The sequence below is a fragment of the Actimicrobium sp. CCI2.3 genome, assembly GCF_035019065.1.
Classification (GTDB): domain Bacteria; phylum Pseudomonadota; class Gammaproteobacteria; order Burkholderiales; family Burkholderiaceae_D; genus Actimicrobium.
The window spans coordinates 1-112,646 of record NZ_JASJWR010000010.1 but is presented as its reverse complement, the minus strand read 5'-3'; the positions used below and the strand labels follow the sequence as shown (position 1 = coordinate 112,646).

Sequence of the window (112,646 nt, the reverse complement as noted above, 5' to 3'; positions counted from 1 at the left end):
ATCGCTCGTCGGCAGCGTCAGATGTGTATAAGAGACAGGACATAGACGGGGGCGGGAGCATAAGTGTACGGTGCCCCTACGCTCACCGACCAGTTGATGCTTGAGCGGTCATTCGCTCTTGCAACGGCGCTTGCGCCCAGCAGAGTAAGGGTGATGCCGAGCCCGACCAGTAACCGGCTAACGGATTTGTTCATCAGAATTCTCCTTCAGTGTTGATCGCTCAATTTAACTTCAGCCCCCTCGAACCTGTCTTGCCGTTTTTTGAAACAAACTGTTCTGGGCAATGCCTTCGTTGGTAATGCAACGTGTCCGGGTGTTTTTCCGACGTTGCGCTGGTGGTCTCCGTCCGACAAGTGGTGATTCGGGTTGATTCGAACAACACAACACGTTACCCTGTCGGATTGCGCGCAGATTTCCATGCGCGACGCCATACCAACCTCAAGGAAAGTACCGTGTCCTTCAAGACGCCAAGACAAATGCTGCTCGGTTGCGTCATGGCGATTCTTGCGTCGGGTGTCATGGCCCGGCAAACGCCGGAGCAGGAGAGCATCGCTGCAAGTGCGCTGCCACCTGAAGCCCGAACGACGCTCGTGCTGATCAAGCGCGGCGGACCATTCCCCCATACAAAAGACGGTTCTGTCTTTGGCAACTATGAACAACAACTGCCACGGAAAAAACGCGGGTACTACCATGAATACACAGTACCAACACCCGGTGCGCGCGACCGCGGTGCTCGCCGGATTGTCGTTGGCGGTCAACCTCCGCAAGGCGCTGACTACTTTTATACTGCCGACCATTACACGTCGTTCCGACGTATCAAAGAAGAGCAGTAACTACGCACCACACAATGATTATTCGAATTGAGGGAGAAATGAGTTTGCTTAAAACCGTGCCGCCAAATGCGGTGCAGTCCATCCGTGCGTTCCGGGTGGTCGAATTGCAGGAAGAAGCTGCGCGCCTTGGACAGCATTTTCTCTACGCACACTGCGCTGATGCGATCACCAAGCAGCAAGTGCTGATATGTATTGCCGAGTCATTTTATTTTCCGCGGCACTTCGGAAAGAATTTTGATGCCCTGGCGGACTGCCTGACAGATCTGACGTACAAGGCTGGCCCGCAGCCAGGTTTCCTCGTCGTCCTTGAACAATTACCCAACACACCGAAATTCGACAAGGAAGCAAGGGAAACGCTGCTCGATGTGTTTCGTGATGCGGCGGATTTCTGGGCTGAGAAGAAAGTATCTTTCCGGGTTTTTTATTCGTTTCAATAGATTTCACAGCCTGTCCCGACCAGCCCTCGACCCACTTCCGGATTGGCCCTGCAAGCAGTCTTGAATGCCGGGTCCTTACGGTACAATGCGCGCCATGAGAAATATCGTGATCCTGATTTCCGGCCGTGGCAGTAACATGCAGGCCATAGTCAATGCCGCGCAGAAGGAACAATGGCCATGCCGAATCGCGGCAGTAATCAGTAGTCGTGCTGATGCGGACGGATTGGTCTATGCGGCAAGTTTGCAGATTCCCGTGGTCGTCATTCCAAGCAAGGACTATTCGTCACGCGAGAGTTTCGATGCGGCGCTGTTAGCCGCGATTGATCTCCATGCACCGGACCTGGTTGTGCTGGCGGGCTTCATGCGCATTCTTACTCCCTCGTTTGTCGATCACTATCAGGGAAGGATGATCAATATCCATCCCTCCTTGTTGCCGAGTTTTCCCGGACTGGCAACCCACCGTCAGGCACTGGCGGCGGGGGTGAAAGTGCACGGTGCGACAGTTCACTTCGTCACCGCCGACCTGGATCATGGTCCGATCATCGCGCAGGCCATGGTCGATGTGCAGCAAGACGATACCGAACAGTCGCTGTCCGAACGCGTGCTGGAAAAAGAACATCTGCTTTATCCGCAAGTCGTACGCTGGTTTGTCGACGGACGCTTGAGTCTGCGCGATGGCCAGGTTCTGCTGGCGACCGAATTAACTGGCACCGCCTAATTTTTGAGAGAAATTCCATGAGATTGCCTCCCGCAATTGTTACCAGCACCGAAGAAATCCTGCGCGATATCCTGCGCTTTACTGGCCCGGCCGACGGCACACTATCGCGTTTTTTTCGTGAACATCCGAAGCTCGGCTCGCGCGAGCGTGGTGCCATCGCCGAAGGTATCTACGGCGTCTTGCGTAACAAATCGGTCTACACCAGTTTTTCCGAATCCGGCAATGGTCCGACGATGCGACGCATGACCTTGCTAGGTCTGGCCGGTGCAGTGGGTGCCGACTCGCTGGGTGGATTGAGTGAGGAGGAGACCGCCTGGCTTGAGCACACGATGCAAATCGACAGAACGCTATTGCCTCCCTTGATGCGTTCAAACTTGCCGCAATGGCTGTTCGATAAACTGGTGGCGCGTGAAGGCGAGGAGGGTGCGCTGGCGCTGGCGGCAGCACTCAACGAACCAGCTCCGCTGGACTTGCGCGTCAACGTGATCAAGGCATCGCGCGAAGAAGTCATGACGGCACTTGCAGAGGCCCCAATTCTCGCGGAAGTCACGCCGTTTTCGCCCGTCGGCCTGCGCGTGCTGAAAAAACCTGCCTTGCAGAATTTGCCGTTATTCAGGGATGGTCTGATCGAAGTGCAGGATGAAGGTAGCCAACTGCTGGCACAAATCGTCGGTGCCAAGCGTGGTGAGATGGTTGTCGACTTTTGTGCTGGTGCCGGTGGAAAAACGCTCGCTCTGGGTGCCGCGATGCGTAATACCGGTCGCTTGTATGCATTCGATATTTCCGAGAAGCGTCTGGCCAAGCTCAAGCCACGACTGGCCCGTAGCGGCTTGTCCAATGTGCATCCGGTCCTGATTGCTCATGAAAATGATGCCAAGATCAAGCGACTTGCTGGCAAGATTGATCGCGTCCTTGTCGATGCACCTTGTAGCGGACTCGGTACGCTACGTCGCAATCCGGATGTCAAATGGCGTCAGACACTGGTCGGTGTCGCCGAACTCAATGTCAAGCAAATATCGATCCTTGCTGGCGCAGCCCGCATGGTCAAGACGGGCGGTCGGCTGGTGTACGCTACGTGCAGTTTGCTGGATGAAGAAAACGAAGCTATCGTTACTGCATTCCTGGCTGCGCACGCCGATTTCGTTCTGGTACCCATGAAAAGTGTGCTGGCCGAACAACGAGTGGAACTGGAAATGCAGGACTATCTGAAGCTGACACCGAGCCAGCACCAGACCGATGGTTTTTTTGCTGCGGTATTCGAGCGTATAAAAACAGTCTGACCGGAGGCGCGCGAGCGCACTGCCCATGCCATTTAATTTTGTTTTCGATTTGTTAAGTGACCTATGGTCCGATTTGCGAGAGCCTGGCGTGCTCTGGCAAATGGGTGCCATCGCCGGTTGCTTGTTGCTCGGATGGTCGCTGGCACGTCTGATCCGTTCTGCTTTCCTTCGCCGATCGCAAGATGACGGGATATTGCGGATCGGGCTGGAAAGCTTTTCTCGCGTGCTGGCACCAACGATTAGCCTTTGTCTGGTCTTGTTGGCGCGTCCTATCCTGGCTCAAACTCAGCACATCAATATATTGCGTGTCGCCATTCCGCTATTGGCGTCGTTCGTTCTTGTGCGACTGAGTTTCTATGTGTTGCGTCGCGCCTTTTCTCGTGGCCGACAGGTCAGTGCCAGTGTCGTGTCGATCGAGAAGTTGGTTGCTGCCTGCGTCTGGATCGGCTTCGCGCTCTACATTACCGGTTTGTGGCCCGATCTGATCGATCTGCTGGAAAAAACGGTGCTGCCGTTAGGTCGCTACAAAGTATCGCTATTGACGATCCTGCAGGCAGTCGCCTCTGTGATGGGAACCTTAATGGTCGCATTATGGGCCGGGGCAGCACTTGAGCAGCGCTTGATGCGACTCGACTCGGTGCATTCTTCGATCCGGGCGGTGATGGCGCGTATGGCGCGCGCTGTCCTGATCTTGATCGCCGTGTTGGTCAGTCTTTCTCTGGTCGGAATCGATCTGACTGTCCTGTCGGTTTTTGGTGGTGCGCTCGGTGTAGGAATTGGGCTGGGTTTGCAAAAAATTGTCGGGAGTTACATATCGGGATTTGTCATATTGCTTGAGCGCAGCATGGCGATCGGCGATATGGTTACAGTCGATAAGTATTACGGTCAGGTTACCCGGATCAATACGCGTTACACGGTATTGCGCGGACTTGATGGTGTTGAATCAGTGATTCCTAACGAGTTGTTTGTATCCGGGCCGATGCAAAACTTTTCATTGTCGGACCGCTTGTTGCGCTTGAGCACCAAGGTGACCGTCACCTACGATACCGATATCGAGAAACTGTTGCCGATGCTAGACGCCGCCGCTGCGACCGTGCCCCGGGTCTCGAAAGAATCGCCGCCGAGCGCGGTGCTGCGATTCTTTGGTCCAGATGGATTGGAGATTGAACTTGGGTTCATGATTGTTGATCCCGAAAATGGTACCTTCGGCGTCACATCCGAAGTCAATTTGGCGGTCTGGAAAGTGCTGAAATCCAATAACATCCGTATCCCGTATAGCCAGCGAGAGATTCGCATACTCAATGAGCCGATGCCGGTAGTCGGAGTGCCGCCGATAGCGAAAGATCTTGCTCCGTCAACTTCGGGTGACACCGAGTAAAGCGGGTACAATTCACATCCAAATTACTACAAGCAGATGCGCTGGCCCAGCGCAATCAGCAAAAATTTTCTAACCGTGGAGTAGTGCTATTTTGAACACTGTCTTTAACGCAGTTCTCGACTTCCTGTCTAATGGCTTGACCGGTGCGAGTGTCTGGCAAGTCGTCATTTATTCGCTGATCGTTACGCATATTACGATTGCTGGCGTCACGATTTACCTTCACCGCCATCAGGCGCATCGTGCGTTGGAATTACATGCCATCCCGAGCCATTTTTTCCGTTTCTGGTTGTGGTTAACGACGGGTATGGTCACCAAGGAATGGGCCGCAGTGCATCGCAAGCATCACGCCAAATGCGAAACCGTCGACGATCCACACAGCCCGGTCACGCGTGGCATCAAGGCTGTCCTGCTAACCGGTTCTGAAATGTATCGCACCGAATCCAAGAACATGGAGACCATCGACAAGTATGGTCACGGTACTCCGGATGACTGGATTGAAAAGAATCTCTACACGCGGTTCAGCTGGCAGGGTGTCGGCCTCATGTTAATTGTTAATGTGATGCTGTTCGGTGTGCTTGGGTTGACGGTATGGGCGGTCCAGATGATCTGGATTCCGATCACTGCTGCAGGCATCATTAACGGCATCGGCCATTACTGGGGCTATCGTAACTACGACAGTACAGATGCATCACGGAATATTTTCCCGATTGGTATTCTGATCGGTGGCGAAGAGCTCCATAACAACCACCACACGTTCGGCACTTCTGCGAAGCTGTCATCGAAGTGGTACGAATTCGATATCGGTTGGATGTATATCCGGATGATGGAAATTGTTGGGTTGGCAAAGGTCAAGAAAATTGCACCTCAGCCGAAATTTGACCGGATGAAGCTTGTCGCTGATTTCGATACATTGCAATCTGTGATCTCGAACCGCTACGACGTGATGTCGAAATATGCCAAGTCTTTACGGTCGACCTGGCATGCTGAGCAAGAGCAACTGCGCGGCAAAGCGAACCTGGAATCGGGATTTCTGAAGTCGTCGAAACGATTGTTGCATCGTGAGCCAGCAAAGCTGGAGGCTCCCCAGCAACAGCAGTTGCGAGAGCTTTTTTTACACAGCAAGCCATTGCAGACAATGCATGAGATGCGTATCGAGCTGAGTGCTATCTGGGAGCGTTCGCACAGCAGCCGTGATCAGTTGCTGCTGCAATTGCAGGATTGGTGCACACGTGCTGAAGCATCTGGCATCAGGGCTTTGCAGGAATTTTCGCTTCGGCTGCGCAGTTACGCCTGATTTCCGGTTTGGCTGGTATTCTCGGCGCAAAATAAAAAAAGGTCCTTTTAAAGGGGCCTTTTTTTGCATTCATCCAACTTGTTTTCCGTGAGTACAACAATAACAGGCAAAAAAAAGCCGCTCGCAAGTGCGACCGGCTTTGATGTTCGATGGATCGAACTGCGATCAATTACTTGATCTTTGTTTCTTTGTATTCAACGTGCTTGCGTACTTTCGGATCGAATTTCATGATCGACATTTTTTCCGGGGTTGTACGCTTGTTCTTTGTAGTCGTGTAGAAGTGACCCGTGCCTGCAGTCGATTCCAGTTTGATTTTGTCGCGGCCAGATTTAGCCATGATGGTTCCTTTATTCTGCTAGTTAGACTTTTTCGCCGCGGGCGCGCATGTCTACCAGAACGGCATCAATGCCGAGCTTGTCGATGGTACGCAAACCAGCGTTGGACAGCCGCAGGGAAACCCAACGGTTCTCGGACTCAACGAAAATGCGACGACGTTGCAGGTTAGGCAAAAATCGGCGTTTCGTTTTGTTATTTGCATGGGAAACATTATTACCGACCATCGGCTTTTTCCCGGTGACTTGGCAAACTCGTGCCATATCTCACTCCTTAATAGTTTCCGAAATTGGAAAAAAAGTGAGTATAACCAAATAAATGAGGTTATTCAACGACTTGCGAAAAACAATTGTGTCTTATGTCAATTTTAAATTTAACAATGTGGTGAGTGTCGCTAAACAGCGCGATGCTTCTCATACTGCGCCGTGTTCAGCGAAAGAATATACCTCGTTCCCGGCGACGATGAAGTGATCGAGTACCTTCACGTCGATCATCGCAAGTGCGCTCTTGAGTGTTTGCGTCAGGGCATGATCAGACTGGCTGGGTACCGCTATTCCGGAGGGATGGTTGTGCGCCAGAAGCAGCGCAGCAGCATTGTGACGCAGTGCTGCCTTGATGACTTCGCGAGGATAGACACTGGCGTGAGTTAGCGTGCCTCGGAACAATTCTTCGGTTGCAATCAGTCGATTGCCAACATCAACGAACAATACGGTGAATGATTCGTAGCATTTATGGGCGAGTAATAATTGCAAATAGTGTTTCACCATTTGAGGGGAGGACAAAGTCATTCCTTTTTGTAATTGTTCTGCAAGAGCACGTTTTGCCAGCTCCATGACTGCCTGCAGTTGAGCAAACTTGGCCGGTCCCAGGCCATGCAGTGCCGAAAATTGATCCACGCTGGCCTGGAAAAGACCATTGAGCGAACCAAAGTGGGCAACCATGTCACGTGCGAGATCCACTGCACTTTTACCTGCGACGCCAATACGAAGGAAGACCGCAAGCAACTCCGCGTCTGACAGCATTGCAGCGCCATGCACGATGAGTCGTTCGCGCGGGCGTTGATCTTCGGGCCAGTCTGAAATTGCCATAGCGGGCGATGCAGTGTGCGCAGGGTTAAATGAATAACATTACGCGATCATTTGACGGGTGCGGCAGGGTCTTGTGTCATCGTGGCTTAAAATAGGGACTCATTTGTCATTCGGGAATATTTGATGTCGCTTATCCAACAGCCGGTTGTCACGGACGGCGCTTACCTTACCCTGCACTACCGTCTTGCCACACCAGATGGCACCGAAATCGTTACAACGTTCAATGGCAATCCTGCCACGCTGCAGTTGGGGTGCGGTCAGCTCGCACCGTTTCTTGAGCAGCGTTTGCTGGGCTTGCCGGAGGGTGCCAACGAAACGTTTCAACTCTTGCCCGACGAAGCTTTTGGCCCGCGTAATCCTGCGCTCGTCCAGCGCGTGTCACGCGCCACGTTGGCTGAAAACTCACAGTTCGGGGAGCAGTATGCGATCGGAGATGTGGTCGAATTCAATGCGCCAGGCGGTGGGCGGTTCGCCGGCGTGCTGCGCGAATTGAACGGTGAAGATACCGTCTTTGATTTCAATCACCCGTTAGCAGGGCAATCGTTGAAATTTGAAGTCAGAATTATTGGTATCTTGTAAGTTAAACCGCTCTCGGCGTGGTTTATTTCATATAGGTTTTTAAGGGCATCAAGATGATGAGTAACAAGGAAATTTTGCTGGCGCAGCCACGTGGATTTTGTGCCGGAGTGGACCGCGCCATTGAAATCGTCGAACGGGCGTTGATTCAGTTTGGCGCACCGATCTACGTGCGGCATGAAATTGTCCATAACGCTTATGTCGTTGATGACCTGCGCACGAAGGGTGCTATTTTTATCGAGGAACTGGCGGATGTGCCGACCGGGCAAACCGTCGTGTTTTCTGCGCATGGGGTCTCGAAGGCAGTGAAAGCCGAAGCGGAAGAGCGTGGCTTGCGTATTTTCGATGCAACCTGCCCGCTGGTGACGAAGGTCCATGTTGAAGTCGAAAAAATGCGTCGCGATGGTCGCGAGATCATCATGATCGGACATGACGGTCATCCGGAGGTTGAGGGAACAATGGGGCAGTCGGAGCAGGGCATGTACCTGGTCGAGACCACTGATGATGTGGCACTCCTTCAAGTCGCTCGTCCGGACATGCTTGCTTACGTCTCCCAAACTACTTTATCCGTTGACGATACGGCAGACATCATCGCAGCGCTCAAGCAGCGCTTTCCCGGTATCGCCGAGCCGAAAAAAGGGGATATCTGCTACGCCACGACTAACCGGCAGGAAGCTGTCAAGTTCATGGCGCCACAGGTCGAGGTGGTGATCGTGGTGGGAAGTCCGAACAGCTCCAATTCAAACCGTTTGCGCGAAGTCGCCCAGAAAAAAGGCGTGCCTTCGTTCATGGTCGACAACGCCGAACAAATCGATCCGGCCTGGCTTGAGGGCAAGCAGCGCATTGGAGTTACCGCTGGCGCGTCCGCTCCGGAAGTGCTCGTTCAGGCAGTCATCGACCGATTGAAAACCTTTGGTGCACGAAGCGTACGTGTACTCGACGGCGCGCAAGAACATGTGACGTTCCCACTCCCCAAAGGATTGATCGCGGAATTACCGTCCCAGAACTAAATTCAGCCCGTTGTTTGATTTTCCATGGATAGTTTTTCAGCTTCATCGTTATCATCGGTCACGCAGATTTTATTATTTATATTAAATTGATAGGTCGGTGGTGAGAGATTTTTTTGGTCACGGAAGTCAAATAATCTGACGCGACAACGAACACGCTATAGAATCCGGCGCTTGCCTCGAGCGGACCGCTCCGGATTTTGCATTAGCAGCTAACTTTGTTGCATGTACTTTGCTAAATGTACTGCGGCATTTGCTTGAGGTATGGTCTTATCAGGTCCTGTTGCTGAGCGCAGGCACAGGCGGCACCCAGGCAATCGAAACGGGTGCCGCTTTGTTATCCACGCGGATTTCGACTAGTCGAGGTCAAGCGATTCCAGTTTGTTTGTGAAACCGGTAGAAACCGGGTTTTTTGAGAAAGAAACACACCATCATGGACACTTTCATCCAGCAAATTATCAACGGCTTGGTGCTCGGCAGCATGTATGCGTTGATTGCCCTTGGTTACACGATGGTCTATGGCGTACTTAACCTGATTAACTTTGCGCACGGTGACGTGTTGATGATCGGAGCGATGGCAGGCTTGACGATCCTCAAGATCGTGCAAGTCGTTGCACCCGATTTACCAGGTGTCGTGAAGATAATTATTGCCATTTGCGGTGCGATTCCAATCTGCATTGCAGTAAATTTACTGATCGAGCGAGTCGCTTATCGCCGGTTGCGTAACGCGCCACGCCTGGCTCCGCTGATTACCGCCATTGGCGTCTCCATCCTGTTGCAGACGTTCGCAATGATGATCTGGGGCCGTAGTCCGATCGCTTTCCCGCAAGTGATTTCCGCAGATTCCTATCACATCATGGGCGCGCTGATTTCACCGACGCAAGTGATGTTGCTGGTGCTGGCCGGGATATCGATGTTTGGTCTTGTCTTGCTTGTTGAAAAAACCAAGATGGGAAGGGCGATGCGCGCTACCGCAGAAAATCCCCGCGTTGCCGGACTGATGGGGGTCGATTCCAACGCGGTGATCGTCTTGACCTTTGCGATTGGTGCTGCGCTCGCTGCTGTCGCTGGCGTGATGTGGGGAGCAACGTATGCGTCGGCTCAGTTTGCGATGGGCTTCGTGCCAGGATTGAAGGCCTTTTCGGCAGCAGTGCTGGGAGGGATCGGCAACATTTACGGCGCGATGCTGGGTGGCATCCTGCTCGGGCTGATCGAAAGCCTCGGGGCCGGCTACATTGGCGACCTGACAGGCGGTTTCCTCGGTAGTCACTATCAGGACATTTTTGCGTTCGTGGTACTGATCATCGTGCTGACCTTGCGACCGTCCGGCATCATGGGCGAGCGTGTGGCTGACCGCGCGTAAAGGGGATATTCATGGCCAATTATTTCGATACCAAGACCAACCCGCTCAAGGCATATGTCGGGATGGGCATCATCGCCCTCATCGTTCTTGTGTTTCCGTTTATTGCTCAGAATTACGGCAATTCATGGGTGCGCATCATGGACTTCGCGCTGCTCTACATCATGCTGGCGTTGGGACTCAACATCGTCGTCGGTTTTGCCGGCTTGCTCGATCTCGGTTACATCGCATTCTATGCGCTGGGTGCCTATCTGACGGCGTTGCTGGCGTCACCACAGTTTGCCGTCGTGCTGGAGTCGTTTGTCAACCAGTACCCGGCGATTGGCAATGCGCTGGTGTCGTTGTTCGGACCTGAGATACGCGAGCAGGGCATTCACTTGTCGATCTGGTTTATCGTCCCGCTGAGCGCCTTGTTTGCAGGGGTGTTCGGTGCGCTGCTCGGTGCTCCGACACTGAAATTACGTGGCGATTATCTGGCGATCGTGACACTCGGTTTCGGCGAAATCATCCGAATCTTCATGAATAACCTCAACGGTCCGGTCAATATCACCAATGGTCCGCAAGGTATCAACATGATCGATCCGATCAGGATCTTTGGCGTGTCATTGGCTGGTGAGCCTGGCAGCAGGGCGAATCTGATCTTCGGTAATTTTTCGATGCCTTCAGTCAATGCCTACTACTATTTTTTCCTGGCGCTATGCATCGGCATTATTTTCGTCTCGGTTCGCTTGCAGGATTCCCGCCTGGGTCGCGCGTGGGTCGCGATTCGCGAAGATGAAATCGCGGCCAAGGCGATGGGGATCAATACCCGGAATGTCAAATTACTGGCGTTCGCCATGGGAGCCTCATTTGGTGGCGTGGCGGGTTCGATGTTTGCCTCGTTTCAGGGTTTTGTCTCGCCGGAATCGTTTTCGCTGACGGAATCCATCGCCGTGCTAGCCATGGTGGTGCTGGGCGGGATGGGGCATATTCCAGGTGTCATTCTGGGTGGCATTATCCTCGCTGCGCTTCCTGAAGTATTGCGGCATACGGTGGAGCCAATCCAGATGGCGATTTTCGGCAAGGTCTGGGTCGATGCCGAAGTGCTGCGCCAGTTGCTGTACGGTCTGGCCATGGTTGTCATCATGCTCAGTCGTCCGGCCGGACTGTGGCCAGCTCCGAAGCACGAAGACCGGCCTGATGGCGACATCGACAAGCCCGAAAAAGCAACCGGCATAGTGGCAGCCTGAGGATCAACATGAGCGAACAAATCATTCTAAATATTGCCGGCGTGACCAAGCGTTTCGGCGGATTGCAAGCCTTGTCGGGCGTCAACATGAAGATTACGAAAGGCCAGATTTATGGCCTGATAGGTCCGAACGGTGCCGGCAAGACAACCTTCTTTAATGTCATTACGGGCTTGTACCAGGCGGACACAGGTAGCTTTGAATTGGCCGGAAAGCCCTATTCCCCGTCGGCACCGCATGAAGTTGCCAAGGCGGGTATTGCACGTACTTTTCAGAATATCCGGTTGTTTGGTGAAATGACCGCAATGGAAAATGTCATGGTAGGGCGGCATGTCCGCACTCATCAGGGTGTATTCGGTGCGGTGTTTCGGTTCAAGGCAGCACGCGATGAAGAAGCCAATATCCGCAAACGTGCGCTGGAATTACTCGACTTCGTTGGTATCGCGAAGTTTGCCGATCGTACGGCACGGCATTTATCGTATGGTGACCAGCGCCGGCTGGAAATTGCGCGCGCACTGGCAACCGACCCGCAACTGCTGGCGCTCGATGAGCCTGCAGCCGGTATGAATGCCACCGAAAAACTGGCGCTGCGGGAGTTGCTGGTCAAAATCAAAGCCGAAGGAAAAACCATTCTGCTGATCGAACACGACGTGAAACTGGTGATGGGTTTGTGCGACCGCATCACCGTGCTGGATTATGGCAAGCCGATCGCCGAAGGGGTGCCAGCCGATGTCCAGAAAAATCCGGCCGTCATTGAAGCCTATCTCGGAGGGTCCCATTAATGGTTGCCAATGAAAGCAGTTCAACCATGCGCGAGAATGTACTGAGGATCAGTGGCCTGAAAGTCGCTTACGGCGGTATCCAGGCCGTCAAGGGCATCGACCTTGAAGTCAACAAGGGTGAGTTAATTACATTAATTGGTGCCAATGGTGCCGGTAAGACTACGACCCTCAAGGCCATCACCGGTACCTTGCCCAACTGTCGCGTTGAAGGTCATATCGAGTACGCGGGTGAGGCGATCAAGGGTGTCGGTTCTTTTGACCTGGTCAAGAAAAACCTCGCCATGGTACCGGAGGGGCGCGGTGTGTTTACCCGCATGTCGATCCACGAAAATCTGTTGATGGGTGCTTATACCCGCAACGACAAGGCCGGTATCAGTGCTGATATCGACAAGTGGTTTTCGGTGTTCCCGCGATTGAAGGAGCGCGCTTCGCAAATGGCGGGCACCTTGTCCGGCGGCGAGCAACAGATGCTGGCGATGGCGCGTGCATTGATGTCGCATCCCAAGCTGCTATTGCTCGATGAGCCATCGATGGGTTTGTCGCCCATCATGGTGGAGAAAATTTTTGAGGTAGTACGCACGGTCTCTGCCGAGGGTGTAACGATCCTGCTGGTGGAGCAGAATGCCAAGCTGGCATTGCAGGCGGCTCATCGTGGTTATGTGATGGATTCCGGATTGATCACAATGACCGGGACCGCTGCCGACATGCTTGATGATCCGCGTGTGAAGGAAGCCTATCTCGGCGAGGGATGAGATAGGTTGACCACGCGCACAGCGCCATGCCCGCGACTGCCGGCATGGCTTTTTTATTCTGACTCAAGGAACACTCATGACATTCGTATTTCTTCCGCCTGCGCAAGCCTCGGTTCCTGTTGCCGGTTCGACCGAGCTATTTCCGGTTCACCGCATTTATTGCGTCGGACGCAACTACGCCGAGCACGCCATTGAAATGGGCGACACCGGTCGTGAGGCACCTTTCTTTTTCATGAAGCCGGCCGATGCCGTGTTGCCAGTAGCGGAAGGCAATGTTGGCGTCATGCCGTACCCTCCGATGACGCAGGATTTGCAGCATGAAATCGAACTGGTGGTTGCAATCGGCCGTGGCGGAAAGGAGATTGCTGTCGAAGACGCGGTCGCGCACATCTGGGGTTATGCCATTGGACTCGATATGACACGGCGTGACTTGCAGGGTGCTGCCAAGAAGCTCGGTCGCCCATGGTGTACCGGGAAAGGATTTGACCATTCGGCACCGATCGGGCCATTGCATCGCAATGTGCCGACCGGGACGATCAGTCTTCATGTCAACGGCATGCCGGTCCAGGCTAGTGTCCTTGGCAACATGATCTGGAGCGTTGCGGAAACGATTGCGCAGTTATCCACGCTCTTTGAACTGCAGGCCGGGGATCTGATTTTTACAGGTACCCCCGCTGGAGTCGCTGCGGTCGTGCCAGGTGACCTGCTCGAGGGCCGCATTGAAGGACTTGGCAGTCTGCAGGTCAGGATCGATCAGTAACGGTAGACGCGGCCATTTTCGACGCGGACACGATTGCCAACGCGCAGGTCATTGACGTTGTCCAGCGTGATGGCTTCATATTGACCGCTGTCGAGGCGGACATTGACTTGATAGACTTCGCGGCCGGCTGAACGGTTCTGCTCGACCTGATTGCCAACGACGGCACCGCCAACCACGCCCGCTGCGGTGGCGACGGCACGACCCGTACCGCCACCAACCTGATTGCCTAAAAGTCCACCGACGAGCCCGCCAACGACAGCGCCGGCACCAATACCGCTGGAGTTAGCCGCGCGCGACACCTGGATCGAGTCGATCACGCCGTATTGGGTGTTGTTACCTTGCTGGTTGTTATAGCCTTGCGACGATGGCTGGGAATAATTTTGCGAGTTGTACGGTTGCTGATACGGCGCGGCGCAACCAGCGAGCATGCTTGAAGCAAAAAGGACTGTGGCGGCCAGGGCAATAGTGTTTTTCATGATTTCTCCAGTGAATTGAGTAGTGTATTTGACCGGCTGGTATGAGGCCGTACGGTAGCGCACATTAGCAATGCTGCCGATCAATGCGCTCACGACGCGTGTCAATTAACGCACGGCAGAACTAGTGGAATGACGCAGAAAATGTAAGAGAGTGTTGGCTTTTCGATTACTTTGCCAGTGATCGACAAATAAGTGATGGTGCCCCCGACACGGATCGAACGTGTGACCTATCCCTTCATCCCGCTATGGCTTTCGCCACCGGCTGTGCCGTTTGCAGTCTGGACTATGCCTTCTCCATGGTGCCATGTTGCAGCACGACAGGAGGGAGCCGTCTAGTCTCTACACCTTCCCGATCGACATCGGGCTTGGCTCGGCGTTGCCAACAGCATGACCTGTCAGGGTTCACCGAATTTGACTCCATTCATGCGGGACCTTTCGGAACCCGATGCCCAAATCAATAGGAGGGGATCGCTCTATCCACTGAGCTACGGGGGCAGTGCAACCGCATTTTCGCATACTCCGGTCCGGTTATTTCATCTCGTTTCGTATCGGCACCTGGCGCAATGCAGCAAAAACCCACCGCGACATGGCAACATGTTGCCGGGAGTCGGTACAATGCGCACTTCCCATCGATTTATCGGCAGTGCGCCAGGCGTACGCGCCCCTTCACTTCAGGCATCCCAGCTACTTATGGCAGTCATCTCACTTTCCAATGCACAACTCGCATTCGGCCACGTTCCCTTGCTCGACCGTGCAGAATTTTCCCTTGAAACCACTGAGCGGGTCGGTTTGATCGGCCGCAACGGCACGGGCAAATCGTCTCTGTTGAAAGTGCTGGCAGGACAATCGAAACTGGATGACGGTCTGCTGGTCATGCAGCAAGGCGTGAAAATTACCTATGTCGACCAGGAACCCCACTTTGACCGGGATATTTCGGTGTTTGATGCGGTGGCGTCCGGCATGGGCGAGATGCAGGCGCTGCTCAAAGAATACGACGTGCTGACGGGGCAGTTTGGTGGTGACGATGACGAAGCGTTGATGGAGCGGATGCATGAAATCCAGCTCAAGCTGGATGCGGCCGACGCGTGGAATCTGAATAACAAGGTCGAGACCACACTGGACCGCCTCAATCTGGATGCCACGTCGTTGATGGGGACGCTATCAGGCGGTATGCAAAAACGCGTGGCACTGGCTTGCGCGCTGGTCAGTTCGCCTGATGTTCTGCTGCTCGATGAGCCAACCAACCATCTGGACTTCACGTCCATTCTTTGGCTTGAAGGCTTGCTGCGCGACTACAAGGGCAGCGTCTTGTTTATTACTCATGACCGGAGCTTTCTGGACAACGTCGCCACCCGCATCATCGAACTTGATCGAGGCCGTTTGCTGTCCTTTCCGGGCAATTTCACTGCCTATCAGTTACGCAAGGCGGAGCAGATCGAAATCGAAGAAGTCGAGAACGCCAAGTTTGATAAATTCCTGGCGCAGGAAGAAGTCTGGATCCGTAAGGGTGTGCAGGCACGCCGGACCCGGGATGAAGGGCGTGTGCGGCGTCTCGAAGCCCTGCGCACGACGCGCAGCGTTCGTCGTGACCAGCAAGGCCAGGTGCGACTCGATGTGTCCGCTGGCGAGCGATCAGGGAAAATCGTTGCCGAACTCGACGGCATCAACAAGAGTTACGGCAACAAGGTCATCGTGCGTGATTTCAGCGCGACATTATTGCGCGGCGACAAGGTCGGTTTGATCGGGCTTAATGGTGCCGGCAAGACGACCTTGCTGAAGATGATTCTGGGTCAAGAAGAACCGGATTCCGGTGTAATCCGGCAGGGTACGAAATTGCAGGTCGCCTATTTCGACCAGATGCGCGCCCAGCTCAATGAGGACGACAGTCTTGCCGATACGATTGCTCCTGGTAGCGACTGGGTCGAGATCAACGGTCAGCGCAAGCATGTGATGACTTATCTCAATGATTTCCTGTTTGCTCCGGAGCGCGCCAGGTCCCCGGTCAAGTCCTTGTCTGGCGGTGAACGCAATCGCTTGCTGCTGGCGCGTCTGTTCGCCAAGCCGGCCAACGTGCTGGTGCTCGATGAACCGACCAACGATCTGGATATCGACACGCTGGAGTTGCTCGAAGAGCTGCTTGAGGAGTACACGGGCACGGTCTTCCTCGTGAGCCATGACCGCACCTTCCTCGATAACGTTGTCACGCAAGTGATCGTCGCTGAAGGCGATGGCATGTGGCGCGAGTACATTGGCGGCTACACCGACTGGGAGCGCGTGCGTCGCGTACCGTTGACGTCGCCGGTAGTCAAGGTGGCAAAAGGGGATGTGAAGCCGGCATCCGAGCCGGTTGCCGCTGCACCCAAGCAGAAAAAACTGAGCTACAAGGAACAGCGTGAACTCGATGCCTTGCCTGCGCTGATTGCCGGTATCGAAGCCGAACAGAAAACCATCTCGGCCAAACTCGCGGACCCGGATGTCTACAAGCAAAAGCCGGAAGAGTTGCAGCGTCTGAATCAGCGCTTTGCCAAGCTCGATGGTGAACTGCTGGAGGCGCTGGAAAAATGGGAACAGATCGAGGCACGCGGCCAGAGCTGATGCCTGGCGAGTAACTCAGTTGATGCGACGGATTGCCGCCTTGAGCGATGGCAACCGCTCCCGTAGCACGTCAGCATCAACCGCATCGGGGCGTGCAGCCAGGTAGGCCTCGATATCCTCAAGCGCCGGGTTCGGACAATCCAGATGCGCGTACGCCAGCCCGCGATCCCGTCGCTCGGCGACATCGCCTGGCAACAGGATGAGCAAGCGCTGCTGAACATCCAGTAGTGATTGCCAGCGATCATATTCAAAAAAGAGTGATTTCAGGTTGCGCAGCATGCGTATCAGGATGTCGCGTGCCGAGGCCGGTTCCAGATAGGTCGCCAAGGGTTTCCCTGCCTGCCGAATGTGTTCGGCAAAAGGTGCCAGGCGTTCTTCCAGTTCTTCACGGGAGAGGCTGCTCCCATTGACCGGATCGAGGATGATTTCACCTGCCTGTGTCGACAGCTTCATCAGGAAGTGGCCAGGAAAGGAAATGCCACGGACGTCCAGTCCGATTTGCTGGGCAATTTCTATATAAATCATTGCCAGAGAAATCGGGATGCCGCGCCGGGTTCGTGTTACCCGATGCAAATAGCTGTTGTCTGGATCGTAATAGTTATTGATGTTGCCGCCGAAGCCCAGCTCACCATAAAAATAGTGGTTCAGCAAACGTAGTTTCTGGAGTGGAGCGGTGTCGGTCGGTATGCGCTTGTGCAATTTCGCTGCCATCCGGTCGACTTCCGCTTGCGCCCCGCCGAGGTCGAATTGCGGATCGCTATCTTGTGCGAGCGTGAGTCCGGCTTCAAACAACGGAATGCTCGTGTCTTGTTGCACAAGGGCGGCGAAATAGTCCAGTGGAGTGATCATGCTGCCGTTCGCTTGAAGTCTGCGGGTCTGAAGCCCATTGCAACCAGTGCACCGAAATAGGTGACGGCACAGACCAAGAGTACCAGCAACAGCATGCCGATGCGTTGCACAGGATGTGCCTGCAGCGCGATCCAGTCAGACTTGCCAGCAACCCATAGCGCGATGCCGCCCATCAGAAACAGAGCTCCCGTCAGTTTGACGAGGAACATACCCCATCCCTTCCTGGCAACGTAGATGCCGCGTCGACGCAAGCCGAGGTACAGAAAGATCGCGTTAATACAGGCACCCAGTCCGATCGATAGTGCCAGACCCGCTAACGCCAGATAAGGCACGAAAATCAGGTTCATCAACTGGGTGGCAATCAGGACGCCGATAGCGATCTTGACCGGGGTGCGGATATCCTGTTTGGCATAAAAGCCCGGTGCCAATATCTTCACGACGATCAATCCGATTAGTCCGACACCATAGGCAATCAGCGCCTGGCCAGTCATCGACACCGCGCGGGCATCGAATTTTCCATAATGAAATAGCGTTGCCGTGAGGGGTTCCGACAAGGTGGCCAGTCCGACAGCCGCCGGCAGGGCCAGCAGGAAAGTCAGTCGCAGGCCCCAGTCCAGTAACGCCGAATATTCGACCGGGTCGCCATTGGCGTGGGCCTTCGACAGGCTTGGTAGCAAGACGGTGCCTAATGCGACGCCCAGTAGCGCAGTCGGAAACTCCATCAGGCGGTCGGCAAATGACAGCCAGGACACACTGCCCAGTTCAAGATGCGACGCGATATTGGTATTGATGACCAGACTGATTTGCGCGACGGATACGGCAAAGGTCGCTGGCCCCATCTGTTTCAACACGCGCCGCACGCCCGGATCTGCCAGCGCAAAACGCGGATTGAGCTTGATGTGCGGCAGCATTCCTATTCGCAGCAAGGCGGGTATCTGGATGGCCAGTTGTAATAACCCACCAAAAAATACCGCAAAGCCCAATGCGTAGATCGGTTGTGCAAGCAGTGGTGCAACCAGCAGTGAGGTAACGATGAAAGACAGATTCAGCAGGACGGGTGTGAAGGCCGGTATGCGAAACTCGCCCCAGGTATTGAGAATGCCGCCAGCCAGCGCGACCAGCGACATGAAGCCGATGTAGGGAAACATGATGCGGGTCATGACTACCGTGGTGTCGAATACGGCCTGGTCGGCCGCCAAGCCGCTGGCCATCAAGTACACGATCACGGGTGCGCCGATAATTCCGGCAAGGCAGGTCAGTAACAAGGCCCAGGTCAGGATGGTGGCAACATGATCAGCGAGTAATTTGCTGGCGGCATCACCACGCTGGTTGCGGTATTCGGCAAGGATGGGCACAAATGCCTGGGCAAATGCGCCTTCGGCAAACAAGCGGCGTAGCAGGTTAGGAATCCGGAAGGCAACAAAAAAAGCATCGGTGGCACCGGAAGCGCCGAATGCACGGGTAATGAGGACGTCGCGTATCAGACCGGTGATGCGGGATAGCATTGTCATGCCGAATATCGTGGCGAGCGTTTTATGCAGGTTCATGGGGCGCGATTATAGCTGTTCGACTCTGCTTGCCAGTGCTTGCATGCCAATGGTTACAAGGGCGTCTGCCTGGTTCCTCCAGTTAGTTTGCCCTTTCGGATAAAAGCCGATATACTCTGGGGCTTCACAGAATTCTGTCTAACTCCAGCGTCATTGATGACGCACCCTGACCTCGATTTAGGAAATATCACTCATGGCAAATACCGCACAAGCACGCAAGCGTGCACGTCAAGCAGTCAAGCAAAACGCACATAATTCGAGCCAGCGCTCGGCATTGCGTACGGCGATCAAAGCTATCCGCAAGGCGATTCAAGGCGGCGACAAAGCGGTAGCAACCCAAGTGTTCCAGTCATCGATTTCCATCATCGATCGCATCGCTGACAAGAAAATCATTCACAAGAACAAAGCAGCACGTCACAAGAGCCGTATGGCCGCAGCATTGAAGGCATTGGCCGCCTGATTTAAATTTTTTGGTAAGCCGCTACGCAGCTTGCCATACAAAAAAACCCGCATGGATTGCACCATGCGGGTTTTTTTACGCATGCTGTTTATCTTGTTTTCGGTAATCCGTCGATGACCATGCCTGCCTTGATGTTCTTGTGCTTGAACCATCCGGCATTCATTTCCAGCGCATAACTCGCCGGCTTGAGGCCGCAATGTGATTCGGTGGTTTGTGGCTTCATCTCTTCGATATTGATGATCTTGCCGTCATCGTCGATGAACGCGACGGACAGCGGCAGCAGCGTGTTCTTCATCCACATACAGACTCCTGCCGGCGCGCCAAACAAGAACACCATTCCTTCGTTAGGCCCCATCTTTTCGCGAAACATCAGGCCTTGTTCGCGTTCGGCTTCGCTTGCTGCGACTTCTGCCTTGATTAAATGGATGCCGGCTGAGAGGGAGGCCACCTTGAATTTAACGGGTTGTTGCGCGTTGGCATGCGAGGTGAGCAAGAGCGCTCCGGAGAGGGCGAGCACGCGTAGGGGGTAGAAGGAATAGGTCATCGTTATGTTTAGTACTCGCCTAAAAAGTTGGGCTGCAGTTGAAAAGCGTTCGGCCATAAAAAAAGGCAGGATAACCTGCCTTCTGGTCCGAGCTTAACAGCAAATTACTTGGCTGCTGGCGCTGCTGGTGCAGCTGCATCATCTTTTTTCATTTCTTTTTTAGCTTTTTTAGCTTTCTTTTCTTTTTTGACTGCTGGTGCTGCATCAGGTGTTGTAGCGGCAGCTGGTGCCGTAGTAGCGGCTGGTGTAGCTGGTGCCATTGGTGCAGCAGTATGACTAGCAGCGAAAGCGGAAACAGCGAACAGACCAGCAACCAATGCAGCGATTAGGTTTTTCATTTTGTAATCCTTAGAATTGATACGATTGATAAGCGGAGATTCACATGAATCGCTAGCAATAACGGCATACCGGCTAGTGCGTTGACAGCGTTTTCAAAATAAAAACGAAAACACGTGAAATTATTTTACCGTGGTGACGACTATTCAAGCCAGCCGCCATTGACCGTGTACCCATCATGAGCGCTGTTTTGTTCTTTAGCGCGACGCGACAGTTGGCGCGCTATCATGCAGCGCAGTCTTTCCTTTTCTTGCCATTTACCGTGGAAACTCGATGCCTTTAAGATTGATGTTGTTCCTTGCTTGCCTGTCCTGGTTGCCGCTAGTCCAGTCGGCACCGCGGATGCCCGCTTCTGATGATGCTGTGCTGGAACGCTTGCCATTTCGGCCGAACGATCCGATCGCTCGCGAGATGTCCGATTTGCGAAAGACACTCCAGCGTACTCCGCGCGACGAGGGCGCAGCACTGAAACTGGCGCAGCGTTACTACGGATTGGTGGCCGAGGAAGGTGATCCACGTTATATCGGCTATGCACAGGCAGCGCTGGCACCGTGGTGGACGATGCCAGAACCGCCGGTCGATATCCAGGTCATGCGTGCTAGCCTCGCGCAGTTCAATCACGACTTCAGTGGTGCCATCAAGGATCTCGATAGCGTGATCGCCCGGTATCCCGTGCATGCCCAGGCGCGGGCGCTGCGTGCCATCATTCATTTGGTGCAAGCCCGCTATGCGCTGGCGCGATCCGATTGCCAGGCATTGCACGGATTGACTGACGAAGTGATTGCGACCGGCTGTCTCGCGATGGTCGACGGGCTGACCGGCAAGGCCCAGCCTGCTTACAATACCTTGCTGGAGACTTTGGATCGGCATCCCGAAGCAAGTCCGGTCCAGCGCTTGTGGGTACTTTTGCGACTGGCGGAAAGCTCGCAACGTCTTGGCAAGGTCAAGATCGCTGAACAGCATTTCAAAGAAGCTATCGCACTCGGCATTCCTGATACGTTCCTGCTTGCCGAGTATGCGGATCTACTGATGGATCAGAAACGCGCGGCCGAGGTTGTTGCCCTGCTCAAGGACCGCACTCGCTCGGATGTGCTGTTGTTGCGGCTGGTGTTTGCCGAGCACATGTTGAAGTCACCGAACGCCGCCGCATTGCAATCCACACTTGCCGCACGCTATGCGGCGGCTCAATTACGAGGTGATACCGTGCATCAACAGGAGGAAGCCCGTTTTGTTCTGGCCATTGAGGGTGACGCGAACAAGGCACTGGATCTGGCACTGAAGAACTGGACTGTTCAGCGTGAACCGCGCGATGCCCGTATTGTTCTGGAAGCGGCCTTGGCCGCGCGAAAGCCTGTCGCAGCGCAACCCGTACTGACTTGGTTAACCGAGAGCCGGATTGAAGATGGCGTCCTGCTGGCGCTTGCCCGTCAGGTTGCCGGAGTCACGCAATGAAGCGCCTGTTACTGCTTGGTCTGTTATGTCTGTTTTCGCTCACGGCACAGGCGCACAAGCCCAGCGACAGCTATCTGAACTTTATTGTCGAGGGCAAGACGATTAACGGGCAGTGGGATATCGCATTGCGTGACCTCGACTTTGCGCTTGGTCTCGATGCCAATGGCGATGCAGCCATCACCTGGGGCGAGGTCAAGGCCAAACAGCTTGATATCGATGCCTATGCGATGGCCCGGTTGAACTTGCAATCGGATGGTCAATCTTGTCCTGCGACCGTGACCGATCATCTGGTCGATGACCATACCGACGGTGCCTATGTGGTGCTGCGCTTCCAGGCGCAATGTGCGCAACCGATCAAACTCTTGCAGACGCGATACGGACTGTTTTTTGACATTGACCCGCAACACAAGGGGCTACTGCAGTTGCAATATCAGGGCGTCTCGACGACCGCGATTTTTAGTCCGGAGAAAGCAACGCAGCAATTTTCGCTGACTACGCCAAGTCGGGTTACGCAGTTTGTCGACTATGCCCGTGAAGGTGTCTGGCATATCTGGATTGGGTACGATCACATCCTGTTTCTGCTGGCGTTACTTTTGCCCGCGGTGGTTATTCGTCAGCGCAAGCAGTGGCAGGCAGTCGATGCTTTCAAGCCAGCATTCTGGTCGGTTCTGAAAATCGTGACGGCATTCACCCTGGCCCACTCGATCACATTGACGCTGGCGACGCTCGGCGTGATCAGTCTGCCGTCGCGCTGGGTGGAGTCCATCATCGCCGCCTCGGTAGTGATTGCTGCGCTGAACAATATCTATCCGCTGTTTCGTGAGCGCCGCTGGATGATGGCGTTTGTGTTCGGGTTGATCCATGGGTTTGGTTTCGCCACGGTACTCAGTGATCTGGGTTTGCCGAAGAGTGCATTGGCACTGGCCCTGGTTGGATTCAATGTTGGCGTCGAAGCCGGGCAACTTGCCATCGTCGCGGCATTTTTGCCGGTTGCTTTCTATCTGCGCCATACAATGCTTTACCGCAAGATCATTCTGTTAGGCGGTTCTGCACTCATTGCGTTGCTGGCTGCCGGCTGGCTGGCAGAGCGCGCATTCAACTTGAAATTTCTGCCGTTCTAACGACGCGATGCCGTCAGTTCGGCGGCATCGACAACTCGCGATTCACCCGGAAGCAATGGATGACTTTCCAGAGAGTACGGGCCGATCGCAACCCGCACCAGTCGCAGCGTCGGTAGTCCGACTGCTGCCGTCATCCGTCGAACCTGGCGATTTTTTCCTTCAGTGATCGTCAGTGCCAGCCAGCGCGTCGGGTTGCTTGCGCGTTGCCGGATTGGTGGATCGCGAGACCATAACCATGCCGGTTCGGCGACTTCAACGACTTTGGCAGGTTTACTGGTGAAATCGCCGAGGTCGATGCCTGCCCGTAATTTGCTTAACGCGACAGCATCCGGAATGCCTTCGATCTGTACAAGGTATGTTTTAGGTTGCTTGTGTGTCGGGTCGCTGATGTCGTGCTGGAGTCGTCCATCATCCGTGAGCAGCATCAACCCTTCGCTGTCGGCATCGAGCCGGCCAGCCGGATAGATGTCAGGAATGTCCAGATGATCAGCGAGCGTGGTCCGCCCGTCTTGCCGTGAGAATTGGCAAAGAACAAGGTACGGTTTGTTGAACAGGATAAGCGCCATGCGATATTTTTCTTGGTTTGAAATAAATGTGTTCTGGCATTTTAAGCCCCTTGTCGGGGAGGTTGCCGGGGTACTCGACGATTGTCTGTGTCGCAAACCAGTGGCATCCAGTAAAATAGGATGGCATAATACGAAACGCTGTCTTATGTCTTATATAAGACTTGGCTGCCAAATCAGCTGCTCATTTACTGATTTCGCTCTCTTTTCCCGTACCGGAGACATCGATGTATCAACATATCAAAGTGCCTGCTGAAGGCAAAAAAATTACGGTCAATGCCGATTTTTCGTTGAATGTACCAAACAACCCGATCGTGCCCTACATCGAAGGCGATGGTACCGGCATTGATATCAGTCCCGTCATGATCAAGGTCATCGACGCCGCCGTTGCCAAGGCTTACGGCGGCGAGCGCAAGATCAGCTGGATGGAAATTTTTGCCGGAGAAAAGTCAACCAAGGTCTACGGACCGGATGTCTGGCTGCCGGAAGAAACGTTGCATGCATTGAAAGACTACGTCGTCTCGATCAAGGGACCACTCACGACGCCGGTCGGTGGCGGTATCCGTTCACTGAACGTGGCATTGCGCCAGCAACTCGATCTGTATGTCTGCCTGCGTCCCGTGCGCTATTTCACTGGCGTCCCTTCGCCTGTGAAAGAGCCTGAAAAAACTGACATGGTCATTTTCCGCGAGAATTCGGAAGACATCTACGCCGGGATCGAGTGGCAAGCCGGTAGCGACAATGCCAAGAAGCTGATCGATTTCCTGATCAATGAACTGGGCGTCACCAAGATCCGTTTCCCGGAAACGTCCGGCATCGGCATCAAGCCGGTCTCGCGCGAAGGTACCGAGCGACTGGTTCGCAAGGCGATTCAATACGCGATCGACAATGACAAGCCATCTGTGACTATCGTTCACAAGGGCAACATCATGAAGTACACAGAAGGCGGTTTCCGCGACTGGGCCTATGATTTGGCGCAAAGCGAATTCGGTGCCGAAATGATCGATGGTGGTCCATGGTGCAAGTTCAAGAATCCAAAAACCGGCCGCGACATCATGGTCAAGGATTCGATTGCCGATGCTTTCTTGCAGCAGATTTTGTTGCGTCCTGCCGAGTACAGTGTCATTGCTACACTGAACTTGAATGGTGACTACATTTCCGATGCACTGGCAGCACAAGTGGGCGGTATTGGTATCGCGCCGGGTGCCAATCTGTCAGATTCGATTGCGATGTTTGAAGCGACACACGGTACCGCACCGAAATATGCCGGCAAGGATTACGTCAATCCGGGCTCGCTGATTTTGTCGGCTGAAATGATGTTGCGTCACATGGGCTGGCTCGAAGCCGCTGATCTGATCATCAGTTCGATGCAAAATTCAATCGCGTCCAAGAAAGTGACGTACGACTTTGCGCGTCTGATGGAAGGCGCGACACAAGTGTCATGTTCCGGTTTCGGTGACGTGATGATCGAGCACATGTAATTATTGTTTCGCTGCCAGGAATAGGAGCGAACAGAAAAGCCAGTCATTCGTGACTGGCTTTTTTACACTTTGAGCGGTAGTCGTTCCAGCGCAAATCGAATCAGATCAGCTTGACCCTCGATGCCAAGCTTTCGCTTGATATTGAGACGGTGCGTCTCCACCGTGCGCACGCTCAGGTCAAGTTCTCGTGCGATATGCTTGTTGGATTTACCGTTGGCGATCGATTGCAGCACCTCATTTTCACGCGGGGTCAGTAGGACCGGCGGACTGAACTGAGAGGTCATTTGCCTGGCAATACCTGCGCTGTAATAGATGCCTCCCGCTATGACCGTATCGATGGCGGTGATGATATCTATCGCAGGCGCATCTTTTAAAACATATCCGCGGGCACCGCTCAGGATCGATTGCATGACGTACTCGGCTTTATCATGCATGCTCAGCATCAGCACTGCGATGGCCGGATGGAGTGCATGAAATTGCGCAGTCAGTTCAATCCCGTTAATACCGGCAAGATTAATGTCCATTAACGCCAAATCAATATTGATGGTCGACGCGTGTTTCAGCGCTTCGCTGGCATTTCCTGCTTCAGCAACGATCTCAAAATGAGGAACGGTTTCCAGTCTGGCTCGCAGGCCATCGCGCACAAGTGGGTGGTCATCTACAAGCAGAATCTGAATCACGGGTGAAGCCATTATGAGAAATTATCCGTTGGGAAGTGTTGCTGTCAGTTGAGTTCCTTCAGCCGATGAGCTCAGCGATAAGTGACCACCCACCGCCTCCGCCCGCTCATGCATATTACGCAAACCAATCCCGCGCTTGGGGTTATCTGCGACTAATTCCATGTCGAATCCTTTGCCATCGTCAGAAATGACCATGCGTACTGCGGCACAGTCGATGCTGAGATTCAGGGAAACGTTGGCGGCGGCGGCATGCCGTTCGATGTTGGTCAACGCTTCCTGTGCAATCCGGAACAAGGCTGTTTTTCGGACCTCAGAGAGATGTTCGATATGCCCGTCCGTCATAAAATGCGCGTTCATCATCGCATGACCCGCAAATTCACGCGTGAGGTGATCCAGCGCTGCAACCAGGCCAAGGTCATCGAGCAGAGTTGGACGCAAGTTGTGTGAGATGCGACGCACCTCACCCAGCACATGATTGAGTTGTGCCGCTGCACGATCGAATGATTGACTGGCCAAATCGGCTTGTGCCTGTGGTCCGGCAAGCTTGGCAATGCCCGATTCTACTTGCAGTTTGATGGAGACCAGTGATTGGCTAATGCCATCATGCAGGTCGCGTGAAAGCCTGGCGCGCTCCTCTTCTTGTGAGTGCACGACGCGTTGTGCCAGGACCTTCAATTTAGCATCGGCGACCCGATGCTCACTGAAGTTCAGTGCCAGGCCAAAGAGGGCGATGACCAGTACGCTGGCAATCGCAATGCCGGTAATCCACAGCATGGTGCTCTGGATATTGCGCGAAATCTGGGTATCCAGTTTGTTGACGACAGCATCGACATCATCAAGATAGATGCCCGTACCAAGGACCCAACCCCAGTTGGGCAGGCTGATGACATAACCCAGTTTCGGTACAACATTTCCGGTTGATGGCTTTTCCCATAAATAGCGTTCAAGGCCACCACCATGGTTGGCGCGAAAGATCAGTCGTTGTATCGTCGGATTGCCTTTGTTATCGCGTAATTCCCATAAATTTTGACCGACAAGTTCTGGTTGGCGCGGATGAACGAGATTGACGCCTTGCATGTCATAGACAAAGAAATAGCCGTCATCGCCATAGTCGAGTTTTGAAATAATGCGCTTCGCCTCTTCAAGCGCCAAGGCATCATGTCGCCCGGAATCATAAATCGCCTTGATCGAACGCGTAGCGAGCGTCACGTAATGACGCATTTCCGCTTCCTTGCTTTTGAGATAGGCGGACTCGACCGATTTAAGCTGTTGTTGTGCCAGCAGTGTGGCTTGATGTTGTACTGCCAGCGCAATCGCACAAAGGGCAACAATCAGCGGCACGACAGCAAGCAAAAATATTTTTTGTCTGAGATTCATTGGGAAAGGCGACGAGTTTTATTGTCAATAGTCAGAACGCATGACAACAAAAAACCCCGCGTTGGCGGGGTTGTGCTGTGGTCAGTCTTATGAACTGATCAGGGAGCCTGAATGTTGGAAGCTTGCTTGCCTTTGGGGCCCTGCGTGACTTCGAACTGAACTTTTTGACCTTCTTTCAGAGTTTTGAAACCATTCATCTGGATTGCGGAGAAGTGTGCAAACAAATCTTCACCACCATCGTCCGGAGTAATGAATCCGAAACCCTTGGAGTCGTTGAACCACTTGACTGTACCTGTTGCCATAAAAGCGTCTTTCCAATTTGCTTGATCACACGAGCCGTAAAAGCAGGAAGCCTGAATTGACGTTGCCCCTTCTTAAAACTTGCCCCCTTTGCATTGACAGTTTCAATTACGTTACTTGTCAAGACAATTCATTGTTCGCGAAAAAAATAATGAAGTCAAGATTTTCTACGGAGCGGCTGGGCCATTGTCGGATACGTGTTTAGTTGCAACAAAAAAACACTCTTGAATTCTCCCGCAGTAGCGCCACCTGCGACTAATCCTGAAAGCGCGTAATATCAATCTGCGCTTCGGGACATTCATTATTATTTGTTGTGACTACAGTAGTTGAAGGACTTAGATACACGCATGGCAACCAAGCACGAAAACGGCACAGTACTCGTCCGGCAGACTCAGAAACTCAAGCCGCCGTCGATGTACCAAGTGTATTTACTCAATGATGACTACACGCCGATGGAGTTCGTCGTGGCCATCATTCAGGAATACTTCAACAAGGATCGCGAAAACGCCACCCAGATCATGCTGATGGTGCATCGCGATGGTAAAGGGATGTGCGGCGTGTACCCCAAGGATATCGCGTCCACTAAAGTCGAATTGGTGTTAACACACGCAAGAAAGGCGGGGCACCCCCTGCAATGCGTGATGGAGGAAGCATGATTGCGCAGGAACTGGAAGTTAGTTTGCACATGGCGTTTGTCGAAGCACGGCAAGCTCGTCACGAATTTATTACTGTAGAACATTTGCTTTTGGCCCTGGTGGATAATCCCTCTGCGGCGGAAGTGCTGAGAGCGTGCGCCGTCAATATTGAAGATCTGCGCAAAACGCTGACTAATTTTATTGCGGACAACACGCCCACTGTCCCTGGTGCTAGCGAGGTAGACACGCAGCCAACGCTGGGATTCCAGCGCGTGATCCAGCGTGCCATCATGCATGTGCAATCTGCGTCGAATGGCAAAAAAGAAGTCACCGGCGCGAACGTACTGGTAGCAATTTTTGGCGAAAAAGATTCTCATGCGGTGTATTACCTGCATCAGCAAGGGGTAACCCGTCTTGATGTAGTCAACTTTATTTCGCACGGCGTGCGCAAGGACCAGCAGGCCGAGCCGCAAAAAGCACCTGAAAGCGGTGAAGAAGCACCGGCTGACGGGCAGCAAAAAGAAAGTCCTCTGGACCAATTTACGCAAAACCTGAACAAGCTGGCGCTTGAAGGCAAGATCGATCCATTGATCGGCCGTGAGCCAGAGCTTGAGCGGGTCGTCCAAACACTTTGCCGTCGTCGTAAAAACAATCCACTACTCGTAGGTGAAGCTGGCGTTGGCAAGACCGCGATTGCCGAGGGCTTGGCATGGCGCATCACGCAAAAGGAAGTGCCGGAAATCCTGCAAGATGCGGTCGTCTACTCGCTCGATATGGGTGCGCTACTCGCAGGTACCAAGTACAGGGGCGACTTCGAGCAGCGTCTGAAAGCCGTTCTCAAACAGCTCAAAGACAGCCCGAATGGCATCCTGTTCATCGATGAGATTCACACCATTATCGGAGCCGGTGCGGCCTCCGGTGGGACACTCGATGCATCGAACTTGTTGAAGCCCGCTTTGTCCAGCGGTCAGCTAAAGTGCATTGGGGCGACCACCTACACCGAGTATCGCGGGGTATTTGAAAAAGATCATGCGCTGTCACGTCGCTTCCAGAAAGTCGATGTTAACGAGCCAACCGTCGAGCAAACCATCCAGATTTTGCGTGGTCTGAAATCGCGCTTTGAAGAACATCACGGTATCAAGTATTCCGCGTCGGCACTGACCACGGCTGCTGAACTCGCCGCACGGTTCATCAACGATCGCCATCTGCCGGACAAGGCCATCGACGTGATCGATGAAGCGGGTGCTGCGCAACGCATCCTGCCGAAGTCGAAGCAGAAAAAGACGATTGGCAAAGCCGAGATCGAGGACATCATCGCCAAGATCGCACGCATTCCGCCGCAGTCCGTCAACCAGGATGACCGCAGTAAATTGCAAACGATTGAGCGCGACTTGAAAAATGTCGTCTTCGGGCAGGAGCCAGCGATCGAAGCGTTGTCGTCAGCGATCAAGATGGCACGTGCGGGTCTGGGCAAGACCGACAAGCCGATTGGATCGTTCCTGTTTTCCGGTCCGACTGGTGTCGGCAAGACCGAGGTTGCCAAGCAACTGGCATTCGTTCTCGGTATCGAACTGATCCGGTTCGACATGTCGGAATACATGGAGCGCCATGCAGTCAGTCGTCTGATTGGTGCGCCACCGGGCTACGTCGGTTTCGATCAGGGCGGGTTGCTGACAGAAGCCATTACCAAGAAGCCGCATGCTGTCTTGCTGCTCGATGAAATCGAAAAAGCCCATCCGGATATTTTCAATATCCTGTTGCAGGTGATGGACCACGGTACGCTGACGGACAACAACGGTCGCAAGGCAGATTTCCGCAATGTGATCATTGTCATGACGACCAACGCCGGTGCCGAAAGCCTGCAGAAACGCTCGATCGGTTTCACCGAGAAGAAGGAAGCCGGCGACGAGATGGAAGATATCAAGCGGATGTTTACGCCTGAATTCCGAAACCGGATTGATTCGATTATCAGCTTCGGTGCCTTGAACGAAGAGATCATCTTGCGCGTCGTCGACAAGTTCCTGATGCAACTGGAAGAACAATTGCATGAGAAAAAAGTCGATGCGATCTTTACCGAAAAGCTGAGAAGTTTCCTTGGCAAGAAGGGCTTCGATCCGCTGATGGGCGCACGACCAATGGCGCGTCTGATTCAGGACATGATCCGCAAAGCACTGGCCGACGAACTGCTGTTCGGCAAGCTGGTCAGCGGCGGCAAGGTGACCGTCGATCTCGACGACAAGGACCAGATCAAACTGGACTTTTCGGATGGTGACAGCACGCCTCCGCCAGCCGCATCGCAAGAGACGCTCGAAGTCGAGTAGTCATCCAGGCGTCAATAAAAAAGCCCGGATCGTGCAAACGATCCGGGCTTTTTTTACGTGTACAAATCAGGGGATCAACGGTTTTTGCATCGCTTGTTTGGCGTGAATATCCGCCGTTGCCTTGTCAATCGCCGCGAGCCGGTAGGTTGTTGCTGGATGCAGCGCCGTGTAGCCATTGGTCGTTGCGATCGGATACTGGTTTGCAAGACGCTCCCAGAATGCCGATGCACCATCAATGTCGACACCGGCCCGCGCTGTCATGAAGAGCGCCATCACATCTGCCGCTGCATCAATGCTCTGGCTATAAGGCTTGATACCGGCAGTGCCGTTGATCATCCCCAGGTCGGGATTGACCCGGATCAGATTGTCGATCACACCGGCGATGGTGGCGCTGCTACGCAATCGCACGGGATGGTTCAGCGCGTTGTGGGCCATCTCGCGCGCCAGCACATACGCGAGATCCTGATCGGATTTGGCATAGGCAAGCATGCCGCGTGTTACCAGTACGCGGTAGCCATCGGAATACGCGTTGACGGCATCGGTATTGCCCAGTTCAACCCGGAACGCGCAGGCCATCGTGAGTGGCACGTCGAACACCATCTGGCGGTTGTTCCGCAAGACGGTCAGTTTGACATTGCCGCGGGACGTCACCATCGGCGCCAATAACGCCGCGGTCTGACGTTCGGCGTTAGGGCCTTGCGGTAGCGATTTCTCATTAACCGAAAGCAAAATATCGCCGCGTAGAACGCCGACCTTGTCGGCTCCGCTACCGGGGAGCACACCGGTCACGCGCAAGCGTTCGTCGAGCTGGAGCAGCTTTTGTGCGGCAGGGGTGAATTCGGTCGAATAGGAATATTTGGTCTTTGCAGTGAAACCGAGCAAGCGGCGTGCATTGCGTTTGCACAGTGCCGGATTGTTGACCAGCAGAGGACCCGCTACCCGATCCAGTCGGTCTTGCAGGTCGACTAACTGACGTAACGCGGTCTCTTCTGCCGATGTCACCACCGGCACCGGCGCTGGCGCTGCCGGTAACGGTGCGGCTGCTTTGGTAACGGTCGAGGAGGATGAATCAGGTGCTGTGGTCGGGGCGGGTGTCGCACAGGCGGCCAGTAGTGCGGCAACGCCGAGGGCGATCAAGGTTGAACGGCAATGCTGTCTAGTCAGTTCAACCACTTCAAGCATTTTTTTCTCCATTAATGTTTTCCGGTACTACCGAAACCTGCTTCGCCGCGGGTGCTGTCGGCAAAGTCCTCGACCACATGAAAACCGACCTGCAGCACTGGCACGATCACCAGTTGGGCAAGCCGGTCCATGGGTTCCAGCGTGAATGCAGTCTGACCGCGATTCCAGGTCGATACCATCAATTGACCCTGGTAGTCGGAGTCGATCAGCCCGACCAAGTTCCCCAGCACGATGCCGTGTTTGTGACCTAACCCGCTGCGCGGCAAAATCATCGCGGCATAACCGGGATCGGCAAGATGGATCGCCAGGCCGGTCGGCACCAGATGGGTTTCCCCGGGCTGAAGGGTCAGAGGTGCATCGAGGCAGGCACGCAAGTCAAGGCCCGCACTGCCGCTGGTGGCATAGGCCGGCAACAGGTTTTGCATGCGCGGATCGAGGATTTTGATGGCGATGGTTTTGAGGGTCATGGCGGAGTCAGTGGACATGCATGCGCAGGCGTTCGCTGATCTCGGTGATCAGCTGACGCGCCAGGATCTGTTTGTGCGCAGGCGGGAAATGAATCTCGGTATTGGCATCGAACAGCACCAGTTCGTTGTCGTCTTTGCCGAAGGTGGAGTGAGCGATGTTGCCGACCAGTAACGGGACGCCCTTGCGGGCGCGCTTGGCCTTGCCGTGCTTGAGCAGGTCCTCGGACTCGGCTGCAAATCCGACGCAATAGGGCTTGTCCGGCAGCGCGGCGACCGTCGCGAGGATATCCGGATTGGACGAAAATTCGAGCGGCGGCATCGCACCATCGGCAGTTTTTTTCAGCTTCTGTTCGCTGGCGTTGGTGACGCGCCAGTCGGCAACGGCGGCGACCGCGATGAAGAGATCCTGGCCGCTTGCGTGGCTGAGGACGATATCGAACATTTGCTGCGCCGTCTGCACATCGATGCGCTGTACGCCGGTCGGTGTGGCGAGGGCCGTCGGGCCGGACACCAGCATCACTTCGGCACCGGCTTCGCGGGCCGCACGAGCCAGCGCGTAACCCATTTTTCCCGACGACAAATTGGTGATGCCGCGCACCGGATCGATCGGTTCAAAGGTCGGACCGGCCGTAATCAGGACACGTTTGCCGAGCAACACCTTGGGCTGGAATGCGGCAATCACGTCGTCGAGCAGCTGCATCGGTTCGAGCATGCGGCCCATGCCGGTTTCGCCGCAGGCCTGGTCGCCTGCATCCGGGCCGAGAATCTGCACACCATCGGCGACGAGCTGTTTGACATTGCGTTGGGTAGCGGCGTTTTGCCACATCTCGACATTCATTGCCGGGGCGACCAACAGCGGCAGCATGGCGGGCCGTGCGACGCACAAGGTCGAGAGCAAATCATCACAGCGGCCCTGTGCCAGCTTGGCGATGAAGTCGGCCGAGCAGGGCGCAATGACGATGGCATCGGCGTTGCGGGTCAGGTCGATATGCGCCATGTTGTTGGCGATCCGGGCATCCCATTGATCGGTGTAGACCGGATGGCCAGACAGTGCCTGCATCGTCACTGGCGTCATGAAATGGGTCGCCGCATCGGTCATGACCACTTGCACGGTGGCACCAGACTTGATCAACGCCCGCGTCAGTTCGGCAGCCTTGTAACCGGCGATGCCGCCGGTCAGTCCCAGTACGATATGTTTTCCTGCCAGATCCATGACGACTCCGCTGGGTTATTTGTTGACGCGGCGCAGTTCGTCGAGGACGAACAGGATGGCACCGATACAGATGGTGCTATCGGCCACGTTGAAAGCTGGCCAGTGCCAGCCGGCGAGATGGATATCGAGGAAGTCGATCACGTAGCCGTGCATGCCGCGATCGATGACATTACCAATAGCGCCGCCAAGGATCAGTGTCAGCGCCCAGCAAAACAGGCGCTGACCGGCATTGCGTTTGAGCAGGTAGATGATAAAGACGGCCGCAGCAGTACCGAGAGCAGTAAAGAAATATCGCTGCCAGCCAGACTCATTGGCCAGGAAGCTGAACGCCGCACCCTGGTTATGGGCCAGCACCAGATTAAAAAAAGACGTGACCGGTAGCGATTCGCCATACGTGAACAGCTTGGTGATCGTGATCTTGGTCAGCTGGTCAATCAGGACGATGATCGCTGCGATGCCCAGCCACGCGCCGAGGCCCGATTGTGGCTTGGTCGAAAAACGGTTTTTGGTAGCCATGGAATCAGTCAGTCAAAAAAAGCAAAGTTAAACAGGATTACGCAAAATAACGCGTTTCACCGGCACCAAACAGATTGGCCACACAGCGGCCGCACAGTTCCGGCGTCGCCGCATCGCGGCCCACATCGGCCCGATAATGCCAGCAACGCTCGCATTTTTGTTCGGTGGAGGGCGTGACGATCACCGATTCGTCGGTCTCGGCCGTGACCTGAGTGACGCTTGCTTGCGACGTAATCATCACGAAGCGCAAGTCATCGCCCAGGCTAGTGAGCAAATCGAATTTCGCGCCACTGGCACGCAGTTCGATTTCAGCTTGCAACGATGAGCCGATGCCACCGGCGATCCGTACTTCTTCGAGCTGCTTCGAGACTTCGGTGCGCACGTCACGCAAGGCGGCATAACGCTCAAGCAAGGCATCGGCCCCTGCCACCGCCGGCACGACCCAGCCGGTTTGCGTGAAGATGGTCTCGTCGCTGGCCGCGAAGGCGACCGGATCGGCAAAGAGTGCCCACGCTTCTTCGGCCGTGAACGACAGGACCGGTGCCATCAGGCGCAGCAAAGTGTGCGTGATATGCCAGAGCGCAGTCTGGGCCGAGCGACGCGCGACCGACCCGACACCGGCGGTGTAAAGCCGGTCCTTCAGCACATCCAGATAGAAGCCACCAAGATCTTCCGAGCAGTACATCTGCAGCTTCGATGTCACCGGCTGGAATTCATGGATCTCGTAATGCGCCATGATTTCGGCCTGCAATTGCGTGATGCGAGCCAGCGCGTAGCGGTCCACTTCGAGCATGTCGGCAACGGGTATGGCATTGACCGTCGCATCGAAGTCCGACGTATTGGCCAGCAAAAAACGCAGCGTATTACGGATACGACGATAGCTTTCGGTGACGCGCTTGAGAATTTCGTCGGAGATCGACAGTTCGCCCGAATAGTCGGTCGAACCCACCCACAGGCGCAGGATGTCGGCACCGAGCGAGTCGACGATTTTTTGCGGCGCGACCACGTTGCCGACCGACTTGGACATTTTTTTTCCTTCGCCATCGACAACAAAACCATGCGTGAGCAAGGTCTTGTAGGGGGCGCAGCCATTGAGCATCGACGACGTCAGCAATGACGAATGGAACCAGCCGCGATGCTGGTCCGAGCCTTCGAGGTACAGGTCAGCCGGGAAGTGCGACGACTGTGCATGCGAGCCACGCAGCACGGTCTGATGCGTGGTGCCGGAATCGAACCAGACGTCGAGCGTGTCCTTGTTCTTGATGTACTGGTCGGCCTCGTCGCCCAGCAAGTCTCTCGGCTCAATGGTCAGCCAGGCATCGATGCCGGCGACTTCAACGCGCTGGGCAATTTCTTCGAGCAGCTCCGGCGTACGCGGATGCAGGTCACCGGTTTCCTTGTGCACGAAGAATGCCATCGGCACACCCCACTGGCGTTGCCGTGACAGCGTCCAGTCAGGCCGGTTGGCAATCATCCCGTGCAGGCGTGCCTTGCCCCATCCCGGATAAAACGTGGTCGCGTCGATGCCGGCCAGCGCGGTTTCGCGCAAGGTCGGGCCGCCATCTTTGGGCGTGCGATCCATACCGGCAAACCACTGCGACGTGGCGCGGTAGATGATCGGCGTCTTATGGCGCCAGCAATGCATGTAGCTGTGATCGAACATCACCAGCTTCAACAGCGCACCGGCTTCATCGAGCTTGCTGCAGATCGGCTTCGAGGCTTCCCAGATCGTCATGCCGCCGAAGAACGGTAACCCTGACGCATAGCGGCCATCGCCCATCACCGGGTTAAGCATCTCGTCATCCTTCATGCCATGCGCGCGGCAGGACAAGAAGTCGTCGACGCCATAGGCCGGTGACGAGTGAACAATGCCGGTACCGGTATCGAGCGCAACATACTCGGCCAGATAGATCGGCGAGAGGCGGTCATAGCCGGGATCGGTGTCGGCCAGCGGATGCCTGAAGGCGATCAGTGACAAGGCCTCGCCCTTGCAGGTAGCGATCACGCTGCCTTCCAGTCCGTAGCGTTTCAGGCAGGCTTCGACCAGGTCCAGCGCAAGGATCAGCAGCAGCGGTTCGCCGTTACGCGTGGTGTGCACCAGCGCGTAATCGAATTCGGGATGCACGTTCATGGCCTGATTGGCCGGGATGGTCCACGGTGTCGTGGTCCAGATCACGCAGTAGCCGCGCTCGGTCGGCAGCGCAGCCAGGCCAAAGGCAGCGGCGATTTTTTCGGGCTGGGCAAAGGCGAAGCCGACATCGATGGCCGGGTCGCGCTTGTCCTGATATTCGACTTCGGCTTCGGCCAGCGCCGAACCGCAATCGAAGCACCAGTTGACCGGTTTGAGGCCACGGTACACATAGCCTTTTTGCAGGATGGTGCCGAGGGCGCGCAGCTCGTCGGCTTCATTGCCGAAGTTCATCGTGGTGTACGGATTGTCCCATTCGCCGAGCACGCCCAGCCGGATGAAATCGAGCTTCTGGCGTTCGATCTGGACGGTCGCATAGGCACGCGATTTTTCCAGCACGTCGGCCGTTGGCAAGCTCTTGCCGTATTGTTTTTCGATCTGGATCTCGATCGGCATGCCATGGCAATCCCAGCCCGGCACATACGGTGCATCGAAGCCGGCCAGATTGCGCGACTTGACCACGATGTCCTTCAATACCTTATTGACCGCATGGCCGATGTGAATGTCGCCATTGGCATATGGCGGGCCGTCATGCAGCACGAACAGTGGACGCCCTTTGGCGGCCTTGCGCACGCGTTCGTACAGCTTTTTTTCCTGCCACGACTTGATCCATTGCGGCTCGCGCTTGGCGAGGTCGCCGCGCATCGGGAACGGCGTGTCGGGCATGTTGACCGGATACTTGCTGGCAGGTTTTCCTGCGGCTTTGCCGGCGGGTTTGTTCGGTTTGTTATCGGACATGGGATTTCTTTGAAGAGAGTCTGGAGTCGGGTGCAGCGGGCTGGTCACTGACCACTTCCCGCCGGGCGGTGCCTGCGATGAAGCGCGTCAAATTCGGTCGGTCGCCGACAACGCCACCGCGCTGGCATCGCGAAAATAAGCGCGCGCGTTGTTGGCATCGTTGGCAATGGCTGCCGTCAGCGAAGGCAGGTCAGTGTACTTTTGCTCGGAGCGTAATTTTTTCAGAAATTCAATCCGGATCAGTTTGCCATAGCAGTTGGCCGCGAAGTCGAACAGATGTGTTTCGAGAAGTACACGCCCGCTGTCATCGACGGTCGGACGCACGCCGATACTGGCCACGCCTGGCAGTGGCTGCGCAGCCAAACCGTGTACTTGCACGACATAGATGCCGCTCAGTGCAGGATGCTTGTGGGTGACCGCCAGATTGAGGGTCGGAAAGCCGATGGTGCGGCCGAGCTTTTTACCGTGGATGACATGGCCCGAGATCGCATACGGATGGCCCAGCATCTGATGGGCTTGGGTGAAATTGCCCGCTTCCAGCGCCATGCGGATCGCCGAAGACGAAATCCGTGTGCCGTCATGCTGCACCGTTGGCAAGGTCTCGACCTGAAAACCATAGCGTTGTCCAGCCTCGATCAGCATCGCGACATTGCCGGCGCGACGTGCGCCAAAACAGAAGTCTTCACCGATCATCAGCCATTTCACGTGCAAGCCGTCGACCAGAATGTCGCGAATGAATTCTTCGGGAGTCAGTGCGGCGAAATGCGCATTGAAATGCTGGACGATGACGCGATCGATGCCGGCCTGATTGAGCGAGCGCAATTTGTCACGCAGATTGGCGATGCGGGCAGGGGCCTTGGCCGGATCGCCCTGGACCCGGGCGAAGTATTCGCGCGGGTGCGGCTCGAACGTCATGACTGCCGAATCGAGTCCGAGCTTGCCGGCGGCTTCGGACATGCGCGCCAGCAAAGCCTGATGGCCAAGATGAACGCCGTCAAAATTGCCAATCGTCAGTGCGCAGGGCGCACGGGCCGCAGCATTGGGTAATCCGCGAAATACCTTCATGGGGTCACAGTGGGGAGCAATCGGAAAGCCTTGGATTATAGATGCTTTCGGTGGCTTTCTTGCTGGAAGAGCAGGATAACCACGCATCCCGCTCTTCTGCCGTCACTGAACGCGCGCCTTCTCGCAGCGCGACTTGCTGCCATCGACCTGACAACGGTTGACCTGGCGACCTGTCGTATCCCATACCCGCACGTCCCATTGCCGTGCGCCACTGCGCTCCATGGTCATGTAACCGAAGCCGCCGGTCCATGCACTGACGTTGTCGACGATGGCACCGGGTGCTGGCGTGGCATCGGCTGGCAGGATGTCGGGCAACGGCACCAGGTCTTCCATCGTGCCCGAGAAGCCGGTGATGAACTGGCTCGGATGCGCACTGGCAAAGCTGACCTGTTGCCACAGATGGGTATGGCCGGACAGCAATGTATCGATGCGCGGCGGCATGATCAACGGATTGATCGCACCAAACACCGACTGAATCCCCTGATTGCCTGGCAAGACGTCAATACCGCCCTGCTTGTTTTTGCGGGCATAAAAACCCAGGATAGGCTGGTGATTGGCGCCGATGTTGGTGCTGGCGTGCTGCGACAGTTGCTCGACCTGACGATACATCGCGCGGTATTTGGCGACGCGGACATCCGTCGCCGCGATCGGGCTGCCGGTGGTGTTGGAAGTGTCGAGCACGATGACTTGCGCATCACCGCCAAGCGGCACGGCGTACGCATCACTGAAATCACCCTGATCGTCATTGACCGCATCGTTGCAGTCGCGCCCGACTTGCAGTGGTCGCGGGTCAAGCATGCGCCACCAGCCTTGTCCGGCGCGGCTGCAGGATTCGTGATTGCCACGTACCAGAACCCACGGTGCGGCTTGCAGCAAGGGCGCTCCCGGCTGGAAAAAATCCTCGCGCCAGGCATCCCAGCCATAGCCCCAGCTACTGCCAGCACAGCCGGCATTGCCATCGGGACAGGCGTTTTCGCGATAGTGATAATCACCGACATGGATGACCAGGTCAGGCTGCCAGCGGGCGGCGGCGGCGGCGATGCGGGCAAACGGATACTGCTCGGCATCGTTGCAGGGCTGGTAAGCCTGATCGCTTTTCTTCAGGCGGCAACCGGTATCGCCGATGACGACGATGCGGTTGGACTCGGGTTTTGGCAGCGGTAATGAGCGACCTGCGACGCTCGCGGAAGTCGTGTGCGGTGGCAGGATTTTTTCACAGGTCAGCAATGGGAAGGCGGACGGCTTGGAGTCGGCCGGAGCGGAGCGGGTAGTGCGCTGCGCGACGGTGCCGGCAGGCGCGCGCACGTCCATCGCCACATCCACCCCGTCAAGACGAATGACCGGGCATTGTGCCGCGTCGGTGAGCACGCGTGCGACCGGCTGGCCCTGCTCGCCGAGGACAACGAAGCTCGTCATGTTGCTTGCTGCGGCAGGCTTGTCCGTGACGGGTATCGCCGTGCAGCCAGCAACGAGCAGCGGCAAAATGCATAGCGTGCGATTGAATTGGGTAAAAGAAAATTGGGTAAAAGAAAATTGAGTAAGGGAAAATTGAGTAAGAGAGATCATGCAGTACTCCTGAAGCCGGAATGGAAAAGTCCGACGGAAAACGATTTTCCGTCGGACTGTCAAACAGATCTGAAAGTTTAGAACAAGACGTTGATCGACGCCATCACGCTGCGTTCCGGCTGGAACAGAAAGGTATCACCGGCAGCCGCAACGCCATAATTGGCGGTGCCAGCGGTGGTGTTGACTGGCTTGACGGCAATCACGTCCTGCTTGTTGAACAGGTTGTAAATACCGAACTGCAGCTTCATGCTTTTTACGCCCATGCCAGGATTGGCAAAGGTGTAGCTGGCATTGAGATTGGTGGCGGTGATCGGGTTGAGCTTGTAGCCCTGATCATCGAGTGCATAGGTCGTGCCGGTGCGCTTGTAGATCAGCGAGCCGGACCAGCCAGCCATCTGATATAGCAAGCCCAGTGCCGCCGTCGAGTTCGGTACGGTAGCGACGGTCAGTCCGGTGGCCTTCGATTCGGCTCGGTTGAGCGAGCCGTTCGTGTAGAGCGACAAGCCGTTCATGAACGCGTACGTGACTTGACCTTCCAGGCCTTTGTAAGTCACGCCGCCCTGGTTGTAATACACCGGCTGGGCATCGGTACCCGGCAAGATCGCGAACTTGTTGCTGAAATCAATGTAGTACAGATCGGCATCAAACAGCAGCTTGTCGGTCTTGTGGACCACGCCCAACTGGTAATTGGTGGAGCGCTGTGGTTCGATCGACGAGGCATCGGCCTTGGTGCTCTGGAACAGGCTGATGTCCGGTACCAGCATGCCCTTGGCATATTGGGCATAGGTCGACCAGATCGGGCTGAGCTTGTAGTTCGCGGTCAGGAACGGCAAGGTGGCGTGGAAATCCTTGCTGATCTGCTGCGGCAAGCGCGCGGTCTGATTCACCGAAGCATCGATCGTGAGCTTGGTCAGCATGGTCTTGATGCCGGGCGTGATGGTCAGGTCCGGCGTAGCAGCCCACTCGAACTCGGCGAAAGGCTGATAACTTTTCCAGCCGGATTTCTGCTCGTACTTGACGTTGTTGATGCCAGTGAATACACCCGCAACAGCGGCTTCCTTGTAGCTTGGCAGCATCGTCAGCAAATTGAAATCATAGGTGCTGCGGTGCGTGTCGGCTTGCTCCAGCCAGACGCCGGTGCGGGCCAGGCCAGCATCGAACTGCTTGCTGACCTTGAAGATGTCGCCGGTGACCTTGTACTCGTTGGTCTTGACATAGCCGGGCATCTGGCCAGCCAGTTTGCTGCCGTTAGCATTGACCACGCTGCCGAATCCGACGCCGGGCAGGTTGCCGCTGTCGGCTGCCAGCGTGGTGTTGGTGTAATTGTAGTGATACAGATTGTTGTCGACCGCCCAGCCGTTGCCGAGGTCGCTTTGCAGACGGATGTAGTTCAGGTTGGTGGTCTTGTCAGCCCGGTTGTAGCCGTAGTAATTGGCTTGGGTCGGATCATTGCTCAGTACGTAATTTTTGCCGTACTGGGCTACTTGCGCCATCGTCAGGCCATTGTCCTTGTCGGGCTGGTAGTAGTAGTTCTTGTTGTAGTTGGTGTTGACGGTCAGCAGCGTGTTGCTGCCGAGCGGCTTCTCCAGTTTGAACATGATGCTGTCGCCCTGAATGGCGCTGAACGTGCGGGCGCCATCGCTGCTGAGGCGCTGGACATTGAACGCGATGCGGGCATCACCCAGATCAGTGAGGGTGCCGGTGTCGACACGGGTGCCGATCAGCTTGGTGTTCCACGTACCGTAGGCCGCAAACGGCGAGACCGATTGGCGCTCCGAAACTTCGCGTGATTGCAGATTGACCGAGCCGCCAAAAGTGGCCTGACCAAAGTCGCTGGCCTTGCCGGGACCGCGTTCGACGACCACGCCACCGATTACGCTGGCAGGGAAGTAGGCGGTCGAGTGATGCGTGGCACCGTTGGTGTCACCAAATGGAATGCCATCAAAAGTGACGTTGAACTCGCCATCCTTGAAACCGCGCAAGCCATTCTTGGCCTCGCCCAGGCCGGGCCCGTTGGCCGAAATGCCGCCGGTGACGCTAGGTGCAATCGCGGTGATCGCGGTGTAGTCGCTCACTGGCGAGATCGAGCTCTCGATGAATGAACGGTTGATCACCGATTGCGGCTGCGTCGCTGCCAGCGATGTCTGGCTAGGTGCCATCATCGCCGCCGTGACTTTTGAGGCCGACACCTGAACGCGGGTATTGGATTGCGATTCGGATTGGGTGTCGGTATTGTCGTCAGCGGCAAATGCGGAACTGACCGCACAAGCAAGCAGTGTCAAGACGAAACTGGCCGGCAAGGCACGGCGAATAATCTGGCAAGTCATTTTTTTATTTTCCCTGGTAGTGATTGAGATTTTCAATCTGCGGGCAGGATAAGATGGAAAGATGACATGGCAATTACCGAACGCTGACTAACTCATGACAAAGGCAATGTACTGGATGTTGGTTGTCGCATGGGTGTGGGCTTGCATCAGGCAGGGCATTGCACCGCGCCGCGTTCACTCCGTGCTATCTCCCCACGCACCGGCCAGCATCGCGAGCGCCGCCAGTCCGGCGGTTTCGGTACGCAGCACGCGCGGCCCCATCGACAAGGCGATCGCGCCATGGGCGATGGCCAGATTTTCTTCGTCGTCGCTGAGGCCACCTTCCGGTCCGATCAGCAGCGTCACTGCTTGCGGCGGTTGGTGGCGCGCCCAGTCGGCCAGCGATTGACTGGCGCGCGGCGACAGCAAAATTCGCTTGTGGATATCCTGCTGCGCGATCCAGCGATTGAAGTCGGTCACCGGAGCCAAATGCGCCAGCCGGTTGCGCCCGCTCTGTTCGCTGGCGCTGATGACGATGCCGTGCCAGTGCGCCTGGCGTTTCTCCGCGCGTTCGGCCGACAGTCGCACGACGCAGCGTTGTGCGGACAAGGGCTGGACACCGGCGACACCAAGTTCGACGGCTTTCTCGATGATCCAGTCCATCTTGGAGGACTCTGGCAATGCTTGCGCCAGCGTGATGGCATACGGCAGCTCGACCGAGCGCGCCGTGCAGGTCTTGACCTCGACAGTGACGCGTTTTTTTTCCAGTAGCGTGAGGGTCGCGCCGTACTCGTTACCGTCGCCATTAAAAAGCGTGACCACGGCACCGGCCTGCAGGCGGATCACCTGAACGTGGTGCGCGACGTGATCGGGCAAGGCCAGGATGTCGCCAACGGCAAGTGGCGATGGGCAATGGAATCGGGGCATGAAAGACCTTGTAGATGAAGCAATGCCGCAGAGTCTGCACCATGTCACCCGGATCGGCCAGTGTTGCTGCAGACGCGATGACGGATTTGGCGGTAGCTGACGGTACCGGTCTGGTAAAATGCGGGCTTCCTGCTGATGCCTGCCCGTAAATTTGTCCGGCCAGTCCGAGAGACGATTCGGCGGCAGCATCCCACCCCATTTTTCATGTGATCACGATGACTTCATTGCAAACCACAAACAATATGGCCAACGCGATCCGCGCGCTGGCGATGGACGCCGTCCAGAAGGCCAACTCCGGCCATCCGGGCATGCCGATGGGAATGGCTGATATCGCCGTGGCCTTGTGGTCCGAGCATTACAGTCACAATCCGGCCGACCCGCGCTGGATTAACCGCGACCGCTTCGTGCTGTCCAATGGCCACGGATCGATGCTGCATTACGCGCTGCTGCACCTGAGCGGCTATGACTTGCCGATGGACGAATTGCGCAATTTCCGCCAACTGCATTCGAAGACGCCCGGTCATCCTGAAGTCGACGTCACTCCCGGCATCGAAACCACCACCGGTCCGCTTGGCCAGGGCCTGACCAATGCGGTCGGCATGGCACTCGCTGAAAAACTGCTGGCTGCCGAATTCAATCAACCCGGTTTCGACGTCGTCGATCATCACACCTACACCTTCGTCGGCGATGGCTGCCTGATGGAAGGCATTTCGCACGAAGCCTGTTCGCTGGCCGGCGTATTACGCCTGTCGAAGCTGATCGTGCTGTACGACGACAACGGCATTTCGATCGACGGCAAGGTGGCAGGCTGGTTCGGTGACGATACCCCGAAGCGCTTTGATGCCTACGGCTGGAATGTCATTCCCGCCGTGGATGGCCATGATGTCGCCGCGGTATCCGCCGCGATTGCCGCTGCCAAACTGGCCGACAAGCCAACGCTGATCTGCTGCAAAACAGTCATCGGCAAAGGCTCGCCGAATCTGCAAGGTTCCGACAAGGTCCATGGCGCGGCGCTCGGCGACAAGGAAATCACCGCAGTACGTGAAGCGATCGGCTGGCATGCGGCACCGTTCGAGATTCCTGCCGAAGTCTACGCAGCATGGGATGCCAAGCTTCCCGGTGCCGCGCGTCAGGCTGCATGGAATGCCTTGTTTGCGGCCTACAGCGAGCGTTTCCCGCAACTGGCCGGTGAACTGCTGCGCCGCATGAACGGCGAGTTGCCGGGCAATTTTGATGCGACCGTCGCGCACTACATCGCCACCTGTATCGACAAAAAAGAAACCATCGCCACCCGCAAGGCCAGCCAGAATGCGATTCAGGCTTATGCGCAAGTGCTGCCTGAATTTCTCGGCGGTTCGGCCGACCTGACCGGCTCGAACCTGACCAACTGGAAAGAATGCATCGCGGTGCGGGCCGACCAGCTCGGCAACCACATCAACTACGGCGTGCGCGAATTCGGCATGAGCGCGATGATGAACGGCATCACGCTGCACGGTGGCTACATCCCGTTCGGTGCCACCTTCCTGACCTTTTCCGACTACAGCCGTAATGCGCTGCGCATGGCCGCGCTGATGAAAATCCGTTCGATCTTCGTGTTCACGCATGATTCGATCGGTCTGGGCGAAGACGGCCCGACTCACCAATCGGTCGAGCATGTCTCAAGCATGCGCCTGATCCCGAACCTCGATAACTGGCGTCCGTGCGATACCGTCGAATCGGCGGTCGCGTGGCAGCAGGCCGTGCTGCGCAAGAACGGTCCGAGCACGCTGATTTTCTCGCGCCAGAATTTGCCGTATCAGGAACGCAGCGCGCAACAGGTGGCCGACATCGCGCGCGGTGGCTACATCCTGCGTGATGTTGCCGATGCCAAAGCAATCCTGATTGCCACCGGCTCCGAAATCGAACTGGCGGTCAAGGCCGCCGATGCACTCGCCGCTGCCGGTGTCGCGGTGCGCGTGGTGTCGATGCCGAGTACCGATGTGTACGATCGTCAGGATGCCGCTTACAAGGCCGGCGTGCTGACCAAAGGTGTGCCGCGCGTGGCCATCGAAGCCGGTGTCACCGACTTCTGGTACAAATACGTCGGGCTTGAAGGTGAAGTCATCGGCATCGATACGTTTGGCGAATCGGCCCCGGCACCCGAGCTGTTCAAGCACTTCGGCTTTACCGTCGAGAACGTCGTTGCCGCAGTCCAGCGGACCCTCGCTTGAACGCGGTAGACGCGACATTTTTGCGGGCAGCCACGCCCGACGATGCCGAAGGCATTGCAATGGTGCGCATCGATAGCTGGCGCAAGACGTATCACGACATCATGCCCGACGATTATCTCGACAACATGGAAGTCGAAGACAGCATGCAGTTGTGGCATCGGGTGCTCAGTGCCCCTTCGTCCAGGACCTCGGTCTTCGTCGCCGAACTCGATGGGGACGTGGTCGGTTTTGCCGCTGGCAAGATGCTCGATGAACCGAAGTTCGGGCTCGATGCCGAGCTGGCGGCGATCTATCTGATTCCCGATCTGCAACGCGCTGGTATTGGCAGCCGACTCGTGACGATGGTGGCGCAGGCGCAGCAGGCGCAGGGCGCGCACGGACTACTCACCTGGGTGATTTCGGAAAACAGGATTGCCCGTCAATTCTTTGAAAAACGTCAGGCCGAACTGCTCATCGAGCAAGCCTACCAGTGGGATGGCATCGATCTGCTCGAAGTCGGTTATGGCTGGCGCGACCTGAGTCTGTTTTCGCCGCACTGACGCCGCAACGGGTTATCGGGTCGATGATCGGATGATTTGACACTGGCACTTTTTGACAGATTTTTTTTGTTATCAGGAGAAGCAGCATGACTATTCGCGTCGCAATCAACGGCTACGGCCGCATCGGCCGCAACATCCTTCGTGCGCATTACGAAGGCGGCAAAAAAAATGACATCCAGATCGTCGCCATCAACGACCTCGGCGATGCCAAATCGAACGCTCACCTGACACGCTACGACACCACCCACGGCAAGTTCCCGGGTACCGTCGTCGTTGAAGGTGACAACATGATCGTCAATGGCGACAGCATCCGTGTCTTCGCCCAGCGCAATCCGGCCGAGATTCCATGGGGCGAGTTGAACGTCGACGTCGTACTTGAATGCACCGGTTTCTTCACCACCAAAGAGAAAGCCTCGGCCCATCTGAAAGGTGGCGCCAAGAAAGTCATCATCTCCGCACCTGGCGGCAAGGATGTCGATGCGACCATCGTGTTTGGTGTGAACCAGCATGTACTCAAGGCCACCGACACCGTGATCTCGAATGCATCGTGCACGACCAATTGCCTGGCACCGCTGGTCAAGCCACTGAACGACACCATCGGTCTGGTCAATGGCTTGATGACGACGGTCCATGCCTACACCAACGACCAGGTCTTGACTGACGTGATGCACGAAGACTTGCGTCGTGCCCGTTCGGCCACCAGCAGCATGATCCCTGCCAAGACCGGCGCGGCGACCGCAGTCGGCCTGGTCCTGCCGGAACTCAACGGCAAGCTCGACGGCTACGCGATCCGCGTGCCAACGATCAATGTCTCGATTGTCGACCTCTCGTTCATCGCTGCGCGCGACACCACCGTTGACGAAGTCAACGCGATCATGCTGGCCGCTTCCGAAGGGGCATTGAAAGACATCCTGACGTACCAGACCGAGCCGCTGGTGTCGGTCGACTTCAACCACAATCCGGCATCGAGCAACTTCGATTCGACGCTGACCAAAGTGTCGGGCCGGTTGGTGAAAGTCTCGTCGTGGTATGACAACGAGTGGGGTTTCTCGAACCGCATGCTCGACACCACCGTGGCGTTGATGACGGCCAAGTAAGCGGCTTCGTTTCCTTCGTGTCATGCAAAGCGCCCCGCAGTACGGGGCGCTTTTTAATTGGTGCTGGTATATTTCCCGACCGCCAGCTACGGTAGTGCCTGTGCTCTTCACATCAGTGCAGCCGCATTGCACCTGCTGCTTTGCGGAAGACGTCATCTTAACGGGGCAAGGTTACCGGTTGATGACGCGGGGTTGGTCAAGATGGCTTGTCATGATTGCGCGGCGGCGTTTCTGCTGGAAACGAGGCGCGCACAATGTGTTCGATCTGGTCGATGACCGCTTCGGGCAAGTGCGTGAATTGCTTGCGCTTGGTCGCTGACAGTGTGCCGTCATTGCCGTTGATCATACGAATCAGTTTGCTGATAGTCGACCGTGGCAAATCGAAGGTGGCATCCAGTTCCGAAAAAGCCGCATCGTAGCCGCGCAGATAACGCAGTTCGTTGGGGATTTCGGTCAGTATCGTGGCCTGGATCATTTTTTGCAGGAAAGCGACTTCGCGGTCAGCCTCAAAGTACCGATAGGGGCGTGCGCCCGGACTGCTGTCGATCAGCGGTGCCTCGTCGGTGCGCCGATAGCGCCAAAGCCGCGTGACCGGTTTTGAAAAGCCGGACAGCACGTCCAGATAAGCCAGTTCATCTTTTGCAATGCTTGCTGATACGGGAAGCACCAGGCCTTCGGGTAACCGACCCGAGCGTTGCAGCACGTGGTGGATCATGAAGCGGTGCAGTCGTCCGTTGCCATCCATGAACGGGTGCAGGTACACAAAGCCGAAGGCTGCGCAGGCCGTCTTGATCGAGAGGTCGATGCCGCTGCGATGATCGTTGACGAATGTCGTCCAGCCGTGCATGAGCTTGCCGAGATCGTCTGGCGGAGGCGGTAAAAAGGTCATTCTGCCGGTGCTGTCTTCGAGCCAGTTTTGTTTCGTCCGATATGTTGGCTCTTTGCCGTAGCTGTCTTTGATCACCGCGTTTTGCAGCGTCACCAGCCAGTCCTCGGTGACGCACTCCTGCTCCCCGGCGCGCGACAGCAGTTCGACAAAATGTTCCTCCCTGTTCGCATCGGCCAGCTCGCGCTCGATCGAAAAACTGCTGCGTGTTTCGGACAGATACAGGAAGCGGACGGCCCTCGCATACAACGCGGCGCTATCGTTGCCGGACATCAGGTCCGGCAGTTGTCGTAACAGGTCGAGCAGGTTGTCGGCGTGGACCATCGTTGATCGCTTGACTACCGGGCAGAAATCCGGATTGCCCAGTGCGTTATTGTTGACACGAAATGCCGGTGCCTTGATCGGGTTGGCGGCGACCGCGTAGTGCTCCGGCGGGAACAGGTCCACGTAGCGGCCGGTAGGAACGCAACCCGCATCGAGTGTCGCTCCGCGCATCCATTCCCACAAAAAACAGGCACGACGTATCGGCTCACTGTTCGGGTTGGCCCTGATGCGCGCGATGAGCAGCGAGGGCGAAATTTTTTCAAATGCGGCATCGATGACTTCCAGGTTCACACCTTCATGACGCAGCGCAAATTCAAGCTGACCCAATGGCGTATCCGTTATCACGACACCAGCAGGAAAAAGAATCGTGCCGACGCTATCCTGGCGTTTGTTGATGGCGCTCGACATCAACGCTGTTTGCGTCAATGGACGAACCTGCAGATCGAGCAAGTCAATCAAACGGGCATAGCCAATTTTTTTCATGGGGGTGTTTCTCCTGCGAGAATGCGACGGACAGTACCTCGGCTCCTGTCGGAGCCAGACTGGCTTTTTTATCGGATTTTGTTCAGTGTCATCGAAAAATATTCAAATAAACAGCGTTATGGAGGTATTCATCGAAATTTGTTCACTTTGAATGGGCTGGCAGATCGATCACTGTCAGTCTGGCGAGACGGCTTTTGCTGGATGACGTTTCCCAACGATCATCCTGTTGCACGATAATGACGTCTTGAGCGCACCGCGCTGATTTTTCCAGATTCCACAATGACACCGATTCAAATCGCTTTCCGCAATGAATGATTTCGACGACGACCGCGCCGGCGCGACGCTGCAACCGATTCCGTGGACCCCGCTGGAAACCATCGCCGATGTCGAACTCTGGGTCGATAACCTCAACCGGGACCTGCATGCGCTGATCCGCAAGCAGGCGGTCAATAGTCCGGGTGTGTGTTTTGTGCTGGCTGAAGGCGGCGAGATTTTTCTGCACACCAATAGCGATGGCGATGTCTTGCTGGATGTGACAGAAGAAGCCGAGTGGGTCGCGCCGCTGATTGCGGCGGCGACGCAGGTGGCGGCACCGGTTGGGTCGCTGTGGATCTTGCCGGGGCATGTGCTGACGCAGTTGGTGATGGGGCTCAGTCCGCTGGTCGGCGCGACCCGGCTGGTGCTGCAGCATGAGTATCGCAGCAAGAAAAACAAGTGGCGTTAGCGACGGTAGCTGGGGCATTGCACCGTGTAACTCCACCCGCTACCTCACAGCTTGTCCGGTAACGGCTGAAACGCCTTGCGCTCGCTGTAACGGTCAGTCAGATAATCCGAACGGTCACGTACCAGCAGCGTGAACTTCACCAGTTCTTCCATCACGTCGGCAAGCCGGTCGTAATACGCCGATGGCTTCATGCGTCCGGCTTCGTCGAATTCGTCGTAGGCCTTGGCCACCGACGACTGGTTCGGAATGGTCACCATGCGCATCCAGCGTCCCAGCACACGCAACGCATTGACCGTATTGAAGGATTGCGAGCCACCGCTGACCTGTATCACGGCCAGCGTGCGACCCTGGGTCGGTCGCAGCGAACCGAGTTCCAGCGGCAGCCAGTCGATTTGTGACTTGAAGATGCCGGTCAGTGTGCCGTGGCGTTCCGGGCTGCACCAGACCTGACCCTCCGACCATTGCGATAAGGTGCGTAACTCTTGCACCTTCGGATGATCCGGCGTGACGCTGTCGACCATCGGCAAACCGTGCGGATCGAAGACGCGGGTCTCGGCACCAAAATATTGCAGCAGGCGTTCGGCTTCAAGCGTCAGCAACTTGCTGTACGAGCGTTCGCGCAAGGAGCCGTACAACAACAGGATGCGGGGCGCGTGGGTCGCGCGCGCGGTCGGTTCAAGCCGTTCGAGCGCGGGCAACGCCAGATGCGCGCCGCTGATGTTGGACAGGTCGTCGATCATGGTTCGACGCGCTTGCCGCTGGCAGTGATGACGGCTTCGCCATCTTCCTTGCTGAAAGCGGCGCGCTGCGCATCAGCCAGAATCTCGAGCACCAGTTCGGAAGGCCGGCACAGGCGCACGCCCAGCGGCGTGATCACGAACGGCCGGTTGATCAGGATCGGATGGGCCAGCATCGCGGTGAGCAAAGCTTCGTCGGTGAGGGCCGGGTTATCGAGGCCGAGTTCGGCGTAGGGCGTACCTTTTTCGCGGATGGCCTGACGCACTGTCAGTCCGGCGCTGCGGATCATGTCGTCGAGTACGGCGCGGGTGGGCGGCTGCGTCAGGTAATCGATGATCAGAGGTTCGACGCCGCTATTGCGGATCAGCGCCAGCGTGTTGCGCGAGGTGCCGCAGGCGGGATTGTGATAAATGGTGACGGTCATGGACACTCCTTGGAAGTGATGAGGGGTGGGTTGCAGGTGTTGCCGCCGCAGCAGTTGTCGGTGAGGTAAGCGAGCAGCGCGTTCATCGCGCCGAATTGCGCCGCATAAATAATCGAGCGGCCGTCCTGGGTGCCGGTCACCATGCCGGCGTGGCTTAATTCTTTCAGATGAAAAGAAAGGGAAGACGGTGGGATGGCCAACTGCTCGGCGATCCGGCTGGCGGCCAGTCCGGCCGGACCGGCTTGCACCAGCAGACGAAATACAGCCAGCCGGGAATCATGGGCCAGGGCGGCGAGGGCAGTGACGGCAGTTTTTGTTTCCATGTTTCGATAATAGTCGAATTGAATCCGCTCCGTTGTGAATCGTTCTTTCTCAGGCACTGGCCGCCTCCCCGAACACGCTGTCCCAAAGCTGCTGCACCGCCAGCGCTTCTGTCGCAATACGCTCCGGTGCCACCAGGGCCTGCTCCTCGCCTTGCAAGCGCGCATGATGCTGCAGTTTGCGATAGACCCGGTAGGCATCGGCCGCCGTGCCAGCCAGTGCGGCATCAATCAGGCCCAGTTCACCGGCCAGTTTCAGCAAAGCGATATTGCCGATGTCGTCGGTCAGTTGTGGCGATGCCGAGGCATGCCGCAGCACCAGATACTGGACGATGAACTCGATGTCAATCATCCCGCCGCGATCTTGCTTGAGATCAAACCGGCCCTCTTTGGCGGGATGGGCGCGGGTCATTTTGTCGCGCATGGTCCGGACTTCCTGCAGCAGCGGTGCCGCTTCCCGTGGCTGGCGCAGCACATCAAGTCGCAACAGCTCGAAGCGTTGGCCAATGTTGGTATCGCCCGCGCAAAAGCGCGCCCGCGTCAGTGCCTGGTGCTCCCAGATCCAGGCAGACTTCAGCTGGTATTTTTCAAATGCCGCGATGGTCGAGACCAGCAGGCCGCTGGCCCCATCGGGGCGCAGGGCGATGTCGATGTCAAACAGGATGCCGGCCGGTGTGTGGCTGGTCATCCAGGTGATGAAGCGCTGGGCCAGCTTCGCGTATTGCGCCGGAGCTTCCGGGTCGTCGTCCTCGAACAAAAAGATCACATCGAGATCCGACGAGTAGCCCAGTTCCTTGCCGCCGAGCTTGCCGTAGGCAATGACCGCAAATTTCGGGATCTCGCAATGGCGCTGTGGCAGCGTGTTCCATACCGCCAGAACAGTCTGGTCGACCAGGATATCGGCCAGTGTCGACAAATGGTCGGCCAGCCGTTCGACGCTGAGGTCGCCCTCGATGTCCTGTGCCAGCAGACGCAGCGTTTGCGCATGGTGCATTTCGCGCAGGGTATCCATCTGGCGTTCGGTGTCGCCGGGCGTGGCGGCAAGCTGGCGCTGTAATTCGAGGCGAAAGGCTGGCCAGTCTGGCGCGGCGCGCAAGGTGCGGTCGTCGAGTAATTCATCGAGCAGGATCGGATGGCGGGTCAGGTATTTGGCGGCCCAGTCGCTGGTGCTCATCATGCGCACGACGCGCTGCAATGCATGCGGATATTCGGTCAGCAACGCCAGATACGCGGCGCGGCGCGCCACGGTTTCCATGAAATCGAGCAACCGGTGCAACGTGATCAGTTGCATCGCGCCACAGTCGGCCAACAGCGGCAGCGCGGCATTGACCAGCGCGATCAGGCGATTGCGGCTGATGACGGGCAGCGCCTGCAGGCGCGTGGATTGCCAGGTCGACAGCAGGCGTCGTGCTGCTTCATGCGCCTCGGTAAAGCCCAGTCTGGACAAGACCGCTTCGAGCGCGTCGAGCGGGTCGTCGGCGAGTAGCGCGTCGTGGATGCCGGGATACGCGGCAGGCTGAGTGCCAGGCTGAAAACCAGGCTGAAAACCCGTTTGAGAACGCGGCTGAGCACCGGCAGGGGATTCCTTCTCAGCAAAAATCGCATCGAACTGGGTTGATACAACTTGCCGTTGCCGATCCAGTTCGGCCAGCAGGCCGGCTGTATCGGCGTAACCCATCATGCGTGCGATGATCAATTGGTCCGGCTCGCTGGCTGGCAGCGTGTGGGTCTGGGCATCATCGAGGTATTGCAACCGGTGTTCAAGGTTGCGCAGAAACGTGTAGGCATGCAAGAGTTGGCTGACCACGTCCGGCTCCAGCAATTGCTTGTCGGCCAATGACTGCAAAATGCTGCGGGTCGAGCGCGAGCGCAGGTCGGCATCGCGACCACCGCGGATCAGCTGAAAGACCTGCGCCAGGAATTCGAGCTCGCGAATGCCGCCACGGCCCAGCTTGACGTTGTTGCTGCGCTCCGGATGCCGCGCCTCGACCCGTGTGACTTCGGCGCGAATCTGCGCGTGCATGCCACGCAATGCATCGATCGATCCGAAATCGAGATAGCGCCGGTACACGAATGGCTGCACGACGCTGTCGAGCGACGCGATGTCGGCCGGTGCGCCGCAGATCGCGCGCGCCTTGACCCATGCGTAGCGCTCCCACTCGCGTCCTTGCACCAGCAGGTATTCTTCGACCATGTTGATGCTCGCCACCAGCGGTCCGGCGTTGCCGTTGGGTCGCAATGCCATATCGACGCGAAAGGTAAATCCATCCTGCGTGATTTCGGACAGGTCGCCGATCAGCCGGCGGCCGAGGCGGATAAAGAATTCATGGTTGGACAGGCTGCGCTGTTGCGGCGAAGTGGGCCGGGTATCACCATCTTCCGGATACACGAAGATCAGGTCGATGTCCGACGACACGTTGAGTTCGCCACCGCCCAGTTTGCCCATGCCCAGCACGATCAGCGCTTGTGGCAAACCGCTATCGTCGCCGGTCGGCACTCCGTGCAGCGCGTGCAGTTCGGCCGTCAGCGCCGCGACATGGGTCTGCAGCGCGAACTCGGCAAAGGCGGTCATCGTATCGACGACTTGCGGCAGGTCACCGCCACTGGCCAGGTCGCGTGTGATCAGTGTTGACAGCAGCAGATTGCGCAGGCGGCGCATCGCGCGCGGCAATGCCAGACCGGCGCTGATTTCTTTTTGTAATAAGCGCGCAAACAGCGATGGGGTCAGGGATAATCCGCCCATATCGGCGAGTTGTCCGGCGCGAGCCGGATCAGCCGCCAGCCAGCGGGTAAGAAAACGGGAAGTCATGCTGGCATTAGCGCTGAAATCATGCGCATCCGAACCGGAGGCATTGGTGCTGGTCAAACTGGAATTAGTCATAGTGTGGAGATGTTTTCAGGAATGATGCAACGACGTGTGACTCACGAAGAACAAGCTAGTCATTCTATGCGAAGCCGCCTGCCGGGCCTGCGCAGAGTCGTCTGTTGACGGGCCCTGATCGCACGCCGGCAGCGCCGGCCGGCCAACGTCTGGCGAAGTCCTGGCGCACGGTCGTGCGTGGCTACCGTTACGTCAATGTCGCCACGTACCACACGGTCGGCGCGCTGCTCAAGCTGCTGCTGGCGCTGTATCTGCTGCTCTGCGTTGTCTTCCTGCTGATGCGGTATCTGGTGTTGCCCAATATTGACCAGTACAAGCCGGATGTCGAGCAACTGGCCAGTCGCGCCATTGGCCAGTCGGTCAGTATCGGTACCATCGCGGCAGCATGGCACGGCTTGTATCCGGACCTGGTGCTGGGCAACGTGGTCATCCACGACCAGCGCGGCGAGGCCGCATTGACCTTGCCCAAAGTCGAAGCGACGCTGTCGTGGTGGAGCGTGGTGGTCGCCGACCTGCGATTGCGCCGCCTGACGCTGGATCAGCCTGACATTGATATCGTGCGTGACAAGCAGGGGCGTATTCTGGTTGCCGGTATCGCCATCGACAGCGGCAAGCCGGGCGACAGCGCCGCAGCCGACTGGATTCTGGCGCAAGACGAAATCGTGATCCGTTCCGGCCAGCTTCACTGGATCGACCAGCAACGCGGTGCACCGGAACTGATCCTGCAGCAGATGGACTTCACGTTGCGCAACAGCTGGCGCAATCACCAGGTCGCACTCAAGGCTGTGCCGCCAGTCGCGCTGGCCGCGCCGCTTGATGTGCGTGCGACGTTCAGCCATCCGCACTTCAGCAAGCCGACCGCCGATCCACGCCAGTGGCGTGGCGAACTCTACGCCGACCTGCGCGAGACCGACCTGGCGGCATGGAAAACCTGGATCGACTTCCCGTTCGACCTGCAAAGCGGTCGCGGTACGGTGCGGGCCTGGCTCAACATCGACCGCGCCCGCATCGCCAACCTGACGGCGGACATCGATGTTGCCGGCGTCGTCACCCGCTTGCGTGAGGACTTGCAGCCGCTCAACCTGAAGCGCGCCAGCGGCCGGATCTCGGTACGCGAAGCGCTCAACGCCAGGACGGCGATCGGCATCCCGACTTTTGGTGTGCACGGCCACACGATTGCACTGACTGATTTTTCGATGGAGACCGATGACGGCCTGCAGTTGCCGCTGACGACGATCAGCGAGACCTACATCGCTGCCACCGCCAAGGAGCCGGAAAAAATCCAGATCCAGGCCAGGCTGCTGGAACTGGCCACGCTGGCCAGTCTGGTCGAGCGCTTGCCGTTGCCGGCCGCGCAGCAACAGATGCTGGCCGACTTTGCGCCGCGCGGCCAGTTGCAGGATTTTCAGGCTAGCTGGCAAGGCGCTTATCCGGCCATTACAACCTACAACATCAAGGGCAAGTTTACCGGCCTGAGTCTCAGTGCCCAGCCAGCGCGCGCCGCGCAGCCGCGCACGGCCACCCGTGCGGCACTCGCCGCTGTGCCGTCCATCCCGGGTTTCGATAATCTGAGCGGCAACATCGATGCCTCCGAGCGCCGTGGTGCGCTTAATCTGGCATCGACCCAAGTGGCTGTGCGCCTGCCCGGTTACCTCAGCGATCCGCTGGTGCCGTTCGAGCAACTGACACTGCAGTCGCGCTGGGCCTTCCAGAGCGATGATCAGTTGCTGCTGCAAATCGACCAGCTCGATTTCCTGCAGGATGGCGTGCAGGTCAAAGCCAGCGGTCAACATCTGTTGTCTCTGCTGGCCAATGACACGACGCCGGGTACGATGGACATGACGGCCACCATCGCCGCGGTCGATATCAACCGGGTCGCGCGCTATCTGCCGCTGCAAACCCCGGGACCGCTGCGCGACTGGCTGACCGGCGCGCTGCAGCAAGGCCAGGCCAGGGACGTCGTCGTACGGATCAAGGGCGACCTGGCGCAGTTTCCGTTTGCTACCAGCCGGTCGGGCGAAAAACCCAAAGGAATTTTTACTGTCAACGCCAGAATCGACAACGGTGCGATGCTGTACGTCCCCGGCTTCTTCGGAGCCGATGGCAAGGCACCGTTGTGGCCACTGCTGGAAAAAGTTCGCGGCACGCTGCTCATTGATCGTGCCCGCCTGGAAATTCGTGGTGACAGTGCCGTCACCAAAGATGTCGCCCTGGCCAAGGTCCGGGCTGTGGTGCCCGATCTGCTGTCGACCGATCCGCAGCTCGAGATCGATGGCGAAGCCAGCGGCAACTTGCAGGACATGGTGCGTTACGTGAACGCCAGTCCGGTGCTGGAGTGGATCGGCCGTTTCACCGATGAAACCAAAGCGGTTGGTCCTGCCAAACTGGCGCTCAAGCTGCGTTTGCCGCTGGATCACCTGATCGATGGCAAGGTCACTGGTGCCTTGCAGTTCCTGGGTAATGACGTGACTTTGCAAAATGCGATTCCGTTGCTTGGCCAGACCACCGGCAAGCTCGAATTCAATGAAAGAGGATTCACGCTCAATGGCGTGCGGGCCCGCTTCCTCGGTGCGCAGTCGACCATCGCCGGCGGGTCGCAGGAAAACGGCAATATCGTCGTCAAGGCCGATGGCAGCGTGACGGCCGATGGCCTGCGCGAGACCTATCCCGATCCGGCATTGCAGCGTCTGCTACAAAAAATTACTGGTGCCAGCCGCTACAACGCGACCATCAGCGTCAAGAAAAAGCTGGCCGAAGTCGTCGTCGAATCGAGTCTTCAGGGGCTCGCGCTCGACTTGCCGGTGCCGCTACGCAAGAGTGCCGTCGAGAGTCTGCCGCTGCGTGTCGAACTGGCTGAATTACCCGCCGATACAGGACAAAATCTGCGTGAGGAAATCAAGTTGTCTTTGGGCAGCGCGGTATCAGCCCGCTATCTGCGCGCCAAAGCCGCGGAGAAAAATGCTCCCTGGCAGGTAGTGCGCGGTGGCATCGGCGTCAATTCGCCGCCGCCCGAACCGGCTGAGGGCCTGCATCTCAACGTCAGCTTGCGCACGCTCAATATTGACGACTGGCGTGCGCTGGTGTCGTCAGCAGAGTCGACCGAAAAACCGCGTGATCCGACATTCGCCGCTGGTGCGGCTAGCGGCTTGGCACTGGCGCAATTTGTTCAGCCTGACGTGATGGCCGCGCGCGCCACGGAGCTCATTATTTCTGGCAAGAGGCTCGATAACGTCGTCGTCGGCGTATCGCGCCAGAACAATGTCTGGCAAGCCAATATCGATTCCGGCCAGGCTTCCGGTTACCTGACCTGGACCGAATCGCCGTCCGGTCGCGGCCTTGGCAAGGTGACGGCGCGCTTGTCGACGCTGACCATCCCGCAGTCGGCAGCGACCGAGGTGGCCGATATCCTCGAAAACAAGGAAACGGCCACGCAAATCCCGGCCCTCGATGTCATCGCAGAAAATTTCCAGTTGATCGGCAAGCCTTTTGGCCGACTCGAACTGCGGGCCAATAATGCGTTTGGTGTCAGCGGCAGCGAATGGCGCATCAGCAAGCTGTCGATCGCCAATCCCGATGGCACGCTCAACGCCAGCGGCAAGTTCACCACCAAAGAAGGCAAGAGCGTCAGCAACCTGATCTACGCGCTGGACATTGCCGATGCCGGGAAATTGCTTGGTCGATTCGGGTTCGACAATGTCTTGCGCGGCGGAAAAGGCCAGATGAAAGGCGATCTGACCTGGGATGGCGTGCCGTTCTCGCTCGACATCCCGAGCCTGACCGGCCAGATCGAGTTGGACCTGGAGGCCGGACAATTTTTGAAAGTCGATCCCGGCGCAGCGAAATTGCTTGGCGTGCTGAGCTTGCAATCATTGCCGCGCCGCTTGACGCTGGATTTTCGCGACGTGTTTTCGCAAGGATTTGCCTTTGATGGCATCAACGCCAATGCCGTCATTTCGCAAGGCATCGCCAGCACTAATAATTTCAAGATGCGCAGCGTCAATGCGTCGGTGCTGCTGGACGGCTCGGTCAATATCGCGTCCGAGACGCAAAACCTGCATGTCGTGGTGCTCCCCGAAATTAATGTCGGCGCGGCGTCGGTGGTCTACGCGCTGGCGGTCAATCCGATAATCGGTGTAGGCTCGTTCCTTGCGCAACTGTTCCTGCGCGATCCGCTGATGCGTGCGTTCACGTTTGAATACGCGATCACCGGACCGTGGAACGAGCCGCTCGTCACCAAGCTCGATCGCAAGACCGGCGCCGATCCGTTACCTGTTGAGGCAGCCAAAAAGGACAAGCCATGAACGCACCGCCGATGACCACCGCCGCGACCGATGCCTTTTCAGTCGCCGCCATCCAGATGGTGTCGACGCCATCGGTTGCCCGTAACCTCGACACTGCCGCCCGACTCGTGGCCGACGCGGCAGCACGCGGCGCACAACTGGTGCTGTTGCCCGAGTACTGGCCCGTCATGGGGATGAACGAGTCCGACAAGATCGCGCTGGCCGAAGAACCCGAGGGTGGTCCGATCCAGCAAGCGATGGCCGGCATGGCACGTCGCCACGGCATCTGGCTGATCGGCGGCACGCTGCCGATGGTCGCCGCCGAAGCCGGCAAGATCCGCAATACCACGCTGGTCTACAACCCGGCTGGCGAGCTGGTGGTGCGCTACGACAAGATCCACCTGTTCAGTTTTTCCAGCGGTGCTGAAGCGTACGATGAAGCCCGCACGATTGCGCGTGGTGCTGACGTGATGACGTTCGACGCACCCTGTGGCCGGGTCGGCCTGTCGGTCTGTTACGACTTGCGCTTTCCCGAGATGTACCGGGCGATGGGCAGTTGCGCATTGATCGTGGTGCCAGCGGCATTCACCTATACAACCGGTCAGGCTCATTGGGAAATCCTGCTGCGCGCCCGCGCAATCGAAAACCAGTGTTACGTGCTCGCGTCCGGACAGGGCGGACGCCACGAAAACGGCCGACGCATCTGGGGCCACAGCATGCTCATCGACCCGTGGGGCAAGGTCTGCGACGTGCTGCCCGAAGGCGAGGGACTTGTATTCGGACAGGTTGAACCCAGTTACCTCGCACAGGTACGGGCCAGTTTGCCGGCCTTGCAGCATCGTCGTCTTTGAATCCTTTGTCTTTGAATCTCTTTCCTATTGCCCCTTGCAAAGCCCACTTGCCATGAACCTGTTCGTACCGAGTTTTTCCAACCTGACCGTCGCGCGAGACGTACTGCTGACGCCGTTCGGTCTCGACGAAGGCAAGCTGCTCAAGGCGATCGGCACGATGTTCACCCACAAGGTCGATTACGCCGACCTGTATTTCCAGTCGACCAAAAGCGAAAGCTGGAGCCTGGAAGAGGGCATCGTCAAGAGCGGCAGTTTTTCGATCGATCAGGGCGTTGGCGTGCGGGCGGTGTCGGGCGACAAGACGGCCTTTGCCTATTCTGACGAACTCTCCGAGTCGGCATTGCTGGAAGCGGCGGCGGCCACCCGCACGATTGCCCGTCAGGGTGCGGGCAAGGTCAAGGTCGCCGGGTCCCATCAGCCGTCCGGCGGCCGGGCGCTGTATCTGCCGCATGATCCGCTGGTATCGCTGGAGGCGGCCGACAAGGTGCGTCTGCTCGAACGTATCGAACGGATGGCACGCGCACGGGACCCGCGCATCGTGCAGGTGATGGCAGGCCTGGCCGCCGAATACGATGTCGTGCTGGTATTGCGCAGCGACGGTGTACTGGCCGCGGACATCCGGCCGCTGGTGCGGCTGTCGCTCACCGTGATCGCCGAGCAAAATGGCCGCCGCGAAACCGGCTCGGCCGGCGGCGGTGGACGTTTTGGCTATGGGTATTTCACCGATGCGCTGCTGGAAAAGTACGCTACCGAGGCGGTCGATGCGGCACTGGTCAATCTCGATGCGCGGCCAGCACCGGCCGGGTCGATGACGGTTGTGCTCGGTCCCGGTTGGCCCGGCATTTTGCTGCACGAAGCGATTGGTCATGGACTGGAAGGCGACTTCAACCGCAAGGGCTCCAGCACATTCGCCGGCCGGATCGGCGAGCGGGTCGCTGCCAAAGGCGTCACCGTAGTCGACGACGGCACCATTGCCGACCGGCGCGGCTCGCTCAACATCGACGATGAAGGCAATCCGACCCAGTGCACCACGCTGATCGAAGACGGCATTCTGAAAGGCTATATTCAGGACACGATGAATGCGCGCCTGATGAAGATGCCCGTCACCGGCAACGCCCGACGCGAATCGTTTGCCCACCTGCCGATGCCGCGCATGACCAACACCTACATGCACGGTGGCGACAAGGACCCGGCCGAAATTCTGGCGTCGGTCAAACACGGTTTGTATGCGGTCAATTTTGGCGGCGGGCAGGTCGACATCACCAACGGCAAATTCGTCTTCTCGGCCAGTGAGGCTTACCTGATCGAGAACGGCAAGCTCACTTATCCGGTCAAGGGCGCCACACTGATCGGCAACGGACCGGACGTGCTGAACCGCGTGTCGATGGTGGGCAATGACATGCAGCTCGACAGCGGCGTTGGTGTTTGTGGCAAGGATGGCCAGAGCGTACCGGTGGGGGTCGGGCAACCGACGTTGCGCATTGATGGGGTGACGGTGGGTGGGACGGCGTAGGTCGACTTTATTGCTGCAACGGTCATGTTGATATGCGTGCCGTCGCGCGTGCAAGCAGGCTTATTAGTACGCTTGAATCGGCGAAGCAGTAGATGTCTCTGCCAACTCCGTATTTATCGACCATGCTTTGCGATCAATTCTGCAAGTGTCGGTGCAACTTTTTTTTGAGTTACAGGAACATCTTGCGGCGCTAATCCTTCCAGTCGCAGGCTTGCCTTGTAGTTTTCATTGCGTAACTTAATAAAAATTTGGCGCTTTTGCTCAATGCTTAACATTGTTTTCACCCTTGCAATTTGTCCCGAGTATTGCCTGTATTTGTGCTGAAATTTTAACGCAAGCTTCTTTGATTTGTCTCGCGAGAATCTGACATTGGAACCTTGACCACCGCATTTGTGAGCCTGGCTGTAAGAGAGTACAAAATTAATCCTCCCTCACGCTTGCCAAGCACGATGTTTTACTGCACTATCGTTCAACCAAAAATAGTATCACCTGAGAATCCACAAACGATTTCAAAAGCACATGCCATCACGCCACTTTTTCTTTTATTTTTACTTTAGCGGTTCCAGCCCAAAGGCGGTGGAAAAGCGGAAGGTACACGTAAAAGCAAACTTAGCGTAACCAACCAGATTCCTTAAAAACCGCCAGCGATGGCGGTTTTTTTATTTCCGGATTTTCATTCGATTTACTTTTTCAGACTGGAGAACACCATGCCCCGCACAGACGATTTGCGCATTCGAGAAATGAAAGAACTGACCCCGCCCTCGCACCTGATCCGCGAATTCGCCTGCTCCGAACATGCCGCGACGGTCGCCGCCGATTCACGCACCGCGTTGCATCGCATCCTGCACGGTCAGGACGACCGGTTGATGGTGGTGATCGGCCCGTGCTCCATCCATGATCCGAAAGCCGCACTCGAATATGCCCGCCTGCTGGTCGAGGCGCGCAAGCAATTCATCGGCGAACTCGAAATCGTGATGCGGGTGTATTTTGAAAAACCGCGCACCACGGTCGGCTGGAAAGGCCTGATCAACGACCCGTTCATGGATAACAGTTTCCGTATCAACGATGGCTTGCGCATGGCGCGTGAACTGCTGCTGGAAATCAATGAGCTGGGCCTGCCGGCCGGTACCGAATTCCTTGACGTGATCAGCCCGCAATACATCGCCGATCTGGTCAGCTGGGGTGCCATCGGCGCCCGCACCACTGAATCGCAAATCCATCGTGAACTGGCCTCCGGCCTGTCCTGTCCGGTCGGTTTCAAGAACGGTACCGATGGCAACGTCAAGATCGCGATCGATGCGATCAAGGCGGCCTCGAACTCGCATCACTTCCTGTCGGTGACCAAGGGCGGCCATTCCGCCATCGTCTCGACCAATGGCAATGAAGATTGCCACATCATCCTGCGTGGTGGAAAAAGCCCGAACTACGATGCGGCCAGCGTCGACCAGGCCTGCAAGGAAATCGCTGCCAACGGCTTGGCGGCACGCCTGATGGTCGATGCATCCCATGCCAACAGCAGCAAAAATCCGGCCAACCAGATACCGGTGTGTGCCGATATCGCGGCACAGGTCGCCGGTGGTGACGAGCGCATCATCGGCCTGATGATCGAGTCGCATCTGGTAGCAGGTCGCCAGGATCTGATCGCTGGCAAGGAACTGGTTTATGGCCAATCGATTACCGATGGCTGCATCAGCTGGGATGACAGTGTCGGCGTATTGCAGGGACTGGCCGATGCAGTGCGTCAGCGTCGTTTGGGCAAGGCCCGCGAAGTCTGATCAGTAGCGCTTGGTCAGCACCATCTGCTGACCATCGCGCTGCATCATTGTGCGGTTCAGGAACGACATGCCAAGCAAGGCAAACGGCAAGCCTTGGTCCTGAACCAGCGCATCCACGCCACTGAGCGTGATGTCACCAATCCGGACGTTATCGAGGCGCACCAGGTACACCGGAATGACGCCATTGGCGGTATTGGAAAACGTCCGTTGTCCGTTCCTGTAATCAATCCCCAGTCGACGCGCATCCTGCGCCGACATCGAGACCATGCTGGCACCGGTATCGACCATCATCGGCAGCATCAATCCATTGATCATTCCCTGTGCCATGAAGTGACCACGGCTATCGGCTTGCAGCGTGATGCTGGGTGCGCCCTGTGCTTGCGCGCGGCTGAAATGCGTGCCGATGGCCAGTCCCTGGCGCTTGCCGTGGTCGTCCAGAGTCGCGTCGGTATCGCTGACGCTGGTCAGGCGCACGCCATCGGCAACGAGACTGCCTACGGCGAAGGTGCGGGGTGCTGCGCCGTCAATGATGAGAACGGCCTTGCCGGGAAACAGTCCGACCAGACCGATTGATTCGCCCTGCGCACCGCTGCTCGCGAGGCACAACATCAGCAGCCATCGCGTCATGCTGCGTGGACTGTTGCCTGCACCAGAACGGTGGACGGCGATGATGGATCAGTCGCGGAAGTTATTGAATTCGAGCGGCAGTTCCGGCACATCCTTGCGCAGTGCGGCCATGGCGGCTTGCAGGTCATCGCGCTTGGCACCGGTGATGCGAACGGCATCGCCCTGAATGCTGGCCTGAACTTTCATCTTGCTGTCCTTGACCAGACGGACGATTTTTTTGGCTGCATCGGTCTCGATGCCGTTCTTGATCTTGATGACTTGCTTGACCTTGTCGCCACCGATTTTTTCGATCTTGCCGAGGTCCAGAAAACGCAGGTCGACATTGCGTTTGGCCAGCTTGTTGTTGAGCACGTCACGCACCTGGCTCAACTGGAAGTCGGCATCGGCATACGCGGTGAGTTCAAATTCCTTTTGTTCGATACGGGCATCGCTACCCTTGAAGTCGAAGCGGGTGGTGATTTCCTTGTTGGACTGGTCGATGGCGTTCTTGACTTCGACAATATTGGCTTCCGAGACAACGTCGAATGACGGCATGGTGATTTCCTTGTTGGGTGCGGTGATGCAGCGTTGCAGATGAGTTGACGGGGAAAGGGCGATGGCCATTTCCCGGGCTGGTCACCATTTTAACGGACAAAAAAACAGGTGGCTATGTCGATGCATGGGTAAACTGCACGCATGCCTTCCTCATTGACTCCCACTGTGACTCCGAATTCGATCCCGCCCCCGACACTTCAGCCGGATTTCTCGCTGCGCACCCTCAATACCTTTGGCATTGATGCGATGGCCGAGCGCTATCTGGCGTTGCACAGTGTCACCGATCTGCAATGGCTGCACGCCGCGCTGCAGGCTGATCCGGTGCTGGCACGGTTGCCGCGCCTGATTCTGGGAGGGGGCAGCAATCTCGTGCTGACTGGTGATTTTCATGGTCTGGTGCTGCACAGTTGCAGCCGCGGGATCGCAGTCATCGGGCAGGATGACCAGTGCACGCTGGTGCGTGCAGCCGCTGGCGTGGGCTGGCACGAGCTGGTGAACTGGACGCTGGCGCGGCAGCTGGGCGGGCTGGAAAACCTGTCACTCATTCCCGGCACCGTGGGCGCGGCACCGATCCAGAACATCGGTGCCTATGGTGTCGAAATGGAGCGGTACTTTCATGCGCTAACCGCCTTTGACCTGGAACGCGGATGCTTGTTTACGCTGGACCGGGCCGGTTGCCGCTTCGGCTATCGCGACAGCATCTTCAAGCACGACTGGCGCGATCGCGCGGTGATTGTCGACGTCACCTTCACGTTGCCACGGCAATGGCAACCCGAGCTGCGCTATGCCGAGCTGGCGACTGTGCTGGCGCAGACCACCGATCCCACGATGCAGCAAGTCAGTGCTGCCGTCATCGCGATCCGGCAGCGCAAATTGCCAGACCCGGCTGTCATCGGCAACGCCGGCAGCTTCTTCAAGAATCCGCTGGTCTCGCGCGTGCAGCGTGATGCGCTGCTGGCGCAGCATCCGGCACTGGTCAGTCATGATCAGCCCGACGGCAGTGCCAAGCTGGCTGCGGGCTGGCTCATTGATCAATGCGGCTGGAAGGGACGTGCGCTGGGCCCGGTTGGGGTCTATCACAAACAGGCACTGGTACTGGTCAATCTGGGCGGGGCGCGCGGAGCCGACGTGCTGCAACTGGCGCATGCCATTCAGGCCGACGTCCTGCAGCGTTTTGGCGTGCCACTGGAGCCGGAACCGACGTTTGTCTGACGCCACGAGGGCAGCAACGATAAGTCCATGCTGCTTTGACCGAGATGGTGATACTTATCAGTAGAAAAAAATGTTAAGTTGTAGACTCACAGACTTATCGGTTCATGTCGAACCTCATTGCACTTGGAGACCTGTATCTGATGCCAGCCTTTGCGCAACGTGTTCCTGTTCCGTCGCTAGCTGTCATCGGGATCGCGTCGACCTTGCTGGCATTGACGCTGACAACGATTATCTCGCTGTCGAGCATGTACGAATTCAAGCAGCGCGCAGCCATTGTCGTGCAGACCAACGACGTCATCAACCGCATCGGTGACATCAGTGCCTTGACCACCGGTGCCCAGAGTGCGGTGCGCGGATTTGTCATTACCGGCAACGATTCCTTTCTGCTCCCCTATCACGATGCCGTGAGTGCGTTACCACTGCGACTGGCCGAGCTCGATGTGCTGATGACCAGTAAGCCAGCGCTGTTGTCTGATATGGCAGCGCTGGCGGCGCTGGCGCGCGAGGCAATGGCCATCGGCGGGCGGGTGGTGCAGACCCGTCGTGTCAACAGGGATGCGGAAGCGGGGATGGCGTTGGTCATTGGTGGTACCGGCGACCAGATCCAGAACCGGATCCGCACACAGTCGCAGCGCATGATCGCAGCGGAGCAGACGCTTCTGGCCGAACGTGAAATCGAGGCCGAGGAGAGTGCCTTGCGCGCTAGCCTGCTGATCGGGCTGGGTGCGCTGATCGGTGCGCTCACCAGTGGCGGCGCTTTTCTGTTGCTGCGTGCGGAAAACCGCAAACGTCGCCTTGCGGACCTGGCGCTGATCGAGGCCAGCAACGCCTTGTCGCAACGCGCTGCCCAACTCGAAGCCACCAACAAGGAGCTCGAAAGTTTCAGCTATTCGGTCTCGCATGATTTGCGCATTCCGTTACGTGCGGTCTCCGGCTACGCGCGCATGTTTGAAGAAGATTACGGCGACCAGGTCGACAGCGAAGGGCTGCGTTTGCTGGGGGTGATTCGTGATAACAGCAAACGCATGGGTGACCTCATTGACGACTTGCTGGCGTTTTCGCGCTTCGGCCGGCAAGCGATGCAGCAAGAACGCATCGACATGCGCACGGTGGTCGACACGGCGGTCCGGCTAGTGCAGCGCGGCGAGGATTATCTGCAGGCGCACATCGAGATCGACCACCTGCCGCGCTGTGTGGGTGACCCTGCGCTGCTGCAGCAGGTCTGGGTCAATCTGCTCTCCAATGCACTCAAGTACAGTGCGACGCGGGCCGCGCCAGTCATTCGTATTGGTGGCATCGCCAGGGCGACCGAAACGATTTATACCATTGCCGATAACGGTGTCGGTTTCGACATGCAGTATTACGGCAAGCTGTTTGGCGTGTTCCAGCGCCTGCATTCCGCCGACGCGTTTCCCGGCACCGGGGTCGGCCTCGCGATTGCCCAGCGCATTGTCACGCGGCATGGTGGCCGCATCTGGGCCGACGCGGTGGTGGACCAGGGTGCGACATTTTATTTTGCCTTACCGAAGCAGGAGACCACAGCATGAATACATTCCAGCAAGTCGATATTTTGCTCGCGGAAGACACCGCGACCGATGCCGAAATGACGATGCGGGCCCTGCGCAAGCGCGGTCTGGCCAACAACCTGATCTGGGTCAAGGACGGCAGCGAAGCGATTGATTTCCTGTTTCATGAAGGGACGTTTGCCGGTACCGCCAGCGGCAAGCCGAGGCTGGTGCTGCTGGACGTGAAGATGCCGAAAGTCGATGGCATCGAAGTGCTGCGCCGCATTCGCGCCGACCCGACCCTGCACAGTGTTCCGGTGGTCATGCTGACGTCGTCAGCCGAGGAGCGCGACATGGTCGAGAGTTACCGCCTCGGTGCCAACAGTTACATCGTCAAGCCGGTCGATACCTTTGATTTTGACAAGGTCGTCAGCGATACCGGGTTCTACTGGATGCTGGTCAACAAGGTGCCGGCATGAGTCTCTCGCGATGAAGGCGCCGCTAAACATCCTGCTGCTGGAGGATGTTGCCACCGAAGCCGAGCTGATCCTGCGCGAACTGACCCGGGCCGGAATGGCCGTCAGTGCGGTACGGGTCGAGACCCGCGCAGATTTTATGGCGCAACTGGCCTGCAGCACGCCGGATGTGATCCTGTCGGATTTCTCGTTGCCGCATTTCGATGGCCTCAGTGCGCTGGCGCTGGCAAATGCGTCGCATCCGGCGGTACCGTTCATTTTTATTTCCGGCACGATCGGCGAAGACACCGCGATCGAAGCACTCAAGCAGGGCGCGGTCGACTATCTGCTCAAGACCAATCTGCAGCGCCTGGCATCGGCGGTACTGCGTGCCATCGACGAGGCGCGTGGCCGGGCTGCCCGCCTGCATGCCGAATCCCGGTTTCGTGACCTGATCGACTATGCGCCGCATGCAATCGTGGTGTTCGACCAGCACGGCTGCATCGAGATCGTCAATGCCCAGGCCGAAGCGTTGTTCGGCTATCCGCGTACGGTGATGCTGGGTACCGATGGCGCGATGCTGGCCAGTGCGCAGTTTTCACACTGGCACACGATGCTGCCCGATACCGATACCGATACCGATACCGATGCCGATGCCGACGCCAATGCCGCCCCGGGCAGCAGCATCAGTCTCGAATTCATTGCGCGTTGCTGCGACGGCCGCCAGTTCCCGGCCGAGGTCAGCCTCAGTCCGTTGCATACCGCCGAAGGGCGCTGGACTTCCTGTGTCATTCGCGATCTGTCCGAACGCAAGGCGCAAGAAGAACGACTGGCGCGGATGATCCGTATCCGCACCATACTCGGCAGTATCAATTCCGTGATTTTGCGCGTGCATGACAAGCAACTGCTGCTCGATGAAGCCTGCCGGATCGCGCATGAGCAAGGCCAGTTCACCAGTGCCATCATCGGCCTGCTGGACCCGGCGACGCTGGCAGTGCGACCCGTGGCCTGGGCCGGAGTCGATGCCGCGTTCCTCAAGACGGTGGATTTCAGTGCCGACGGCGAGTTGCCAAGCGGTCAGGGGCTGGTAGGTTGCGCACTGCGCAGCAAGCAGGGTGCGGTCAACAATGATTTGCGCAACGACGGTTCCGGCGCGCCGATGCGTAACGCCTTCCTGCAGCAAGGTTATCGCTCCGCGTTCGTGGTGCCGCTGATGATTGGTCAGCAGCCGTTCGGCGTGCTGGCATTGCTGGCCAGCGAGCCCGATGCCTTCAGTGACGACGAACAGCACCTGCTGGCTGAACTGGCCGCCGATATCTCGTTTTCGCATGCAGTCATCGACAAGGAGGAGCGCATCAATTACCTCGCGTATTTCGATGCGTTGACTGGCTTGCCCAATCGCGTCTTGTTCCTCGACCGGATTGGCCAGTTGTTGCCCTATGACGTCTCGGCGTCGGCCGAGCGCATTGCGCTGGTGTTGATCGATGTCGAGCGCTTTCGCCATATTAACGAGACGTATGGTCGCGCCGCCGGTGACGACGTCTTGCGTTTGCTGGCGCGTCGTTTGCGTGGTTACCTGCCTGATCCGGGTTACCTCGCGCGTATCGGTGCTGATATGTTCGCCTTTGTCCTCAAGGACTATCGTAGCGAAACCGAGGTCGTGCATCTGATCGAGGGCGAGCTTGCCAGCCTGCTGGGCGAGCCGCTGCAGATGGGTGGCAAGGCAATCCGTTTGTCGGTGCGTGCGGGCATTGCGCTGTTTCCTAACGATGGCCGCGACAGCGACAGCCTGCTGCGCAATGCCGAAGCAGCGATGAAGGACGCGCGTGCGGCCAAGCTGCGCTATCTGTTTTACACGGCCGAAATGAATGCCCGAACGGCTGAAAAACTGTCGCTCGAAAATCGCCTGCACCGGGCGCTGGCCGAGCAGCAATTCGTGCTGCACTACCAGCCCAAGGTCGACTTGCGCAGTGGCCGCATCGTCGGTATGGAAGCGCTGATCCGCTGGCAGGAGCCGGGCGTCGGACTGGTCTCGCCATTCCAGTTCATCCAGGTGCTGGAAGACACGGGACTGATTGTTGAAGTCGGTCTCTGGGTGATTGCCGAAGCGCATCGGCAACACGCCAGCTGGCAAATGCAAGGCTTGCAGGTACCGCGCATCGCGGTCAATGTCTCGCAGCTGCAGATCCGTGAAAAGGACTTCGTGGCCCGCGTGATGGCCATTCAGGCGCAGCATCCGTGCGCGCAACTGGAGATCGAGATTACCGAAAGCCTGTTCATGGATGACGCCAGTTCGCATCTGGCGCGCGACAAGCTGGCGTTGCTGCGCGATGCCGGCATGACGGTTGCCATTGATGATTTTGGTACCGGCTATTCATCGCTCGGTTACCTCGCCCGGTTGCCGATCGACACACTCAAGATTGACCGCTCGTTCATCACCGCGATGACCACCAGCAGCGAAAATCTGGCCATCGTTGTGACCATCATTTCGCTGGCCCATGCGCTGAAATTGCACGTTGTTGCGGAAGGCGTCGAGACGGTCGCACAGCGCGATCAACTCACGCTGATGGGGTGTGACCAGATGCAGGGATTTTTATTCAGTCCGGGTGTGCCAGCCGATGCGCTGGCAAGGATGCTAGAGTCGGTGTGATGCACAGGATGTTTCCCCCAGCGCGCAGATGCGCACGTTCCAGACTGACTACCAGGATAGCCGCATGACCAATGCTTTTGAATTTACTACCGTCCCGTCGCTGATCGTCGAATTCGGCGCGGCCCGCAAGCTCGGTGAATTGCTGCGCAAGCGCTTTGCCGTGACGCGCCTGTGCCTCGTCACCGACAGTTTTTTGCATCGCAGCGGCTTGCTCAGCCCGACGCTGGCCAGCCTCGCCGCAGCCGGTTTCGAGGTACAAGTGATTGATGATGTCGTCGCCGATCCACCGGATCAGATCGTGCTGGCGGCCGCGCAACGTGCGCGCGATGCCCGCGCCGAGCTGGTGGTCGGTCTTGGCGGTGGTTCGTCGATGGATGTGGCCAAGCTGATCGCGGTGCTGGTTGCCTCGACGCAGCCGCTCGACGCCATGTACGGCATCGGCAACGTCGCCGGTCCGCGCCTGCCACTGGTGCAGGTGCCCACCACGGCGGGTACCGGCTCCGAAGTCACGGCCATCTCGATCGTCACGACGGGTGCCACGACCAAGAGCGGTGTCGTCTCGCCGCTGCTCATCGCCGACCTGGCCATCCTCGACGCCGAACTGACACTGGGTTTGCCGCCTGCCGCCACGGCCGCCACCGGCATTGATGCGATGGTCCATGCGATCGAAGCCTACACCAGCGCCCGCCTGAAAAATCCGCTGTCGGACATGCTGGCGCAAAAAGCGCTGACACTGCTGTCGGCGCATATCGTTACCGCCTGCAACGATGGTAGCGATCGCGCTGCACGCGAAGCCATGCTGCTCGGCGCGACGCTGGCCGGGCAAGCCTTCTCGAACGCGCCGGTCGCTGCCGTCCATGCACTGGCCTACCCGTTAGGTGGTCATTTCCATGTGCCGCATGGCTTGTCGAATGCACTGGTGTTGCCGCATGTGCTGCGCTTCAATGCCCCGGCTGCCGCGCACCTGTATGCCGATATCGCCGACTGGATTGTCACCGAACCGATGCCGGCCGGTGCTGACCATGCCACCAAAACCGCCGTCCTGATCGATCATCTGGACCGCCTGGCGGTTGCCACCAAAGTCACGCGCCGGTTACGTGATGTCGGTGTCGCCCTGACGGATTTGCCGATGCTGGCAGCCGATGCCATGAAGCAGCAGCGGCTATTGACGAACAACCCGCGCGAAGTGACCGAGGCCGATGCGCTGGCGATTTATACGGCGGCGTATTAAGCGGTGGTCAGTCGTCATCCCGCTTCGCGATGGTGTCGATGTCGAAGCTGGGAGTGTCAGGCCTGGATGACATTGCTCATCATGAGGATCTCGGCGCGCGGCAGGTCGAGTGTCAGTGCGGCTGTTTTCCAGTGGTGCACGCTGGCCTGGACCTGGCTTTCGATCTCCTGTGATTCTTTGACCGTCAGTCGATACAGTTCGGCGGTCTGGCGCACTGCCGCGAGACTGGGCGAGGCGACGCTGCCATCGAGCGTCAGGGCGTGCTCGGCCTTGTAGGGATTCGGATTCATGTCAAAGGCTGGTGCCAGAGTCCAGCCGGTGGAGGTACGGAGGAAGCCGTGGTTACGTAAATGGTCGTCGCGGTTGCCGGTCATGACATTGAAGATCACGCGCCGGTATAACTGTGCCAGACCGATGGCGATGTGATTGCGGGCACCTTCGTCCGACAGGAATTCGGCCATATCGAGATAGCTGGCGGGAGGGTGCTGGCCGTCCTGGCGTTCGAGCAGCGTCATCGCCGACACGAACAACCGGCGGCTGTTGTCCAGGCGATCGAAGCGCGCAACACAGAAGGTCCGGTAGGGGCCTGAAAAAGCAGCCAGCCGTGACGGTGGTACCCAGATGCCGGCTTGTTTTGCCAGTCCGTGCAACAGGTATTCCCATGCGCCGACATCAGCCCGGTCCTCGCGTGAGGGGAATTTGGCGAACCAGAGCGTGCCGTCCGTGTCGGTGAAATTCGCTTTTGGTCGCGCACCACCGAGCGACGAGCCCGGCGCAATGAGCATGGAGAGCCATTGCAGGTACTCGGGCAGTGTTTCGGCACCCGGCTCTTCCAGCTTGGCGCTAATGGCGGAAAGCGCCTGCAGAGTGGTCACGGGCGGTGCCGGGTTGTCATGCGATGCCAGGTAAGGTCCTTCGTCCGAGGTCTTGAAACGCAGCGCTCCCATGCGCGCCGTGTCATGCACGCCGAGCAGGAAGTCGATTTCATGCAAGGTTCGCATCGGACGCTGTTCCCGGTCGGCGTCGGCTGCTTCCCGGCGTTCCATGAGCATGCGGCCCCACCGATCCGGTGCGGAGTCCAGGAAAATGCCGAAGCTGCCGGTGCCACTCGCTGGATACTGGTCGCCCCTGTACAAGTCCAGGCGCGGATCCAGCATGAAGCGTGACGGATGCGAGAGCCAGTTGCTGGCGTACTCGAAGACCGCAGGCATCGCCGTCACAGACGCGTTCCGATACAGCGTGCCAACCTGCTGCATCACACCGAGTTCCGCCGCATCGAGATGGACCTGGAAAGCGTCGCGCGCAGCGCCTTTTCCATTAGTCGGAGGTGCCATCGCTGCCTCCGGACGGATCATCAAGCGGAGCAGTTGCCGATGCCTTGCGCACCCCCCGGGTTTTGCGTGTTGGCAGTTGCAAGTCTTGCAGCTTGCGTCCGAGGACATCATCAGCTGCCAGCGTGTCGAGGTCGTCATCAAGTCCCAGCACGCGCAGCGCGCGCATGTAAGTGCCGATGGCAATGGACCAGTCGCCTTTTTCCATCCGGTGCAAGGTATCGCGCGAGACATTGATGCGTTCGCAAAACAGGATGGTCGAAATTTCGCGGCGTAAGCGCGCTGCCCGCAAGCGCTGGCCAAATGCGCGCAGCTTGCGGGCAACGGCAGGAAAAGGCAGGGAAGGAGAGGTCTTCATGTCCGATAGAGTAGACAAAGAAAGCTGACTTGTCTAATTAATCGGACAAATTGATGTCGGGTGACGTGACGTAGCGATGCCGCCTAGCCGAAATGACACACGTAATCCAGCGTCTCGATGGTCTCGATCTCGAAGCTGGAATTGCCGGCCACGTCGAAACGCTGACCGCCTTCGAAGCTTTGCCATTCGCTCTGGCCGGCTAGCTTGATGCGGCATTTGCCTGAATTGATTTCCATGATTTCCGGTGCGCCGGTGTTGAAGGTCAACGTCGATGGAAAAATCACGCCCAGGGTTTTTTTGGTGCCGTCGGAAAACGTGATCGCGTGCGATACGCATTTGCCGTCGAAGTACAGGTTGGCTTTTTTGTTGACGGAGACGTTGTCGAAGTGGTCGGACATGGCGGCGCTTTCAAAGTGCAGATTATGCAGATAAAAAACAAGCGGCCCGAAGGCCGCTTGCTGTGCTTGATTTTTTTACGATCCGCGTTTTTCGCGGGCGATCGCGGCGATGCGCATGCGCAAGGCGTTGAGCTTGATGAACCCGCCAGCATCGGCCTGGTTATAGGCACCGCCGTCTTCGTCGAAGGTCGAGATTTTCATGTCGAACAGCGAGTCGGTCTTGGAGTCGCGTGCGACCACGATGACGTTGCCCTTGTAGAGCTTCAGGCGGACCCAGCCGTTGACGCATTGCTGCGTATGGTCGATCAGCGTTTGCAGCGCGACGCGCTCGGGCGACCACCAGTAACCGTTGTAAATCATCGAGGCGTAGCGCGGCATCAGGTCATCTTTCAGATGCGCGACTTCGCGGTCCAGCGTGATCGATTCGATGGCGCGGTGCGCGCGCAGCATGATGGTGCCGCCCGGGGTTTCGTAGCAGCCGCGTGACTTCATGCCGACGTAGCGGTTCTCGACCAGATCAAGACGACCGATGCCATGCTTGCCACCGACGCGGTTGAGTTCGGTCAGCACGACCGCTGGCGTCATGCGTACGCCGTTGAGCGCAACGATGTCGCCTTTTTCGTATTCAACGTCGAGATACTCGGCCTGGTCCGGTGCGGCTTCCGGGCTGACGGTCCAGCGCCACATCGCTTCTTCGGCTTCGGCACTCGGGTTTTCGAGGTGACGGCCTTCAAAGCTGATGTGCAGCAGGTTGGCGTCCATCGAGTATGGCGCGCCACCATTCTTGTGCTTCATGTCGACGGCGATGCCGGCGTCTTCGGCGTATTTCAGCAGCTTCTCGCGTGACAGCAAATCCCATTCGCGCCATGGTGCGATGATCTTCACGTTCGGCATCAGTGCGTAGGCACCGAGCTCGAAGCGGACCTGGTCATTGCCCTTGCCGGTGGCTCCGTGCGAGATCGTGTCGGCACCGCTTTCGCGGGCGATTTCGATCAGGCGCTTGGCGATCAGCGGACGCGCGATCGAGGTGCCGAGCAGGTACTCGCCTTCATAGACGGTATTGGCACGAAACATCGGGAAGACGAAGTCGCGCACGAATTCTTCGCGCACGTCGTCGATGTGGATGTTCTCCGGCTTGATACCGAACTTGAGTGCTTTCTGGCGCGCTGGTTCGAGTTCTTCGCCCTGGCCGAGGTCGGCGGTGAAGGTGACGATTTCGCACTGGTAGTTATCTTGCAGCCATTTCAGAATGACCGAGGTGTCCAGGCCACCGGAATAGGCCAGGACGACTTTCTTGGTATCGCTCATTTTTATCTCTTCTTTCAATCAATAATTATTCGATGTCGCACGTTACCTGCCCGGCAAGGGTTCAAACCCGACCAAGCACCAGATATTCGAGCAAAGCCTTTTGCACATGCAAGCGGTTTTCGGCTTCATCCCAGACCACCGATTGCGGACCATCGATGACGTCGGCGCTGACTTCTTCGCCGCGATGCGCGGGCAGGCAATGCATGAACAGCGCATCGGGTTGTGCGCGCTGCATCTTGGCAGCGTCGACAATCCAGCCATCGAAGGCTTTCAGACGCGCGTTATTTTCTTCCTCGTAACCCATGCTGGTCCAGACATCGGTCGTCACCAGATGGGCACCATCGCAGGCATCAGCCGGCTTGGCGAACAGCGTGTAATGGGTATTGGTGTCAGCGACCAGCGCAGGATCGATATCGTAGCCAGCCGGGGTCGAGACATTGACATGAAACCCGAACACATCGGCCGCTTGCAACCACGAGTACAGCATGTTGTTGGCGTCGCCAATCCAGGCCACGGTCTTGCCGGCAATCGAGCCACGTTGTTCGATGAACGTGAACACATCGGCCAGTACCTGGCACGGATGGTATTCATTGGTCAGGCCATTGATGACCGGCACGCGCGAATTGGCGGCAAAGCGTTCGATGATGTCCTGGCCGAAGGTCCGCACCATGATCACATCGCACATGCGCGACATCACTTGCGCCGCATCCTCAACCGGCTCACCGCGTCCCAACTGGCTATCACGCGTATTGAGATAAATCGCCGCGCCGCCGAGCTGGTGCATGCCAGCTTCAAAAGACAGACGAGTGCGCGTCGAATTTTTTTCAAAGACCATCACCAGCGTGCGGTCCAGCAGCGGATGGTACGGCTCATATTTCTTGAACTTGTGCTTGATGAAGCGAGTGCGCTCGATCAGGTATTCGAACTCGGAAAGCGTGAGGTCGGAAAACTGCAGGAAATGTTTGATGGACATAGTTGAAATCGACGATGGAACGCTGCCGGTTGCCGAAAAGGGAATCGGTAATTATAAAGGATAGGGTGGGAGAAAAGCCGATTCGATGAAGGTTGGGGGAATGGTTTTGATGTTGAAGTTGAAGTTGAAGTTGATTTTGACTTGGCAGTTGACTTTGATTTGTTCCGCATTGAGACAGCTGCCAAAAACGGTAGTCAGGCAAGGGATAAGAGGGGCGCATGTCTGAGCGAAGCGAGTTTGCGACCCTCCCCTTGGCTGACTACCGTTTTTGGGAACCCGAAGGGCAGCAGTCTCGCGGTCGCCTTTTTCTTGGTTACTTCTTTTTGGCGAAGCAAAAAGAAGGGACCGCATGCCGGTCCGGCTGCCGGGCCGCCCCCGGCTAGGTCATGACGGAGTGGCTAACACTCAAGCAACCGCAGCTGCGAAATTGAATGGCAAGCGCTCCGAACTCGCAACCAGGGTCAGAGTAATTTTCGCGATAAGGCCTGCGAAAAAAAACTCTGACCCTGGTTGCTACCGATGGTGGTTCGCGACCACAGGAAAAAGCAAACCGTAGTCGCTCCCTCAGTTACCGCAGGGCATTGCACCGAATGCACTATCTGAGCCGACTGAAACGCCCCCGCCTTAATACAACTTCTGCGACGACTCATGCAGCAACTGCACATACAACGCATGCCGGTACGGCAGGATCTCGCCAGCCGCCAGCGCCGCGAGTACCGTGCAGCTCGGTTCGGTGAGGTGATGACAATTGTAGTATTTGCACTTGCCCAGCAACGGTTCAAATTCCGGAAACGCACGCTCCAGCATTCCCTCCGACAAATGATATAAACCGAATTCCTGGAAGCCCGGTGAGTCGATGATCGCCGTCGACGTGTCACCGATGTTGTAGAGCCGCGTGAAGGTTGTCGTATGTTTGCCGGTATCGAGTGCGGCGGAAATCTCGCGCACTGCGATGTCGGCGTCCGGCACCAGCAGGTTAATCAGTGATGATTTGCCCATGCCGGACTGGCCGATCAGGATCGTCGACTGTCCCTGCAGCAGCGGTAACAGCGTCGCCACTGCGGCTTCCGGCGCGGCGCGTGCCGAGACCTCGTGCACCGGATAACCGAGTCGCGCATATTGCGCGAGCCGCGTGCGGGTTTTTGGCAGCGATTCGGTGACGTCGATTTTGTTGAGGATCAGGTGTGCCTGGATGCCGGCTGCTTCGGCGGCGACCAGTGAACGCGAGACCAGATCGTCCGAGAAGCCCGGCTCGGTCGCTACCACGATGAATAGTTGTGTGACATTGGCTGCCAGCAGCTTGGACTTGTACTGGTCCGAGCGGTACAGCAGCGAGGTGCGTTCGGTGATCGATTCGATCACGCCCTGGTTGGGCGAGGTCAGTGCCACGCGCACGATATCGCCGACGGCGACATCGCTCTTCTTGCCGCGGGTAACGCATTGCAGCTTGAGCCCATCGGCGTGCGCCAGATAATGGCGGCCATGGGCCGCGATGATGGTGGCGTCGATCAATTCAGGCAGCTTGGCCATCGATCAGGAAAACGACTGCTGAAAGATCGTATCGATCTTCGCCGCGCAAACGAAGTCGTTGATCGAGAGACCGCCGCGGCCGTCGTTGACCGAGTGGGTATCGAATTTGACGACGCAGCGGTTGTAGGTCACGACCAGTTCCGGATGGTGGTTTTCGGCGTGGATCACGTAAGCGATGGCATTGATGAAGGACAGCGTGTCGTAGTAATTCTTGCAGTCGAATGCGCGCACAATCTTGCCGTCGGCGAGGTGCCAGTTGTCGAGCAGGGCGAGCAGGGACGTGACCTCGGCGGGAGGCAGGGCCGGTACTTCAGGCAGGCATTTTTTTTCGAGCAGATCAGTCAGGGTCATGGAATTCACCTTGTCGGGGTGGCCAGCAGCTTGTTGATGCGCATGGTGGCCGAGGGATGGGAGTCATAGAAGGCGGAATGCAGCGGGTCCGGCGTGAGGGTCGAGGCATTGTCTTCGTACAGTTTGACCAGCGCCGAGACCAGGTCGCGGGCGTTGGAATGGGTGGCAGCAAAGGCATCGGCTTCAAACTCGTGCTTGCGCGAACTGATCGAAGTCAGCGGTCCGAACACGAACGTGAATACCGGCAGCACCAGCATGAACAGGATCAGCGCCATCGCATCGTTACTGACGAACAGGCTCGGTTCGACGCCCAGTCCGTTGTAGAACCAGACCTGATTTTTCAGATAGCCGAGCAGCGCCAGAAACGCCAGCGACAGCGCGAACATCATCGCGATGCGCTTGACGATGTGCTTGAGCTTGAAGTGGCCCAGCTCATGCGCCAGCACCGCTTCAATTTCGGGAGGAGCCAGACGCGATAGCAGGGTATCGAAAAAGACGATGCGCTTGGCCGCACCAAAGCCCGAAAAATACGCATTGCCGTGGGCACTGCGCTTCGAGCCATCCATCACGAACAAGCCTTGCGAGGCAAAGCCGACGCGCTGCATCAGGCCTTCGATGCGGCTCTTCAGACTCTCGTCGGCCAGTGGCGTGAACTTGTTGAACAACGGGGCAATGACGGTCGGATACAGCACCAGCATCAGCAACTGGAAACCGCTCCAGACCAGCCAGGCATAGAGCCACCATAGTGCGCCGGATTGCTCCATGAGCGTCAGGATTACCCAGACCAGCGGCAGGCCGATGGCCGCACCGAGCAACACGCCTTTGATCATGTCGGCAAAAAACAGGCCGGGCGTCATCTTGTTGAAGCCGAAGCGCTGCTCGATCACGAATTTTTTGTAGTAGTCGAAAGGCAGATCGATCAGGCCGCTAATGAGCACGAAGGCGCTCAGCAGCGCGATCTGATAAAGCATGCCGGGACCGGTTGCCTGCAGCACCAGCACGGACAATAATTGCAGTCCGCCCATCAGCGTGAAGCAAACCAGTACCGAACTGCTGACCATCAGCATGAGCAGGCCGAAGCGTGTTTTGGCGATCGTGTAATCAGCCGCTTTCTGATGCGAGGCCAGCGAGATGCTGGACGCGAACTGCTCCGGTACGGTGTTACGGTGGGTGGCAATGTGCCGGATTTGACGGGTCGCGAGCCAGAAGCGCAGGCCGACCGTGAGCAGCAAAACACCGACAAACAAAATTGAAAACCCGAATGAGCCCATGCTTTTCCTGTGAGAAAATGACCCGCTGAAAAATGCCAACGCGAAGGGAAACGATTATGTCACAACCGACTGAGCCGCAAACTGCACCGGTCACAGCAACAGCTGCCGTGCCACTGCGCACCAATGAATTCAACCTGGTTTGGCTCGACATGGAAATGACCGGTCTCGATCCGGAGAACGACCGCATCATCGAAGTCGCCGTCGTCGTCACCGACTCCGAGCTCAACATCCTGGGTCAGGGCCCGGTGTTTGCGATTCATCAGTCCGACGCCGCGCTCGATGGGATGGATAACTGGAACAAGGGTACCCACGGACGCTCCGGCCTGATCGAACGGGTCAAGGCTTCCACGGTGACCGAAGCCGACGCCGAAGCAGCGTTGATTACTTTCCTGAAAGATTTCGTACCTGCCGGTAAATCGCCGATGTGCGGCAATTCGATTTGTCAGGACCGGCGCTTCATGGCGCGCGGCATGCCGAAGCTGGAAGCGTTCTTTCACTATCGCAATCTGGATGTCTCGACGCTCAAGGAATTGTGCAAGCGCTGGAAGCCGGAACTGGCCAGCGGCTTCAAGAAACACCAGAAACACACGGCCTTGGCCGACATCATTGAATCGATCGAAGAGCTGCGCTACTACCGCGAGCACTTCATCAAACTGTAAAGCCGGTCGATTTCAGGTAGGGTGGGTGCGACGTTGTGCCCACTGTGCCTACTGTGCCCACGCGAGCGGCTTCCGGTCGCCACAGGGCAAGCGCACCCGATTGACGGTTTTCAGCAAGGAGAATCATGTTCACTCAAGCTTTTATTTGCGATGCCATTCGCACCCCCTTCGGCCGCTACGGCGGCAGCCTCTCCGCAATCCGCGCCGACGACCTCGGCGCCATCCCGCTGGCCGCGCTGATGGTGCGCAATCCGTCGGTCGATTGGGAACAAGTTAATGACGTGCTATTGGGTTGTGCCAACCAGGCCGGCGAAGACAATCGCAACGTCGCCCGCATGGCGTCGCTGCTGGCCGGGATGCCGGTCGGCGTGTCGGGTGCCACCATCAACCGCTTGTGCGGATCGGGTCTCGATGCGATCGGTACGGCCGCTCGCGCAATCCGTTCGGGCGATGCCAGCATGATGATCGCCGGCGGGGTCGAATCGATGAGCCGCGCACCGTTTGTGATGGGCAAGGCCGGCAGCGCCTTTGCCCGCGACACCCAATTGTTTGATACCACCATCGGCTGGCGCTTCATTAACAAGCTGATGAAGGCCCAGTACGGCGTCGACTCGATGCCCGAGACCGCCGAAAATGTCGCCGCCGAATTCGGCATCGATCGTGCCGCGCAAGACCGCATGGCGCTCAACTCGCAGCGCAAGGCACTGGCCGCACAGTTCTCCGGTTTCTTTGATGCCGAAATCACGCCCGTCACGCTGGCCCAAAAAAATGGCGAGCCGCTGATCATCACGCAAGACGAACATCCGCGTGCCACGACTGCCGAAGTGCTGGCCAAACTCAAACCGATCGTCCGTCCGGACGGCACCGTCACCGCCGGGAATTCTTCCGGCATCAACGATGGCGCGTGCGCGCTGTTGCTGGCCGATGAACGTACCGCGCTCAAGAATGGCCTGGTGCCAAAAGCGCGCGTGATTGCGATGGCGACCGCCGGTGTGCCACCGCGCATCATGGGCATCGGCCCGGCGCCGGCCGCGCGCAAGGTGCTGGTACAGGCCGGCATGACGATGGATCAGATGGATGTGATCGAATTGAATGAAGCGTTTGCCGCGCAGGGACTGGCGGTCATGCGCGACCTGGGTTTGCAGGATGACGACCCGCGTGTCAATCCGAATGGTGGCGCGATTGCGCTGGGTCATCCGCTGGGTGCGTCGGGTGCCCGGCTGGTCACCACCGCGATCAACCAGTTGCATCAGACGCAGGGCAGGTACGCGTTGTGCACGATGTGCATTGGTGTCGGGCAGGGGATTGCGTTGATTATCGAACGGGTTTGATGCGGAGGGTGTCGGTGCATTCGGTGCAATGCCCTTCGGTTATTGCACCGTTCAACGAAGCACCGACAATCCCGCTCAAATCACCCCGAACGCCTGCAACACCAACCACACATTGGCCGCCGAGATCACCGCAAACAGCGACCAAGCCAGTATTTTCAACCAAGCCGAATTGACGAACCCGCCCATCACGTCGACCCGTCCAGTGAGCCGCAGCAGCGGATACATGACGAACGGCAGTTGCATGCTGAGCACGACCTGACTGAGCACCAGCAGACGTCCGACCGAGTTTTCACCCAGCATGATCACGCCAACAAATGCCGGCACCAGCGCCAGGCCACGCGTGATGACGCGCCGTTTCCAGCAAGCGATCTTGAGCTTCAGGAATCCCTCCATGATGACCTGACCCGCGATGGTGCCGGTGAAGGTCGAGCTCTGACCGGCGGCAAGCAGCCCCAGTCCGAACAGGATGCCAGCCGCTGCCGTGCCGGCAATCGGATCGAGCAGGTGATAGGCCTGGTCGATTTCGGTGACCGACGTATTGCCGGTAGCATGGAAGGCCGCTGCCGCCAGTACCAGGATCGCGCCATTGACCAGCAGCGCCAGCATCAGCGACACGACCGTGTCCAGACTGGCAAAGCGGATCGCTTCGCGCCGGCTTTGCTCATCCTTGGCAACACGCCGGGTCTGCACGATCGACGAATGCAGATACAGGTTATGCGGCATCACGGTGGCACCGAGGATGCCGATGGCCAGGTACAACGCATCGCGGGTCGAGAGCGCATCGATCGACGGGATCGCTCCATGCAGCACCGCTTGCCAGTCGGGGTTGATGAACACCAGTTGGGTGAACAGGCAACCGGCGATGGTCAGGATCAGCGCCAGCACGATGGCTTCGACCTTGCGGAATCCCTGGCCCTTGAGGCCGAGTATGAGCAGCGTATCGAAGGCGGTCAGCAAGACCCCGACCGGCAGCGAGACGTTGATGAGCAATTTGAATGCGAGTGCGCAACCCAGCACTTCGGCCAGATCACAGGCGATGATGGCGATCTCGGCCAGTATCCACAACACGAAGGCGACCGGCGGCGAGTAATGTTCGCGGCACAGCACCGCGAGGTCCTTGCCGCTGGCAATGCCCAGCCGCAGGCTCAGGCATTGCAGCACGATCGCGGACAGGCTAGACAGCACCACCACGAACAGCAGGCTGTAGCCATACACCGAACCGGCGTTGATTGCGGTGGCCCAGTTGCCGGGGTCCATGTAGCCGACCGAGATCAGCAGGCCGGGACCGGCGAAGCGGGAGATTTTTTTCCAGAGCGAGTCGGTGTTGGCGACGAAGACGGTGCCGGCGACTTCGGAAGGACAAAATGGAGCGGTGGCGGTTTTGGGTAGGTGGAACATGGGAGCGGGTAGTGATTATTGATTGTTGATTGACGATTGATTGTTACTGGTCGGACAGATCGGCACGCGCCGCCCGGTTCGGAGCGGTACGTGCGTCGATAACGGCATGCTCGCCGAGCGGTTTATCCTTCCGCGCCGCAGCACTTCTTGAACTTCTTGCCGCTACCGCACGAGCAGTCATCGTTGCGGCCAATTTTGGGCGACTCGCGCGTGACGGTTTCAACGCCGGAGGAACGGATCGGCGCCCAGTACTTGAGGATGTGCGGGATTGCCGATTCGATTTCGATGGTCATCTTGTGCGCCTTGAGTGGCGTGTCAACCAGGTGCATTTCGCTCTCTTCGATCTCCTCGGCACCCAGCAGATAGATGGGGCGCATGATGTCGGCCAGGTTCGAGGTCCAGATCGGTGCCCAGGCATCGGAGCGCAATTGCGTGCCTTCCCAGAATCCCCAGGCCCATGCTTCGCCATCGAGCAATTGCTTGCCTTCAAATTCAAACTCGCAAAACAGCGGCTCGAATTCTTTCGGCGCGACTTCAAAGGTGATCGCGACTTCGTTCATGAAACGCGAAATCAGGCCGACGATGTGGTCGAATTCTTTCGGGTTCTTGAAGTCCGGGCCGGTTTCGTCGGACTCGCCCCAGATCGGCGGCAGCCATTCGGCCAGCGGTACCTGTTCAGGACCGATCACGAGGGCGGTGAAATAACCGTGCAACGAGTCCATCGTCATGCAGTCTTCGGCACAACGGTCGGATAGCAGGAATTTGTCGAGTTCGTCGAACTCTTTGTCGGACAAGGGCTGGTCGAGATGCATGGAAAGCTCCGGGGAATTGAATGGGGCGTAGTGTATCGCCTGTATCGATCCGGTGGCGGGCCGGCACGATCAAATGCGGTCAGCCTGACCGGTGCGGCCGTACAATGCCCGTCATGAACTCACCCACGACTCCCTCTTTTGCCGACCTCAGCCCCGACCTGGTGCTCGACGCCCTCGACAGCATCGGCCTGCATGGCGATGGCCGCCTGCTCGCGCTCAACAGTTACGAAAACCGGGTCTACCAGATCGGCATCGACGAGGGTTCGCCCGTAGTGGCCAAGTTTTACCGGCCCGGTCGCTGGAGTGATGCCGCCATCCTTGAAGAACATGCGTTCGTCGAAGAACTGGTCGCACACGAAATCCCGGTGGTCTCGGCTACCCGTTTCGGCGATGGCAACAGCTTGCACCAACTCGACGGCTTTCGTTTTGCCGTGTTCGCCCGCCACGGCGGTCGGGCACCGGAACTGGAAGACCCGGCAACGCTGGAATGGATGGGCCGCTTCATCGGTCGCATCCATGCGGTCGGCGCACTCAAACCGTTCATGGAACGTCCGACGCTCGATATCCACAGCTTCGGTATCGAACCGCGCACCTGGTTGCTCGAACACGATTTCATTCCGCCCGAACTGCTCGCGGCCTGGCAGAGCGTGACAACGATGGCACTCGACGGCGTGCGCCGTTGTTATGACCGCGCCGGTGATGTGGCCAGCCTGCGCCTGCATGGTGATGTCCATAGCGGCAACGTCCTGTGGACCGATGTCGGCCCGCATTTTGTCGATTTTGATGACAGCCGCAATGGACCGGCGATCCAGGATTTGTGGATGATGCTGTCGGGCGAGCGTGGCGACATGGTCCGGCAAATGTCGGATTTGCTGGCCGGCTACGAAGACTTTTGCGCATTCGATCCGCGCGAACTGCATCTGATCGAAGCCTTGCGCACCTTGCGCCTGCTGCATTATTCGACGTGGCTGGCACGGCGCTGGGACGACCCGGCGTTTCCGGTGGCGTTTCCGTGGTTTAACACGCAGCGGTACTGGCAAGACCGGATTCTGGAATTGCGGGAGCAGGTGGCGTTGATGGAGGAGGGGCCGTTGCGGGTTGGGTAAGATGGAACTTTTGGCCTGATGTAACCATTCATGATAGTTGCCACAATGGTGTGGCTCTTACAAGGAGCGTTAAAATGTCATTCGTTACGTTTAAAGGCCAAAGCTTGAGGAGTCTAACCGCCCAAGTAGCCGGGCAAGTAGGGCAAGTAGCCGGGCAAGTAGCCGGGCAAGTAGGGCAAGTAGCCGGGCAAGTCGCCGGGCAAGTAGGGCAAGTAGCCGGGCAAGTAGGGCAAGTAGCCGGGCAAGTAGCCGGGCAAGTAGGGCAAGTAGCCGGGCAAGTAGCCCAAGAAGCCGGGCAAGTAGCCCAAAAAGCCGGGCAAGTAGCCCAAAAAGCCTGGCAAGTAGGCGAAGAAGCAGGCCAAGAAGTAGTCCAAGGAGTAGTCCAAGGAGTCACTCAAGGAGCCGGGCAAGTAGCACAAGGAGTTCAAGGAGTTGAAGATTGGGACAAAAATCGTCACCATACGACGGTAACAATCGACACTAGGTTAGGACCTCTAGTAATCGGTCGCCAACCCGAGGACAACTCAATCTAGAAATCCGAGCACCATCATGATCACTCCTGAGTCAGCTTGTACTGGCTCAGGAAACGCAAAGTCCGCTCTACCAGCAATCTGCCAACCCGTGCCTCTACCGAGAAGCGGTACCCCGCTGAAGGCGTCGGCAAATCCTGATTCATCGTCCCGGCAGCAAGCGCCACCGCTGCGTCCGCCTCCGACTTCCACGTACAATGGGGCTTGCGATGAGCGAACCCCTAACTAGGCTGCCATTGCTGTGCGCCTCACCCTCTTTTTTCTCAAGACACAACACATGCAAAAAATTCGATTCGCCATTCTCGGTGGCAGCGGTCTGTACAACATGGATGGGTTGCAGGACCGCCATGAAGTCACCATCGACACGCCGTTCGGCGCGCCGTCGGATGCAATCACCATTGGCACGATCGAGGGTGTGCAGGTGGCGTTTCTCGCCCGTCATGGTCGCGGCCATCGCTTGCTGCCGACCGAAGTGCCGTATCGCGCCAACATCTGGGCGCTCAAGAGTCTGGGCGTCGACTACCTGCTGTCTGTGTCGGCCGTCGGGTCGCTGCGCGAAGACATGGCACCGCGCCACATGGTGCTGCCGGACCAGTACATCGACATGACGCGCCAGCGCGTCAACACGTTTTTTGGTGATGGCGCGGTGGCACACATCAGCCTGGCACAGCCGGTCTGTGCGGCACTGAGTCAGCTGCTCGCGGATGCGTTCGACGACGCGGCCTTGCCGGAAGCAACGCTGCATCGCGGCGGTACCTATGTGTGCATTGAAGGACCGGCCTTCTCGACGCTGGCGGAGTCGCAGTTGTACCGGTCGTGGGGCGCGTCAGTCATTGGCATGACCAATCTGCCTGAAGCACGGCTGGCGCGCGAAGCCGAAATTGCCTACGCCACGCTGGCGCTGGTGACCGACTTCGATTGCTGGCATACCGGCCACGCGCCGGTGACGGCCGAGATGGCGATCGGCAATATGATGCACAATGCCGCCGGGGCCCAGCAAGTGCTGCGCGCGGCACTGCGCCGTCTGGCTGCGCAGGCCCCGGTCTCGCAGGCGCATACGGCACTGGCGCAAGCGTTAGTCACGCCTGCGTCGGCGATGCCGGCAGCAACGCGCGAGAAGCTGATGCCGCTGCTGGAAAAATACGTCTGAACTGTTAATCCTGTCCTGCGCGCTGTCACGGCGCGACCAACCTTCATTGGAACTGCTCATGTTGCGTCCCGTCGTCCTGTTTCTTGCTGCCGTGCTGGTGTGTAGCAGCGCTCTTGCTGCCGATACGCTGCGTCTAGGTGTCGGCCTGTTTCAGCCCGATAAGGAAAAGAACGATGCCACCTATCGTCCGCTGGCCGAGTACCTGTCAAAAAAACTCGGCAAGCCAGTCGAGCTGCGCACCGTCGACAGCTGGGAAGGGCTGGCCAAGTCGCTCGCCAATGGCGAGACCGATATCGCGCTGATGGGTCCGTGGGGCTATGTGCTGGCCAACAACCAGTCCGGCGCACAGGCGGTGGCGACGATTCTGTATGACGGCAAGCCCGAGTACTTCGCGCTGATGATCACGCATCCCCGCTCCGGCATCAACAGCCTGGCCGATCTGAAGGGACGCACTTTCGCCTTCGGTGACAAAGGCTCGACCTCGGGCTATCTGATCCCGACCCATCAGTTCCTGAAAATGGGCATTCCCGATCCCGAAAAATTCTTCAGCAAGGTGCTCTACACCAAGCACCAGGCCATCGAAACGCAAGTCACGCGCGGCGAACTTGATGCCGGTGCCGACTACGACCGCAACCGCAATGCGATGATCGAACAGGGCTTGATCAAGGCGGCCGACAGCAAGATTTTCTGGACCTCGGCTCCGCTGCCCAATGATGCGGTGGCAGTGAGCAGCGACCTGATGAAAGACAAGGCACTCGTCGCTCAGTTGCAGCTTGCACTGGAACAGGTTGGTGCCGAACTCAAGGCCAATCCGGGACTGCTGCCGGCGCATTACACCGGCTTTGTCAAAAGCGACGACAAGTTGTACAGCGCGATCCGCGACGCCGGACTGGCAACCGGCAAGCTGCAACCGCGCAAGTAAGCGCCGATGCCGAGCTTGGCCGGGCGCACCCGCCTGTGGCTCTTCGCGTTGATGTATGGCGTGCTGATTGCGGCCAGCGCGATCAGTTTCGTGCGCGATGGCGATGTGCAGTTTGGTCGCAATCCGCTCGACAACCTGCTCAAGACCGCGCACGAATTGTCGCGCCCGAGCCTGCTCGATGCCTGGTTCGGCAATCCCCACCTTGAATACCGCAACGATGAGGGCGTCGTGCTGCGCGTCGAAGACCAGCGCGCAACCGAACAGCGTTATCTGCTGGGTCTGGCCGCAGCGATCTGGACCACGCTGAAAGTTGCCACGCTGGGTTCGTTGCTGGCGGCGCTGACGGCGCTGCCGTTCGGACTGGTGGCCGCGCGCAATCTGGCCATGCCGCGCTGGCTGGCATCACCGGCGCGCGGATTGCTCGACATCGCGCGGGCAATCCATGCGCTGGTGTTCGGTCTGCTGCTGGTCGGCATTATCGGGCTGGGTCCGATGGCCGGTATTCTGGCCATCGCTTTTCATTCGTTCGGTACCTACGGCAAGCTGTATGCCGAAGCCATCGAGAACATCGACGAGCGCCTGATCGACTGCGGCCGCGTGATCGGCATGACGCCGCTGCAAACTGTCTGGCATGCGTTGCCGCGCACGCTGCTGCCGCAAGGACTGTCGATCCATCTGTACATCTGGGAATTCAACATGCGCGACTCGACCGTGCTCGGGCTGATCGGCGTCGGCGGACTCGGGCTGCTGGTGTCCGAAGCGGTGTCGCTGTTCCAGTGGGGCCGGCTGGCGACCTTGCTGATCGCCATCGTCCTGCTGGTGACTTGCTTTGACCGGATTAGTCGGCGAGTGCGAACGATTCTGGCTGCACGGTCACATTGAGGGCAGGGCGTCCGTATTTTTTCCATGCTCGCCAGCCCAGCCATATCGTCAAGAAGGCGAGGCTTGGACAGGGTCGTCGTTTATTTCTGGCATCAGATAATGACCGCAGGTCTTCCAAATTTTGCAAAACATAATCAACTTATTTTAGAAAATGTCGAGATCGCGATCCGTTCGTTCCGGTTGTCAGGATCGCCGCGCCGGACCGACCAACCGCTACTCTGCCGTTTCGGTTTATCCTGACCCCTGTTGTACTTTGAGGATCATTTATGCACGCAACACTTCCTTTGCTTGTTGCTACCGACTTTCCGGCGCTGCGACGCCACCGTCCCGATACCCTGCAAATTAATCTGGGCACGACCTGCAACCAGTCCTGCCTGCATTGTCACGTCAATGCCGGACCGACCCGCACCGAACAGATGGACCGCGCCACGGTCGGGCAAGTCCTCGACGTGCTGCGCCAGGGCACCATCCGCACGATTGATCTGACCGGCGGTGCGCCGGAGATGAATGTCCATTTCCGCTTTCTGGTCGAGCAGGCGCGCGCGCTCGGCGTGGCTGTCATCGACCGCTGCAACCTGACCATTCTTGAAGAACCCGGCTATGAAGAATTTGCCGGCTTCCTCGCCGCGCAGCAGGTCCACATCGTGGCCTCGCTGCCGTGCTACAGCGAAGACAACGTCGACAAGCAACGCGGTGACGGCACCTTCGGCAGCAGCATTCGCATGCTGCAGCGACTCAATGCGCTCGGTTATGGCGACCCCGACGGCGCGCTGGTGCTGGACCTGGTCTACAACCCGCAAGGACCGGTGCTGCCACCGTCGCAATCCAGTCTGAAAAAAGACTACGACCACTTTCTGGGCGAGCAATTCGGCATCCGTTTCAACGAGCTGTTTACGATCACCAACATGCCGATCCAGCGCTTTGGCAGCACGCTGATTTCAAAAGGCCAGTTCCACGCTTACATGGACTTGCTGCGCTCGGCCCATCAGGACGCCAATCTGGCCGGTGTGATGTGCCGCTCGCTGATCTCGGTGGATCATCTGGGTTATCTGTATGACTGTGATTTCAACCAGATGCTGGGCTTGCCCTTGAGCCAGCCCGGCAAAGGGCGGCGACACCTGACCGACTTGCTCGAGGTGTCGCTGGAAGGCAATCCGATCAAGGTCGCCAATCATTGCTGGGGCTGCACCGCCGGTGCCGGTAGCAGTTGCAGCGGAGCGCTGGCTTGATGCCGCTGGCGGTACCGCGCGCCGGGCGCAATTGCCCGACCAGTTATGCCTACGGCGCGGGCGTTTTTGCCCGCGAACCCGACCTGTCTGCGCAGACGCTGTACGTGATCGGCGGACTGTACGGCAATGCGCAGGCGCTCGATGCGATCGAGTCGCTGGCTGCGCGCGAGGAGGTGCCGCCGCAACTGGTATTCAACGGGGATTTCCATTGGTTCGATACCGATCCGGCGGTCTTTGCCGACATCCATGCGCGCGTGCTGCGGCACACTGCGCTGCGTGGCAATGTCGAGACTGAACTGGCTGCCGATGATGAGGCCGCCGGTTGCGGTTGCGGCTATCCCGAGCAGGTCAGCGATGACGTGGTGACGCAGTCGAACCAGATCATCGTCGCGTTGCGGGCCACCGCGCAGCGCGCGCTCGGTGCGTTGCGCGGGACGATGGCCGCGCTGCCGATGCACTTGCTGGCGAGCGTTGGCAAGGCCCGTATCGGTATCGTGCATGGCGATGCGACGACGCTGGCCGGCTGGGATTTTTCACGCGAGCGGCTCGATGATCCGGCCCGGCGTGCGATCAACGAACAGTTTTTTCGCAAGGCCGAGGTGTCGTTGTTTGCCAGTTCGCATACCTGTCTGCCAGCGTTGCGACGCTTTCGCGTTGAGGGCCAGGAGTGCGGCGTGATCAACAACGGTGCCGCCGGACTGCCGAATTTTTCTGGCGTTCGCGCCGGGCTGATCAGCCGGGTTGCGCGCACGCCAGCACCCGCCTGGCTCAATGTGCAGTACGAACGGATGTTCCGGATTGACGGCGAAACCATTCATGTTGCGGCGGTCGCAGTGGACTATGATCAGGCCGGCTGGCGCGAGCAATTTCTGCGCGACTGGCCGCAAGGTTCGGTAGCGAACACAGCGTATTTATCGCGACTCGATCACGGTCCGGCATACTCGCCGGAACAAGCCTGTCCTGCAGGATTCAAGTAATCCTCCATCGCTTTCTTCGAGGTCCGTTCCCATGACAAAAAACCGCCTGTTCCTGCTGCTGCTGATCGTCGCAGCTATCATCGCTTTCTTCGTTTTCGACCTCGGTCGGTATCTCAGTCTGGAGGAACTCAAGTCACGCCAGGAAGCCTTGCAGGCTGCGGCTGCGGCCAGTCCGCTGGCCAGCGCCGGAATTTTTTTCCTGATCTATACGGCAGCCACGGCGCTGTCGTTTCCGGGCGCGACCATCCTGACGCTGGGTGCCGGTGCGATTTTCGGTTTGTGGTTCGGTACGCTGATCGTCTCGTTTGCGTCGTGCGTCGGTGCCACGCTGGCGTTCCTGTCGGCCCGCTTCATTTTGCGCGACTGGGTGATCCGGCGCTTCGGTGACAAGCTCAAGAGTTTTAACGAAGGCATTGCCCGCGATGGCGCGCTGTACCTGTTCACGCTGCGGCTGGTGCCGGTGTTTCCATTCTTTCTGATTAACTTGCTGATGGGACTGACCGTGATGCCGGTGCGTACTTACTACTGGGTCAGTCAGCTTGGTATGCTGGCCGGTACGCTGGTCTTCGTCAACGCCGGTACCCAGCTCGCGCAGATCACGTCGCTCAAGGGGATTCTGTCGCCTGGTTTGCTGCTGTCCTTCGTGCTGCTCGGCGTGTTCCCGCTGATCGCACGCAAGGCGCTCGACTGGATCAAGGCGCGCAAGGTGTATGCGCGCTGGCCGCGTCCGGCCCGCTTCGATTACAACATGGTCGTCATCGGCGGTGGTTCGGCCGGACTGGTCAGCGCGTACATTGCTGCGGCTGTCAAAGCCAAGGTCGCGCTGATCGAGCGCCATCAACTTGGTGGCGATTGCCTCAATACCGGCTGCATACCCTCGAAGACACTGATCCGCTCGGCCAAGCTGATGTCGCACATCGGCCGCGCGCATGAATTCGGACTGGTGCAGGCCAGCGCGCAAGTCGACTTTGCGGCCGTGATGGAGCGCGTGCAGCGCGTCATCGCCACCATCGCGCCGCATGATTCCGCCGAACGGTATCAAGGGCTGGGCGTCGATAGCCTTAAAGGTTCGGCGCACATCGTCTCGCCGTTCGCGGTCGAACTCACCGAGCCCGATGGCAGCAAACGCACGCTGACCACGCGCAACATCGTCATCGCCGCCGGTGCGCGGCCGTTCATGCCGCCGATACCGGGGCTCGACACGATGGAGGCTTACACCTCCGAGACGCTGTGGTCATTGCGTCAGTTGCCGCGTCGCTTGCTGGTGCTGGGCGGCGGTCCGATCGGCTGCGAACTGGCGCAGGCGTTTGCCCGCCTCGGCGCGCAAGTCACGCAAGTCGAAATGGCCGAGCGCGTGATGCTGCGCGAAGATGCCGATGTCTCGGCAATGGTGGCGTCGCGCTTCCGTGCCGAAGGCATTGCGCTGCTGACCGGCCACAAGGCCGTGCGTTTCCTGCGCGAATACGGGCAGAAAATCCTGGTCGCCGAGCATGCCGGCAGCGAAGTGCGCATCGTCTTTGATGACGTGCTGGTGGCACTTGGTCGCAGCGCCAACCTGACCGGCTACGGCCTCGAAGAACTCGGCATCGGTATCAGCAAGACCCGCACCATCGAGACCAACGACTACCTCGAAACGCTGTATCCGAATATCTTCGCTGCCGGTGATGTGGCCGGGCCGTATCAGTTCACGCACGTCGCCGCGCATCAGGCCTGGTTTGCGGCGGTCAATGGCCTGTTCGGTCGCTTCAAGAAATTCAAGGCCGATTATTCGGTGATCCCATGGGCGACCTTCACCGAGCCGGAAGTGGCGCGCGTCGGTCTCAATGAACAGGAGGCGATCGCTGCCGGTGTGCCGTATGAAGTTTCACGCTATGCACTCGATGACCTCGATCGGGCGATTGCCGACGGCGAAGCACATGGCTTCGTCAAGGTGCTGACCGTGCCGGGCAAGGACAAAATTCTTGGTGTGACCATCGTCGGCGACCATGCCGGTGACCTGATCGCCGAATACGTGATGGCGATGAAGCACGGCCTGGGCATGAACAAGATTCTCGGCACCATTCACATTTATCCGACGCTGGCCGAAGCCAACAAGTTCGCTGCCGGCGTCTGGAAAAAAGCCCACACGCCGGAGCGCTTGCTGAGATGGGTGGCGAAGTACCACGCGTGGCAGCGCGGCTGATGGGGGCATCGTTGGCTATCATCGTGCCGGCCCTCGACGAAGCCGCCACGATTGTCGCGGTGCTCACGCGGCTGGCGTCGCTGCGGCAAGCCGGTGCCCAGGTGATCCTCGCCGATGGCGGCAGCACGGACCAGACCGTCGCGCTGGCGCAGCCGCTGGTCGATCTGGTGGTGCATGCGCCGCGCGGTCGCTCGCTGCAAATGAATGCCGGTGCGGTGCGCGCCAACGGTGCTGCACTGCTGTTCCTGCATGCCGACACGGTGCTGCCCGAACAGGCTGACCAGCTGATCGCGGCAGCCTTGCACGAACGGCTCTGGGGCCGCTTCGATATCACGCTGGCCGGCACGCACCGGATGCTGCCGGTGATCGCCGCGATGATGAACTGGCGCTCGCGCCTGAGCGGCATCGCCACCGGCGATCAGGCTATCTTCGTGCGCCGCGATGTCTTCGAGCGACTGGGTGGCTACGCGCCTATCGCCTTGATGGAAGACATTGAACTGAGTCGTCGCCTGAAAAAAATTGCGCCGCCGGCCTGCCTGCGCGCGCGCGTCATCAGCTCAGGCCGGCGCTGGGAAAAGCATGGCGTCTGGCGCACCATCGTGTTGATGTGGCGTTTGCGGCTGGCTTATTTTTGTGGCGCTGATCCGCGTGCACTGGCCATCGCTTACGGTTATTTGCCACGATGAGTCTGCACATTGCCGTCTTCGCCAAAGCGCCGGTAGCCGGACTGACCAAGACCCGATTGATCCCGTTGCTCGGCCCGAACGGTGCCGCCGATGCGCATCGGCAAATGACCGAACTCGCGCTGCGCAGCGCGCTGCACGCGGCACCCGGTCAGGTCTCGCTGTGGAGTGCCGGTGCGCCGGATCATCCTGTCCTGATTGACTGCTGTCAGCGCTTTGGCATCGCCGCTTATCCGCAAGCCGAGGGCGACCTCGGACAACGGATGGCTGTTTGCTTTAGCCGCTTATTACTGGACCATCAACGCGTGCTACTGATTGGTAGCGATTGCCCGGTGCTGGCGAGTACCGATCTGCAACTGGCAGCGCGTGCGCTGGAGCAGGGCGCACGTCTGGTTTTCACACCGGCCGAGGACGGCGGTTATGTGCTGGTCGGTGCGACGCGGGATGGAGCCGCCGGCTTCACGGCAATCTTCGATGCAATGATCTGGAGTACCGACCGCGTCATGACGCAGACCCGCAGTCGACTGCGGGCATTGGGCTGGCAGCACGGACCGGACTGGGCAGAAATGCCGGAGCGCTGGGATGTCGATGAGCCCGCCGATTATTTGCGCGCGGTGCAGCTTGGGCTGCTTCCGGATTAGCGTGCCGTGGTGCCGTCGATCTTGATCGATTCGTACCATGCCGCGAGGTTGCTGATTTCGGTATCGGTCAGCGGCTTGGCGATGACGCTCATGATTTCATTGTTGCGTTTGCCGCTGCGATAATTTTTCAGTTGCAGTTCGACATACAGCGCTTGCTGGCCAGCCAGATTCGGCGCGCCGGGCATCTGGCTGATGCCATTGGCACCGTGGCACATGGCGCAGCTCATTGCTTTGGCCTGGCCGGCTTCGAGGTCGGCGGCGACGGCGCTGGTGGCCATCAGGGATAGTGCGAACAGCACTGCGCGGGTGGTTGAAAATCTGTCAGAAGTCATCATGCGCACGATCGAAAAAAGAGGACAAAAAAATACCCGCCGCGCAGTCGGCGCGGCGGGCACTCAGCGTGGATCAGGTACCAGTGCCAGTGTAGGTGATGCGATAGATCGCACCGGCAAAGTCATCCGAGACCAGGATCGAACCATCCGGCAAGTTGGCCACGTCGACCGGGCGACCGCGATACTGACGGGTCTTGCCATCGAGCCAGCCATCGGCAAACACTTCGGTCTTGTCGGCCGAACCGTCTGCTTTGAGCGACGTGAACATGATGCGTGCACCGATCGGCGTGGTCTTGTTCCATGAGCCATGCTGCGCCGAGAAAATCCCGCCGCGATACTTGGCCGGGAACACGTCGCCGGTGTAGAACGTCATGCCAAGGTCGGCTGCATGGGCTTCCATGTAGACCTCGGGATTGGTCGTGTTGGCCGGTACCGGATCCTTGTCGTAGCCAAATTCGGTGATCCGTGTCTTGCCCTGAATGTACGGATAGCCGAAGAACTGGCCTTTTTTGGTCGCGCGGTTGATTTCGCCGGCCGGGATATCGTCGCCCATGCCATCGGTCTGGTTATCGGTGAACCACAGGTCGTTGTTCTTCGGATTGAACTCCATGCCGACCGAGTTGCGAATACCGGTCGCATAGACTTCGCGCTTGGCACCGGTGGCGGCGTCCATGCGGATGATGCCGCCTATGCCCTGCTCGTTGAAGCTCTTGAGCTTTTCGCGCGGCGGCACATTGAATGGCTGACCCAATGCGACGTACAGCATGCCATCCTTGCCGACACGGCAGACGCGTGCGCCATGGTTGTAGCTCTCGTCCTCGACCGTGATCAGCTTGCCTTGCGGGACCAGTTCCGAGACCGCGACATCGGCACCTTCATAGAAAAATTCGGCGGCAGGAAAGCTCAGGATGCGGTTGTGCTCCGTCACGATCAGGAAGCCATCCTTGGTCCAGCACACGCCATTCGGCTGCGTGAATTTCAGGGAAGGGGCGAACTGTTTGACTTCGGTGGCTTCGTCGCCGCTGTTGCGGTTGGTGACGGCCCAGACGGACGACTTGCGCGTGCCGACGAACAGCATGTTGGTCGATGGCGCGACTGCCATGTGGCGCGCATCCGGAACGATTGCGTACAAGTTAATTGCGAAGCCGGCCGGCATCTTTACGCGCTTTAGGTTTTCCTTGATCGCATCGGCATTCTTGCCGGTCTGCGGGATCAGTGGCAGGTTCGGATCAATGCCTGAGACGCGCATTGATTTGAGTTTGTCCATCGCCTGCTCCTGGGCGAATGCCGAGGCCGCCAATCCCATGACCATCCCCACGGTGACGACCGCCGACCCCATTTTTGTCCAACGATTTTTTTGCATGATGTGCTCTCCTGATTATTGTTATGGGCTTGCTGTTGTCGCTGTTGATAAATCGAACAATCGTCCTATTATTCTCTGCGGTGAGTATTCTTTGGTAGTAGCGGGATACTACTTTTTGGTTGGATGGTTTTTTTGCGTAGGGTGCGATAAGCGCAGGGCATTGCACCCTACGATTTTGTGTCGGGCGCGAGCCGGACTAGCCGCCAGCTACTTTGTGCAACAGCGGCCTGAGCGTCGCAGGCTTTCCCTGCAGGATGGCCTCCTTCTCTTCCTGTCCTGCGACATTCGAGAGATAACGCATGCAACTAACCCGCAGGAACGAACAGAAGTTGCTGACTTTGCCTTGCTGACGGATCACTTCGTCGTAGAGCTGGCAGATCAGCTGGTTGGTCGTCAGCCCATCTTTGAGCGCAATTTTTGCCAGCACATCCCAGCTCATATTTTCCAGCCGGATGCTGGTGACGACGCCGTGAATGCGGATCGAACGGGTCCGCAACTCATAGTGGATCGGGTCGGCCTTGACGTAGATTTCACACATGCTTGTCTCCTGTTTTTTTATGGTTGTGATGGTGCGAGCTTACAGCTCCTTGCGCTTCATCGCGCCGGCAATGAAGTCTGCCTGGCGGATCGCCAGCGCGACGATGGTCAAGGTCGGATTTTCACTGGCACCGCTCGTGAACTGACTGCCATCGGAGACGAACAGGTTCTTGATGTCATGCGACTGGCCCCACCGGTTGACCACGCCATCCTGGGCGCGTGCGCTCATCCGGTTGGTACCCATGTTATGGGTCGACGGATACGGTGGCGTGTAGATCACGCGCTTCGCACCGACCGATTGGTACAGCGCGCTACCCTGGCCGAAAGCATGCTTGCGCATGGCGATATCGTTGGCATGGTCGCTGAACTGGACGTTCGGGATGGGCAGGCCGAACTGGTCTTTTTCGGTCGCATGCAAGGTCACGCCGTTTGATTCCTGCGCCATGTCTTCGCCGACCAGCCACATGCCGGCCATGTTGTCGTAGGCATCCATCGCCGACGAAAAATCCCGACCCCAGCTACCCGGGTCCATGAAGGCGGCCATGAACGGCACGCCTAGCGACACGGTTTCCATTTCATAGCCGCCGACAAAGCCGCGCTTAGTGTCATGGCGCGATTCATCGCGCACGATCCCGGCCATCGTCGTGCCGCGGTACATGTGCACCGGTTGCTCGAACGTTGCGTAGACCGAGCCGGTCATGTGGCGCATGTAATTCTTGCCGACCTGGCCGGAGCTATTGGCCAGTCCGTTGGGGAACTGGGCCGACGCCGAATTGAGCAGCAGCCGCGGCGACTCGATCGAATTGCCAGCCACGCAGACTACCCGCGCTTTCTGAAAACTGCGGTTGCCCTTGGCATCGCTGTAGAGCACGCCAGTGACCAGGCCGGCGGCGTTGTGTTCGATCTTCAGTACTTGCGCATCGGCGCGGATTTCGAGGTGGCCGGTCTGTTCGCCCTTGGGGATTTCGGTGTAGAGCGTCGACCATTTCGCGCCGGATTTGCAGCCCTGAAAACAGAAACCGATCTGCTGGCATGACCCGCGTCCGTCACGCGGTTGCGAGTTGATGGCCATGTTGCCGCTGTGGTAGTCCTTGTAGCCCATTTTCTTGGCACCGGCAGCCAGTACTTTGTAATTGTTATTGCCCGGCAGACGAGGAATGCCGTTGGTACCGCCCACGCCCATCTTGTCTTCGGCTTTGGCATAAAACGGTTCCAGTTCGGCCAGCGTGATCGGCCAGTCGAGCAAGTTGGCGCCGGGCAGCGCGCCGTAGTGGGTGCGGGTCTTGAACTCGTGTTCCTGGAAACGTAGCGAGGCACCGGCCCAGTGGACGGTCGAGCCGCCCACCGCCTTGACGATCCAGGTTGGCAAGTTCGGGAAATCTTTAGCGATGCGCCAGGTGCCCGAAGTCGTGCGTTTGTCGAGCCACGAAATCTTGTCGAACATCGGCCATTCATCGTTTTCAAAGTCGTAAATTTCATGCCGTTTGCCGGCTTCGAGCACGACCACGTTGATGCCTTTTTGCGCCAGTTCATTGCCTAGCGTACCGCCTCCGGCACCTGAACCGACGATCACGACGACTTCTTCATTCAAAGCAAATTTTGCAGCCACGTCTGTCTCCTTGTTTTTTATAGGTCCGTGCTGGTGCTTTACTGCGTTACAGGTTCTCCATCCAGGTCTGGTCATTGAAGCCGCGCTTGATGTACCCGCCCAGTTCGGCGGATGGTCCCTGATAGCCGAGCTTGCCCCAGACCGCAGGCTGGTTGTACAGGCTGACCACGAGGTCGCCGCGCAGTTTCAGGAAGAACGGGGTGCCGGCCATCGTGGTCAGGATAGCCACACGTGCGGATTCCTCGGGGATGTCGGCATACGGACGCGTGCTGGCCTTGTTGGCCGCGGCGACGCCGTCGACCAGCAGCGTGCGCAGTGCCGTATCGGTCTTGACCTGATCACCGTAGATGGCGACGGCCTTCGCATACAGTGCGTCATCGAAGCGGTCATGCGGGAAAATATCGCGCGCCATTTTTGTCAGTGTCGCAAACACATCAGCGCCGAGCAATGCCTCGGCAGCAGCCTGGTTTGACACAAATAGCGCAGGGATGCCGGTCGCCGCGCCGGCCACGGTGCCCGCTGAGGCAATTTGCAGGAAACGGCGGCGTTTCGGTTGTTCTGGGTAGTCCATGGTTGTCTCCATTTATCGTTGTTATCCAGAAGAGGTCGGTCGAATTTTTTTGCCCTAGCGGTAGTGCCCCCATTTCTCCAGCACTTCGATCTTGTAGCCATCCGGATCGAGCACGAAGAAAAAGCGCGCGAGCAAGGCGTCATCCTGTTTGAATTCCTTGATCGCCGCCGGTGCGCAGCCCATCGCGGACAGCTTGTCGTGCATCGCCTGCAGGTCGTCGGTGACGATGCCGATATGGCCGTAGCCGTCGCCATGCGTGTAGGGTTCGGTGCGGTCGCGGTTGTGGGTCAGTTCGAGTTCAAATTCGCTCTCGGGATTACGCAGATAGATCAGTGAAAAATCCGGGTAGTCGAGTCGGTGCGTGACGGCGAAACCAAAGCCGTCGCCATAGAACTGCATCGAGCGAGCCGGGTCGAGGACGCGAATCATGGTGTGGATGATTTTTGGCATGACAGGTTCCTGTGTGAGAGGGCGAAAGTCATTATTGTCCTTCGCAGGGAAGGCGGGGTAGCAGCGCAATACTACTTGCGCAGATTTTCCGGCAGTGCAAGCGGCAGCATCAGTTCATTGCGCCGCATGAACCAGGGCGTCCATGGCGGGTCGTAGCGGGCCAGGGTCGCCGGGCCGGTTGCCAAGAGTTGGCGGCGCGTCACGAAGGCATCAAGCTCGGCGGTTTTCTCCACGATGCTGTCCTCGCCGGCCAGACCGGAGAAGCGGACCACCGCCACGCGCGTGGCAGGCATGACACGCAAGCGCACCTGCGGGTTGTCCGGTACCGGCAAGCTGTCGAGTGTGTAGGCCGCTGGCATCATGAAACGGATGGTCCATTGATTGCCCTGCGCCGTCTGGGTCACGGGTGCGGTCATCGGGATCGCGACGCTGCTGCTGCTACTGTTTTCCTGCAAGACGGGTGCCGTCATGGCGATGCGTTGCTGGCGCGTGTTGCCGCCAAAAATATAACCAGCCAGCAGCTTGAATCCGCTGCTGACGGCCTCGCTGCGGCTGCCACTGACGGTGACTTCGGCGGCGATCAATGCCGGGTAGTCGCGGACCTCGAACGATTCTTCCTTGATTGATACGGTGTGCGCCGGTTCTTCGGTTGCCATGGCATTTCCTCCTGAAAATAAGACGCCGAGCACAAGCAGGCGGGTGAGTAGACGGATCATAAAGTGGGGTTTCCGGTTGAGTGGATTGGATAACGTGTGATGAGCATAAGCGCATCTGCGGCTGGTTGCTGGATACCGCCTCGCTCAGTATCGTAGGGTGCAATAACCGCAGGGCATTGCACCGAATGCACTGACTGGGGTAGCTGATTCTGTCTTTACTTCGTCATGACCTAGCCGGGAGCGGCCCGGCAGCCGGACCGGCATGCGGTCCCTTCTTTTTGCTTCGCCAAAAAGAAGTAACCAAGAAAAAGGCGACCGCGAGACTGCTGCCCTTCGGGTTCCCAAAAGCCGGAGCCAGTATCGTAGGGTGCAATAACCGCAGGGCATTGCACCGAATGGACTACTATCGACCGTCGCACACAGCATTCCCCCGTTTTTGATCTGCATCATTTTTTTACCCCACTACCGAAACTACACTTGCCGCGAGTAATCAACCACCAGTGAAAGCAGAGATCATGAAAACATCAGCAGCAGTCGTCCTTGCCGTCAGCGCCCTCGGACTTTTCTCCACCCAGGCGATGGCCCAGCAGCAAAGCCCGTGGCAAGTGCGGGCGCGGGTCATCAATCTGGCCCCTGCTGATAATTCCGATCCGGTCGGCGGTGCCGGCGCTTCCGACCGGTTGTCTGTCTCCAGAAAAACCATTCCCGAAGTCGATATCTCTTATTTCTTCACGCCGAATGTGGCCGCCGAACTGATCCTGACTTACCCGCAAAAACATACGGTCTATCTCGATGGCAATAACGTCGGCACCTTCAAACACCTGCCGCCGACCTTGCTGTTGCAATACCATTTCATGCCGGAAAAACAGTTCAGTCCGTATGTGGGTGCCGGTGTCAATTACACCCGTATCTCTAACGTCAATCTGCTCGGTGGCGCGGGTAGTCTCGAAAACAGCAGCGTCGGTTTTGCGTTGCAGGCCGGTGTCGACTACAAGCTCGACAAGAACTGGTCGCTCAATCTGGACATCAAGAAAGTCCAGATTCGCAGTGACCTGATGATTAGCGGTTCCAAGGTCAGTGCGCTGCAGGTCGATCCGCTGATGGTCGGTGTTGGTATCGGTTACCGCTTCTGATCCGGTTCGTGCGCGATGACAACCGGCCTGTGTGGCCGGTTTTTTTACGTCCGGAGAACGGGCTGGCAAGTCGGCAAAAAAGTCGGCAAATAAATTTGAAATTATCTGATTTGAAAACACATATACTCATATGTATCAATATCTTGGTTTGTTTTTTTTATCGAGGAAAGTCGGCAAATTATGTACGATTCACCGCATCAGTTCGAGCCGTTGATTCCGTCCGTCATACCGGTCGGTGTGTCCGAAAAGGCAAACCGGCTAGCGCTTTCTGCGGGCCGGCTTGGTGCGATGGCACATCCGTCGGTACGCGCCGTCTTGCGCGAACTGGTTCGCTCGATGTGCTCTTACTACAGCAACCGCATTGAAGGACAAGGCACGCATCCGCGTCATATCGAGCAAGCATTGCGCAAGAATTTTTCCGGCCTGCCGGAAGTTGCCCGCTTGCAAAGGATCGCGGTGGCGCATATCGATGCCGAGCGCGAACTGGAAGCACTGGTCCGTGCGGGCACGTCGCCCATGTCGAGCGCATTGTTGATGGCGTCTCACCGCGCCTTGTACGAGCGTCTTGCAGCAGAGGATCGCACCACGCAGGATGGACATGTCATCGCCCCCGGTGAACTGCGTGCGGTCAGTGTCGAAGTCGGCCATCATGTGCCGCCGTCAGCCGCCGCGCTGCCGGCTTTCCTGTCGCGCATGGATAAGGTCTACAACAAGCCGATGACGCTGGAGAGGCAACTGATTGCGATCGCGTGTCTGCATCACCGGGCCGCATGGGTGCATCCGTTTCGGGATTGCAATGGCCGTGCGGTTCGATTGCAAAGCCATTGCGCACTGTGGTTACTGTCGGATGGACTATGGTCACCAAGCAGGGGGCTGGCACGATCAGTCCCGCGCTACTATGCGCGACTGCACAATGCCGACCTGCCGCGTCGTGGTGACCTCGATGGCAGGGGCAACCTGAGTACCGCCGGATTGCTGGAATGGGTCGATTTTTTTCTGGATATCTGTCTGGATCAGGTCGATTTCATGCACCGGATGCTGGCGCTGGACAGCATGAAAACGCGCATCGATGCGCTCGTCACTTTTCGTGTCGGGACCGATAAGGCAATGCGTGCCGAAGCCATCCTGCCGCTGCATCACGTCTTTTCCGCCGGACCGGTGTCGCGGCGCGAATTTACCCAGCTGACCGGTCTGGGTGAACGGACCGCGCGGTCACTTTTGTCGCATATGCTGGCCACCGGCTTGCTGGTCAGTGACACGCCACTCGGCCCGGTGCGCTTTGGCCTGCCACTCGATGCGCTGCAATTCCTGCTGCCGGAGCTGTATCCGGAAGCCTCGACCAGGGCTGACTAGACTTTTTGCGCACCCGGCACCAGTTCATCGAGCCCGACGATCGTCGCATCCACGCCGGCAGGATTGTTGGCAACGAGTACTGCCCATTCGATCGCTTCATCGCGCCGCGTGCGCGAAAAATAGCGCAGCAGGTAATCCCCGTTCTCGACGGTGGGCAAGCCACGGCCATCGTTGCGCTTGAGCTTGCGCACGTACCAGACCGCGTAACCATTGACTTCTTCGCAGCAGTACACCTCGACCGAGTGGGCTGCCGAGAGCGGATGTTCGTCCGGGTTGGTGTGCCAGACGGTTTTACGCCAGACGTGGTTTTTTTTTGATTCGGCGACGAATTCCATGAACGTTCCTTGTTTATTGCGAAGTGGAGAGGGCGGGCTGGTCCGGGATCGGACTGCGGTCGATACGGTGGGTCAGGATGATTGACGTGGCCGTCTGGCGCACGCCGTCGGCGGTACCGATGCGGTCGAGCAGCAGGTCCAGTTCGGCGTTCGAACGACAACGCAGCGTCACCATGTAATCCATCGATCCGCTCACCGCGCACAGGGTTTCGACTTCCGGCATCGCTTGCAGCGTCTTGACAAAAGCGGCTGCGCTGCGTGGATCGAGCGAGATGCCCACATAGGCGCGCACGACGGGATGGAAGACCGCCTGATTGAGCCGCACGCCGTAGCCGGCAATGACGCCGCGTTTTTCGAGCGCGCTGATGCGGGCAATGGCTGTCGTGCGGGCGATGGCAACGTGGCGGGCAATGGTCGCGGTCGGCATGCGCGCGTCATCCATCAAGAGCGCCAGGATCTTGCTGTCAATCTCGTCGAGGGGAGCAGTCATAAGGTCAATGTGTCGGACGGCATCGTCAATCTGCATGAGTTTAAACCAGTGTGACGACACGCTGGGCGCTATTTCCTGACAGTACTTGCTTCTACAATTTTGTCATCCGATCCGCTTCGGCAATTCCCTGAAAGTTCATCATGACCACCCACCTCATCCTGCTTGGCGCCGGCAAAATCGGCGATGCCATCCTGAACCTGCTGTCGCACTGTGGCGATTACACGCTGACCGTGGCCGATCGCGATCCGGCGCGACTGGCCAGTGTGCGCAAGGCCGCCTTCCCGAACGTGACCGTAGTCGACGCCGATCTGACCGATGCCGCCACGGTCGCCGGTCTGATCCAAGACCATCAGGTGACGCTATCGGCCTGTCCGTATTTCCTGACGCCGCTGATTGCCGCCGCTGCCCGTCAGGCCGGTTCGCATTATTTCGATCTGACCGAAGATGTCGAGAGCACCCGCATCGTCAAGCAACTGGCCGACGGAGCCAGCACCGCGTTCGTGCCGCAGTGCGGTCTCGCGCCGGGTTTCATTTCGATTGTTGCCAACGATGTCGCCGGGCGGTTCGAGTCGCTGCGCGATGTCAGCATGCGCGTCGGCGCGTTGCCGACTTATCCGAGCAACGCGCTCAAGTACAACCTGACCTGGAGTACCGATGGCCTGATCAATGAATACTGCAATCCGTGCGAAGCGATTGTCGACGGCCAGTTGCGCGAGACCTCGGCGCTCGAAGAGATCGAACATTTTTCGCTCGACGGGATCGATTACGAAGCGTTCAATACCTCGGGCGGACTGGGTACGCTGTGCACCAGCCTAGCCGGCAAGGTGCAGAACCTGAACTACAAAACCGTGCGCTATCCCGGCCATCGGGACCTCATCAAACTGCTGGTGCGCGACCTGCAACTGGGCCAGCCGGCGCGCCGCCACATCCTCAAGGAAGTGATGGAAGCGTCGATCCCGATCACGCTGCAAGACGTGGTGCTGGTGTTCGTCAGCGTGGTGGGCATGCGTGGCGGAAGGCTCGAACAACAAACGTATGCGAAGAAAATCTACAGCCAGCACGTCAATGGTCAACTGCTGTCGGCGATCCAGCTGACTACCGCCGCCGGTATTTGCACGATGGTCGATCTGGTCGTGCAGGGACGCTTGCCGCAGCACGGACTGGTGCGCCAGGAGCAGGCGGCATTGACGGATTTTCTGGCGAACCGGTTTGGACAGTATTATTCGGCCTGACATCAAAGGAGACCACGATGCAATCCATCACCCAGTTGCTGTCCACCCTGGGCGTCGACCTGACGCTTTCAAATGGCAAGGATCTGCCATGCATCAGTCCGATTACCGGTGCAGTGCAGGCAACGCTGCGCACCGATACGCCGCAACAAGTTACTGAAAAAATCACGCAGGCACACGCTGCGTTCGTCCGTTGGCGGTCGGTGCCAGCACCGCGACGCGGCGAACTGATACGGTTGTTTGGCGATGAGCTACGCAGCCACAAGGAAGCGCTCGGTCGCGTCGTCACGCAGGAAGCCGGCAAGATCTTGCAGGAAGGGCTGGGCGAGGTGCAGGAGATGATCGACATCTGCGATTTTGCCGTGGGCCTGTCGCGCCAGTTGTATGGTCTGACGATTACCTCCGAACGGCCCGGCCACCGGATGATGGAAACCTGGCATCCGCTGGGTGTGGTCGGCGTGATTTCGGCGTTCAATTTCCCGGTTGCGGTGTGGGCCTGGAATGCGATGCTGGCGCTGGTATGCGGTAACAGCGTGGTCTGGAAGCCGTCCGAAAAAACCCCGCTGACAGCACTCGCCACGCACGCCCTGTTCATGAAAGCCGTGGCGCGTTTCGGTAGCGACGCACCCGACGGACTGACCGGACTGGTCATCGGTGGTCGTGACTGCGGCACGGCGCTGGTCGATGACAAACGCGTGCCGGTCATCAGCGCCACCGGCAGCACGCGCATGGGACGCGATGTCGCGGCCCGCTGCGCACAACGGCTGGCGCGCACTATCTTAGAGCTGGGCGGCAACAATGCGATGATCGTCGCGCCCAGTGCCGACCTCGACATGGCTGTGCGCGGCATTGTTTTTTCCGCGGTCGGCACGGCCGGTCAGCGCTGCACCAGCCTGCGCCGGCTAGTCGTTCACGCCAGTATTTACGACACCTTGCTGCCGCGCCTGAAAAAAATCTACGCGGCGCTACCAGTCGGTAATCCGTCCGATCCGGCTACGCTGGTTGGTCCGCTGATTGATGCCGCAGCATTCGACGCGATGCAGCTGGCGCTGGACAAGGCGCGCGCCGAAGGCGGCATCGTCTTTGGCGGACAACGTGCCGAGGTCGTCGGTGCCGAAGGCGGTCAGTACGTCCATCCGGCGCTCGTCGAGATGCCGATGCAATCGGCCATCATGCATCACGAAACCTTCGCGCCCATCCTGTATGTGGTGCGCTACGACACGCTGGCGCAGGCGATTGCGTTGAATAACGCTGTTCCGCAAGGTTTGTCGTCGAGCCTGTTCACCACCGATTTGCGCGAAGCCGAAACTTTTCTCGGCGCGACCGGCAGCGATTGCGGTATCGCCAACATCAACATCGGCCCCAGCGGTGCTGAAATCGGTGGCGCATTCGGCGGTGAAAAAGACACTGGCGGCGGTCGGGAGTCCGGCTCCGATGCGTGGAAAGGCTACATGCGGCGTGCCACCAACACGATCAATTACAGTCATGCCCTGCCGCTGGCGCAGGGCATCAGTTTTGATCTTTAGGAGGCAATCATGCGCATTGACTTGCCTGCCTTCGGAGAAGTACTGGTCGAACGCGGTCGCCGCGAACGCTCGCGCAGTCGGGATAGCGGCTGCCATTTATCCACACAGGATTTTTTCATGAGAACAGATAACAGCAATCTGGCCAACCTGATCGAAAAAGTCATCGGTGCCGACGGTGCCGCGCAAGTCTATCGCTTGCTGGCAATCCCGTCGGTGTTTTCCGGCGGGGAGCCAGGCCAGGTGTCGCGCAAGGAAATGGCGCAAGCGCTCAACATGGTGCTGTTTCATGATTTGCTGCAACGGGTGCCCAGCGGTCGCCGCTACACCGAAGAAGTGGCCAGTCGCGGCGACAAGGTCTGGCATGACCATGGCGCGCTGCGTACCGTGCGCTGGGCGGAGAATGGCGCGTTGCCACCTGGAGAATGCGCGTTCACGCGCCTGCTCGAGCCGCTTGGTTACCGGCTCAATGGCGTGTTTCCGCTGGATCGCATCGGCATGACGGGACGCTCGTATGTGCAGCAGGATTGCCCTGAGCAGATCGCGCAATTCTTTGTCAGCGAACTGCATCCGGAAAAATTCTCGGTGCCGTTTCAGCAGGCGGTGACGCGGGTGGTGTCGACCTCGCGGGACCCGCTGTCACCGAAATCACACTGGCTATTGCATGAACTGGGGCGTGACAACCGGCTTTCAGTCACGCACGCCATTTCATTGCTGGTGCAATTGCAGGCGTGTTTTGCGTGCCAGCATGCGACCCCGACCCTGGCCGACTACGACGTGCTGCGCGCCGAATCGGCAGAAATGGCGTGGATCGCGACCGAAGGCAACACCTTCAATCACGTGACTGACCGGGTCGCCGATGTGGCGCAGGTCGCGTTACAGCAAAAGGTCTTGCGCCGGCCGATGAAGCAATCTGTCGAAGTCTCGCAAAGTGGCCGGATTCGCCAGACCGCTTTCCTCGCCGATAACGTGACGCGTCGTTTTATTGCGGCTGACGGTTCGCTGGTGGAGCATGACGTGCCGGGCAGCTTTTACGAATTCATTTCGCGCGATGTCGTTGATGGAAGCGATCAGCTGGATCTGGGTTTCGATGCCGGCAATGCGCAAGGGATATTCAGGATGACTGCTTCCTGACTATATCTGGTTGTCCATCGCCTGTTCCGGCCACATGCCGGTACGATTTATTGCAGTGACAGCGCGATGGCCATGTCGAGGCCCCAGTTGGCCGGCAGCTTGAAGTACGGGTCCGGCATGCCCAGCGTCGTGACGAACAGACCACCGATGCCGCGCATGCTGTTGATCTTCATGACGGCAGCCATGTTGGAGCGCGGACTGGTATGGACGATGCTGATGAAACGCGCGGCAGGATAGTTGACTTGCCATGCTGGCACGACCTGACGTTTAAAGCGTTGCAGCGTGTCTTCGAAGGTCACGAACTTGTCGGCCAGCGGCAAGGTCAGGTAGCGCTCCGGTACGTTGGTGCGAGGATTGCCGGTGACCGTGAATTTCGGCGACAGGCCCTTGATGTAGTTGTAGACCGACTGGTAGTACTGGATGTGGGCGGCGGTGCTGTCATCGGTCATCTCGTCGATGAAAAAGCCATCCACCTTGTAGAGGGCCAGGTAGGTATTGATGTCCTTGGTCACGTCAGACAGGCGACGGTTGCCATAGGACGACGAGACATACGCGATCACCGTGCCGCCGGAGGCGTGCAGGTTGGCAATGGCCTTCACGTAGTTCTGGTCGGGGGCAGTGCCGGGACCGCTGTTCGGATTGACGATGGCAGTGGTCGGCATTTTCTTGGCCAGCACGTTCAGGCTGGCCCATGCCGTACTGTTCGGGCTAGGGTAGAAATAAGCCGGCACGACCGCCTCACGAACGATCGCACTGTGGGCGACGATCGGGCACAGAAGAAAGGCCATGACGGCAAAGATGGCCCGTGTAATGCGGTGGACGAAAACGGAAGGTGTGGTCATGATTTTGCCTTTTATTCGAGACGTCCTCTGGACGTGCTGAATGGTTGGCCTGACAGCGGGATGCTGTCAGGTAGCTGGCTGACTTCCGAAGAAGCCCCTGTAGCTTTGCGTCGCTGGATCACTCCAGGTTTGCCGGTCACTCTGTTACTTTTGCAACTCTGCAAAATATACCATATGTTTCTCAGCGGAAATAATTTTATGTGAGTATTTCCTCTGACGAGATGGCTTGGCCTGTTCTTTTTTAAACACTTTTTTTGGCGGCTGTCATTTTATGTTCTTGTCTATTCCATCTCGCCTGAAAGGCATTCTTGCGCTCCTGATCGTCACGCTGGTGTGGGGCACGACGTTTCCGGCAATGAAAGATCTGACCGCACATTTTTCAGCGGTCTGGATCATCCTCGTTCGCTTCACGATGGCCGGTCTCGTGTTGACGCCGTTCCTGTGGCGCGCGCGCTGGCGTGATTGTCTGCCCGGGGTGCTGCTGGGGATCACGCTGTTCCTGTGTTTCATGCTGCAACTCGAAGGTCTGGCCCTGACCAGTTCGAATCGCAATGCGTTCGTCACCGGCCTCAATGTGCTGGTTGTACCGCTGCTGGGCCTGCTGGCAGGCAAGGTACCCGAGCGTCGCATCGTGACCGCTATTGCGCTAGCCATCGTCGGTCTGTTTGCGCTGTGCTGGGATGGCGGTATGTGGGGACTTGGCGATAATCTGGCATTGACCGGGGCGTTTCTTTTTGGCGTGTACGTGAAGTTGCTCGAAGTCCTGACGCGGCGTGCCAGCAGCCTGATGGTGCTAACCACGGTACAGATCATCGTCGTCGCGCTGTGCGCCGGACTCTGGCTGGTGGCGTGGGAATTGCCGTACCATCCGGTCGACTGGACGGTGATCGCGTCGGCGATGCAGACCGATGTGGTGAATTTTCTGTACCTCGGACTGGTGGCAACGGCAGCGATCATTTCATTGCAAACCTGGGGACAGCGCCACAGCAGTGCCAACGAGGCGGCGGTGATCTATGCGTTCGAGCCTGCCTGCGCTGCCATTGCGGCCTATTTCTGGTTGGGCGAGGTGATGTCCTGGCGTAGCCTGGTCGGTGCAGCATTACTAATTGCCGGAATGATTGTCAGTCAGTGGATCTCGCCAGTGCAGCGGCGCGCGCAGATGGCAGCCGAAAGGTGTCCTGTTATGCCCATTTCGCATAACTGATATGCAAAATGAAAATTGGCATGGGGCAGGGCCGATCGTTATAGTTTGGCTGTCTCCTCTATGTCTACCCAAATTGATATAGATTTTGCCCACTTTCGAGTGGGCATTTTTTTTGGCTGGTCGATGCGTTATCGCCGCCCGCAGGTCTGTAAATCGCTATGCAACGACCCAGTTCTCGATTCTGAGACCGGGATAAATAATAAAATCACGGACATTGTTTGTCACCAGAGTGACATCGAGTGCCACGGCATGCGCGGCGATCAGTTTATCCAGATGGTCTTTCTTGCGGTCACGAGTCGCCTCCCGGATCGGACCGTAGGCAAGTGCAGCAGAGGCATCAAACGGGGCAACCGGAATGTCTTCAATGAGTTCAGCGAGATTCTGCCGTTCACGTTCACTGTCCTGAGAAACGGTAACGCCGTACACCAGCTCGGCAAACGTAATCGCCGACATCACGACATCACCGGCATAGCACTGGCTAAATCGACTGGCGACCTGCTCGGGCTGTTTCTTCATCAAATAGATGCACATATTGGTATCGAGCATGAACAGCGCCATTACAACTCCTGCCGATCGTTTTGCTCCTGGTCGCTTCGTCCCTCTGCCATGAAGTCAGGTCCAAACTTGGCAAACTTGGCAAGTGCGCCCGTAAGCAGTCGTTGAGCGGGACGGATTCGAATTTCATCGCCAACGCGCACGATTTCGAAGTCGATATCGGTGCGTTCATAGGCGAGTTCGGCAGGAATGCGAATTGCCTGGGAGTTGCCGTTTTTAAATGCTTTGGTGATTTGCATTCTTTCCTCGCGTAGTGTGTACTTAAGTGTGTACCTTATACCGAATAGTCCATTTTTTCAATGTCTGTCACGTAGGGTGCAATAACCGAAGGGCATTGCACCGCCAGCGGGAATTAATGCGGTTTTTATCCCGCCAGAACCAGGCCATCAGCGCAAGTATCAATGCGATGCAGGCAATGTGATCGTCGTTGATCGCATCCTTGAGCGCAGCCAGACCATTCGGTGCAATGCCCTTCGGTTATTGCACCCTACGGATTTTGCCTGTGAACGCTGTCCTTCAGCGTTCCAGATCCAGATACCGCCACGTCGTCAGCATCACCGGATGGCGCTGGTAATTGCGCAGCCAGGGATGCTGGACATCGGCCGAGACCGGATGGGTGCGTAGCACCCATGGCGCATAGCCTTGCAGAAGGTGATTCATGTCGCGATACAACAGGTTGCGTGCGGGCGAGTCGGGCAGTTGCTGCGCCTGTTCGTACAGACGATCAAAGGCCGGCAGCCGGAAGCGGGCACGGTTGGCAGAGCCGGCGTTGGGGCCGTACAGCAGCTGGTAAAAATTCTCGCCATCGGGAAAGTCGGCGATCCACTCCGCTTCCAGCATCTGCACCTGACCGAGTCGCGCTGCTTTCAGCAGGTCGGTAAATTTGCCGCTATTGAAAACCACCCGAATGCCGATGGCGCTGAGGCTGCGACGCCATAATTCGTCGCGCAGTCGTCCGGTCGTCGAAGCCAGCGTATGCATCGTCAGCGTGAGTGGCGAACCGTCCGGCTGTTCCCGCCAGCCATCGCCATCGCGATCGCGATAGCCGAAATGGTCGAGCAGCGCACGTGCCAGCGCCGGGTTGGTTTCGGCATCGCTGCGCAGCGCCGCGTCATAACCGACTACGTTGGGCGGCAGCGGCGACTGGGCCGGAATCGCCAGTCCTTTTGACAGCACGCGGATATCCTCGGCGCGGTCGTAGCTGTAGCCGATCGCGCGGCGCAGCGCAATCTGCGGCAAGCCGATACCGCCCAGCACCGGGTCTTCCATGTTCATCCACAGGTAGTCGAGCGACATCATCGGTGTCAGCGCCAGCGTGATGCCTTGCCGGGACAACTCGGGTTTCAGCTTGCCCTGCTCCAGCACCATGCCGGCCAGTGGTGCCGGTACCGGTTCGAGGTAGTCGATATCGTGATTCAGGAAGGCCAGGACGCGGGCTTGCTGTTCTTCCAGTACACGAACATCAATGTGACCAATCAGCGGCAGCGACTTGTCGTGCAGCGCACGGGCGATGGCGGGATTGCCGGTGGTGTTGTCGTCGAAGACGGTGCGCCGGAAATCGGGATTGGCGTCGAGCAGCAAGCGACTGTTGCGCTGCCATTCGCGCAGCATGTACGGGCCGGTGCCGACCGGGAAGGGTGCGTGTGCGGCGATGGTTTCATGCGCCACCACCGAGAGCGCCGGCATCGCCAGCAGGTATAGAAAATTATTGTCCGGGCGATCGAGCACGATGCGCAGGGTGTGACTGTCGAGCGCGGTCAGGCCGGCGATCGGGCGCATCGGATCGAACGTGCCTTGCTTGAGTTCGCTGTCGCCGGCCAGTTTGCCATCGAGTAAAAACAGCCAGGGCGATTTCAGGGCCGGATCGTAATGGCGCTGCATGCTGTAGATCAGGTCGGTGGCGACCAGTTCGCGCGACTTGCCGCCGAAGGCCGGGTCCGGCGTGAAGCGGATGCCGTGCTGCAGTGTGAGGGTGTAGGTCTTGCCATCGGCGCTGATGGTCGGCATGGCGGTCGTCAGGTTCGGTCGCAATGCCAGCGGGCGTGCCAGATAGTCGTAGCGCAGCGGTGCATCGAAGATGTTTTCGATCAGGCTCAGTGTATTGGTATCGGAGGCCTGGGCCGGGTCGAGCACGGTTTCGCCATTTTGCAGGACCACATGCAAGGTCTTGCGCATGTCGGCGGCGGCAGTCGGGAGGCTCAGTACAAACAGGCAAGCGGCGAGGCAGCGCACAGTCAGGGAACGCGCAGCAGTCATGGTTTGAAAATCGAAAAGGTGGAGTCGTTCGGGGTTATCACTGTAGCGCAGTTTTGCGGACCTGTAGTACCTGAAGCCGCGGTCTTCCTGGTTGCACTGACAAGGCGTCGGAAAAAACAGCTACTCTACGGTGCCACAGTTTGCGTGCCCGCCATGACGTGCACCGACTACTTGCTGCCGAACCACTTTTCCCGAGGATGCCCTGATGAAAAATAGCCCCGTTCTCCACCGCTTGCTGTTTGCAGCCTGCTGCACGCTAGGTCTGTCGTCTGCCCTCGCCGCTAGCCCCGCCACGGTCACGATCACGCCACTTGGCAGTCATGATGGCGAAGTCTGTGCCGCTGACCGGGCGCTGATTTTTGAAGATCCGGACGGCACGCGCATCCTGTATGACGCCGGTCGCACGGTGCGCGGTGGCAATGATCCGCGTCTTGGCAAGATCGATGCCGTTTTGCTCAGCCATGTGCATGGCGACCATCTTGGCGACCGTCACCAGCCGTCTGCCAACGCCGGTACCTGTGCTGCACCGGATTTTTCAGTGAAAAGCACGCCGTCGTCGGTCACCGAAGAAATCGTGCTGGCGCAAAAAGCCAAGCTGTTCGTTGGCGGTGAAATGGGCAGTTTTTTCTCGCGCCGCATCAAGGCTGCTGGCGGTACGGCCGATCAGGTGCAACTGGTGCGGTTTGGCGGACAAAGCAAAATCGGTGGCGTCAGCATCGCCAGCGTGCCAGCGGCACACTCGAACGGACTCGATCCGGACTTCTTGGAGTCCGCCCATGCCGAGGCGCTGGCAGCCAATGCGCTGACCGCGTATGTCGGTCCTGCCGGTGGCTACGTGCTGACGTTTTCAAACGGGCTGGTGGTGTACCTGTCGGGCGATACCGGCATCATTGCCGACCAGGAACTGGTCGTGCGACGCTTCTACAAACCCACGCTGGCAGTACTCAACATCGGTGGTACGTTTTCTACCGGCCCGGTCGAAGCGGCTTATGTGATCAATGATCTGGTCAAGCCCAATGCCGTGATCGCCTCGCATGCCAATCAGGCCACCACCAAAGACGGCAAGTTACTGCCGGGTACCCGCACCGCAGTCTTCAAGTCCGCCGTCAAAGTACCGACCTATTTGCCCGTCAGCGGCAAGCCGATGTCGTTTACTGCGAACGGGAAGTGCGTGGCGGGCTGCTAGTCGGTGACGTCAGTGGACCGCCTTGAAGCGGGCCTCTGCATCATGGAAGACGGCCCGGACCTGCTCGATATCGTACGGCTGTTCACGCAGTGATGCGTGCTCCCACTGGCTGCGTGGTTCGTGCGGTTCGAAGAAGTTGCCGGTGTAGACGTGGATCGCGCAACTCATCCGGGCTAACGGATTGAGAACCGAATGGATGATGTCACGACCGAGCGTGGCGACTTCGCCGGCACCCAGCGATTTGGCACCTGCCGCCTCGATCGACCCTTCGGTGCGACGCCAGAAAATATTGTCTTCCCGGCCTTCATAGATGCCGATAACCGCCGTCATCTGGTGATTGTGTGGCAGCAGATTCATGCACGGTGCCCAGACAAAATTGATGATGGTGAGTTCCGGCGAGCGGTACAGCGGGGTGATGCCCGCATGCTGCGGCTCGCCCAGTTCTGCCATGAGCGACGCGCGTTGCGAGACCGCTTCCGCGACAACTTCACGCAGTGCCACCTGGCCGGACGTGGCGGCCTCCTTGCAGTCCTGAATAAATCTGTCCTTGTCGAACATGCGGTCATTCCTTTCGTGGTGGACGTGAGGTTACTTCATCGGTTGCGGTGTTTGTTGCAGCAGTTCGGCCAGCGACTCTTTCCACAGGTCGGCGCGAAACGCGGTGCCATGTCCTGCCGTCAGTTCGCTGCCGGGAATGAGCAGCATCCGGGCGTTTTTGATCCGTTGCAGGGCGCGTTCCATGATGCCCAACTCGGGCGGATTGCGCTCGTCATCGGCCGAATTGATCGCCAGCAGCGTGGCCGTGATGCGCTCCAGTCCGGCTGACGGATCGTAGTCGCGCGAGGATTCCCACTGATACAGCACGTCATTGGCATCGGCCGGGAACGGTGCGGCCAGTCGTGCATCGAGCAGGGCATCGGCTTTTACGCGGGTCGGTGCGGCTTTTTGCAAGGCCTGGCTGCCGCCGTTGGTGGCCAGTCCGAAAAACACCGAGCTACTCTGTGCGCTGCGTGGCTGGGTCGTGTAATTGCCATTCATCCAGGCCGGGTCATTGCGGATCGTGTCGCTGATCAGACGGCGCAGCATCCAGTTGCGCCCTGCCATTTCGGTCGGCAGTGATGCCATCGGGACCGCAATATCCATCATCGCCGGATATTTCTGCGCATAAATCCAGGTCTCCATGCCACCCATCGAATAGCCCAGCACCATCCGCAAATGCGGGATGCCGAGGTGCTCGGTGATCAGTTGGTGCTGCGCTTCGACCATATCTTCGGTGCTGTAGCGGGGGAAGCCAGCGCGCAGGCCATCGGAGGGTTTGCTGGATTTGCCGTGGCCGATTGCATCCGGCAGGATCACGAAATAGCGGCTTGCATCGAGCGGCTGGCCGGGGCCGAACAGTGCGCCACCGAATTGCGGTGCCAGCAGGCTGGCACCGGATTGCGCGGTGCCATGCAGCAGCAAAACCGGGATTCCGCTTGGCGCACCAATGGTTCGATAGTGCAGTGTCAATGCGGGAAACACCGCACCGGAACGAAAGTGGAAGTCACGGATGGTCCAGTCACCTTCGGCGGGGACCGGAAAATCGGCGGCCAGCAACGGGTGCATGGTCAGGGCGAAAACGGTGCCAAGCAAGATGCGGGCTGGTGTCTGGGGCAATGGCATGCAATCGTCTTTCGTAAGAGTTCAGGCCGCCAGCCTACTGTTTGGTTTGGGTCATGTCTACAAAGTAATAAGTTGCAGTGCAGCACGTGCGGGTCAGACGCTGGCGTTATCCACCATTATTCATTTGCAATCGGCTGCATCCGACAGGCTCCTAGCCTGAATGTTTCATGAACCGGCATTTCGGCATGCGTTCCCATCATCATCGCTGCAGCAATG

The 112,646-nt window shown here is 58.0% G+C and carries 107 protein-coding genes and 1 riboswitch; of the genes, 51 read left to right on the top strand and 56 right to left on the bottom strand.

Translation table 11 applies throughout. From position 1 onward, the window contains the following. Positions 1-17: 17 nt before the first annotated feature. A complete protein-coding gene (locus QN370_RS07945) occupies positions 18-194 on the bottom strand; it encodes a hypothetical protein (RefSeq protein ID WP_323581706.1) in 177 nt (58 codons plus the stop codon). A gap of 324 nt (positions 195-518) precedes the next feature. Between QN370_RS07945 and QN370_RS07940 the strand changes: the two genes are divergently transcribed. The 6 genes from QN370_RS07940 to QN370_RS07915 all read left to right on the top strand — a co-directional run bounded on the left by QN370_RS07940 (position 519) and on the right by QN370_RS07915 (position 5,940). After that, on the top strand, positions 519-833 hold the full coding sequence (locus tag QN370_RS07940) for a ribonuclease domain-containing protein (protein ID WP_416172184.1): 315 nt from the start codon (positions 519-521) through the stop codon (positions 831-833). A 38-nt stretch (positions 834-871) separates the two neighbouring features. After that, the gene (locus QN370_RS07935; protein ID WP_322128529.1) at positions 872-1,270 is read left to right on the top strand and encodes a barstar family protein; all 399 of its coding nucleotides are present in this window, start codon (positions 872-874) and stop codon (positions 1,268-1,270) included. Between the two features lie 94 nt (positions 1,271-1,364). Then, complete coding sequence (purN, locus tag QN370_RS07930) at positions 1,365-1,988, top strand: phosphoribosylglycinamide formyltransferase (RefSeq protein WP_322128528.1); 624 nt, start codon at positions 1,365-1,367, stop codon at positions 1,986-1,988. Positions 1,989-2,005: 17 nt separating this feature from the next. Beyond that, on the top strand, positions 2,006-3,268 hold the full coding sequence (locus QN370_RS07925) for an RsmB/NOP family class I SAM-dependent RNA methyltransferase (RefSeq protein WP_322128527.1): 1,263 nt from the start codon (positions 2,006-2,008) through the stop codon (positions 3,266-3,268). A gap of 406 nt (positions 3,269-3,674) precedes the next feature. Next, entirely contained in the window at positions 3,675-4,646 is a 972-nt protein-coding gene (locus QN370_RS07920) for a mechanosensitive ion channel family protein (protein ID WP_322128526.1), read from the top strand. 91 nt (positions 4,647-4,737) lie between these two features. Continuing rightward, positions 4,738-5,940 (top strand): fatty acid desaturase, encoded by a 1,203-nt coding sequence (locus QN370_RS07915; protein WP_322128525.1) that lies wholly within the window; start codon positions 4,738-4,740, stop codon positions 5,938-5,940. A 169-nt stretch (positions 5,941-6,109) separates the two neighbouring features. On the opposite strand, the gene rpmG is transcribed toward QN370_RS07915, so the two are convergent. From rpmG to radC, 3 genes are all read right to left on the bottom strand, one after another. After that, positions 6,110-6,277, bottom strand: a complete 168-nt coding sequence (gene rpmG, locus QN370_RS07910) for a 50S ribosomal protein L33 (RefSeq protein ID WP_009667251.1) — start codon at positions 6,275-6,277, stop codon at positions 6,110-6,112. A gap of 22 nt (positions 6,278-6,299) precedes the next feature. Further along, a complete protein-coding gene (rpmB, locus tag QN370_RS07905) occupies positions 6,300-6,536 on the bottom strand; it encodes a 50S ribosomal protein L28 (RefSeq protein WP_322128524.1) in 237 nt (78 codons plus the stop codon). 150 nt (positions 6,537-6,686) lie between these two features. Beyond that, positions 6,687-7,361, bottom strand: coding sequence for a RadC family protein (gene radC / locus QN370_RS07900; RefSeq protein WP_322128523.1), 675 nt, complete (start codon positions 7,359-7,361; stop codon positions 6,687-6,689). A 123-nt stretch (positions 7,362-7,484) separates the two neighbouring features. On the opposite strand from radC, the gene QN370_RS07895 reads away from it, so the two are divergent. From QN370_RS07895 to QN370_RS07865, 7 genes are all read left to right on the top strand, one after another. After that, positions 7,485-7,940 (top strand): peptidylprolyl isomerase, encoded by a 456-nt coding sequence (locus tag QN370_RS07895; protein ID WP_322128522.1) that lies wholly within the window; start codon positions 7,485-7,487, stop codon positions 7,938-7,940. 56 nt (positions 7,941-7,996) lie between these two features. Then, positions 7,997-8,947: a 4-hydroxy-3-methylbut-2-enyl diphosphate reductase gene (gene ispH, locus QN370_RS07890; protein WP_416172183.1), complete on the top strand. Its 951-nt coding sequence runs from the start codon at positions 7,997-7,999 to the stop codon at positions 8,945-8,947. Between the two features lie 430 nt (positions 8,948-9,377). Next, positions 9,378-10,307, top strand: coding sequence for a branched-chain amino acid ABC transporter permease (locus QN370_RS07885; RefSeq protein WP_322128520.1), 930 nt, complete (start codon positions 9,378-9,380; stop codon positions 10,305-10,307). Positions 10,308-10,318: 11 nt separating this feature from the next. Continuing rightward, positions 10,319-11,533 carry an ABC transporter permease subunit gene (locus tag QN370_RS07880; RefSeq protein ID WP_322128519.1) on the top strand — a complete coding sequence of 405 codons (1,215 nt, stop codon included), beginning with the start codon at positions 10,319-10,321 and terminating at the stop codon, positions 11,531-11,533. 8 nt (positions 11,534-11,541) lie between these two features. Then, positions 11,542-12,312 (top strand): ABC transporter ATP-binding protein, encoded by a 771-nt coding sequence (locus QN370_RS07875; RefSeq protein ID WP_322128518.1) that lies wholly within the window; start codon positions 11,542-11,544, stop codon positions 12,310-12,312. A 26-nt stretch (positions 12,313-12,338) separates the two neighbouring features. Then, positions 12,339-13,064, top strand: a complete 726-nt coding sequence (locus QN370_RS07870; RefSeq protein WP_322128517.1) for an ABC transporter ATP-binding protein — start codon at positions 12,339-12,341, stop codon at positions 13,062-13,064. Positions 13,065-13,140: 76 nt separating this feature from the next. Further along, on the top strand, positions 13,141-13,824 hold the full coding sequence (locus tag QN370_RS07865; protein WP_322128516.1) for a fumarylacetoacetate hydrolase family protein: 684 nt from the start codon (positions 13,141-13,143) through the stop codon (positions 13,822-13,824). Here QN370_RS07865 and QN370_RS07860 read toward each other — a convergent pair. Further along, positions 13,818-14,300: a glycine zipper 2TM domain-containing protein gene (locus QN370_RS07860; protein WP_322128515.1), complete on the bottom strand. Its 483-nt coding sequence runs from the start codon at positions 14,298-14,300 to the stop codon at positions 13,818-13,820. The genes QN370_RS07865 and QN370_RS07860 overlap by 7 nt on opposite strands. A gap of 690 nt (positions 14,301-14,990) precedes the next feature. Here QN370_RS07860 and QN370_RS07855 point away from each other — a divergent pair. Beyond that, positions 14,991-16,895, top strand: a complete 1,905-nt coding sequence (locus QN370_RS07855) for an ATP-binding cassette domain-containing protein (RefSeq protein ID WP_322128514.1) — start codon at positions 14,991-14,993, stop codon at positions 16,893-16,895. Positions 16,896-16,910: 15 nt separating this feature from the next. Here the strand turns inward: QN370_RS07855 and QN370_RS07850 are convergent, their stop codons facing one another. Further along, entirely contained in the window at positions 16,911-17,744 is an 834-nt protein-coding gene (locus QN370_RS07850; protein WP_322128513.1) for a SirB1 family protein, read from the bottom strand. After that, the gene (gene murJ / locus QN370_RS07845) at positions 17,741-19,291 is read right to left on the bottom strand and encodes a murein biosynthesis integral membrane protein MurJ (RefSeq protein ID WP_322128512.1); all 1,551 of its coding nucleotides are present in this window, start codon (positions 19,289-19,291) and stop codon (positions 17,741-17,743) included. The genes QN370_RS07850 and murJ overlap by 4 nt, the downstream gene beginning before the upstream one ends. A gap of 193 nt (positions 19,292-19,484) precedes the next feature. On the opposite strand from murJ, the gene rpsT reads away from it, so the two are divergent. Continuing rightward, positions 19,485-19,751, top strand: a complete 267-nt coding sequence (gene rpsT / locus QN370_RS07840) for a 30S ribosomal protein S20 (protein WP_322128511.1) — start codon at positions 19,485-19,487, stop codon at positions 19,749-19,751. Positions 19,752-19,839: 88 nt separating this feature from the next. On the opposite strand, the gene QN370_RS07835 is transcribed toward rpsT, so the two are convergent. Further along, positions 19,840-20,295, bottom strand: coding sequence for a DUF192 domain-containing protein (locus QN370_RS07835; protein WP_322128510.1), 456 nt, complete (start codon positions 20,293-20,295; stop codon positions 19,840-19,842). Between the two features lie 104 nt (positions 20,296-20,399). Further along, the gene (locus QN370_RS07830; protein WP_322128509.1) at positions 20,400-20,633 is read right to left on the bottom strand and encodes a hypothetical protein; all 234 of its coding nucleotides are present in this window, start codon (positions 20,631-20,633) and stop codon (positions 20,400-20,402) included. A 340-nt stretch (positions 20,634-20,973) separates the two neighbouring features. Here QN370_RS07830 and QN370_RS07825 point away from each other — a divergent pair, with 340 nt between their 5' ends. Both QN370_RS07825 and QN370_RS07820 read left to right on the top strand, forming a co-directional pair. Further along, complete coding sequence (locus tag QN370_RS07825; protein ID WP_322128508.1) at positions 20,974-22,083, top strand: hypothetical protein; 1,110 nt, start codon at positions 20,974-20,976, stop codon at positions 22,081-22,083. Continuing rightward, positions 22,080-23,204, top strand: a complete 1,125-nt coding sequence (locus QN370_RS07820) for a HupE/UreJ family protein (RefSeq protein WP_322128507.1) — start codon at positions 22,080-22,082, stop codon at positions 23,202-23,204. The genes QN370_RS07825 and QN370_RS07820 overlap by 4 nt, the downstream gene beginning before the upstream one ends. Here QN370_RS07820 and QN370_RS07815 read toward each other — a convergent pair. Next, positions 23,201-23,770 carry a pseudouridine synthase gene (locus tag QN370_RS07815; RefSeq protein ID WP_322128506.1) on the bottom strand — a complete coding sequence of 190 codons (570 nt, stop codon included), beginning with the start codon at positions 23,768-23,770 and terminating at the stop codon, positions 23,201-23,203. The two genes, QN370_RS07820 and QN370_RS07815, sit on opposite strands and share 4 nt — an antisense overlap. Before the next feature lie 224 nt (positions 23,771-23,994). Here QN370_RS07815 and icd point away from each other — a divergent pair, with 224 nt between their 5' ends. Further along, positions 23,995-25,248, top strand: coding sequence for an NADP-dependent isocitrate dehydrogenase (icd, locus tag QN370_RS07810; protein ID WP_322128505.1), 1,254 nt, complete (start codon positions 23,995-23,997; stop codon positions 25,246-25,248). A 62-nt stretch (positions 25,249-25,310) separates the two neighbouring features. Here the strand turns inward: icd and QN370_RS07805 are convergent, their stop codons facing one another. The 3 genes from QN370_RS07805 to QN370_RS07795 form a co-directional block, all read right to left on the bottom strand. After that, complete coding sequence (locus QN370_RS07805; RefSeq protein WP_322128504.1) at positions 25,311-25,940, bottom strand: response regulator transcription factor; 630 nt, start codon at positions 25,938-25,940, stop codon at positions 25,311-25,313. A gap of 9 nt (positions 25,941-25,949) precedes the next feature. Next, positions 25,950-27,305, bottom strand: coding sequence for a cache domain-containing protein (locus QN370_RS07800; RefSeq protein ID WP_322128503.1), 1,356 nt, complete (start codon positions 27,303-27,305; stop codon positions 25,950-25,952). 98 nt (positions 27,306-27,403) lie between these two features. Further along, entirely contained in the window at positions 27,404-27,607 is a 204-nt protein-coding gene (locus QN370_RS07795) for a cold-shock protein (protein WP_009665919.1), read from the bottom strand. A gap of 345 nt (positions 27,608-27,952) precedes the next feature. Between QN370_RS07795 and clpS the strand changes: the two genes are divergently transcribed. Together clpS and clpA are read left to right on the top strand one after the other, a co-directional pair. Further along, the gene (gene clpS, locus QN370_RS07790; RefSeq protein ID WP_009665918.1) at positions 27,953-28,261 is read left to right on the top strand and encodes an ATP-dependent Clp protease adapter ClpS; all 309 of its coding nucleotides are present in this window, start codon (positions 27,953-27,955) and stop codon (positions 28,259-28,261) included. Next, entirely contained in the window at positions 28,258-30,561 is a 2,304-nt protein-coding gene (gene clpA, locus QN370_RS07785) for an ATP-dependent Clp protease ATP-binding subunit ClpA (protein ID WP_322128502.1), read from the top strand. The genes clpS and clpA overlap by 4 nt, the downstream gene beginning before the upstream one ends. 66 nt (positions 30,562-30,627) lie before the next feature. On the opposite strand, the gene QN370_RS07780 is transcribed toward clpA, so the two are convergent. The 9 genes from QN370_RS07780 to QN370_RS07740 form a co-directional block, all read right to left on the bottom strand. Next, positions 30,628-31,743 (bottom strand): M48 family metalloprotease, encoded by a 1,116-nt coding sequence (locus tag QN370_RS07780; protein ID WP_323581705.1) that lies wholly within the window; start codon positions 31,741-31,743, stop codon positions 30,628-30,630. An 11-nt stretch (positions 31,744-31,754) separates the two neighbouring features. Next, entirely contained in the window at positions 31,755-32,210 is a 456-nt protein-coding gene (dut, locus tag QN370_RS07775) for a dUTP diphosphatase (RefSeq protein ID WP_322129186.1), read from the bottom strand. Positions 32,211-32,217: 7 nt separating this feature from the next. Further along, positions 32,218-33,423: a bifunctional phosphopantothenoylcysteine decarboxylase/phosphopantothenate--cysteine ligase CoaBC gene (coaBC, locus tag QN370_RS07770; protein WP_322128500.1), complete on the bottom strand. Its 1,206-nt coding sequence runs from the start codon at positions 33,421-33,423 to the stop codon at positions 32,218-32,220. 15 nt (positions 33,424-33,438) lie between these two features. Continuing rightward, positions 33,439-33,939, bottom strand: a complete 501-nt coding sequence (gene lspA, locus QN370_RS07765) for a signal peptidase II (protein WP_322128499.1) — start codon at positions 33,937-33,939, stop codon at positions 33,439-33,441. A gap of 37 nt (positions 33,940-33,976) precedes the next feature. Continuing rightward, positions 33,977-36,865, bottom strand: coding sequence for an isoleucine--tRNA ligase (ileS, locus tag QN370_RS07760; RefSeq protein WP_322128498.1), 2,889 nt, complete (start codon positions 36,863-36,865; stop codon positions 33,977-33,979). A gap of 87 nt (positions 36,866-36,952) precedes the next feature. Continuing rightward, entirely contained in the window at positions 36,953-37,930 is a 978-nt protein-coding gene (locus QN370_RS07755; protein WP_322128497.1) for a bifunctional riboflavin kinase/FAD synthetase, read from the bottom strand. A gap of 102 nt (positions 37,931-38,032) precedes the next feature. Then, positions 38,033-39,496, bottom strand: coding sequence for a metallophosphoesterase (locus QN370_RS07750; protein WP_322128496.1), 1,464 nt, complete (start codon positions 39,494-39,496; stop codon positions 38,033-38,035). Between the two features lie 77 nt (positions 39,497-39,573). Further along, on the bottom strand, positions 39,574-41,823 hold the full coding sequence (locus QN370_RS07745; RefSeq protein ID WP_322128495.1) for a TonB-dependent receptor: 2,250 nt from the start codon (positions 41,821-41,823) through the stop codon (positions 39,574-39,576). 174 nt (positions 41,824-41,997) lie between these two features. Further along, positions 41,998-42,729, bottom strand: coding sequence for a 16S rRNA (uracil(1498)-N(3))-methyltransferase (locus QN370_RS07740; protein ID WP_323581704.1), 732 nt, complete (start codon positions 42,727-42,729; stop codon positions 41,998-42,000). 215 nt (positions 42,730-42,944) lie between these two features. Between QN370_RS07740 and tkt the strand changes: the two genes are divergently transcribed. From tkt to gap, 3 genes are all read left to right on the top strand, one after another. Continuing rightward, positions 42,945-44,939 (top strand): transketolase, encoded by a 1,995-nt coding sequence (gene tkt / locus QN370_RS07735; protein WP_322128494.1) that lies wholly within the window; start codon positions 42,945-42,947, stop codon positions 44,937-44,939. Then, positions 44,936-45,478, top strand: a complete 543-nt coding sequence (locus QN370_RS07730) for a GNAT family N-acetyltransferase (RefSeq protein ID WP_322128493.1) — start codon at positions 44,936-44,938, stop codon at positions 45,476-45,478. Before tkt ends, QN370_RS07730 begins: the two co-directional genes overlap by 4 nt. A gap of 86 nt (positions 45,479-45,564) precedes the next feature. Next, complete coding sequence (gene gap, locus QN370_RS07725) at positions 45,565-46,575, top strand: type I glyceraldehyde-3-phosphate dehydrogenase (protein WP_322128492.1); 1,011 nt, start codon at positions 45,565-45,567, stop codon at positions 46,573-46,575. A gap of 196 nt (positions 46,576-46,771) precedes the next feature. On the opposite strand, the gene QN370_RS07720 is transcribed toward gap, so the two are convergent. Beyond that, a complete protein-coding gene (locus QN370_RS07720) occupies positions 46,772-48,268 on the bottom strand; it encodes a Fic family protein (protein ID WP_322128491.1) in 1,497 nt (498 codons plus the stop codon). A 307-nt stretch (positions 48,269-48,575) separates the two neighbouring features. Here QN370_RS07720 and QN370_RS07715 point away from each other — a divergent pair, with 307 nt between their 5' ends. Beyond that, the gene (locus tag QN370_RS07715) at positions 48,576-48,992 is read left to right on the top strand and encodes a hypothetical protein (RefSeq protein WP_322128490.1); all 417 of its coding nucleotides are present in this window, start codon (positions 48,576-48,578) and stop codon (positions 48,990-48,992) included. 44 nt (positions 48,993-49,036) lie between these two features. Here QN370_RS07715 and arsH read toward each other — a convergent pair whose 3' ends face one another. From arsH to glnE, 4 genes are read right to left on the bottom strand one after another with little or no spacing between them, the layout of a single operon-like run. Further along, entirely contained in the window at positions 49,037-49,732 is a 696-nt protein-coding gene (gene arsH, locus QN370_RS07710) for an arsenical resistance protein ArsH (protein WP_322128489.1), read from the bottom strand. Continuing rightward, positions 49,729-50,154, bottom strand: coding sequence for an arsenate reductase (glutaredoxin) (gene arsC / locus QN370_RS07705; RefSeq protein ID WP_322128488.1), 426 nt, complete (start codon positions 50,152-50,154; stop codon positions 49,729-49,731). The genes arsH and arsC overlap by 4 nt, the downstream gene beginning before the upstream one ends. Further along, positions 50,151-50,477, bottom strand: a complete 327-nt coding sequence (locus tag QN370_RS07700; RefSeq protein ID WP_322129185.1) for a metalloregulator ArsR/SmtB family transcription factor — start codon at positions 50,475-50,477, stop codon at positions 50,151-50,153. The genes arsC and QN370_RS07700 overlap by 4 nt, the downstream gene beginning before the upstream one ends. A gap of 49 nt (positions 50,478-50,526) precedes the next feature. Next, positions 50,527-53,355, bottom strand: a complete 2,829-nt coding sequence (gene glnE / locus QN370_RS07695) for a bifunctional [glutamate--ammonia ligase]-adenylyl-L-tyrosine phosphorylase/[glutamate--ammonia-ligase] adenylyltransferase (RefSeq protein WP_322128487.1) — start codon at positions 53,353-53,355, stop codon at positions 50,527-50,529. 104 nt (positions 53,356-53,459) lie between these two features. Here glnE and QN370_RS07690 point away from each other — a divergent pair, with 104 nt between their 5' ends. From QN370_RS07690 to tldD, 3 genes are read left to right on the top strand one after another with little or no spacing between them, the layout of a single operon-like run. Continuing rightward, complete coding sequence (locus tag QN370_RS07690) at positions 53,460-57,656, top strand: YhdP family protein (RefSeq protein ID WP_322128486.1); 4,197 nt, start codon at positions 53,460-53,462, stop codon at positions 57,654-57,656. After that, positions 57,653-58,486 carry a carbon-nitrogen hydrolase family protein gene (locus QN370_RS07685; protein WP_322128485.1) on the top strand — a complete coding sequence of 278 codons (834 nt, stop codon included), beginning with the start codon at positions 57,653-57,655 and terminating at the stop codon, positions 58,484-58,486. Before QN370_RS07690 ends, QN370_RS07685 begins: the two co-directional genes overlap by 4 nt. Before the next feature lie 52 nt (positions 58,487-58,538). After that, the gene (gene tldD / locus QN370_RS07680) at positions 58,539-59,999 is read left to right on the top strand and encodes a metalloprotease TldD (RefSeq protein WP_322128484.1); all 1,461 of its coding nucleotides are present in this window, start codon (positions 58,539-58,541) and stop codon (positions 59,997-59,999) included. 113 nt (positions 60,000-60,112) lie between these two features. On the opposite strand, the gene QN370_RS07675 is transcribed toward tldD, so the two are convergent. Continuing rightward, positions 60,113-60,274 (bottom strand): YhfG family protein, encoded by a 162-nt coding sequence (locus QN370_RS07675; protein ID WP_322129184.1) that lies wholly within the window; start codon positions 60,272-60,274, stop codon positions 60,113-60,115. Positions 60,275-60,706: 432 nt separating this feature from the next. Between QN370_RS07675 and aroG the strand changes: the two genes are divergently transcribed. After that, positions 60,707-61,774 carry a 3-deoxy-7-phosphoheptulonate synthase AroG gene (aroG, locus tag QN370_RS07670; RefSeq protein ID WP_322128483.1) on the top strand — a complete coding sequence of 356 codons (1,068 nt, stop codon included), beginning with the start codon at positions 60,707-60,709 and terminating at the stop codon, positions 61,772-61,774. On the opposite strand, the gene QN370_RS07665 is transcribed toward aroG, so the two are convergent. Together QN370_RS07665 and QN370_RS07660 are read right to left on the bottom strand one after the other, a co-directional pair. Continuing rightward, complete coding sequence (locus tag QN370_RS07665; protein ID WP_322128482.1) at positions 61,775-62,401, bottom strand: retropepsin-like aspartic protease family protein; 627 nt, start codon at positions 62,399-62,401, stop codon at positions 61,775-61,777. A 48-nt stretch (positions 62,402-62,449) separates the two neighbouring features. Beyond that, positions 62,450-62,935, bottom strand: coding sequence for a YajQ family cyclic di-GMP-binding protein (locus QN370_RS07660; protein ID WP_322128481.1), 486 nt, complete (start codon positions 62,933-62,935; stop codon positions 62,450-62,452). 141 nt (positions 62,936-63,076) lie between these two features. Here QN370_RS07660 and murB point away from each other — a divergent pair, with 141 nt between their 5' ends. The 5 genes from murB (at position 63,077) to QN370_RS07635 (ending at position 69,988) form a co-directional block, all read left to right on the top strand. Then, positions 63,077-64,147, top strand: a complete 1,071-nt coding sequence (murB, locus tag QN370_RS07655; protein ID WP_322128480.1) for a UDP-N-acetylmuramate dehydrogenase — start codon at positions 63,077-63,079, stop codon at positions 64,145-64,147. Between the two features lie 104 nt (positions 64,148-64,251). Then, positions 64,252-65,694 (top strand): CHASE3 domain-containing protein, encoded by a 1,443-nt coding sequence (locus QN370_RS07650; RefSeq protein WP_322128479.1) that lies wholly within the window; start codon positions 64,252-64,254, stop codon positions 65,692-65,694. Next, the gene (locus tag QN370_RS07645; protein WP_322128478.1) at positions 65,691-66,131 is read left to right on the top strand and encodes a response regulator; all 441 of its coding nucleotides are present in this window, start codon (positions 65,691-65,693) and stop codon (positions 66,129-66,131) included. The genes QN370_RS07650 and QN370_RS07645 overlap by 4 nt, the downstream gene beginning before the upstream one ends. 10 nt (positions 66,132-66,141) lie before the next feature. Continuing rightward, complete coding sequence (locus QN370_RS07640) at positions 66,142-68,757, top strand: EAL domain-containing protein (RefSeq protein WP_322128477.1); 2,616 nt, start codon at positions 66,142-66,144, stop codon at positions 68,755-68,757. A 64-nt stretch (positions 68,758-68,821) separates the two neighbouring features. Further along, positions 68,822-69,988, top strand: coding sequence for an iron-containing alcohol dehydrogenase (locus QN370_RS07635; protein ID WP_322128476.1), 1,167 nt, complete (start codon positions 68,822-68,824; stop codon positions 69,986-69,988). A gap of 56 nt (positions 69,989-70,044) precedes the next feature. Here the strand turns inward: QN370_RS07635 and QN370_RS07630 are convergent, their stop codons facing one another. The 8 genes from QN370_RS07630 to QN370_RS07595 all read right to left on the bottom strand — a co-directional run bounded on the left by QN370_RS07630 (position 70,045) and on the right by QN370_RS07595 (position 77,508). Then, positions 70,045-71,322, bottom strand: coding sequence for a HipA domain-containing protein (locus QN370_RS07630; RefSeq protein ID WP_322128475.1), 1,278 nt, complete (start codon positions 71,320-71,322; stop codon positions 70,045-70,047). Continuing rightward, complete coding sequence (locus QN370_RS07625) at positions 71,306-71,677, bottom strand: helix-turn-helix domain-containing protein (protein ID WP_322128474.1); 372 nt, start codon at positions 71,675-71,677, stop codon at positions 71,306-71,308. The genes QN370_RS07630 and QN370_RS07625 overlap by 17 nt, the downstream gene beginning before the upstream one ends. 83 nt (positions 71,678-71,760) lie before the next feature. After that, entirely contained in the window at positions 71,761-72,075 is a 315-nt protein-coding gene (locus QN370_RS07620; protein ID WP_322128473.1) for a pyrimidine/purine nucleoside phosphorylase, read from the bottom strand. 75 nt (positions 72,076-72,150) lie between these two features. Continuing rightward, complete coding sequence (locus QN370_RS07615) at positions 72,151-73,383, bottom strand: argininosuccinate synthase (protein WP_322128472.1); 1,233 nt, start codon at positions 73,381-73,383, stop codon at positions 72,151-72,153. Positions 73,384-73,444: 61 nt separating this feature from the next. After that, positions 73,445-74,356 carry an ornithine carbamoyltransferase gene (gene argF, locus QN370_RS07610; RefSeq protein ID WP_322128471.1) on the bottom strand — a complete coding sequence of 304 codons (912 nt, stop codon included), beginning with the start codon at positions 74,354-74,356 and terminating at the stop codon, positions 73,445-73,447. A 624-nt stretch (positions 74,357-74,980) separates the two neighbouring features. Beyond that, entirely contained in the window at positions 74,981-75,886 is a 906-nt protein-coding gene (rsgA, locus tag QN370_RS07605) for a ribosome small subunit-dependent GTPase A (RefSeq protein WP_322128470.1), read from the bottom strand. A gap of 3 nt (positions 75,887-75,889) precedes the next feature. Continuing rightward, positions 75,890-76,237 carry a 4a-hydroxytetrahydrobiopterin dehydratase gene (locus QN370_RS07600; protein ID WP_322128469.1) on the bottom strand — a complete coding sequence of 116 codons (348 nt, stop codon included), beginning with the start codon at positions 76,235-76,237 and terminating at the stop codon, positions 75,890-75,892. Between the two features lie 5 nt (positions 76,238-76,242). Next, positions 76,243-77,508 carry a M48 family metallopeptidase gene (locus QN370_RS07595; RefSeq protein ID WP_322128468.1) on the bottom strand — a complete coding sequence of 422 codons (1,266 nt, stop codon included), beginning with the start codon at positions 77,506-77,508 and terminating at the stop codon, positions 76,243-76,245. Positions 77,509-77,564: 56 nt separating this feature from the next. Between QN370_RS07595 and orn the strand changes: the two genes are divergently transcribed. Both orn and pcaF read left to right on the top strand, forming a co-directional pair. Beyond that, positions 77,565-78,167 carry an oligoribonuclease gene (gene orn, locus QN370_RS07590; protein ID WP_322128467.1) on the top strand — a complete coding sequence of 201 codons (603 nt, stop codon included), beginning with the start codon at positions 77,565-77,567 and terminating at the stop codon, positions 78,165-78,167. A gap of 125 nt (positions 78,168-78,292) precedes the next feature. Next, positions 78,293-79,498, top strand: coding sequence for a 3-oxoadipyl-CoA thiolase (gene pcaF / locus QN370_RS07585; RefSeq protein WP_322128466.1), 1,206 nt, complete (start codon positions 78,293-78,295; stop codon positions 79,496-79,498). Positions 79,499-79,573: 75 nt separating this feature from the next. Here pcaF and QN370_RS07580 read toward each other — a convergent pair whose 3' ends face one another. Both QN370_RS07580 and QN370_RS07575 read right to left on the bottom strand, forming a co-directional pair. Further along, a complete protein-coding gene (locus tag QN370_RS07580; protein ID WP_322128465.1) occupies positions 79,574-80,896 on the bottom strand; it encodes an Nramp family divalent metal transporter in 1,323 nt (440 codons plus the stop codon). 122 nt (positions 80,897-81,018) lie between these two features. Further along, positions 81,019-81,708 carry a UPF0149 family protein gene (locus QN370_RS07575; protein ID WP_322128464.1) on the bottom strand — a complete coding sequence of 230 codons (690 nt, stop codon included), beginning with the start codon at positions 81,706-81,708 and terminating at the stop codon, positions 81,019-81,021. A 113-nt stretch (positions 81,709-81,821) separates the two neighbouring features. Between QN370_RS07575 and QN370_RS07570 the strand changes: the two genes are divergently transcribed. Beyond that, the gene (locus QN370_RS07570) at positions 81,822-82,814 is read left to right on the top strand and encodes a serine/threonine protein kinase (protein ID WP_322128463.1); all 993 of its coding nucleotides are present in this window, start codon (positions 81,822-81,824) and stop codon (positions 82,812-82,814) included. A gap of 113 nt (positions 82,815-82,927) precedes the next feature. On the opposite strand, the gene QN370_RS07565 is transcribed toward QN370_RS07570, so the two are convergent. Continuing rightward, positions 82,928-83,188, bottom strand: a complete 261-nt coding sequence (locus tag QN370_RS07565) for a hypothetical protein (protein WP_322128462.1) — start codon at positions 83,186-83,188, stop codon at positions 82,928-82,930. A gap of 433 nt (positions 83,189-83,621) precedes the next feature. On the opposite strand from QN370_RS07565, the gene QN370_RS07560 reads away from it, so the two are divergent. The 8 genes from QN370_RS07560 to QN370_RS07525 all read left to right on the top strand — a co-directional run bounded on the left by QN370_RS07560 (position 83,622) and on the right by QN370_RS07525 (position 92,010). Further along, positions 83,622-84,494 (top strand): S-methyl-5'-thioadenosine phosphorylase, encoded by an 873-nt coding sequence (locus tag QN370_RS07560; protein WP_322128461.1) that lies wholly within the window; start codon positions 83,622-83,624, stop codon positions 84,492-84,494. 58 nt (positions 84,495-84,552) lie between these two features. Next, positions 84,553-85,416, top strand: coding sequence for a phosphate/phosphite/phosphonate ABC transporter substrate-binding protein (locus QN370_RS07555; RefSeq protein ID WP_322128460.1), 864 nt, complete (start codon positions 84,553-84,555; stop codon positions 85,414-85,416). Positions 85,417-85,422: 6 nt separating this feature from the next. Beyond that, positions 85,423-86,298 (top strand): PhnE/PtxC family ABC transporter permease, encoded by an 876-nt coding sequence (locus tag QN370_RS07550; protein ID WP_322128459.1) that lies wholly within the window; start codon positions 85,423-85,425, stop codon positions 86,296-86,298. A 266-nt stretch (positions 86,299-86,564) separates the two neighbouring features. Then, the gene (gene arsS / locus QN370_RS07545; protein ID WP_322128458.1) at positions 86,565-87,527 is read left to right on the top strand and encodes an arsenosugar biosynthesis radical SAM (seleno)protein ArsS; all 963 of its coding nucleotides are present in this window, start codon (positions 86,565-86,567) and stop codon (positions 87,525-87,527) included. Then, positions 87,524-88,504 (top strand): hypothetical protein, encoded by a 981-nt coding sequence (locus tag QN370_RS07540; protein ID WP_322128457.1) that lies wholly within the window; start codon positions 87,524-87,526, stop codon positions 88,502-88,504. The genes arsS and QN370_RS07540 overlap by 4 nt, the downstream gene beginning before the upstream one ends. A gap of 31 nt (positions 88,505-88,535) precedes the next feature. Continuing rightward, complete coding sequence (locus QN370_RS07535; protein WP_322128456.1) at positions 88,536-90,686, top strand: FAD-dependent oxidoreductase; 2,151 nt, start codon at positions 88,536-88,538, stop codon at positions 90,684-90,686. Further along, a complete protein-coding gene (locus QN370_RS07530; protein ID WP_322128455.1) occupies positions 90,650-91,372 on the top strand; it encodes a TIGR04283 family arsenosugar biosynthesis glycosyltransferase in 723 nt (240 codons plus the stop codon). The genes QN370_RS07535 and QN370_RS07530 overlap by 37 nt, the downstream gene beginning before the upstream one ends. Next, complete coding sequence (locus QN370_RS07525; protein WP_322128454.1) at positions 91,369-92,010, top strand: TIGR04282 family arsenosugar biosynthesis glycosyltransferase; 642 nt, start codon at positions 91,369-91,371, stop codon at positions 92,008-92,010. Before QN370_RS07530 ends, QN370_RS07525 begins: the two co-directional genes overlap by 4 nt. Here QN370_RS07525 and QN370_RS07520 read toward each other — a convergent pair. From QN370_RS07520 to QN370_RS07490, 7 genes are all read right to left on the bottom strand, one after another. Beyond that, positions 92,007-92,345 carry a cytochrome c gene (locus QN370_RS07520; RefSeq protein ID WP_322128453.1) on the bottom strand — a complete coding sequence of 113 codons (339 nt, stop codon included), beginning with the start codon at positions 92,343-92,345 and terminating at the stop codon, positions 92,007-92,009. The genes QN370_RS07525 and QN370_RS07520 overlap by 4 nt on opposite strands. 70 nt (positions 92,346-92,415) lie before the next feature. Then, entirely contained in the window at positions 92,416-93,705 is a 1,290-nt protein-coding gene (locus QN370_RS07515; protein ID WP_322128452.1) for a PQQ-dependent sugar dehydrogenase, read from the bottom strand. A gap of 196 nt (positions 93,706-93,901) precedes the next feature. Beyond that, on the bottom strand, positions 93,902-94,243 hold the full coding sequence (locus QN370_RS07510) for a ribbon-helix-helix domain-containing protein (protein WP_322128451.1): 342 nt from the start codon (positions 94,241-94,243) through the stop codon (positions 93,902-93,904). 39 nt (positions 94,244-94,282) lie between these two features. Further along, complete coding sequence (locus QN370_RS07505) at positions 94,283-95,851, bottom strand: GMC family oxidoreductase (protein ID WP_322128450.1); 1,569 nt, start codon at positions 95,849-95,851, stop codon at positions 94,283-94,285. 46 nt (positions 95,852-95,897) lie between these two features. After that, positions 95,898-96,422, bottom strand: coding sequence for a gluconate 2-dehydrogenase subunit 3 family protein (locus QN370_RS07500; protein WP_322128449.1), 525 nt, complete (start codon positions 96,420-96,422; stop codon positions 95,898-95,900). 54 nt (positions 96,423-96,476) lie between these two features. After that, positions 96,477-96,872, bottom strand: coding sequence for a VOC family protein (locus tag QN370_RS07495; RefSeq protein ID WP_322128448.1), 396 nt, complete (start codon positions 96,870-96,872; stop codon positions 96,477-96,479). A gap of 71 nt (positions 96,873-96,943) precedes the next feature. Further along, positions 96,944-97,528 (bottom strand): heme-binding protein, encoded by a 585-nt coding sequence (locus QN370_RS07490; RefSeq protein ID WP_322128447.1) that lies wholly within the window; start codon positions 97,526-97,528, stop codon positions 96,944-96,946. A gap of 515 nt (positions 97,529-98,043) precedes the next feature. Here QN370_RS07490 and QN370_RS07485 point away from each other — a divergent pair. Then, a complete protein-coding gene (locus QN370_RS07485) occupies positions 98,044-98,661 on the top strand; it encodes an OmpW/AlkL family protein (RefSeq protein WP_322128446.1) in 618 nt (205 codons plus the stop codon). Between the two features lie 180 nt (positions 98,662-98,841). Further along, positions 98,842-100,014 (top strand): Fic family protein, encoded by a 1,173-nt coding sequence (locus QN370_RS07480; protein ID WP_322128445.1) that lies wholly within the window; start codon positions 98,842-98,844, stop codon positions 100,012-100,014. Here QN370_RS07480 and QN370_RS07475 read toward each other — a convergent pair. Both QN370_RS07475 and QN370_RS07470 read right to left on the bottom strand, forming a co-directional pair. After that, complete coding sequence (locus tag QN370_RS07475) at positions 100,011-100,349, bottom strand: hypothetical protein (RefSeq protein ID WP_323581703.1); 339 nt, start codon at positions 100,347-100,349, stop codon at positions 100,011-100,013. The two genes, QN370_RS07480 and QN370_RS07475, sit on opposite strands and share 4 nt — an antisense overlap. Positions 100,350-100,362: 13 nt before the next feature. Then, positions 100,363-100,839, bottom strand: a complete 477-nt coding sequence (locus QN370_RS07470; RefSeq protein ID WP_322128443.1) for an Lrp/AsnC family transcriptional regulator — start codon at positions 100,837-100,839, stop codon at positions 100,363-100,365. A 140-nt stretch (positions 100,840-100,979) separates the two neighbouring features. Here QN370_RS07470 and QN370_RS07465 point away from each other — a divergent pair, with 140 nt between their 5' ends. From QN370_RS07465 to QN370_RS07455, 3 genes are all read left to right on the top strand, one after another. Further along, positions 100,980-102,071, top strand: coding sequence for a saccharopine dehydrogenase family protein (locus tag QN370_RS07465; RefSeq protein ID WP_322128442.1), 1,092 nt, complete (start codon positions 100,980-100,982; stop codon positions 102,069-102,071). A gap of 17 nt (positions 102,072-102,088) precedes the next feature. Further along, the gene (locus QN370_RS07460; protein ID WP_322128441.1) at positions 102,089-103,594 is read left to right on the top strand and encodes an aldehyde dehydrogenase family protein; all 1,506 of its coding nucleotides are present in this window, start codon (positions 102,089-102,091) and stop codon (positions 103,592-103,594) included. Between the two features lie 117 nt (positions 103,595-103,711). Then, positions 103,712-104,725, top strand: a complete 1,014-nt coding sequence (locus QN370_RS07455; RefSeq protein ID WP_416172182.1) for a DUF1338 domain-containing protein — start codon at positions 103,712-103,714, stop codon at positions 104,723-104,725. Between the two features lie 47 nt (positions 104,726-104,772). Here QN370_RS07455 and QN370_RS07450 read toward each other — a convergent pair whose 3' ends face one another. Further along, positions 104,773-105,567, bottom strand: coding sequence for a spherulation-specific family 4 protein (locus tag QN370_RS07450; RefSeq protein WP_322128439.1), 795 nt, complete (start codon positions 105,565-105,567; stop codon positions 104,773-104,775). Between the two features lie 66 nt (positions 105,568-105,633). After that, positions 105,634-105,711, bottom strand: a riboswitch (cyclic di-GMP riboswitch). A 127-nt stretch (positions 105,712-105,838) separates the two neighbouring features. Here QN370_RS07450 and QN370_RS07445 point away from each other — a divergent pair. After that, complete coding sequence (locus QN370_RS07445; RefSeq protein ID WP_322128438.1) at positions 105,839-106,771, top strand: DMT family transporter; 933 nt, start codon at positions 105,839-105,841, stop codon at positions 106,769-106,771. A gap of 156 nt (positions 106,772-106,927) precedes the next feature. Here the strand turns inward: QN370_RS07445 and QN370_RS07440 are convergent, their stop codons facing one another. The 3 genes from QN370_RS07440 to QN370_RS07430 all read right to left on the bottom strand — a co-directional run bounded on the left by QN370_RS07440 (position 106,928) and on the right by QN370_RS07430 (position 109,582). Then, the gene (locus QN370_RS07440) at positions 106,928-107,329 is read right to left on the bottom strand and encodes a type II toxin-antitoxin system VapC family toxin (protein WP_322128437.1); all 402 of its coding nucleotides are present in this window, start codon (positions 107,327-107,329) and stop codon (positions 106,928-106,930) included. After that, positions 107,329-107,565, bottom strand: coding sequence for a type II toxin-antitoxin system VapB family antitoxin (vapB, locus tag QN370_RS07435; RefSeq protein ID WP_322128436.1), 237 nt, complete (start codon positions 107,563-107,565; stop codon positions 107,329-107,331). Before vapB ends, QN370_RS07440 begins: the two co-directional genes overlap by 1 nt. Before the next feature lie 277 nt (positions 107,566-107,842). Beyond that, positions 107,843-109,582 (bottom strand): ABC transporter substrate-binding protein, encoded by a 1,740-nt coding sequence (locus tag QN370_RS07430; RefSeq protein ID WP_322128435.1) that lies wholly within the window; start codon positions 109,580-109,582, stop codon positions 107,843-107,845. Between the two features lie 205 nt (positions 109,583-109,787). On the opposite strand from QN370_RS07430, the gene QN370_RS07425 reads away from it, so the two are divergent. Continuing rightward, positions 109,788-110,768, top strand: coding sequence for an MBL fold metallo-hydrolase (locus tag QN370_RS07425; RefSeq protein ID WP_322128434.1), 981 nt, complete (start codon positions 109,788-109,790; stop codon positions 110,766-110,768). Between the two features lie 9 nt (positions 110,769-110,777). On the opposite strand, the gene QN370_RS07420 is transcribed toward QN370_RS07425, so the two are convergent. Together QN370_RS07420 and QN370_RS07415 are read right to left on the bottom strand one after the other, a co-directional pair. Beyond that, positions 110,778-111,326: a hypothetical protein gene (locus QN370_RS07420; RefSeq protein ID WP_322128433.1), complete on the bottom strand. Its 549-nt coding sequence runs from the start codon at positions 111,324-111,326 to the stop codon at positions 110,778-110,780. Between the two features lie 30 nt (positions 111,327-111,356). Then, positions 111,357-112,430: an alpha/beta fold hydrolase gene (locus QN370_RS07415; protein ID WP_322128432.1), complete on the bottom strand. Its 1,074-nt coding sequence runs from the start codon at positions 112,428-112,430 to the stop codon at positions 111,357-111,359. Positions 112,431-112,646 lie beyond the last annotated feature (216 nt).

Bases quoted from the DNA above. Each gene is read 5' to 3' on its own strand.
- QN370_RS07945 (WP_323581706.1), bottom strand. From the start codon at position 194: ATGAACAAATCCGTTAGCCGGTTACTGGTCGGGCTCGGCATCACCCTT.
- QN370_RS07940 (WP_416172184.1), top strand. From the start codon at position 519: ATGGCCCGGCAAACGCCGGAGCAGGAGAGCATCGCTGCAAGTGCGCTG.
- QN370_RS07935 (WP_322128529.1), top strand. From the start codon at position 872: ATGAGTTTGCTTAAAACCGTGCCGCCAAATGCGGTGCAGTCCATCCGT.
- purN (WP_322128528.1), top strand. From the start codon at position 1,365: ATGAGAAATATCGTGATCCTGATTTCCGGCCGTGGCAGTAACATGCAG.
- QN370_RS07925 (WP_322128527.1), top strand. From the start codon at position 2,006: ATGAGATTGCCTCCCGCAATTGTTACCAGCACCGAAGAAATCCTGCGC.
- rpmG (WP_009667251.1), bottom strand. From the start codon at position 6,277: ATGGCTAAATCTGGCCGCGACAAAATCAAACTGGAATCGACTGCAGGC.
- rpmB (WP_322128524.1), bottom strand. From the start codon at position 6,536: ATGGCACGAGTTTGCCAAGTCACCGGGAAAAAGCCGATGGTCGGTAAT.
- radC (WP_322128523.1), bottom strand. From the start codon at position 7,361: ATGGCAATTTCAGACTGGCCCGAAGATCAACGCCCGCGCGAACGACTC.
- QN370_RS07895 (WP_322128522.1), top strand. From the start codon at position 7,485: ATGTCGCTTATCCAACAGCCGGTTGTCACGGACGGCGCTTACCTTACC.
- ispH (WP_416172183.1), top strand. From the start codon at position 7,997: ATGAGTAACAAGGAAATTTTGCTGGCGCAGCCACGTGGATTTTGTGCC.
- QN370_RS07885 (WP_322128520.1), top strand. From the start codon at position 9,378: ATGGACACTTTCATCCAGCAAATTATCAACGGCTTGGTGCTCGGCAGC.
- QN370_RS07880 (WP_322128519.1), top strand. From the start codon at position 10,319: ATGGCCAATTATTTCGATACCAAGACCAACCCGCTCAAGGCATATGTC.
- QN370_RS07875 (WP_322128518.1), top strand. From the start codon at position 11,542: ATGAGCGAACAAATCATTCTAAATATTGCCGGCGTGACCAAGCGTTTC.
- QN370_RS07870 (WP_322128517.1), top strand. From the start codon at position 12,339: ATGCGCGAGAATGTACTGAGGATCAGTGGCCTGAAAGTCGCTTACGGC.
- QN370_RS07865 (WP_322128516.1), top strand. From the start codon at position 13,141: ATGACATTCGTATTTCTTCCGCCTGCGCAAGCCTCGGTTCCTGTTGCC.
- QN370_RS07860 (WP_322128515.1), bottom strand. From the start codon at position 14,300: ATGAAAAACACTATTGCCCTGGCCGCCACAGTCCTTTTTGCTTCAAGC.
- QN370_RS07855 (WP_322128514.1), top strand. From the start codon at position 14,991: ATGGCAGTCATCTCACTTTCCAATGCACAACTCGCATTCGGCCACGTT.
- QN370_RS07850 (WP_322128513.1), bottom strand. From the start codon at position 17,744: ATGATCACTCCACTGGACTATTTCGCCGCCCTTGTGCAACAAGACACG.
- murJ (WP_322128512.1), bottom strand. From the start codon at position 19,291: ATGAACCTGCATAAAACGCTCGCCACGATATTCGGCATGACAATGCTA.
- rpsT (WP_322128511.1), top strand. From the start codon at position 19,485: ATGGCAAATACCGCACAAGCACGCAAGCGTGCACGTCAAGCAGTCAAG.
- QN370_RS07835 (WP_322128510.1), bottom strand. From the start codon at position 20,295: ATGACCTATTCCTTCTACCCCCTACGCGTGCTCGCCCTCTCCGGAGCG.
- QN370_RS07830 (WP_322128509.1), bottom strand. From the start codon at position 20,633: ATGAAAAACCTAATCGCTGCATTGGTTGCTGGTCTGTTCGCTGTTTCC.
- QN370_RS07825 (WP_322128508.1), top strand. From the start codon at position 20,974: ATGCCCGCTTCTGATGATGCTGTGCTGGAACGCTTGCCATTTCGGCCG.
- QN370_RS07820 (WP_322128507.1), top strand. From the start codon at position 22,080: ATGAAGCGCCTGTTACTGCTTGGTCTGTTATGTCTGTTTTCGCTCACG.
- QN370_RS07815 (WP_322128506.1), bottom strand. From the start codon at position 23,770: ATGGCGCTTATCCTGTTCAACAAACCGTACCTTGTTCTTTGCCAATTC.
- icd (WP_322128505.1), top strand. From the start codon at position 23,995: ATGTATCAACATATCAAAGTGCCTGCTGAAGGCAAAAAAATTACGGTC.
- QN370_RS07805 (WP_322128504.1), bottom strand. From the start codon at position 25,940: ATGGCTTCACCCGTGATTCAGATTCTGCTTGTAGATGACCACCCACTT.
- QN370_RS07800 (WP_322128503.1), bottom strand. From the start codon at position 27,305: ATGAATCTCAGACAAAAAATATTTTTGCTTGCTGTCGTGCCGCTGATT.
- QN370_RS07795 (WP_009665919.1), bottom strand. From the start codon at position 27,607: ATGGCAACAGGTACAGTCAAGTGGTTCAACGACTCCAAGGGTTTCGGA.
- clpS (WP_009665918.1), top strand. From the start codon at position 27,953: ATGGCAACCAAGCACGAAAACGGCACAGTACTCGTCCGGCAGACTCAG.
- clpA (WP_322128502.1), top strand. From the start codon at position 28,258: ATGATTGCGCAGGAACTGGAAGTTAGTTTGCACATGGCGTTTGTCGAA.
- QN370_RS07780 (WP_323581705.1), bottom strand. From the start codon at position 31,743: ATGCTTGAAGTGGTTGAACTGACTAGACAGCATTGCCGTTCAACCTTG.
- dut (WP_322129186.1), bottom strand. From the start codon at position 32,210: ATGACCCTCAAAACCATCGCCATCAAAATCCTCGATCCGCGCATGCAA.
- coaBC (WP_322128500.1), bottom strand. From the start codon at position 33,423: ATGGATCTGGCAGGAAAACATATCGTACTGGGACTGACCGGCGGCATC.
- lspA (WP_322128499.1), bottom strand. From the start codon at position 33,939: ATGGCTACCAAAAACCGTTTTTCGACCAAGCCACAATCGGGCCTCGGC.
- ileS (WP_322128498.1), bottom strand. From the start codon at position 36,865: ATGTCCGATAACAAACCGAACAAACCCGCCGGCAAAGCCGCAGGAAAA.
- QN370_RS07755 (WP_322128497.1), bottom strand. From the start codon at position 37,930: ATGAAGGTATTTCGCGGATTACCCAATGCTGCGGCCCGTGCGCCCTGC.
- QN370_RS07750 (WP_322128496.1), bottom strand. From the start codon at position 39,496: ATGATCTCTCTTACTCAATTTTCCCTTACTCAATTTTCTTTTACCCAA.
- QN370_RS07745 (WP_322128495.1), bottom strand. From the start codon at position 41,823: ATGACTTGCCAGATTATTCGCCGTGCCTTGCCGGCCAGTTTCGTCTTG.
- QN370_RS07740 (WP_323581704.1), bottom strand. From the start codon at position 42,729: ATGCCCCGATTCCATTGCCCATCGCCACTTGCCGTTGGCGACATCCTG.
- tkt (WP_322128494.1), top strand. From the start codon at position 42,945: ATGACTTCATTGCAAACCACAAACAATATGGCCAACGCGATCCGCGCG.
- gap (WP_322128492.1), top strand. From the start codon at position 45,565: ATGACTATTCGCGTCGCAATCAACGGCTACGGCCGCATCGGCCGCAAC.
- QN370_RS07720 (WP_322128491.1), bottom strand. From the start codon at position 48,268: ATGAAAAAAATTGGCTATGCCCGTTTGATTGACTTGCTCGATCTGCAG.
- QN370_RS07715 (WP_322128490.1), top strand. From the start codon at position 48,576: ATGAATGATTTCGACGACGACCGCGCCGGCGCGACGCTGCAACCGATT.
- arsH (WP_322128489.1), bottom strand. From the start codon at position 49,732: ATGATCGACGACCTGTCCAACATCAGCGGCGCGCATCTGGCGTTGCCC.
- arsC (WP_322128488.1), bottom strand. From the start codon at position 50,154: ATGACCGTCACCATTTATCACAATCCCGCCTGCGGCACCTCGCGCAAC.
- QN370_RS07700 (WP_322129185.1), bottom strand. From the start codon at position 50,477: ATGGAAACAAAAACTGCCGTCACTGCCCTCGCCGCCCTGGCCCATGAT.
- glnE (WP_322128487.1), bottom strand. From the start codon at position 53,355: ATGACTAATTCCAGTTTGACCAGCACCAATGCCTCCGGTTCGGATGCG.
- QN370_RS07685 (WP_322128485.1), top strand. From the start codon at position 57,653: ATGAACGCACCGCCGATGACCACCGCCGCGACCGATGCCTTTTCAGTC.
- tldD (WP_322128484.1), top strand. From the start codon at position 58,539: ATGAACCTGTTCGTACCGAGTTTTTCCAACCTGACCGTCGCGCGAGAC.
- QN370_RS07675 (WP_322129184.1), bottom strand. From the start codon at position 60,274: ATGTTAAGCATTGAGCAAAAGCGCCAAATTTTTATTAAGTTACGCAAT.
- aroG (WP_322128483.1), top strand. From the start codon at position 60,707: ATGCCCCGCACAGACGATTTGCGCATTCGAGAAATGAAAGAACTGACC.
- QN370_RS07665 (WP_322128482.1), bottom strand. From the start codon at position 62,401: ATGACGCGATGGCTGCTGATGTTGTGCCTCGCGAGCAGCGGTGCGCAG.
- QN370_RS07660 (WP_322128481.1), bottom strand. From the start codon at position 62,935: ATGCCGTCATTCGACGTTGTCTCGGAAGCCAATATTGTCGAAGTCAAG.
- murB (WP_322128480.1), top strand. From the start codon at position 63,077: ATGCCTTCCTCATTGACTCCCACTGTGACTCCGAATTCGATCCCGCCC.
- QN370_RS07650 (WP_322128479.1), top strand. From the start codon at position 64,252: ATGTCGAACCTCATTGCACTTGGAGACCTGTATCTGATGCCAGCCTTT.
- QN370_RS07645 (WP_322128478.1), top strand. From the start codon at position 65,691: ATGAATACATTCCAGCAAGTCGATATTTTGCTCGCGGAAGACACCGCG.
- QN370_RS07640 (WP_322128477.1), top strand. From the start codon at position 66,142: ATGAAGGCGCCGCTAAACATCCTGCTGCTGGAGGATGTTGCCACCGAA.
- QN370_RS07635 (WP_322128476.1), top strand. From the start codon at position 68,822: ATGACCAATGCTTTTGAATTTACTACCGTCCCGTCGCTGATCGTCGAA.
- QN370_RS07630 (WP_322128475.1), bottom strand. From the start codon at position 71,322: ATGGCACCTCCGACTAATGGAAAAGGCGCTGCGCGCGACGCTTTCCAG.
- QN370_RS07625 (WP_322128474.1), bottom strand. From the start codon at position 71,677: ATGAAGACCTCTCCTTCCCTGCCTTTTCCTGCCGTTGCCCGCAAGCTG.
- QN370_RS07620 (WP_322128473.1), bottom strand. From the start codon at position 72,075: ATGTCCGACCACTTCGACAACGTCTCCGTCAACAAAAAAGCCAACCTG.
- QN370_RS07615 (WP_322128472.1), bottom strand. From the start codon at position 73,383: ATGAGCGATACCAAGAAAGTCGTCCTGGCCTATTCCGGTGGCCTGGAC.
- argF (WP_322128471.1), bottom strand. From the start codon at position 74,356: ATGTCCATCAAACATTTCCTGCAGTTTTCCGACCTCACGCTTTCCGAG.
- rsgA (WP_322128470.1), bottom strand. From the start codon at position 75,886: ATGGCCAAGCTGCCTGAATTGATCGACGCCACCATCATCGCGGCCCAT.
- QN370_RS07600 (WP_322128469.1), bottom strand. From the start codon at position 76,237: ATGACCCTGACTGATCTGCTCGAAAAAAAATGCCTGCCTGAAGTACCG.
- QN370_RS07595 (WP_322128468.1), bottom strand. From the start codon at position 77,508: ATGGGCTCATTCGGGTTTTCAATTTTGTTTGTCGGTGTTTTGCTGCTC.
- orn (WP_322128467.1), top strand. From the start codon at position 77,565: ATGTCACAACCGACTGAGCCGCAAACTGCACCGGTCACAGCAACAGCT.
- pcaF (WP_322128466.1), top strand. From the start codon at position 78,293: ATGTTCACTCAAGCTTTTATTTGCGATGCCATTCGCACCCCCTTCGGC.
- QN370_RS07580 (WP_322128465.1), bottom strand. From the start codon at position 80,896: ATGTTCCACCTACCCAAAACCGCCACCGCTCCATTTTGTCCTTCCGAA.
- QN370_RS07575 (WP_322128464.1), bottom strand. From the start codon at position 81,708: ATGCATCTCGACCAGCCCTTGTCCGACAAAGAGTTCGACGAACTCGAC.
- QN370_RS07570 (WP_322128463.1), top strand. From the start codon at position 81,822: ATGAACTCACCCACGACTCCCTCTTTTGCCGACCTCAGCCCCGACCTG.
- QN370_RS07560 (WP_322128461.1), top strand. From the start codon at position 83,622: ATGCAAAAAATTCGATTCGCCATTCTCGGTGGCAGCGGTCTGTACAAC.
- QN370_RS07555 (WP_322128460.1), top strand. From the start codon at position 84,553: ATGTTGCGTCCCGTCGTCCTGTTTCTTGCTGCCGTGCTGGTGTGTAGC.
- QN370_RS07550 (WP_322128459.1), top strand. From the start codon at position 85,423: ATGCCGAGCTTGGCCGGGCGCACCCGCCTGTGGCTCTTCGCGTTGATG.
- arsS (WP_322128458.1), top strand. From the start codon at position 86,565: ATGCACGCAACACTTCCTTTGCTTGTTGCTACCGACTTTCCGGCGCTG.
- QN370_RS07535 (WP_322128456.1), top strand. From the start codon at position 88,536: ATGACAAAAAACCGCCTGTTCCTGCTGCTGCTGATCGTCGCAGCTATC.
- QN370_RS07530 (WP_322128455.1), top strand. From the start codon at position 90,650: ATGGGTGGCGAAGTACCACGCGTGGCAGCGCGGCTGATGGGGGCATCG.
- QN370_RS07525 (WP_322128454.1), top strand. From the start codon at position 91,369: ATGAGTCTGCACATTGCCGTCTTCGCCAAAGCGCCGGTAGCCGGACTG.
- QN370_RS07520 (WP_322128453.1), bottom strand. From the start codon at position 92,345: ATGATGACTTCTGACAGATTTTCAACCACCCGCGCAGTGCTGTTCGCA.
- QN370_RS07515 (WP_322128452.1), bottom strand. From the start codon at position 93,705: ATGCAAAAAAATCGTTGGACAAAAATGGGGTCGGCGGTCGTCACCGTG.
- QN370_RS07510 (WP_322128451.1), bottom strand. From the start codon at position 94,243: ATGTGTGAAATCTACGTCAAGGCCGACCCGATCCACTATGAGTTGCGG.
- QN370_RS07500 (WP_322128449.1), bottom strand. From the start codon at position 96,422: ATGGACTACCCAGAACAACCGAAACGCCGCCGTTTCCTGCAAATTGCC.
- QN370_RS07495 (WP_322128448.1), bottom strand. From the start codon at position 96,872: ATGCCAAAAATCATCCACACCATGATTCGCGTCCTCGACCCGGCTCGC.
- QN370_RS07490 (WP_322128447.1), bottom strand. From the start codon at position 97,528: ATGGCAACCGAAGAACCGGCGCACACCGTATCAATCAAGGAAGAATCG.
- QN370_RS07485 (WP_322128446.1), top strand. From the start codon at position 98,044: ATGAAAACATCAGCAGCAGTCGTCCTTGCCGTCAGCGCCCTCGGACTT.
- QN370_RS07480 (WP_322128445.1), top strand. From the start codon at position 98,842: ATGTACGATTCACCGCATCAGTTCGAGCCGTTGATTCCGTCCGTCATA.
- QN370_RS07475 (WP_323581703.1), bottom strand. From the start codon at position 100,349: ATGGAATTCGTCGCCGAATCAAAAAAAAACCACGTCTGGCGTAAAACC.
- QN370_RS07470 (WP_322128443.1), bottom strand. From the start codon at position 100,839: ATGACTGCTCCCCTCGACGAGATTGACAGCAAGATCCTGGCGCTCTTG.
- QN370_RS07465 (WP_322128442.1), top strand. From the start codon at position 100,980: ATGACCACCCACCTCATCCTGCTTGGCGCCGGCAAAATCGGCGATGCC.
- QN370_RS07460 (WP_322128441.1), top strand. From the start codon at position 102,089: ATGCAATCCATCACCCAGTTGCTGTCCACCCTGGGCGTCGACCTGACG.
- QN370_RS07455 (WP_416172182.1), top strand. From the start codon at position 103,712: ATGAGAACAGATAACAGCAATCTGGCCAACCTGATCGAAAAAGTCATC.
- QN370_RS07450 (WP_322128439.1), bottom strand. From the start codon at position 105,567: ATGACCACACCTTCCGTTTTCGTCCACCGCATTACACGGGCCATCTTT.
- QN370_RS07445 (WP_322128438.1), top strand. From the start codon at position 105,839: ATGTTCTTGTCTATTCCATCTCGCCTGAAAGGCATTCTTGCGCTCCTG.
- QN370_RS07440 (WP_322128437.1), bottom strand. From the start codon at position 107,329: ATGGCGCTGTTCATGCTCGATACCAATATGTGCATCTATTTGATGAAG.
- vapB (WP_322128436.1), bottom strand. From the start codon at position 107,565: ATGCAAATCACCAAAGCATTTAAAAACGGCAACTCCCAGGCAATTCGC.
- QN370_RS07430 (WP_322128435.1), bottom strand. From the start codon at position 109,582: ATGACTGCTGCGCGTTCCCTGACTGTGCGCTGCCTCGCCGCTTGCCTG.
- QN370_RS07425 (WP_322128434.1), top strand. From the start codon at position 109,788: ATGAAAAATAGCCCCGTTCTCCACCGCTTGCTGTTTGCAGCCTGCTGC.
- QN370_RS07420 (WP_322128433.1), bottom strand. From the start codon at position 111,326: ATGTTCGACAAGGACAGATTTATTCAGGACTGCAAGGAGGCCGCCACG.
- QN370_RS07415 (WP_322128432.1), bottom strand. From the start codon at position 112,430: ATGCCATTGCCCCAGACACCAGCCCGCATCTTGCTTGGCACCGTTTTC.